Source organism: Streptomyces sp. NPDC003011, assembly GCF_053591515.1.
In genome coordinates this window covers 1-103,219 of the sequence record NZ_JBSFTY010000021.1, presented here as the reverse complement: position 1 = coordinate 103,219, position 103,219 = coordinate 1, and the positions used below count along the sequence as shown (strand labels likewise).

The window sequence follows — 103,219 nt, the reverse complement described above, 5'->3', positions numbered from 1 at the left end:
GGCTCGTCCTCGGCACCCGCTACCGCGCCTCGTACGTCTTCGCCGGCGTCGCCGCCGCCTTCGCGCTGCATGTCGCGCTCGCGGTCGCGGCCGGCCCTCGACGACGGGCGGGCGCCGGTCGCCGCTCACCTCGCCGATCACCGTGATCAGTTCGCGGACGGAGACGCCCTCGCCGCGACCGATGTTGACCGTCAGATCTCCCTCGACGCCGTTCCCGGTCAGCCGCCGGGCCGCCGCGAGGTGGGCCTCGGCCAGGTCCGCGACGTGGATGTAGTCACGGACGCACGTGCCGTCCGGCGTCGGATAGTCGTCGCCGAAGATCCGCGGGGCCTCGTCGCGGGTGAGCCGGTCGAACACCATGGGGACGATGTTGAAGACACCCGTGTCCGCCAGCTCCGGCGCGGCGGCACCGGCGACGTTGAAGTAGCGCAGGCACACGGTGGAGATCCCGTGCGCCCGGCCTGCCGCCCGCACCAGCCACTCCCCGGCCAGCTTGGTCTCGCCGTACGGGTTCACCGGGGCGCACGGGGTGTCCTCCGTGATCAGGTCCACGCCGGGGTCGCCGTAGACCGCGGCGGAGGAGGAGAAGACGAAGCGGGTGATCCCGGCCTCCGCGACCGCCTCCAGGAGCGTGGCGAGACCGCCCACGTTCTCCCGGTAGTAGTGCGTCGGCCGCGCCACGGACTCGGCGACCTGCTTGCGCGCGGCGAGATGCACCACGCCCGTCACCGCGTGCTCCGCGCACACCCGCTTCAGCAGATCCGCGTCCAGCGAGGACCCCCGCACGAGCGGTACGCCCGCCGGGAGCCGCGCGGGCACCCCGGCCGACAGGTCGTCCAGGGCGAGGACGCGCTCGCCGGCGTCGGTCATGGCCCGCGCCACATGGGCCCCGATGTATCCGGCACCGCCGGTGATCAGCCACGTCATGGTCGCCCACCCTATGCCGAGGTTCCGAAGTCCCGTGTGATGTCCTGGATGTCCGGTCTGGGAGGGCACGTTTGTGGGCGGGGCCCGCGATCCCCGATGATGATCGCGGCAAAGGCCGGGGAAGACCGTGTCGATCGGCCCGTGAACGGGCGGTGAACGGGGCCTTCCGGGTATCCGATAGCCTCTGCCGACATGCCGCCCGCCTGGTGCAGTCAGCCAGGCCCAAGGGGGGCGCCCCACCATGCACATGACCGGCGCCCGAGCGTCGGCACCCAGGGAGTGAGTTCGGTTGTCGACCGCCATCCTCACCGGTCAGCCGGTCCCCGGATCGTCGATCGAAGGCGATCTGCGGTCCCTCGGCTTCGACGTACGGATCGCCTCCGACGCCGCCGACGCCGAGACGCTCCTCGCCCGGATCCCCGGTGACCAGCGAGTCGCCCTGGTCGACGGCCGATTCGTGGGCCACGTCCACGCGCTGCGGCTCGGCCTCACCGACCCGCGCTTCCCGCTCGCCGCGGTCCCGGGCGCCGTCACCGCCCAGCCGGCCGGCCGCCAGGCCCTGACCCGGGCGGTGGCGCGCGAGAACTCCGCGGGCGGCGGTACCGCCCTCGCCGTGGAGAGCCTCGCCGACCGCATCGTCGCCGCCCTCGACGCCGACGGCACCGCCGTGCACCGGCCCGCACTGGGCAGCCTGGTCGCCGAGGTGCCCGCCGACCCGCAGGCCCGCAACGAGGCACGGCAGGCCGTCGCCGCCGTCGACGACGAGGCCGTCCGCCTGAAGTCGGCCGTGAAGGCCCGCGACGGCTTCTTCACCACCTACTGCGTCAGCCCGTACTCCCGCTACATCGCCCGCTGGTGCGCCCGCCGGGGCCTGACCCCGAACCAGGTCACCACCGCCTCCCTGCTCACCGCGCTGATCGCGGCCGCCTGCGCGGCCACCGGCACCCGGGGCGGGTTCGTCGCGGCCGGCGTCCTGCTGATCGCCTCGTTCGTCCTGGACTGCACCGACGGCCAACTCGCCCGCTACTCCCTGCAGTACTCGACCCTCGGCGCCTGGCTGGACGCCACCTTCGACCGGGCCAAGGAGTACGCCTACTACGCGGGCCTCGCCCTCGGAGCCGCACGCGGCGGTGGCAGTGACGACGTGTGGGCGCTCGCGCTCGGCGCGATGGTCCTGCAGACCTGCCGGCACGTCGTCGACTTCTCCTTCAACGAGGCGAACCACGACGCCACCGCCAACACCAGCCCCACCGCCGCCCTTTCGGACAAGCTGGACAGCGTCGGCTGGACGGTGTGGGTCCGGCGGATGATCGTCCTGCCGATCGGGGAGCGCTGGGCGATGATCGCGGTGCTCACGGCGGCCACGACCCCGCGCATCACCTTCTACGTGCTGCTCATCGGCTGCGCGTTCGCGGCGGCCTACACGACGGCGGGGCGCGTCCTGCGGTCGCTGACGCGCAAGGCCGAGCGGACGGACCGGGCGGCGCAGGCGCTGGCGGACCTCGCGGACAACGGGCCGGCGGCCGCTCTCGTCGCCGGGCGGCTGCGCGTTCCCGCTGGTGCGCAGGTGCTGTCGGCGGTGCTGGGCGTGGCCGTCCTCGCCGCCGGGGTCTTCTCCGGGGAGCCGTGGGCCGCCGTCGCGGGTGCCGTCGTCCACGTGATCACCTCCGGCCTCGCCCTGTCCCGCCCGCTCAAGGGCGCCCTCGACTGGCTGATTCCCCCGCTCTTCCGCGCCGCCGAGTACGGCACCGTCCTGGTGCTGGCGGCCCAGGCGGACGTGAACGGGGCTCTTCCTGCGGCTTTCGGGCTGGTGGCGGCGGTCGCCTACCATCACTACGACACGGTGTACCGCATCCGCGGCAACGCCGGAGCGCCCCCGGCCTGGCTGGCGCGCGTCATAGGGGGGCACGAGGGGCGGACGCTGCTCGTCACCGTTCTCGCCGCGGCGCTCACCGCCCCGCAGTTCAAGGTCGCGCTCACGGTCCTCGCCGTGGCCGTCGCCCTGGTGGTGCTCCTGGAGAGCATCCGCTTCTGGGTGTCCGCAGGGGCGCCCGCCGTACACGATGAAGGAGAACCCGCATGATCGGCCTCGTGCTGGCGGCCGGCGCCGGACGGCGTCTGCGCCCCTACACCGACAGCCTTCCCAAGGCGCTGGTGCCGGTGGGGCCCGCGGGCATAGAGGGCGAACCCACGGTCCTGGACCTCACGCTCGGCAACTTCGCCGAGATCGGTCTGACCGAGGTCGCGATCATCGTCGGCTACCGCAAGGAGGCCGTGTACGAGCGCAAGGCGGCCCTGGAGCGGAAGTACGGCCTCAAGCTCACCCTCATCGACAACGACAAGGCCGAGGAGTGGAACAACGCCTACTCCCTGTGGTGCGGCCGTGACGCTCTCAAGGACGGCGTGATCCTCGCCAACGGCGACACCGTCCACCCGGTCTCCGTCGAGAAGACGCTGCTCGCCGCCCGCGGCGACGGCAAGAGGATCATCCTCGCCCTCGACACGGTGAAGTCCCTCGCGGACGAGGAGATGAAGGTCGTCGTCGACCCCGCCAAGGGCATGACGAAGATCACCAAGCTGATGGACCCGGCCGAGGCCACCGGCGAGTACATCGGCGTCACCCTCATCGAGGGCGACGCCGCCCCCGAACTGGCCGAGGCGCTCAAGACCGTGTGGGAGACCGACCCGCAGCAGTTCTACGAGCACGGCTACCAGGAGCTCGTGAACCGCGGCTTCCGTATCGACGTGGCGCCGATCGGCGACGTCAAGTGGGTCGAGATCGACAACCACGACGATCTCGCCCGTGGACGGGAGATCGCGTGCCAGTACTGACCCGGCTCATCCCCTCCCCGCTCGTCGTCGACATCCGCCCGGGTGCCCTCGACGACCTGGGCTGCGTACTCGCGGACGAGCGCATCTCGCACTCCGGCAAGCTCGCCGTCGCCGTCAGCGGCGGCTCCGGCGCGACGCTGCGGCAGCGCATCGCCCCCTCGCTGCCCGGCGCGACCTGGTACGAGGTCGGCGGCGGCACCCTGGACGACGCGGTCCGGCTGGCCGGTGACATAAAGGCCGGCCATTTCGACGCGGTCGTGGGCCTGGGCGGCGGCAAAATCATCGACTGCGCCAAGTTCGCCGCGGCACGCGTCGGTCTCCCGCTGGTCGCCGTCCCGACGAACCTCGCGCACGACGGCCTGTGCTCGCCGGTCGCCACCCTCGACAACGACGCCGGCCGCGGCTCGTACGGCGTGCCGAACCCGATCGCCGTCGTCATCGACCTCGACGTCATCCGCGAGGCCCCGGCGCGCTTCGTGCGCGCCGGCATCGGCGACGCCATCTCCAACATCTCCGCGATCGCCGACTGGGAACTCGCCCACCGCGTCAAGGGCGAGAAGATCGACGGCCTCGCCGCCGCGATCGCCCGCCAGGCCGGCGAGGCGGTCCTGCGGCACCCCGGCGGCATAGGGGACACCGACTTCCTCCAGGTGCTCGCCGAGGCGCTCGTCCTCAGCGGTATCGCGATGTCGGTGTCGGGCGACTCCCGCCCCTCCTCCGGCGCCTGCCACGAGATCAACCACGCCTTCGACCTGCTCTTCCCCAAGCGGGCCGCCGCCCACGGGGAGCAGTGCGGACTGGGCGCGGCCTTCGCCATGTACCTGCGCGGAGCCCACGAGGAGTCCGCCTACATGGCCCGGGTACTGCGCCGGCACGGGCTGCCGGTGCTGCCGCAGGAGATCGGCTTCACCACGGACGAGTTCGTCCGGGCCGTGGAGTTCGCCCCGCAGACCCGCCCCGGCCGCTACACGATCCTCGAACACCTCGACCTCACGACCGACCAGATCAAGGACATCTACGCCGACTATGTCAAGGCCATCGGTAGCTGAACTACGACCGGTCGTCCACCCCGCCGGGGTGAAGGACCGGCGCAGCGGTGAGCACTGGATGGGGCGCCTCTACATGCGAGAGGTGTCCCTGCGGGTCGACCGCTACCTGGTCAACACCAGGGTCACGCCCAACCAGCTCACGTATCTGATGACCGTCTTCGGTGTCCTCGCGGCCCCGGCACTCCTGGTGCCGGGGATCTGGGGGGCCGTGCTCGGCGTGGTGTGCGTTCAGCTCTATCTGCTGCTCGACTGCGTCGACGGCGAGATCGCCCGCTGGCGGCAGCAGTTCTCGCTCGGCGGGGTCTACCTGGACCGCGTCGGCGCCTACCTCACCGACGCCGCCGTGCTCGTCGGCTTCGGCCTGCGCGCCGCCGACCTGTCCGGCACCGGGCGCGTCGACTGGCTGTGGGCCTTCCTCGGCACGCTGGCCGCCCTCGGCGCCATCCTGATCAAGGCCGAGACCGACCTCGTCGGGGTCGCCCGCCACCAGGGCGGGCTGCCGCCGGTCCAGGAGTCGGCCGCCGAGCCGCGCTCCTCCGGCATGGCACTCGCCCGCCGGGCCGCCGCCGCGCTGAAGTTCCACCGGCTGGTGCTCGGCATCGAGGCGTCCCTGCTGATCCTGGTCCTGGCGGTCCTCGACCAGGTACGGGACGACCTGTTCTTCTCCCGCCTCGGCGTCGCGGTGCTGGCCGGCATCGCGCTCCTGCAGACCCTGCTGCACCTGGTGTCCATCCTCGCCTCCAGCAGGCTGAGGTGAGCGGCATGAAGGTCGGCGCGGTCATCATCACCATGGGCAACCGCCCCGACGAACTGCGTGCCCTGCTCGACTCGGTCGCCAAGCAGGACGGGGACCGCGTCGAGGTGGTCGTCGTCGGCAACGGCTCGCCCGTCCCGGACGTCCCCGAAGGCGTCCGGACCATCGAACTCCCGGAGAACCTCGGCATCCCCGGCGGCCGCAACGTCGGCATCGAGGCCTTCGGCCCCGCCGGCCGCGACGTCGACATCCTGCTGTTCCTCGACGACGACGGCCTCCTCGCCGGCCACGACACCGCCGAACTGTGCCGCCGGGCCTTCGAGGCCGACCCGAAGCTCGGCATCATCAGCTTCCGCATCGCCGACCCCGAGACCGGGATCACCCAGCGCCGCCACGTGCCGCGCCTGCGCGCCTCCGACCCGATGCGCTCCTCCCGGGTCACCACCTTCCTCGGCGGCGCCAACGCCGTCCGCACGAAGGTCTTCGCCGAAGTCGGCGGCCTCCCGGACGCATTCTTCTACGCGCACGAGGAAACCGACCTGGCATGGCGGGCCCTCGACGCGGGCTGGATGATCGACTACCGGTCCGACATGGTGCTGTACCACCCGACGACCGCGCCCTCCCGGCACGCGGTCTACCACCGCATGGTCGCCCGCAACCGCGTCTGGCTCGCCCGCCGCAACCTGCCCGCCCCGCTGGTCCCGGTCTACCTGGGCGTCTGGCTGCTGCTCACCCTGGTGCGCCGTCCCTCGCGGCCCGCGCTGCGGGCGTGGTTCGGCGGGTTCCGGGAAGGCTGGGCCACACCGTGCGGACCGCGCCGGGCCATGAAGTGGCGTACGGTGTGGCGGCTGACTCGACTGGGCCGGCCCCCCGTCATCTGACAAGCTCGTTCCTGACAGCAACCGGGCCGTACGGGCCCCGGGCTCGTACCGGGGCCCGGGTCTCATGCCATGCCCGCACAGGCTGCGCATCTCGAAGACGAAAGTTTCCACTAGTGAGTGAGACAACGCACGACGGCACGGTCGCGGTGAGCGCGCCCGTCCCGCCCGACGAGGGCCTCACGGCGGCGCAGCTCGCCGCCAAGTACGGGCTGACCGTGAGCGGTGCCCGGCCCTCGCTTGTCGAGTACGTCCGCCAGCTCTGGGACCGGCGTCACTTCATCCTCGCTTTCTCACGGGCGAAGCTGACCGCCCAGTACAGCCAGGCCAAGCTCGGCCAGCTGTGGCAGGTGGCCACCCCGCTGCTGAACGCGGCCGTGTACTTCTTCATCTTCGGCGTGATCCTGAACGCCGGCCGCGGCATGACGAAGGACGTGTACATCCCGTTCCTGGTCACCGGCGTGTTCGTGTTCACCTTCACGCAGAGCTCGGTCATGGCGGGCGTGCGCGCGATCTCCGGCAACCTCGGCCTGGTGCGCGCGCTGCACTTCCCGCGCGCCTCGCTGCCGGTCTCCTTCGCGCTCCAGCAGCTCCAGCAGCTGCTGTTCTCGATGATCGTGCTGTTCGCCGTGGCCGTCGCCTTCGGCAGCTACCCGGACCTGTCCTGGCTGCTGATCGTCCCGGCGCTGGCCCTGCAGTTCCTCTTCAACACGGGCCTCGCGCTGATCGTGGCCCGGGCCGGCGCCAAGACGCCGGACCTGGCCCAGCTGATGCCGTTCGTGATGCGCACCTGGATGTACGCCTCGGGCGTGATGTTCTCCATCCCGATCATGCTGGAGGACAAGCCGGCCTGGATCGCCACGGTCCTGCAGTGGAACCCGGCCGCCATCTACATGGACCTCATGCGCTTCGCCCTCATCGACGGCTACGGCCCGGAGAACCTGCCCGACCACGTGTGGGCGGCCGCCCTCGGCTGGGCGCTGCTCTTCGCGGCCGGCGGCTTCGTGTACTTCTGGAAGGCGGAGGAGAGGTACGGCCGTGGCTGAGACCAGGAACGACGGGCACATCCCCACCGTCATCGCGGACGAACTGCACATCGTCTACCGCGTCAACGGCGCCAAGGCCGGCAAGGGCAGCGCCACCGCCGCGCTCAGCCGCATACTCAAGCGCGGCGAGGAGCGGGGCGTGCGCAAGGTGCACGCCGTCAAGGGCGTCTCCTTCGTCGCCTATCGCGGCGAGGCCATCGGCCTGATCGGCTCCAACGGATCCGGCAAGTCGACCCTGCTGCGCGCCATCGCGGGCCTCCTCCCGGCCGAGCGGGGCAAGGTCTACACCGACGGCCAGCCCTCCCTGCTCGGCGTCAACGCGGCCCTGATGAACGACCTCACCGGCGAGCGGAACGTCATATTGGGCGGGCTCGCCATGGGGATGACCCGTGAGCAGATCCGGGAGCGCTACCAGGACATCGTCGACTTCTCCGGCATCAACGAGAAGGGCGACTTCATCACCCTCCCGATGCGCACCTACTCCTCCGGCATGGCGGCCCGGCTGCGCTTCTCCATCGCCGCCGCCAAGGACCACGACGTCCTCATGATCGACGAGGCCCTCGCCACCGGTGACCGCAAGTTCCAGAAGCGTTCCGAGGAACGCATCCGCGAACTGCGCAAGGAGGCCGGCACGGTGTTCCTCGTCAGTCACAACAACAAGTCGATCCGTGACACCTGCAACCGTGTGCTCTGGCTGGAACGCGGCGAACTGCGCATGGACGGCCCGACCGACGAGGTCATCAAGGAGTACGAGAAGTTCACGGGCAAGTAGTCCACCCGGACCCGGGCGAAAGAGAGCGCCCCGCTTCGCGGAGCCCCGCCAGAACTGCTCCGGCGGGGCTCCGCGTCCGCAAAGGAAACGTCAACTTCGGCTCCGTTCAGGAAGCTTGGAGCCAATCGGTGTGTTGTTGTGATGTGCAGGACACCCCAGTGACCGGCGACGCGTTGTACAACGTAAGCTGTACCGGTCCCGAATCACGGCAAGTGGGGCGATAATGCGCGACACCCCGCGGTCCGCCCCGCCGTGCGGACGGCCGGGCGGCGTGTCCGAAATAGTGTGCGTTGGGTCGGCGGTGTAGAACGGGAGATGTGACGGCAATGGCTACGGAAACTCCCCAGCTCCACACATCATGTGCCGTCCGCGTTCCGGGCAGCCCGTGGTGAGGGCGTCCGGCCCGGCGCGTCCCGGCCAGGCGGAGCGCGACACGCTCGACAAGGCAGCGGCGGAGAACTTCCCCGTCGCCCCGTTCTTCCTGCCCAGGGCCTGGCGCACCGACCTGATGGCCGTCTACGGCTTCGCCCGTCTCGTCGACGACATCGGCGACGGCGACCTCGCCCCCGGCGGCACCGACGCCCGTCTGCTCGGCGTGTCGCCCGCGGACGCCGAGGACCGGACGGCGCTGCTGGACGCCTTCGAGGCCGACCTCCACCGGGTCTTCGACGCGACCCCGCGCCACCCGCTGCTGCGCCGCCTCCAGCCGACCGTCCGCCGCCGCGGACTCACCCCCGAGCCCTTCCTCGGCCTGATCGCCGCCAACCGCCAGGACCAGCTCGTCACGCGCTACGAGACCTACGACGACCTTCTCGCGTACTGCGAACTGTCCGCGAACCCCGTCGGCCGCCTCGTGCTCGCCGTCACCGGCACCGCGACCCCCGAACGGATCCGCCGCTCCGACGAGATCTGCACGGCCCTGCAGATCGTCGAACACCTCCAGGACGTCGCCGAGGACCTCGGCCGCGACCGCGTCTACCTGCCCGCCGCGGACATGAAGCGCTTTCACGTCCAGGAGGCGGATCTCGCCGCGGCGACCGGGGGCGCATCGGTGCGCGCCCTGGTCGCGTACGAGGCGCAACGCGCCCGCGACCTCCTGAATGAAGGCGCCCCTCTCGTGGGTAGCGTCCACGGCAGGCTGAAGCTGCTGCTCGCAGGGTTCGTGGCGGGGGGAAGGGCGGCCCTCCACGCGATCGCCGCCGCCGATCACGACGTACTTCCCGGCCCACCCAAGCCCGGCACGCTCCGGTTGCTGCGCGAGGTGGGCGTCGCTCTGCGAGGAGAGGGGTGATCCGGGCCGTGGAGTCGGAACCACACGCGTCCGCACCGGTACTCGCCGCCTACAGCTACTGCGAGGCCGTCACCGGGCAGCAGGCCCGTAACTTCGCGTACGGCATCAGACTGCTGCCGACGCCCAAGCGTCGCGCGATGTCGGCGCTGTACGCGTTCTCCCGGCGCGTCGACGACATCGGCGACGGCGCGCTGGCCGGCGAGGTGAAGAGCGCGCGGCTCGACGACACCCGGGCGATGCTGGCCCGGGTGCGCGACGGTCTGGTCACCGAGGACGACACCGACCCCGTCGCGGTCGCCCTCGCGCACGCCGCCGAGACCTTCCCGATCCCGCTCGGCGGTCTGGACGAACTCATCGACGGCGTGCAGATGGACGTGCGCGGCGAGAGGTACGAGACCTGGGACGACCTGAAGGTGTACTGCCGCTGTGTGGCGGGCGCCATCGGGCGGCTCTCGCTCGGCGTGTTCGGCACGGAACCGGGAGCGCGTGGCGCCGAACGGGCGCCGGAGTACGCCGACACGCTCGGGCTCGCGCTCCAGCTCACCAACATCCTCAGGGACGTCCGTGAGGACGCCGAGGGCGGGCGGACCTATCTGCCCGCCGACGACCTCGCGAAGTTCGGCTGCTCGGCCGGCTTCAAAGGGCCGAAACCACCGGAGGGCGCCGACTTCGCGGGCCTCGTGCACTTCGAAGTGCGACGGGCCCGCGCCCTTTTCGCCGAGGGCTACCGGCTGCTCCCGATGCTCGACCGGCGCAGCGGTGCCTGTGTCGCCGCCATGGCCGGCATCTACCGCCGCCTCCTGGACCGCATCGAACGCGACCCGGAGGCCGTGCTGCGCGGCCGGGTCTCGCTGCCCGGGCGGGAGAAGGCGTACGTCGCCGTGCGCGGCCTGTCCGGCCTGGACGCCCGGCACGTGACCCGCAGGACCGTCAGGAGGCGCGCCTGATGGACAATCCGGTCCAGGGCGACGCCACCGGCGAAAAGCGGCACGCAACCCTCCGCCCGGGGACGGCGTCCCAGACTGCGACGGCCCGTCGTGCACCGTTCAACCTCCACGGCGGCCGGGCAGGGGAGGACGCGCGATGACCGACGGCACACGGTTCGACGAGCCGCTCGCGCGGACGCCGGACCACTCGGGCACCGACGCCGTCGTGATCGGCGGTGGGCTCGCCGGCGTCACCGCCGCGCTCGCGCTCGCCGACGCCGGGGTCCGGGTGACGTTGCTCGAAGGCCGGCCGCGCCTGGGCGGACTCGCCTTCTCCTTCCAGCGCGACGCACTGACCGTCGACAACGGACAGCATGTGTACCTGCGCTGCTGCACCGCCTACCGCTGGTTCCTCGACCGGATCGAGGGCGCGGCGCTGGCTCCGCTGCAGGACCGTCTCGACGTGCCCGTGCTCGACGCCGACCGGCCCGAGGGACGGCGGCTGGGCAGGCTGCGGCGCGACGCCCTGCCGGTGCCCCTGCATCTGGGGCGCAGCCTGGCCACGTACCCGCATCTCTCGCTCGCCGAGCGGGCCGGGGTGGGGCGTGCCGCGCTCGCGCTCAAGGGGCTCGACCTCGCCGATCCGGACCTGGACACGCAGAGCTTCGGCGCCTGGCTGACCGCGCACGGTCAGTCGGCGCGTGCCGTCGAGGCACTGTGGGACCTGGTCGGGGTCGCCACCCTCAACGCGGTCGCGGGCGAGTGCTCGCTCGGGCTCGCCGCGATGGTGTTCAAGACCGGTCTGCTGTCCGACCCGGGTGCGGCCGACATCGGATGGGCGCGCGTCCCGCTGGGCGAGCTGCATGACCGGCTGGCCCGCAAGGCGCTCGACTCCGCGGGCGTGCGTACCGAGGTCCGGACACGCGTCACCTCCATCTCCCCTGAGGACAACGGACGTTGGAGCGTGCGGGTTCCCGGCGAGACGCTCACCGCGGACGCGGTCGTGCTCGCCGTACCGCAGCGCGAGGCGCACGACCTGTTGCCCGCGGGCGCGCTCGACGCGCCGGAGCGGCTGCTGGAGATCGGCACCGCGCCGATCCTCAACGTCCACGTCGTCTACGACCGCACGGTGCTCGGTACGCCGTTCTTCGCGGCCCTCGGCACCCCGGTGCAGTGGGTGTTCGACCGCACCGAGGCCTCCGGGCTGCACCAGGGGCAGTACCTGGCCCTGTCCCAGTCGGCGGCGCGGGACGAGATCGACGAGCCCGTCGCCGTGCTGCGCGAGCGCTATCTGCCCGAGCTGGAACGGCTGCTGCCGCGCACCCGGGGTGCCGAGGTGAAGGACTTCTTCGTGACCCGGGAACGGACCGCGACGTTCGCGCCCACCCCCGGCGTCGGGCGCCTGCGGCCCGGCGCCCGCACCAAGGCCCCCGGCCTGTACCTGGCCGGAGCGTGGACCGCCACAGGGTGGCCCGCCACCATGGAGAGTGCGGTCCGCAGCGGAGTGAGCGCGGCCGACGCCGCCCTCGGCGCCCTCGGCCGGCCCCGTCCCCGCCACCTCTTCGCGTTCGAGGAGGCGGCCTGATGCCAGGTCAGCACGGCACGGCGGGCCCCCGCACCTTCGGTACCGCAACAAGAGGAGAGACTGTGCCCACTGTGCCCCCGGCCTCGACGGCCGCTCGGAGGACCGCGGTGGACGTGACCGCGCTCCTGGAGCGCGGCCGGACCCTGGCCACACCGGTGCTGCGGACCGCCGTGGACCGCCTGGCACCCCCCATGGACACGGTCGCCGCCTACCACTTCGGCTGGATCGACGCCCAGGGCAACCCCGCGGACGGCGACGGCGGCAAGGCCGTACGGCCCGCCCTCGCGGTGCTCTCGGCCGAGGTCACCGGCGCCGCGCCCGAGGTGGGCGTTCCCGGCGCGGTCGCCGTCGAACTGGTCCACAACTTCTCGCTGCTGCACGACGACCTGATGGACGGCGACGAACAGCGCCGGCACCGCGACACCGTCTGGAAGGTGCACGGCCCCGCCCAGGCCATCCTGGTCGGTGACGCCCTGTTCGCCCTCGCCAACGAGGTCCTCCTGGAGCTGGGCACGGTCGAGGCCGGCCGCGCCACCCGCCGCCTGACCACCGCGACCCGCGCGCTGATCGACGGCCAGGCGCAGGACATGGCCTACGAGCACCGCGACCGGGTCAGCGTCGAGGAGTGCCTGGAGATGGAGGGCAACAAGACCGGCGCCCTGCTCGCCTGCGCCAGCTCCATCGGCGCGGTGCTCGGCGGCGCGGACGACCGCACCGCCGACACCCTGGAGAAGTACGGCTACCACCTGGGTCTGGCCTTCCAGGCGGTCGACGACCTCCTCGGCATCTGGGGCGACCCGGAGTCGACCGGCAAGCAGACCTGGAGCGATCTGCGCCAGCGCAAGAAGTCCCTGCCGGTCGTGGCCGCGCTCGCGGCGAGCGGTGCCGCCTCCGAGCGGCTCGGCGAGATCCTCGCCGCCGACGCCAAGAGCAGCGACTTCGAGACCTTCTCCGAGGAGGAGTTCGCGTCTCGCGCCGCCCTCATCGAGGAGGCGGGCGGCCGGGAGTGGACGGCCGAAGAGGCCCGCCGTCAGCACACCGTCGCCATCGAAGCCCTGGACGCCGTCGACATGCCCGACCAGGTACGGGCGCGGTTCACGGCGCTCGCCGACTTCGTCGTCGTACGAAAGAGATGATCACTATCGGTCGAATAGCCCTCGCGTAGTCGCCGGCCGGTGTCGCGGGAACACGCGCACCGGCCGACGGCGGACCCACAGCAGACGCACCCATTGCTCACTGCACGAAGGGGAAGCCATGACAGCGACGACCGACGGAAGCACCGGGGCCCTGCCGCCCCGCGCTGCCGCGGCCAGCGAAACCGACATCAACACCCCCGTGGTGCCCGGGGTGCGCGACGCCGCCGTTCGCGCCGTGCAACGCGCCACCGACCACCTGCTGTCCCGGCAGGACGCCGAAGGCTGGTGGAAGGGCGACCTCGAGACCAACGTCACGATGGACGCCGAGGACCTGCTGCTGCGGCAGTTCCTCGGCATCCGCGACGAGGCCACGACACGGGCCGCCGCCCTCTTCGTCCGCGGCGAGCAGCGCGAGGACGGCACCTGGGCGAGCTTCTACGGCGGCCCCGGCGAACTCTCCACCACCATCGAGGCGTACGTCGCCCTGCGCCTGGCCGGTGACGCGCCGGACGCGCCGCACATGGCGAAGGCGTCCGCCTGGATCCGTGCGCAGGGCGGCATCGCCGCCGCCCGGGTCTTCACCCGGATCTGGCTGGCCCTGTTCGGCTGGTGGAAGTGGGAGGACCTGCCCGAACTCCCGCCGGAGCTCATCTACTTCCCCACCTGGGTACCGCTCAACATCTACGACTTCGGGTGCTGGGCCCGGCAGACCATCGTCCCGCTGACGATCGTCTCCGCGAAGCGTCCGGTGCGGCCCGCGCCCTTCCCGCTCGACGAGCTGCACACCGATCCCGGCCGGCCGAACCCGCCCAAGCCGCCGGCGCCGGTGGCGAGTTGGGACGGCGCCTTCCAGCGGCTGGACAAAGTCCTGCACGGGCTGCGCAAGGTCGCGCCGCGCCGGCTGCGCAGGGCCGCGATGAACAGCGCCGCCCGCTGGATCGTCGAGCGGCAGGAGAACGACGGCTGCTGGGGCGGTATCCAGCCGCCGGCCGTGTACTCGGTCATCGCCCTGCACCTGCTCGGCTACGACCTCGAACACCCGGTCATGCGCGCGGGGCTGGAGTCGCTGGACCGCTTCGCCGTGTGGCGCGAGGACGGGGCCCGGATGATCGAGGCCTGCCAGTCACCGGTCTGGGACACCTGCCTCGCGACGATCGCGCTCGCCGACGCGGGGGTGCCCGCCGACCACCCCCAACTGGTCAAGGCCGCCGACTGGATGCTCGGCGAACAGGTCGTACGGCCCGGGGACTGGTCCGTGCGCAGGCCCGGACTGCCGCCCGGCGGCTGGGCGTTCGAGTTCCACAACGACAACTACCCGGACATCGACGACACCGCCGAGGTCGTCCTCGCACTGCGCCGGGTCAGGCACCACGACCCGGAGCGAGTGGAGAGCGCGATCGGGCGCGGGGTGCGCTGGAACCTCGGGATGCAGTCGAAGAACGGCGCGTGGGGCGCCTTCGACGCCGACAACACCAGCCCGTTCCCCAACCGGCTGCCGTTCTGTGACTTCGGCGAGGTCATCGACCCGCCGTCCGCCGATGTCACCGCGCACGTCGTGGAGATGCTGGCCGTCGAGGGGCTCGCGCACGATCCGCGCACCCGGCGCGGCATCGAGTGGCTGCTCGCCGAACAGGAGCCGGACGGCTCGTGGTTCGGGCGCTGGGGCGTCAACTACATCTACGGCACCGGGTCGGTGGTTCCGGCGCTGACCGCGGCCGGACTGCCCGCCTCGCACCCGGCGATCCGGCGGGCCGTGGCCTGGCTGGAGTCCGTGCAGAACGACGACGGCGGCTGGGGCGAGGACCTGCGCTCGTACCGGGACGTCAGGAAGTGGAGCGGACGGGGCGCCTCCACCCCCTCCCAGACCGGGTGGGCGCTGATGGCCCTGCTGGCGGCGGGGGAGAAGGACTCCAAGGCCGTCGAGCGCGGCATCGAGTGGCTCGCGCGCACCCAGCGCGAGGACGGTTCCTGGGACGAGCCCTACTTCACCGGCACCGGTTTCCCGTGGGACTTCTCGATCAACTACCACCTCTACCGGCAGGTGTTCCCGCTCACCGCACTGGGCCGGTACGTCCACGGCGAGCCGTTCTCCGGGGCCGAGGGGGGTTGATGGGCACCCAGCCCGCTCCGGCTCCGCTGCTGATCGCCTGCGCGCTCGGCATCGAGCACCTCGCCCTGCGCAGCGGCGACCGCGGCGGCGCCGACGGGCCGGTCACCGTCCTGCGGACGGGGATGGGGCCCCGGGCGGCCGAGCGCTCGGTCACCCGGGTGCTGGCCGATCCGGCGCTCGACGGGGCCGCCGTGCTCGCCACGGGCTTCTGCGCGGGGCTCGCCCCCGGCATGCACCCCGGGGACCTGGTCGTCGCCGAGGAGACCCGGGACCCGCGCGGCGCCGTGCCGTGCGTCGGGACCGACCTGCTGGTCAAGGAGCTGGTCCGGACCCTGCCCGGGCGCACCGTCCACACCGGGCCGCTCACCGGTTCCGATCACGTCGTCCGCGGGAACGAACGGCCGGCTCTGCTCGCGACCGGCGCTGTCGCGGTCGACATGGAGTCCGCGGCCACGCTTCTGAGCGCCGTGCGCACGGGCGCGCGCCCGGTTGCGGCCGTCCGGGTGGTCGTGGACGCTCCAGAACATGAACTTGTCCGGATCGGTACGGTGCGCGGCGGAATATCGGCTTTCCGCGTCCTTCGTTCCGTCCTCCCCGCTTTCTATGAATGGCACCGTTCCTTGCTGCTCCCCAGGAGGTGAGCCAGATGGCCATGCCGCTGCGCCAATCCATCAAGGTCGCTACATACTTGGTCGAACAGAAGCTCCGCAAGCGGGACAAGTTCCCGCTCATCGTGGAGCTCGAGCCCCTCTACGCCTGCAACCTCGCGTGCGAGGGCTGCGGCAAGATCCAGCACCCGGCGGGGGTGCTCAAGCAGCGCATGCCGGTGGCCCAGGCCGTCGGGGCGGTGCTCGAATCCGGTGCGCCGATGGTGTCCATCGCCGGTGGTGAGCCGCTGATGCATCCTCAGATCGACGAGATCGTGCGGCAGTTGGTGGCGAAGAGGAAGTACGTCTTCCTGTGCACCAACGCCATGCTGCTGCGCAAGAAGATGGACAAGTTCACGCCCTCTCCCTACTTCGCCTTCGCCGTGCACATCGACGGGCTGCGGGAGCGGCACGACGAGTCGGTGGCGAAGGAGGGCGTGTTCGACGAGGCCGTGGAGGCGATCAAGGAGGCCAAGAAGCGCGGCTTCCGGGTCACCACCAACTCGACCTTCTTCAACACGGACACCCCGCAGACCATCATCGAGGTGCTCGACTTCCTCAACGACGACCTCAAGGTCGACGAGATGATGATCTCGCCCGCCTACGCCTACGAGAAGGCGCCCGACCAGGAGCACTTCCTGGGCGTGGAGCAGACCCGCGAGCTGTTCAAGAAGGCCTTCGCGGGCGGCAACCGGCGCCGCTGGCGGCTCAACCACTCCCCGCTCTTCCTGGACTTCCTGGAGGGCAAGGTCGACTTCCCGTGCACGGCCTGGGCGATCCCGAACTACTCGCTCTTCGGCTGGCAGCGCCCCTGCTACCTGATGAGCGACGGCTACGTCCCGACGTACCGCGAACTCGTCGAGGACACCGACTGGGACAAGTACGGCCGCGGCAAGGACCCGCGCTGCGCCAATTGCATGGCGCACTGCGGCTACGAGCCCACCGCCGTCCTCGCCACCATGGGATCCCTCAAGGAGTCGCTGCGCGCGATGCGCGAGACGGTCTCCGGAAACCGCGAGTGACGGCGTGACCGCCGTCTCCCTGGGCGTTCCCGAGGTACCGGTCCGGCCGATCGCCGAGCGGCGTGTGTCGCGGCGGATCCAGGTCGGGCCGGTGGCGGTCGGGGGCGGGGCCCCGGTGTCGGTGCAGTCGATGACGACGACCCGTACGTCCGACATCGGCGCGACCCTCCAGCAGATCGCCGAACTCACCGCGTCCGGCTGCCAGATCGTCCGCGTCGCCTGCCCCACGCAGGACGACGCGGACGCCCTCGCCACCATCGCGCGCAAGTCGCAGATCCCGGTGATCGCCGACATCCACTTCCAGCCCAAGTACGTGTTCGCCGCCATCGAGGCCGGCTGTGCGGCCGTACGCGTCAATCCCGGCAACATCAAGCAGTTCGACGACAAGGTGAAGGAGATCGCGCGGGCCGCGAAGGACCACGGCACGCCGATCCGGATCGGGGTCAACGCCGGGTCGCTGGACCGGCGGCTGCTGCAGAAGTACGGCAAGGCCACGCCCGAGGCGCTGGTGGAGTCGGCCCTGTGGGAGGCCTCGCTCTTCGAGGAGCACGGGCTGAGGGACATCAAGATCTCGGTGAAGCACAACGACCCGGTGGTGATGGTCAACGCCTACACGCTGCTCGCCGAGCAGTGCGACTACCCGCTGCACCTGGGCGTCACCGAGGCCGGCCCCGCGTTCCAGGGGACGATCAAGTCGGCGGTCGCCTTCGGGGCGCTGCTGTCACGGGGCATCGGCGACACCATCCGGGTGTCGCTGTCCGCCCCGCCCGCCGAGGAGGTCAAGGTCGGCATCCAGATCCTGGAGTCGCTGAACCTGAGGCAGCGGCGGCTGGAGATCGTCTCGTGCCCGTCCTGCGGACGGGCCCAGGTCGACGTCTACAAGCTGGCCGACGAGGTCACGGCGGGCCTGGAGGGCCTGGAGGTGCCGCTGCGCGTGGCCGTCATGGGATGTGTGGTGAACGGCCCGGGAGAGGCGCGGGAGGCCGACCTCGGGGTCGCCTCCGGCAACGGCAAGGGGCAGATCTTCGTGAAGGGCAGGATCATCAAGACCGTGCCCGAGTCGAAGATCGTTCAGACCCTGATCGAAGAGGCGATGAAGATCGCCGAGCAGATGGAGCAGGACGGCGTCGCCTCGGGGGAGCCGGCCGTCACCGTGAGCTGAACAGCACGGACCGATAGGGGGCCCGACGTGACGATTCTGGAGAACATCCGGGGACCACGCGACCTGAAGGCGCTGTCCGAGGCGGAACTCGGCGAACTGTCCGAAGAGATACGGGAGTTCCTGGTGCACGCGGTCGCCAGGACCGGTGGACACCTCGGGCCCAACCTGGGGGTGGTGGAACTCTCCATCGCGCTCCACCGGGTCTTCGAGTCGCCGGCCGACCGCATCCTGTGGGACACCGGCCACCAGAGCTACGTCCACAAGCTCCTGACCGGCCGTCAGGACTTCTCCAAGCTGCGCGGCAAGGGCGGCCTGTCCGGCTATCCCTCGCGCGAGGAGTCCGAGCACGACGTCATCGAGAACAGCCACGCCTCCACCGCGCTCGGCTGGGCCGACGGGCTCGCCAAGGCCCGCCAGGTCCAGGGCGGGAAGGGCCATGTCGTCGCGGTGATCGGCGACGGGGCGCTGACCGGCGGCATGGCCTGGGAGGCGCTCAACAACATCGCGGCCGCCAAGGACCGGCCGCTGATCATCGTCGTCAACGACAACGAGCGCTCGTACGCGCCGACCATCGGCGGACTCGCCAGCCACCTCGCGACCCTGCGGACCACCGACGGCTACGAGCAGGTCCTGGCCTGGGGGAAGGACGTACTGCTGCGGACCCCGCTCGTCGGCAACACCCTCTACGAGTCCCTGCACGGGGCGAAGAAGGGCTTCAAGGACGCGTTCGCCCCGCAGGGCATGTTCGAGGACCTCGGCCTGAAGTACGTCGGCCCGATCGACGGGCACGACCTGAAGGCCGTCGAGTCGGCGCTCAGGCGCGCGAAGCGCTTCCACGGCCCGGTGCTCGTGCACTGCCTCACCGAGAAGGGGCGCGGCTACGAACCCGCACTCGCCCATGAGGAGGACCACTTCCACACCGTCGGCGTGATGGACCCGCTCACCTGCGAGCCGCTCACGCCGTCGGGCGGGCCGTCCTGGACCTCGGTGTTCGGCGAGGAGATGGTACGGATCGGGCAGGAGCGGGACGACGTCGTGGCGATCACGGCGGCCATGCTGCACCCGGTGGGGCTCGGCCCGTTCGCGGCCCGCTTCCCCGACCGGGTCTGGGATGTCGGCATCGCCGAGCAGCACGCGGCCGTGTCCGCCGCCGGTCTCGCCACGGGCGGACTGCATCCGGTCGTGGCCGTCTACGCGACGTTCCTGAACCGGGCCTTCGACCAGCTCCTGATGGACGTCGCCCTGCACCGCTGCGGGGTCACCTTCGTGCTGGACCGGGCCGGCGTCACCGGTGCCGACGGGGCCTCCCACAACGGCATGTGGGACATGTCGATCCTCCAGGTGGTGCCCGGTCTGAGGATCGCCGCACCCCGGGACGCCGACCAGTTGCGGGCGCAGCTCCGGGAGGCGGTCACGGTGGGCGACGCGCCGACGCTGGTCCGCTTCCCGAAGGAGTCGGTGGGACCGGTGATCCCGGCGGTCGACCGGGTGGGCGGCCTGGACGTGCTGCACCGCGCGGAGCGGCCCGAGGTGCTGCTGGTCGCCGTGGGCGTGATGGCGCCCGTCTGCCTCCAGGCCGCCGGGCTGCTGGAAGCGCGCGGTATCCGCTGCACGGTGGTCGACCCGCGCTGGGTCAAACCGGTCGACCCGGCGCTCCCCGGCCTCGCAGCCGAACACCGGCTGGTCGCCGTGGTCGAGGACAACAGCCGCGCGTCCGGCGTGGGCGCCGCGGTGGCGCTCGCCCTCGGCGACGCGGAAGTCGACGTCCCGGTACGGCGGTTCGGCATCCCGGAGCAGTTCCTCGCGCACGCCAAGCGGGCCGAGGTGCTCGCCGACATCGGCCTCACGCCCGTCGAGGTCGCCGGACGGATCGGCGCGAGTCTGGCCGCCAGGGAAGCGGACCTGGCCGTCCGGGAAGAGCTGTCCGGGGAGAAACAGGAAGAGCTGTCCGAGGAGAATCAGGAATGACAACCGCCAAATCCGCGTCGCCCTCCTCGCAGGCCGGGGAGTTCGACCTCGGCGCGCTGCTGGCCGAGCGCGGAGCCGAGCGCTACGAGCTGCACGGCAAGTACCTGAACCACCAGCTCCCGCGCATGCTGCACACCATCGGCTTCGACAAGGTCTACGAGCGGGGCGAGGGCGCCTACTTCTGGGACGCGGACGGCAACGACTACCTGGACATGCTCGCCGGGTTCGGGGTGATGGGCCTGGGCCGCCACCACCCCGTCGTCCGCAAGGCGCTGCACGACGTCCTCGACGCCCAGCTCGCCGACCTCACCCGCTTCGACTGCCAGCCGCTGCCGGGGCTGCTGGCCGAGAAACTGCTGGCACACAGCCCGCACCTGGACCGGGTGTTCTTCGGCAACAGCGGGACCGAGGCGGTGGAGGGGGCGCTGAAGTTCGCCCGGTACGCCACCGGCAAACCGCGGATCCTGTACTGCGAGCACGCCTTCCACGGCCTGACCACCGGCTCGCTGTCGGTCAACGGCGAGGACGGTTTCCGCGACGGCTTCGCCCCGCTGCTGCCCGACACGGGCATCCCGCTCGGAGATCTCGACGCGCTGGCACGGGAGTTGAAGAAGGGCGACGTGGCCGCCCTGATCGTCGAGCCGATCCAGGGCAAGGGCGTGCACGAGTCCCCGCCCGGCTATCTGCGCGCCGCCCAGGAACTCCTGCACCGCCACAAGGCCCTGCTCATCGCGGACGAGGTGCAGACGGGACTGGGCCGCACCGGCGACTTCTACGCCTACCAGCACGAGGAGGGCGTCGAACCCGACCTGGTGTGCGTGGCCAAGGCCCTGTCCGGCGGGTACGTGCCCGTCGGCGCGACCCTCGGCAAGGACTGGATCTTCCGGAAGGTCTACTCGTCGATGGACCGGGTGCTGGTCCACTCGGCGAGCTTCGGCTCCAACGCGCAGGCCATGGCGGCGGGGCTGGCCGTCCTGTCGGTGCTGGAGAACGAGCAGATCGTCGCGGGCGCCCGGGCCACCGGGGAACTGCTGAAGGCCCGGCTGACGGCACTGATCGACCGGTACGAGCTGCTGGCCGACGTCCGCGGCCGGGGCCTGATGATCGGCATCGAGTTCGGCAGGCCCACCTCGCTGAAGCTGCGCGGCCGGTGGGCCATGCTGCAGGCGGCCCGCAAGGGGCTGTTCGCACAAATGGTGGTCGTCCCGCTGCTCCAGCGGCACCGGATCCTCACCCAGGTCTCCGGCGACCACCTGGAGGTGATCAAGCTGATTCCGCCGCTGGTCGTCGGCGAGCGGGAGGTGGACCGGTTCGTGAACGCCTTCACCGACGTGATGGACGACGCGCACAGCGGCGGCGGCCTGATGTGGGACTTCGGCAAGACACTGATCAAGCAGGCGGTGGCGAACCGCTAGGACGCCCGCCCAGGAGGCGGCTTTGCCTCTGAGGCAACAGATTTGCCGCAGAGGCAAGGCTCCGGCTCAATGGAGTGCATGAACTCCCCTGAGTCCGATGAGTCCGAGCCCGGGACGGGGCCGCCCGGGTCCGGCACCGGGCCCGGCTCCGGGCCGCCTGCCGAGGCGGTCCCCCTGGTCGCGCCCCAGTTGCGCGCCCTGCGCCGCCAGGCCTCCCTCACCCTTGAGGCCGCCGCCCGCGCCGCCGGGCTGTCGCCCGCCCATCTGTCCCGGCTGGAGACCGGACAGCGTCAGCCTTCGCTGCCGATGCTGCTCGCGCTCGCCCGCATCTACGGTACGACGGTTTCGGAGCTGCTCGGTGAGACGGTCGCCGGCCGGGACGCCGTGGTGCGCGCCGCCGCCATGGAACCGACCGCGGCCGGCGGCTGGACCTACTGGCAGGCCGGCGCACCCGGCCGCGGCATGCAGGCACTGCGCGTCCATGTCCCGCACGGCTCCCAGGGCGACATGGTGCGCGTCCACCCCGGCGAGGAATGGCTCTACGTGCTCCAGGGGCGGCTGCGGCTGCGCCTCGGGGACACCACGCACCGGCTCGCGGCGGGCGACAGCGCGCACTTCGACTCGCTGACCCCGCACCGCATCGCCGCCCAGGACCCCGACGGAGTCGACCTCCTGTTCGTCCACACCCTGCTGCAGAGCCCCACGGCCACGCTGTGCCTGGGCCCCACCTTCGGAGACATGCCATGAGTGACATGGAGGAGAAGTTCCCGCGCGCCCTGTGGGTGCGACTGATCATCTACCTCGCGGTCGGCCATCTCTTCGCGGCCTTCATCTACGTGCTGTTCGAGGTGGGGGCCACGTAGCGGCCGCCGGCGCCGGGCGGGGCCGTACGCCTCATTCGAGCAGCCGGTCCCGCAGCCGCTCCCGGATCTCCGGGGTGATCCCCAGGCCCTTCTCCAGGTAGGCGTCGACGCCACCCCAGGTCTCCTCGATCGTCTCGAAGGCGGCCGTCAGATACTCGGCGCGGGCGTCGAACAGGGGGCTGAGCAGCTCCATCACCTCGGGGGAGTAGGCCGAGGAGGAGCTGCCGCTGCGGCGCACCTTGTAGCGGCGGTGCTTGGCGTTCGACTCCAGGTAGTCGGCGAAGATCGCCTCCCGCTCCACGCCCAGGGCGAGCAGGGTCACGGCTATGGACAGCCCCGCGCGGTCCTTGCCGGCGGCGCAGTGCATGAGCGCGGGGACGCTGTCGTCGGCGAGCGCGCGCAGCACCTGGGAGTGCTCGGCGGTGCGCTCCGTGACGATCGAGCGGTACGAGGCGATCATGCGGCGCGCGGCCTTGCCGTCGCCGAGGATCTCGCGCAGCTGGTCGATCTCGCCGTCGCGGACCATCTTCCAGAACTCGGCGCCGTCCGCCGGATCGCTCAGCGGCAGGTTCACATTCCGCACGCCCGGCAGCTCGATGTCGGGACCTTCCAGTTTCTGGTCCGCCGCGTTGCGGAAGTCGAAGACCGTGCGCAGGCCCAGGGAGGCGAGGAAGCCGGCGTCCTGTTCGGTCGCGTGCGCGAGGTGGCCGCTGCGGAACAGCACGCCCTGCCGCACCCGGCGGCCGTCCACGGTCGGCAGCCCGCCCACGTCCCGGAAGTTGCGCACTGCGGCCAGCTCGGGCTCGGTCGACGGGACCTGCTGCGTCACGGGGACTCCTCCCATTCGGTCCCGCCGACGCGGCTCGACGACGGGCACGCCTTCGACGATACGACATGGCTGCCTGGGGCAATGAGTTGTCCACAGGCGTTGCACCGAGGGCTCGCGGCCCTTGATGATGTTGACGCCTGAGTGCACCTGTTCGTGTCTGTTCGTATCTGTGAGGGACTGCATGCTGGAGATCGCCGGAAACGGCCGTACGTGGATTCTGTCCGGGCCGACCAGCAGTTACGCCCTCCATCTCACCGGGGAGGACGAGCTCCTCCACCTGCACTGGGGGCCGCGGATCGCGCTCGCCGACGCCGAGGCCCTGGCCGTCCGCCCGCTGCCGGACTACTGGCCCTTCGAGTCCCCGCTCGACGGACGTGAGGAGTACCCCGTCGAGGGCGGCCCCCGTTTCGTCCGCCCCGCCCTGTCCGTGCGCACCCAGGAGCGACGCGGCACCGAGTGGCGCTTCGACGCGTACGAGAGGGCCGAGGACGACGAGCTGCGGCTGCGGTTCCGTGACGGCGAGCTGGCGATCACGCTGCACTACCGGATGCGGCACGACGTCGTGGAGCGCTGGGTGACCCTGGACAACCAGGGCCCGGCGGTCGAGGTGCTGCGCGCCGACTCCGCCACCTGGACCCTGCCCGACCGGGAGGACGGCTGGCGGCTGTCCCAGCTGCACGGCCGCTGGGCCGCGGAGTCCCGGCTCGTACGCGCCCCCCTCACCTACGGTGAGAAGGTCATCGGCAGCCGCCGCGGCCACACCGGGCACCAGCACCTGCCGTGGGTCGCGCTGGACACCGACGCGACCGAGGAGCGCGGCGAGGTCTACGGCTGCGCCCTCGGCTGGTCCGGTTCCTGGCGCATCGCCGTCGCCGAACTCCCCGACACCCGCGTGCAGATCACCGGCGGGGCGGGCTACGACGACTCCGGCCTGCTGCGGCTGGCGGCGGGCGAGTCCTTCACCACGCCCGTCTTCGCCGGCCTGTGGAGCGACGGCGGCTTCGGCGGGGCGAGCCGCGCCTGGCACGCCTATCAGCGCGCCCACGTCATCCCGGACGCGGACCGGGACCGGCCCGTGCTGTTCAACTCCTGGGAGGCCACGGAGTTCGACATCTCCGAGGAGCAGCAGGGGGTGCTGGCCCGCCGGGCGGCGGCGATGGGCGTCGAGCTGTTCGTCGTGGACGACGGCTGGTTCGGCAAGCGCACCAGCGACCGCGCCGGACTCGGCGACTGGACGCCCAACCCGGACCGCTTCCCCGGCGGCATCAAGCCCTTGGCCGACTACGTCCACGGCCTCGGCATGCAGTTCGGCATCTGGGTCGAGCCGGAGATGGTCAACCCGAACAGCGACCTCTACCGCGCCCACCCCGACTGGGTGCAGTACCAACCGGGACGAAAGCGGACGGAGCTGCGCAACCAGCTCGTACTGAACCTCGCCCGCGAGGACGTCCAGGAGTACCTGTGGGAGCAGCTCCACGGACTGCTCTCCAGCGCCCCGATCGACTACGTGAAGTGGGACTTCAACCGCTGCTTCACCGACGCGGGCTGGCCCGGCGACGCCTACCCGCAGCGCCTGTGGGTCGACCACGTCGACGCGCTCTACCGGCTGCTGGACCGGCTGCGTGCGGCGCACCCGGGCGTCGCCTTCGAGTCCTGCTCGGGCGGCGGCGGCCGGATCGACCTGGGTGTCATGAGCCGTACGGACCAGGTGTGGACCTCCGACAACACCGACCCGCTGGACCGGCTCGCCATCCAGCACGGCTTCAGCCAGATCCACCCCGCGCGCGTGATGGCCGCCTGGGTCACCGACAGCCCCAACACCCAGCTCAACGGCCGGGTCAGCTCACTGCGGTTCCGGTTCGTCAGCGCCATGGCCGGGGTGCTCGGAGTCGGCGGCGACCTTGCCGAGTGGACCGAGGAGGAACTCGCCGAGGCGGGCGACTGGGTGGCTCTCTACAAGGAGATCCGGCCCCTGGTGCAGCGGGGCGACCTCTACCGGCTGCGGCCCCCGGAGGGCGGACTGAGCGCGGTGCAGTACGTGCTCGGCGACGAGGCGGTCGTCCTCGCCTGGCTCCAGGCGCAGCATCACGGCGAGCCCGTCCCGGCGGTGCGGCTGCGCGGACTCGACCCGACGGCGTCGTACGAATGCCGTGAAACGGGCGAAGTCCACCGGGGGGCCGTCCTGCTGCATCACGGGCTGCGGACCGGACTGCACGGCGACCTGGATGCGGCAGTTCTCCGGTTGCGCCGCATTTGAGACTTCTGCCTGAATTGGCGTCTTAGTTCAACTCTGGCTGGAATAGGGGTATCTGATGGGCGGGGCGTGAGGAGCGTCATACTCGTGACCGTGCGTCGCCCGTCATGTTCACGTAATGCACATACTCCACATGGGAATTCGGGGTGAGGAGGTGCCCTCCGATTGACGGAGGGTGACCAGGAATTCCCTCACAGGATCAAGAGAAGCGCATTCACATACAACCTCTACTTGTCCCTGTGCGTCTTGGTCGCTTACGTTCACCACCGATCCGGACGGACGCCCAATCCTGCCGCCGCCCGGAGCCCGCACACTCACCCGTCCACGGCAGGAGCGGGGGACCCACAGGCACAACCGCCTGTTCCGGTCTCCGGAACAGGCTAGGGGTTAAGCCGTACTCCGGTACGGCCGGGCATCTCCAGCCCGCACCCGACAGCTCACCTCGCAGGCGCCGGAGAGGAATTCGTCATGCCCGCGAAGGGTAAGCACCGCCGCCCCAAGGCTCAGCGCTTCACTCGTTCCATCGCCGTCGCCGGAACCGGCGGCGCCGCACTCGCCCTTCCGCTCCTGGGAGCCACCGGCGCCCATGCGGCGAGTGCCCAGTCCGTCACGGAAAATGCCGTTCAGTCATCGGTTCCCACCGCCGCGAAGAATGCGGTGGCCGAAAAGCCGGCGGCCGAGAAGAAGGCCGCCACGCAGACGTCCGGCGTGAAGACCTATGCGGTGCGGGCCGGTGACTATCTCGCGAAGATCGCCGACGAGCAGAGTGTCAGCGGTGGCTGGCAGAAGCTCTACGCCGACAACCGCGAGGCCGTCGGCGAGGACCCGTCGCTGATCCACCCCGGTCTGAAACTCACGATCGGCAAGAAGGCCGCCGCCGGCACGCCGAAGACCGAGTCCTCGGACTCCTCGTCGTCCGGCTCCTCGTCCTCCTCGTCGCAGAAGTCGGAGTCGAAGAAGTCGGATTCGTCCGCCTCCTCGTCGGATTCGTCCGCCTCCTCGTCGAAGACCTCCTCGTCGCAGGAGTCGACGGCCACCACCCAGAGCGCCGGAACCGCCAGCACCGCGAGCGGGTTCTCCGCTCCGGTGGCCGGTGCCACCGTCGGAACCCCGTACCGGATGTCCGGCAGCATGTGGTCCAGCGGCTACCACACCGGTGTCGACTTCGTCGTCCCGACCGGTACTTCCCTGAAGTCCGTGGGCGCGGGCACGGTCGTCTCCGCGGGCTGGGGCGGCGCGTACGGCAACCAGGTCGTCATCCAGCTGGCCGACGGCTACTACGCGCAGTACGCGCACCTGTCCTCGCTCTCCGTCTCCAGCGGCCAGACCGTGGCCGCGGGGCAGCAGATAGGCCTCTCCGGCGCGACCGGAAACGTGACGGGCCCGCACCTGCACTTCGAGATCCGCACCTCGCCCGGCTACGGTTCGGACGTCGACCCGGTCGCCTACCTCCGCGCGAAGGGCGTCTCCGTCGGCTGACGCCCGCCGACCACCTGTCTGACACGCCGCCGAAGGCCGGACCCCGATCCCCGGGTCCGGCCTCCGGCGTGTTCGGGGGCGGGCGGGAAGCCGACCGGTGAGCACTCCTGGTCGCCGGGGGCGTTCTTGTCTCGTTCATGTCGCCCATGTCTCGTTCATGATCGCCGCATTGCGATCTTGTGGCGCCGGGGTCCGGAGCGTCGACAGCGAGGGAAGGGCGGGGACACAGTGAACTCCGCAGTGAGGCAAGCGCTTCCTGCCGCCGACGTCCCGAAGGAGTTCCCGTGCACCCCGTCCGCCGACGCCGAAGAACTGTCGCCGTCACCGCCGCGGCCCTGCTCGCCGGGCTGTTCGCCGCCCCCTCCGGCCAGGCCGCGGAGCCCTCGCGCAGGAGCGTCGAGAACCTCGACCGGGGGCTGGTCGCCGTCCCGTCCGGCAGAGGCACGTTCCTCAGCTGGCGTCTGCTCGGCACCGAGTACGCACGGCACGGCGACGCCATCGGCTTCCACGTGTACAAGAACGGACGGCGGCTGAACCGGGCGCCGGTCACCCGGTCGACGACGTACCAGGACGACAGCCCGGGCACCGGCACGTACACCGTGCGAGCCGTGGTCGACGGGCGGGAGCTGAAGCCGGGCCGGGCCGCGCTCGACCTCTCCCGGGGCTATGCCGAGATCCCCCTCGCCACCGCCGACGGCTACGTCGTGCAGCACGCCTGGCCGGGCGACCTCGACGGCGACGGACGGTACGAACTCGTCGTCAGCCGCCTCTCCCCGGCCCGTGACCGGCCCGACCTGCTGGAGGCGTACACGCTCACCGGACGGCGGCTGTGGCGGGTCGACCTCGGGCCGGGCTCGTACACCCAGGTCGGCGGGAACGGTGCCAACGACCCGGCGCCCGCCGCGATCAGCGGTTCGACGGCGATCGGCGGCTACCGCAACGACGACAACGTGACGGTGTACGACCTCGACGGGGACGGCCGCGCCGAGGTGCTGGTGCACACCGCCGACGGAACCACCTTCGCGAACGGCGAGCGGGTCACCGCCGCCTCACCCGCCCAGCAGTTCGTGTCGGTGATCGACGGCGCGACCGGCGCCGAACGCACCCGGCAGCCCGTCCCCGACGACTTCGTCGCCGACGGCCCCTCCGGCGGCCACTTCGGCATCTCGTATCTCGACGGCCGACACCCCAGCCTGGTCACGAAGCTGGTCACCCGGGCCGGCGCCAAGCGGGGCGCCTTCCGGACCCTCATCCAGACCTGGGACTTCGACGGCGTCGAGCTGACCCGCCGGTGGAAGTACGTCGGGGACCCGGCGAGCGGCGCGACCAGCTTCCACCAGATCCGCACCGTCGACGTCGACCAGGACGGCAGGGACGAGATCGCGGACGGCAACTACGTCGTGAACAGCGACGGCACCCTGCGCTACGTCGTCGCCGGCGCGGGGCACGGCGACCGCTTCGACATCGCCGACCTCGACCCCGCCCGGCCGGGACTGGAGGGCTTCGCCATCCAGCAGTCGGAACTGGGCGTCGTATCGACGTTCCCCTGGTACTACTACGACGCCGACACCGGCGAGCGCCTGGTGACCGGCGAGCACCCCGCCACCTGGGAGAGCGACGCCGACCTCGACGTCGGCCGGGGCAACGCCGCCGACATCGACCCCGGTCACCCCGGCTACGAGTACTGGACCTCCACCGCCGACGTCACCGCCCCCGGCGCGGGCGTGCGCAACGTCCGCGACGGCAAGGTCTCCACGACCACGCCGAGCGTCAACTTCCGGATCTGGTGGGACGGTGACAAGGCGTCAGAGCTCCTCGACCACACGTACGTCGAGAAGTGGGACCCCGCCACCGAGACCAGCGCCAGGATCTTCGACCCGCCCGCAGCCGTCGCCGGCGCCCGCAACGCGACACCGTTCTACGGCGACGTCCTCGGCGACTGGCGTGAGGAGATCCTCGCCGAGACCGCCGACCACACCGCCCTGCGCCTGTACACGACCACCGAGCCGACCCGGACCCGTCTGTACACCCTCGCGCAGAACCCGGCCTACCGCCTCGGGTGGACCGTGCGCGGCTATCTGCAGTCCACGTACACCGACTACTACCTCGGCACCGAGACCCGGCGCGTGCCGAAGCCGTCGATCACCCCTGTCGAAGGAGCCGTTTCCCGTGACGACCACGCGTAGAGCCTTCGCAGCCCTGGCCGCCGGAGCCGCCGTCGCGGCCCTCGCCCCCGCGACCACCGCGAGCGCGTCGCCCCGCCACCGCCGCCTGGTCGCCCACGACGACTTCCGCCACGGTCTCGGCCAGTGGGCCGTGGAACTCGAGAAGGGCGGCACCGTCACCGCCTCCCGGGGCGTCCTGGAGGTCGACGTGCCCGCCGGCGCGACGGTCTGGTTCAGGAGGCGGCTGGAAGGGCCGTACGTGCTGGAGTACACCGCCACCCCGGTGTCGGCGGGCGGTGTCAACGACCGGGTCTCCGACCTCAACAACTTCTGGAACGCCGTCGACGTCCGCTCCCCGGACGACCTGTTCGCCACCGCGCGGGGCGGCGCCCTCGCCGAGTACGACCACCTGAAGACGTACTACGTCGGCTACGGCGCCAACACCAACACCACGACCCGGCTGCGCCGCTACGTCGGCGAGGCGGGCGTCCGGCCGCTGCTGTACGACTACACCGAGCCGCTGCTCGTGCCGAACCGGCCGAACCGGGTACGGATCGTCTCCGACGGTTCGACCGTGCGGTGGTGGAACAACGGGCGGCTCGTCTTCGACCACCACGACCCGGAGCCGTACACGAGCGGGCACTTCGCCTTCCGGACCACCTGGAGCCACTTCCGGATCGCCGGCTTCCGGGTGTGGCAGTCGCCGCCTCAACAGCGCTGAGGAAAGGGCTATTCCTGGCTTGACCAATCTTTGACGAGTGGCCTATCTCACCGCCCGTCAACCCTGTCCTACGGTCGCGTAGCTCACATCCGAAGGGGAATCATGGGCCGACGTGGCAGACGATTCGAAGAGTGACATCAGATCAGTGATCGGGTCGTACGTGGCGGTGGGGGACAGCTTCACCGAGGGCGTCGGCGACCCGGGGCCGGACGGGGCGTTGGTCGGCTGGGCCGACCGGTTCGCGGTCCTGCTCGCCGACCGGCGCCCCGAGGGCGACTTCCGGTACACGAACCTCGCCGTGCGCGGGAAACTGCTCGACCAGGTCGTGGCCGGCCAGCTTCCCCAGGCCGTCGCCCTCGCGCCCGACCTGGTCTCCTTCTGCGCGGGCGGCAACGACATCCTGCGGCCCGGCACCGACCCCGACGAGGTCGCCGAGCGCTTCGAGCGGGCGGTCGTCCAGCTCACCGCCGTCGCCGGCACGGTGATGGTGACGACCGGGTTCGACACCCGCCGCATGCCCGTCCTGAGGCATCTGCGCGGCAAGATCGCCACCTACAACGGGCATGTGCGGGCCATCGCCGACCGGTACGGCTGTCCCGTGCTCGACCTGTGGTCCCTGAAAGCCATTCAGGACCGCCGCGCCTGGGACGGCGACCGGCTCCACCTCTCGCCCGAGGGGCACACGCGCGTGGCACTGCGCGCGGGCCAGGTCCTCGGCCTGGAGACCCCGGCCGACCCGGAGCAGCCCTGGCCGCCGCTGCCGCCGCGCGGCACCCTGGAGATCCGGCGGGACGACGTGCACTGGGCGCGCGAGTACCTGGTGCCGTGGATCGGACGCAGGCTGCGCGGGGAGTCGTCCGGCGACCATGTGACCGCCAAGGGCACGCTGTCGCCGCACGACATCAGGACACGGATCACATCGGTGGCCTGAGGGCGTGAGGGACTGAGGGGCCTGAGGGCGTGCGGGTGTCCGGGCGGGCCATCGGGCGGGCCACCGGCCTCGGGACTGAAGACCGGTGCCGGGGGCGGGGACCTGCCGGCCCGGCGCCGGTCCCCACGCCGTCAACGCGGAACGGACGTCGGCCGGTAACCCCGCTGTCAGAGGGGCCGCCCATAATGGAACGTCTCACCGACTCCACATGGAGGTACACCGTGACCGGTTTCCGTTCCCCGAGCTCCGGGCTCCGCGCGCTGCGGCCCGCGGCCTTCGGCGCGGACCCGAGCGGTGAGCGCCTGGCGCGCATCCGCAGATCGCCCCACTTCAAGGACGGGGTGTTCCAGAACCCGGGGGGCACCGCCCGCACCCGCCCCTCCGGTTCGTCGGTGGAGCTCGCGAAGGCATTCCTGGACAAGGACGAGCGGAGCCGGCGCGCCCCGCAGGGCACGGTGCCGGTGCACGCCACCACCCTCGCCGACATCTCGAAGCCCCCTGCCACCGGGCTGAGGCTGACGTGGATGGGGCACTCCAGCGTGCTCGCCGAGATCGACGGACACCGCGTGCTCTTCGACCCGGTCTGGGGCGAGCGCTGCTCCCCGTTCGCCTTCGCCGGGCCCCGGCGACTGCACCCGGTGCCCCTGCCGCTGGCCGCGCTCGGCCCGGTCGACGTCGTCGTGATCTCGCACGACCACTACGACCACCTGGACCTGCCCACGATCAAGGCGCTGGCCGGCACCGACACCGTGTTCGCCGTGCCGCTCGGCGTCGGCGCCCACCTGGAGCACTGGGGCGTGTCCGCCGACCGGCTGCGCGAGCTGGACTGGCACGAGACCACCAAGGTCGGCGGGCTCACCCTGACCGCCACCCCGGCCCGTCACTTCTGCGGTCGCGGCCTGCGCAACACCCAGCACACCCTCTGGGCCTCCTGGGTCGTCGCCGGGGACGCGCACCGGATCTACCACAGCGGCGACACCGGTTACTTCAGCGGATTCCAGGACATCGGCGCCGAGCACGGTCCCTTCGACGCCACGATGATCCAGATCGGCGCCTACAGCGAGTTCTGGCCGGACATCCACATGACCCCCGAGGAGGGCATGCGCGCCCATCTCGACCTCCAGGGCGGGCAAGCGCGTGGCGCGATGCTGCCGATCCACTGGGGGACCTTCAATCTCGCCGCGCACGCGTGGGCGGAGCCGGGGGAGTGGACCCTGGCTGCCGGTGAGGCGGTCGGGCAGGCCGTCGCCGTACCCGTGCCGGGACAGCCGTTCGAGCCCGCGGGGGAACTGCCGGTGCGTCCGTGGTGGCGGGACGTGTCCCGGCCCCTGAAGCGCGACTGGCCCACGCCCCAGCCGCCGACGATGACCAGCCGCGACGACCTCGACCTCGTGGGCGAGGGCTGAGCGACGGGCCGGGTCGCAGCACCTGGACGACACGGGCGGGCCGGTGCACCGGCAGGCAGGTGCATCGGCACGCAGGTGCATCGGCACGGAGGCGCATCGGCACGGAGGCGCATCGGCACGGAGGCGCACCGGTCATGGCGTGAGGCGAGCACCGCGTGCGCGATGCCGTCCGTCCGGCTGGACCGCGTGCGTCCGTGGGCAAGGAACTGCTCGCCTGCGGAGCAAGCGCATCCGGCGCCCTCGCCGGGCGCCGAGCGGTGGGCTGCGGTCGTGGCGTCGGGATGTGCTGGGCCGTCCTGGGCCGTGCCCGTCCTGAGCCGTGTGCGTGCTGGGCCGTGGCCGTCCTGGGCCGTGTGCGTGCTGGGCATGGCGCGGCGCGGTGACGACGACGGTCGCTGGGCGGTAGCCGTCCAGCGAGGGGCACGCGTCGACCGTCCGCCGTCTTGGCCAGGACCGGCACGCTCCGTGACATTCCGAGCGGTGTCGTGCGGGGCGCCGGAGCCCTTGGGATCGTGTCTGTGAGTCGGTCGTGAGCCGGTCGTGAGCGCTGCGCGGGCGCATGAGAAGAGCTGGGGCGACCACGGACCGCCTGACTCTCCTCGCCCATTCCTGAGCGTTTCTGACCAGGCGTGATCGGCGCCAGACGCTTTGGGGGTCAAGCCCGCGAGGGCTTATCGATCTGTCGTGCGAAGCCTCATACCAGAGCGGGACGCTGTCCGTGCGAGTTTGTCAACTGCTCATCGCGCCGGATGTGTCGCCGACTACTGTGAGTGTCCGTCGGATGACGTGGGGCCGAGAGGTTCGGTTCTCTCGACCGACGCCCGCATGCGCGTGCCCGCGGCACGCACCCGGCATGCGCACCTGTCCATCAGGACCGACGGACGAGTACGACGAGGACACCGATGTCTCACCTCCGCGCACCGGCCGCCCGCGCAGACCGCCGTGAGGGCGGACGGCACGGCCGGCCGGCCGCCCGTGCCGTTCCCGCGCTGCCCGAGACCCACATACGGCCCCAGCTGCTGCGTCTCGCCGTGCTGCCGCCGGTCGCCGTCGCCCTCAGCGGCTGCGCCGCGGTCCTGTTCACCGTCCGCTCCACCGGCGCACGGCCCAGCCTCAGCCTTCTGAGCGTCCTCGTCGGCGCGGTCTCGGTGACCTGCGCGGGCATCCTGATCGCCGCCGTGGCCGCCGACCGTGCCGCCAGGTCCGTGAGCGACCGGATCGGCGCCCTCCGTCGCAGCAGCGCACGTGGCGAGGCCGACCTCCGGGCCCTGGTCGACGCCCTGCGCCGCGGTGAGGGACCGCCCCGGCGCACGCCGCGCAGCGGCCCGCCCGAGGACGCCGACGATTTCGAACTGCTCGCGGCCGACCTGGCCCGCGCGCACGACAGCGCCATCAGCGCCGTGGTGCAGGCCGCGCAGCTCTCCAGCCAGGCGGGCAGCGAACAGAAGCTGGAGGTCTTCCTCAACCTCGCCCGGCGGCTGCAGTCGCTGGTGCACCGCGAGATCTCCATCCTCGACGAGCTGGAGAACGAGATCGAGGACCCCGATCTCCTGAAGGGCCTCTTCCACGTCGACCACCTCGCCACCCGCATCCGCCGTCACGCCGAGAACCTCGCCGTGCTCGGCGGCGCCGTCTCACGCCGGCAGTGGAGCAACCCGGTCTCGATGACCGAGGTGCTGCGCTCTGCCATCGCCGAGGTCGAGCAGTACTCCCGGGTCAAGCTCGTGCCGCCCATCGACGGCGAGCTGCGCGGCCACGCCGTCGCCGACGTCATCCATCTGCTCGCCGAACTCGTCGAGAACGCCACGGTGTTCTCCGCCCCGCACACTCAGGTGCTGCTACGGGCCAATCTCGTCACCTCGGGGCTGGCCGTCGAGGTGGAGGACCGCGGACTCGGCATGCCGGTCGGCGAACAGAGCCGGATGAACGCCCTGCTCGCCGACCCGGACCAGGTCAACGTCGCCAGCCTGCTGGCGGACGGGCGTATCGGGCTGTTCGTCGTCTCGCAGCTCGCCAAGCGGCACGGCATTCACGTCCGCCTGCAGACCAACATCTACGGCGGGGTCCAGGCCGTGCTTGTCGTGCCGCAGGCCCTCCTGGGCGCCGTACCGGGCGCCCCCGGCGTGGTACCGCAGCCGCCGGACGGACCGGCGGGACCGGTCGGACCTGCGGGCACCGCTGGTCCGGCGGCGTCGCCGCCGCAGCCCGGGCCCGAGGGAACACACCGGCGCGCGGCGACGACACAGGGCGCCGTTCCACCGTCGGCGCCCTCCCGGCCGCCCACCGCACAGCGCCCGCAGCGGAGCGCGTCTCCTGCACAGCGGGGGACCAGGGGGACCACAGGGACCACGGGGTCGAGTTCAGCTTCGGGACAGGGCGGTGCCCCGGCCACGAGCCCGGGTGCGGTCTCCGATGTGGACTGGGGACCGGACTCCGGCTCGGGTTCGGCTGTTGCCGCGGCGTCGAACGGCGGTGGTCCGCCGCCGCTGCCCGTGCGCGGTGCCCGTGCGGAGCGGCCCACTCCGGCGGAGGCCGTGCCCGGCATCAGGGCCGACGACCGGCCCCTCGTCGCGGAGCACACGGGCGCGCCGCCCACCCCGCGCGGCGGTGCCGTACGCGGCACCATGGGCAAGCCCCAACTGCCCCGGCGACGGGCCCAGGAGCACATCGCACCCCAACTGCGCGACGGCCCCGCGCCGCGCCAGGACACCGAGTACCCGGCCGACCACGACCCGGGGCTCATGGCGGCCTTCCAGCGCGGTATCGGCCTCGCCGAGGCGCAGCAGCACCTGGAGGCGGCGTCCGGCGACACGACGACTTCCGTGGCGTCGCCTCACACGGGGTCGGCTGACGCGGGGGCGACCCACATGGAGTTGTCCGCCCGGACATCGACCGATGTGGCATCGACCGACATGGCATCGACCGACATGGCATCGGCGGACATGAAGGCGGCGGACATGAGGGCGGTTGATGCCGGGTCGCCCTACCCGGAGTCCTCGGGTAGGGCATCGACCGACATGAGGTTCCCTGACGTGAGGTCAGCTGACCTCGGCCACGGCCCCCTCGGGTCGGTCGACACGGAGCGCGGCCACATGGGCCCGTCCGGGCACACGGAGGCGTCCTCCATGGAGCCGCGCCCCATGGAGCCGTCCCTCATGGACCCGCGCCCCAGCGAGCGGGCCGGTCCCGCCGAGGCGCGCTCTGCGCGCGCGGCGCCGGCGTCCCGCGAAGAGCGGGGGAGGCCGGAGAACGGTCCCGCGCCCGGTACCGACTTCAGCCCCGATCCCGATCCCGATCCCGACCACGGCACCCGGCACGACGGGAGCGCACCCGCCGGATGACCACCCCCGCGTTCACCCCACCCCCCAGCGCTCCCGCAGACCTTCGTACCTCAAGGAGTCGATCCACCATGGCGAGCGAAGCGCCGACCGGCCATGTATCCGATCTCGACTGGCTGATGAGCGGGCTCGTGCAGCGCGTACCGCACACCACCAGCGCGGTGCTCCTGTCCTGCGACGGGCTCGTGAAGTCCGTGCACGGGCTCGACCCCGACAGCGCCGACCACATGGCGGCCCTGGCCTCCGGCCTCTACTCCCTCGGCCGCAGTGCGGGCGTCCGCTTCGGCGACGGCGGGGACGTCCGCCAGGTCGTCGTCGAACTCGACACGACGCTGCTGTTCGTGACCACCGCGGGCTCCGGCACCTGTCTCGCGGTGCTGGCCGGCCGTGAGGCCGACGCGGCGGTGCTCGGCTACGAGATGGCGATGCTGGTCAAGAGCGTCCGCCCCTACCTGGTGACCGCACCCCGGCAGCAGACCGTCGGACCCACGGCGATGAGGCCTTGAGCGTGGCGGCGGCCGGCGACGGGCCCTGGCTCGACGACGCGGCCGGGCGGCTGGTGCGCCCCTTCACGGTCAGCAACGGCCGTACCCGGCCCACCATCTCGCTCGACCTCCTGTCGCACGTGATGGCCACCGGAGCCACCCCCCTCGGCTACCTCGGCCCCGAGCACGCGCAGGTGCTCGACATGTGCCGCGTGCCCGTCTCGGTCGCCGAGGTCGCCGCCCATCTGAAGCTGCCGGCGGTGGTCACCAAGGTGCTGCTGTCGGACCTCGTCGACTGCGGGGCGCTGACCACCAAGCCCCCCGAGTTCACCCACAACCCGACAGACCGGGCCCTTCTGGAGGCAGTGCTCGATGGACTACGACGACAGCTCTGACCCCTTCCCCACCGCACTGAAGATCCTGGTGGCGGGCGGGTTCGGAGCAGGCAAGACGACCTTCGTGGGCGCGGTCAGCGAGATCGCGCCGCTCAGCACGGAGGAACTGCTCACCACGGTCAGTGCCGCGACCGACAGCCTCGAAGGGATCGAGAACAAGGTCGAGACGACCGTGGCCATGGACTTCGGCCGCATCACCCTCGACCGGGAACACGTCCTGTACCTGTTCGGCACGCCCGGACAGGAGCGGTTCTGGTTCATGTGGGACGAACTGTCCGAGGGCGCCCTCGGCGCGGTCATCCTCGCCGACACCCGCCGACTGGAGGACTGCTTCGCCGCCGTCGACTTCTTCGAACAGCGCGGTCTGGGCTTCATCGTCGCGATCAACGAGTTCGACGGCGGGCACCGCTACGACCCCGAGGAGGTCCGCGCCGCCATCGACCTCGCCCCGGAGATCCCCATCGTCCGCTGTGACGCCAGGATCTCCAGCTCCGGGGTCCAGACCCTGCTCACCCTGGTACGCCACCTCATCGCGCACAGCCCGGCCGTCGCGCCGAGCCATGGCGCCCACATGTGACCCCCGCACACCCCGCAACGGAGCCGGATATGCCGTACGTCCACAGCGACGGAGCCCGCCCATGAGCTACGACCTGCCCCGCCCGGCCGGTCGACTACTGCTCACCCCCGAGGACAAGGAGGCGCCCGCCCGTGTTCGGCGGCTGGCCCTGCTGGGCCTGGGGGACCATCCGGAGCCCGCCCTCGACGCCTTCGCGCACCACCTCGCCGAGCGCGTCGCCGCGCCGTACGCCATGGTCAACTTCGTCGGCGAGCGACGGCAGTTCTTCGCGGGCCTGCACATCCCGGACGTCAGACCCCGGGTGAAGGCCGACGGCACCGCACCTGTGGTGGGCCGCCACATGGAGCGCGACCACGGGTTCTGTCCCCATGTGGTGGTGCGGCGCAAGGCGCTGGTGCTGGAGGACGTCCGCGACTATCCGCGATTCGCCGGCAATCCGATCGTCGACGAGTACGGCATCCGCTCCTATCTGGGCGCACCCCTCCTCGACAGTGTGGGCATGGTGCTGGGCACCGTGTGCGTCGCGGACGTCGAGCCGCGGCCCTGGGGCAGGCCCGGCCTGGAGACCATCAAGGCGGCGGCCGCGGAACTCGTCGTCCGACTGGAACGTCGCGAGGACGACGGGCTTCCGGCGTGAGACCTGCCGCGAAGGACGGCCCGAGGGCGTGAAGGAAAGCTGTGGCGGCGCTTAAGAAATCCTCGATGGACCGGGGCGCCGCCGTAGGGCAGATTGCTACGCGATTCCACCCCTTCCCCCCGGACGCGGCCCGGATGCGGCCTTCTTCGGCATGCCCGCGCCCGGGACCTCTCACCTCAGGAGCCGTAGCGTTGAAAGCGCTGGTCAAGGAGAAGGCGGAGCCCGGGCTGTGGCTCGCGGACGTCCCGGAGCCCGCCGTCGGACCCGGCGACGTACTGATCAAGGTGCTCCGTACCGGCATCTGCGGCACCGACCTGCACATCCGGTCCTGGGACGGCTGGGCTCGGCAGGCGATCCGCACCCCGCTCGTGGTCGGGCACGAGTTCGTCGGCGAGGTCGTCGACACCGGCCGGGACGCCGGCGACATCAAGGCGGGCGACCTGGTCAGCGGCGAAGGCCACCTGGTGTGCGGCAGATGCCGCAACTGCCTGGCCGGGCGGCGGCACCTGTGCCGGGCCACGGTCGGGCTCGGCGTCGGCCGCGACGGCGCGTTCGCCGAATACGTGGCGCTGCCCGCCGCCAACGTGTGGGTGCACCGCGTCCCGGTGGACCTCGACGTCGCCGCGATCTTCGATCCGTTCGGCAACGCCGTGCACACCGCGCTGTCGTTCCCGCTGGTCGGCGAGGACGTCCTGATCACGGGCGCCGGACCGATCGGGCTGATGGCCGCCGCGGTGGCCCGGCACGCGGGTGCCCGCAACGTCATGATCACCGATGTGAGCGAGGAGCGGCTGGAGCTCGCCCGCAAGATCGGCGTGAGCCTCGCGCTCGATGTCTCACGGGCGACGATCGCCGACGGACAGCGGCAACTGGGCCTGCGCGAGGGCTTCGACGTCGGGCTGGAGATGTCGGGCCGCCCCGAGGCGCTGCGCGACATGCTCGCCAACATGACGCACGGCGGCCGGATCGCGATGCTCGGCCTGCCGTCCGAGGAGTTCCCGGTCGACTGGGCCCGGATCGTCACCTCGATGATCACCCTCAAGGGCGTCTACGGCCGTGAGATGTTCGAGACCTGGTACGCGATGTCGGTGCTGCTGGAGGGCGGCCTCGACCTGGCCCCCGTGATCACCGGCCGGTACGGCTACCGCGACTTCGAGACGGCGTTCGCGGATGCGGCGAGCGGCCGCGGCGGCAAGGTCATCCTCGACTGGACCGCGTGACCCGTCCTCCGCTCCGCTCAAGCTCCCCGCCCCAGGCCCCGCCCCCACGCCCCACACCGCTCTGCGCGCAAGCGCCCCCAACTCCCTTCCGCGCAAGGACTTCAGGAGCTTCCCATGTTCGACTCCGTGCGTGACGATCTGCGCGTCACCCTCGACGAGATCCGCGCCGCCGGTCTGCACAAGCCCGAGCGCGTCATCGACAGCCCGCAGTCCGCGACCGTCAACGTGTCCGCGGGCGGCCGTCCCGGCGAGGTCCTCAACTTCTGCGCCAACAACTACCTCGGGCTCGCCGACCACCCCGAGGTGGTCGCCGCCGCGCACGCGGCCCTGGACCGCTGGGGCTACGGCATGGCCTCCGTGCGCTTCATCTGCGGGACACAAGAGGTGCACAAGGAGCTGGAGGCGCGGCTGTCGTCCTTCCTCGGCCAGGAGGACACGATCCTCTACTCCTCCTGCTTCGACGCCAACGGCGGTGTGTTCGAGACGCTGCTCGGGCCGCGGGACGCGGTCATCTCCGACGCGCTCAACCACGCCTCGATCATCGACGGCATCCGCCTGTCCAAGGCCCGCCGCTTCCGCTACGCCAACCGCGATCTCGCGGACCTGGAGCGGCAGTTGAAGGAGGCCGCCGAAGGAGGCGCCCGCCGGAGACTGATCGTCACCGACGGCGTCTTCTCCATGGACGGCCATGTGGCCCCGCTCCGCGAGATCTGCGACCTCGCCGACCGCCACGACGCGATGGTCATGGTCGACGACTCCCACGCGGTCGGCTTCGTCGGCCCCGGCGGGCGCGGCACCCCGGAACTGCACGGCGTGATGGACCGCGTCGACATCCTCACCGGCACCCTCGGCAAGGCGCTCGGAGGGGCCTCCGGCGGATATGTCGCCGCCCGCGCCGAGATCGTCGCACTGCTGCGCCAGCGTTCCCGGCCCTACCTCTTCTCCAACACCCTCGCACCCGTGATCGCCGCCGCGTCCCTGAAGGTGCTGGACCTGCTGGAGTCGGCGGACGGCCTGCGCCTCCGGCTGGCCGAGAACACCGCCCTGTTCCGTCGCCGGATGACAGGGGAGGGCTTCGACGTCCTGCCCGGCGACCACGCCATCGCGCCCGTGATGATCGGGGACGCGGCGAGGGCGGCCCGCCTGGCCGAACTACTGCTGGAGCGCGGCGTCTACGTGATCGGGTTCTCCTACCCGGTCGTGCCGCAGGGGCAGGCCCGTATCCGCGTCCAGCTGTCCGCCGCGCACTCCACCGAGGACGTGCACCGCGCGGTGGACGCGTTCGTCGCGGCGCGGGCGGAGCTGGACGCCTGACCCGCCGGACGAATTGCGATAATCGTTCACATGATCGAAGCGCGGCGGCTCCACATCCTGCGTGCGGTGGCCGACCACCGCACGGTGACGGCGGCCGCCGCCGCGCTGTACCTCACCCCGTCCGCGGTCTCCCAGCAGCTGACTGCCCTGGAGCAGGAGACGGGCCACCGGCTGGTCGAGCGGGGCGCCAGAGGCGTACGGCTGACCCCGGCCGGCGAGATCCTGCTCCGCCACACCCACGTGGTCCTCGCCCAGCTGGAGCGGGCCGGGGCCGAGCTCGCCGCCTACGGTTCGGGCGAGGCGGGCACGGTCACCGTCGCCTCCTTCGCCACCGGCATCGCCCTGGTCGTCGCGCCCGCCGTGACCCGCCTCGCCGGCACGGCGCCCGGTATCCGCATCCGCGTCCAGGACGCCGAGGGGGACGCCAGCCTGCCGATGGTGCTGGACCGGCAGGTCGACGTCGCGGTCGCCGTCGAGTACCGCGGGGCCCCGCCCGCCGACGACCCGCGCCTGGCGCACGTCCCGCTCTACGCCGAGCCCTTCGACGCGGTCGTGCCGGTCAGTCACCGCCTCGCCGACGCCGACGAGGTCCCGCTCGCGGAGCTGGCCAAGGACCCGTGGATCGGCCCCTACCCGGGCAACCCGTGCCACGACGTGGTCGTCCTCGCCTGTGAGAGCGCCGGCTTCCAACCCCGCCTCGAACACTCCTCGGACGACTTCCGCGCCGTGGTGGCCCTGGCGTCCGCCGACGTGGGCGTCGCCCTCGTGCCGCGCTCCGCGCTGCGCGGCATGGACCTCACCGGCGTGGTCGTCCGCCCTGTCGACGGCGTCGCGCCCACCCGCCGGGTCTTCGCGGCGGTCCGGCGGGGCGCGGAGGAGCATCCCCTGATCCGCCCCGTGCTGGACGCGTTGGAGGAGGTGGCTCCGATGTAACCTGCGCGTTTCATTTATGGGATACGGTCCCGAATGTGAAACGCCATATCGTGGAAGACGCTCCAGTACCCGCACCCGCACCCGCACCCGCCCCGGCTCCTCTCCCGGCCTCGTTTCCCGTCCCCGCCCCGGCTCCCGGCGCGGCCTCTCCCGCCCCCGCGGACCTCGCGGATCCCGTCGACACCCGGCTCGGTGCCCGGCTCGCCGAGCTGCGGGCCGAACGCGGGTGGACGCTCGGGGAGTTGGCGGAGCGCAGCGGAGTGAGCCGGTCCACCCTGTCGCGGGCCGAACGGGCGGAGATCAGCCCCACCGCCTCGCTCCTGAACCGGCTCTGTCACGTCTACGGGCGCACCATGTCCCAGCTGCTCAGCGAGGTCGAGGCGGAACCCGCGCTGCTGGTGCGGGCCGCCGAGCAGCCGGTGTGGGAGGACCGGGCCTCCGGGTTCGTACGGCGTTCCGTGTCTCCGCCGCATTCCGGGCTGCGCGGCGAACTGGTGGAGGGGCGGCTCGCCGTAGGTGCCGACCTCGCGTACGACCGGCCGCCCGTGCCCGGCCTGGAACAGCACATCTGGGTGCTCTCCGGGACACTCGACGTGACCACGCAGGACGTCGAACACCGTCTCGCCGCCGGGGACTGCCTGCGGATGCGGGTCTGGGGCCCCACCCGCTTCCGGTGTGCAGGGCCGGAGGCGGCGCGGTACGTGCTGGCGGTGGTGCTGCCGTGATCGTCACCCGGCTGGACGAAGCCCGGCTGAACGGGGCCCGGCTGAACGGGGCCCGGCTGAACGCGACGGTCCAGGAGTTGGCGGACCTTCTGGTCGACACCGTCGACGACGGCGCCTCGGTCGGATTCCTCGCCCCGCTCACCCGTGAGGAGGCCGTCGCCTGGTGGGAGGAGCGCGCCGCGGCCGCCGTCGCCGGCCGGCTCGCCGTGTGGACGGCACATGACGGGGACCGGACCGCCGGCACGGTCACGCTGGCGTTCCCCGACAAACCCAACAGCCGCCACCGCGCCGAACTGGTCAAGCTGATGGTGCACCGGGACGCCCGTGGACAGGGCCTGGGCCGCAGGCTCCTGACCGTCGCCGAGAAGGCCGCGGCCGAGGCGGGCGTCACCCTGCTGCACCTGGACACGGAGACCGGCAGCCCCGCCGAGCACCTCTACCGCACGGCCGGCTGGACGATGGCCGGCGTGATCCCCGACTACGCGGCGAACCCGGCCGGGGCACTGCGGCCGACGACGCTGTACTACAAGCATGTGGGAGCGCGTACGGAACGCGCCTTGTCGGGACAGACGGCATCAGGGCGGCCCGCTGACGTGGGACCGCCCGGTCGGGCGGCGGGCGGAACGAACCTCAGCCCTTGACGGCCTTGGCGATCCGCAGCGCGGCCTCGGCGGGCGTGAGGTGCGTGGTGTCGACGACCTCGGCCTCGCCGTGCAGCCAGGTGCGGGCCGCCTCGGCGTAGGACTCCAGGTACCTGAGGCGGAACGAGGAGGGGCCGAGGACGGTGTCCCCCTCGATGCGCCGGCGGAGGGTGTCCTGGTCGGCGTGGAGGACGAAGTGCCGCACCGGGACGGCATGTCGGGCGAGGCCCGCGCTGATCTCGCGCCAGTACTGCTCGACCAGGACCGTCATGGGCATCACCAGGGTGCCGCCGGTGTAGTCGAGTACGCGGCGGGCGGTCTCGACGACGAGCGGCCGCCACGGCGGCCAGTGCTGGAAGTTGTCCGTCCCGGGGCCGGGCAGCCCCGGAGTGATGTCCATGAGCGTCTCGCCGACCTTCTCCGCGTTGAACACCCGTGCATCCGCAAGGAGTGGCTGCACGAGTGCGCTGGTGGTCGTCTTGCCCGCGCCGTGGGTGCCGTTGAGCCATACGATCATGGCCCGACGCTAGCGGTGTGCGGGCCGTGGGCCGGTGCCGGTCACGTCACAGAACGGGCACGGCGGAAGACCGGCAGGGCTTCGGCGTCGTGTCGGCGCCGGTCACCGGGTCTTCCCCCTCCGGGTACTGCCTATCGGCTCTCACCAGGTCATTGTCAGTGGCAGCGGCTACGGTGCCTGTCATGCCGGATGCCGAAGACGTACGACGGATCGCTCTGTCCCTGCCGGACACGACGGAGAAGACCGCCTGGAGCATGCCCACGTTCCGGGTCGCGGGGAAGATGTTCGCCACGCTGCCCGAGGACGAGACCTCCCTCGCCGTGCGCTGCCCCAAGGAGGAGCGCGACGAACTGGTGATGGCCGAGCCGGAGAAGTTCTGGACAGCCGGCCACGAAGCCCAGTTCGCCTGGGTGCGGGCCCGTCTCGCCGCCCTGGAGGACGAGGACGAACTGCGGGACATCCTCATCGACTCCTGGCGCCAGGCGGCACCCACCGGACTGCTCGACGCCCACCCCGAGCTGAGGATCCCGGCCGTCGACTGAACGCCCTCACGTGAACGCCCCGCGCGAGGCTCCTGGGCGGGCACGCCCGCCCCCGGCGCCCACGGCGATCGGCACCCGTTGTGCGTCCGATCGGCACCCGTCGTACGCCCGAGAAACGGGTGCGCGACCATCGACCCGAGTGCGGTATTGTTTCCATGCGCGTTCGGCCAGGGAAAGCCCAGGTCAGACGGCATCGGGACGTGGCGCAGCTTGGTAGCGCACTTGACTGGGGGTCAAGGGGTCGCAGGTTCAAATCCTGTCGTCCCGACTTTTCGAAGTCGCAGGTCAGGGGCCGTTTCAGAGGCAATCTGAAACGGCCCCTTGATCATTCTGTGGGCCGGTCGGGAACCCGTTGGGGACCAGGCGCACTTGACTGCCCTTGACCGGCGGCGCGCGATGGTTCACGGCCTGAGGGTCGCGCGGGCCGAGCGTCGTGTTCAGCTCTCCAGTCGTGCCTGGTCCTGCTCCGTCACGGCGTAGCCGGGCACGGACGGCCATCGAACGGTCAGCAGCACCGACTCCTCCTCTGCGAACCATGAGTGGTCGACTCCGCGCCCCCACACCACGTAATCACCCTGTTCTTCCAGGAGAACGCTGCGACCAGGGAGTTCCACGCGGAAACGGCCGCTGATGAGAACCAGGAGGGCGGTGCGCTCCTCGCCCTCCACCCACCGCAGTCGCCGGTCACCGCGGGGATGGATGCCCCATTTGATCTCTACGGCCTCGCTGTGGCGCGGATCGCCGACGTCCTTGAAGTGCCCGAGGAGCCACCCCTTGTCCAGTGGCGCGTCTTTGCCCGCATTGCCCACGTACACGTTGTCGTTCACGTTGCCAGATGCTAAGCGGAAGCTGCCGCAGTCAGTACCGGCACTCGGGTCGACCTCGCCCCGGACCGGATCCGCGCTGACGGTGCCCGAGCCGACCGTCGCCCAAATCCCCATCGCCCGGACGTTGTTGCCGGTGACGTCCAGGCCAGCGCGAGACCGTCGAGGCGGTCACGTCCCAGCGCCGGTGAACGTCGGGAGTCGCGTCGCCCAGCTCGCTGACGCTGGCGGTGGGGCCGTCGCTCCGCCCGGAGATGTCGCGCAGACCCTTGACGCATCTCGTTCCAGTGCGTAGATATGTCTGCGCAGTCATGACAACGCAGTCACACAGGGACCGGCCTGCGCTCGGACTGCTGACCCTCAGGAGACACCGATGGCACGACTGGCAGGCCGCAGCGCAGGCGCCCCACCGCGCAGCATCGATGTGGCGCGTCTGGCGGGCGTCTCGCAGAAGACGGTGTCCCGGGTCATGAACGGCGAGCAGTACGTCTCCGACGATGTGCGCAGACGTGTCCTCGACGCGGCCGAAGGGCTCGGTTACCGGCTGAACCATGCGGCGCGGGCGCTGGCCTCCGGACGGACCCGGTCCATCGGCGTCGTCACGCTCGGAACCGCCCTGTACGGACCCGCCTCCCTGCTGATGGGCGTCGAGCGTGCCGTCCGGGACACCGGTTACGCGCTCCGCGTGGTCAACACGGTGGAGGGTGATCCCGGGGGCATCGCCGGTGCCGTCGACTCGCTCCTCGATCAGGGCGTGGACGGCATCGTCATCTCCGAGCCGATCGACGAGGAGGGTGACGCGGACCTCTCCCTCCGCGTCGACGTACCGGTCCTGGTCCTCGGCGCGCCGCCGCCGTTCGCCGGTCGCCGGGTGGTGACCGCGGGGCTCGTCTCCCACCAGCTCGCACGGGCCGTCACCGAACACCTGCTCGACCTGGGGCATGTGACCGTCCACCACCTCGCCGGCCCCCAACGCTGGTACGCCGCGAGGGACCGCCTGGAGGGATGGCGGGCGACGCTGGCCGCACACGGCAGGCGCGAACCGCCTGTCATGGCGGGCGACTGGTCGGCCGCGTCCGGATACCGTGCGGGACGCGAACTGGCCGAGGACGGTGACGTCACGGCGGTCTTCGCCGCCAACGACGACATGGCCATCGGTCTGATCCGCGCGCTGCTGGAAGCCGGCCGGCGTGTGCCGGAGGATGTCAGCGTCGTCGGTCTCGACGACATCCCGGTCGCCGCCTATGTGTCTCCTCCTCTGACGACGGTGCGCCAGCCGTTCGACGCGACGGCACAGGACGGCCTGAAGCGTCTCGTGCACGCCATCGAGCACCCGGACGCGGACCCGATCCCGGCGCACGACCCGCCGGTCAACCTCGTCGTCCGCGCGTCGACCGCACCCCCGCCGAACCGGACGACCCCGCAACGTCGGCGGACCACGGCCTGACCCCGCGAGAACTCCTTCCCGATCTTGAGGGGAGGTCGGCCCACCCACAGCTCGCCGACCCGTGTCACCTGCTCCGCCCCCCCCGCACCCGAGTGCCCGAGCCGGCCCACCCGCACCTGGTCGCCGCCCGTCCCACTCACCAGCGCCGAGGCCCGGGCGCCTTGCTTCGAGTCGACCGCCGCCCGGGCCTTCGCCCCTCTCACGCCCTCACCGGCGCGAGCCCCCGTTCAGCCGACGAGCGTGACGCGCCCGGCCCCCGGAACCCGCGAGGACACCCTCGCCCTCCGTCGGCCGCACCCCGCTCACGCCCGAACCCACCTCGTGCATGCAGCTGCGGCACGCTGTCGCCCGGTGCGCCGATCACCTACACCCTTCTGCGGAGTCCACCATGTCCAGACACTTCACGCCCCCGTCCTCGGCAGCCCTGAACCGTCGTGGCTTCCTCGCCGCGACCGGAGCCGTGACGCTCGCGGCCACGCTGTCCGCCTGCGGCGGCCAAGACGGCACGAGCGGCGGCACCCCCGCCAAGAAGGTCACCCAGGCCGACATCGACGCGGCGATGAAGACCCCCACCGAGCTGACGTTCTGGACCTGGGTCCCGAACATCGACAAGGAGATCGCGCTCTTCGAGAAGAAGTACCCGGCCATCAAGGTCAAGGCCGTCAACGCCGGCCAGGGCGTGGCCCATTACACGAAGCTGCGCACCGCGCTCAAGGCGGGCAGCGGTGCCCCGGACGCCGTGCAGATCGAGTACCAGGCGATCCCGACGTTCACGATCACGGACAGTCTGCTGAACCTGAGCCCGTACGGCGCCGCGGCGCTCAAGAGCACGTTCGTCGACTGGACGTGGGGGCAGGTCAGCGGCCCGAACGGCGAGATCTGGGCGATCCCCCAGGACACCGGCCCGATGGGCATGCTCTACCGCAAGGACATCTTCGACAAGCACGGCATCGAGGTGCCCAAGACCTGGGACGAGTTCGCGGCCGCGGCCCGCGAACTCCACAAGGCCGACCCGGAGGTCTACCTGACCAACCTCGCCGGGAACGAGGCCGCCGCCTGGCACGGTCTGCTCTGGCAGGCGGGCGCCAAGCCCTATGCGACCTCGGGCAAGAGCGAGGTCACCATCGACGTCGACGGCTCCGTCTCCCGCAAGCTCGGCGAGTTCTGGGGCGGCCTCGCGAAGGAAGGCGTCATCGGTACCGAGCCCGACTTCGCCGACGCCTGGTACGCCGCGCTCAACAAGGGCAAGTACGCCACCTGGATCACCGCCGCCTGGGGCCCGGCCTTCCTGTCCGGTTCGGCCAAGTCCACGGCCGGCAAGTGGCGGGCCGCGCCGCTGCCGCAGTGGGACGCCGCCAAGCCGAGCTCCGGCAACTGGGGCGGCTCGACGACCGCGGTCATCCGCTCCACCAAGAACCCCATCGCGGCGGCGCTGTTCGCCCAGTTCCTCAACAGCGACCCCGCGAGCGCCAAGATGTTCGCCACCGAGCAGTTCTTCTTCCCGGCGACCAAGGAGCTGCTCGCGGACCCCGAGTTCACCGGGAGCGCGCCCTCCTTCTACGGCGGCCAGAAGGTCAACCAGGTCTTCGCCGACACCAGCACCACGGTCAACTCCAGCTTCCAGTGGCCGCCGTTCCTCGACCAGGCGGCGACGGACTGGACCGAGACCGTCGGCAAGTCCCTGGCCGACCGGACCGACACCGTCCGTGCGCTGGGCGCCTGGCAGACGCGGCTCACCACGTACGCCAAGAAGCAGGGCTTCACGGTCCGAACCCCCTGACGGGTCGCCGGGTCCCGCGCGGCGGCGTGGGACCCACCGCTCCCACCAGCGCAATCCTCCCACCCCTTAAGAAAGGGCCGAAGATGACTGCCACAACCGCGGCCTCCCCCAAGGGCCGGCGCCGAGACGGGCCGACGGGCCCTGGGCGCGGCGGCACGCGCCACCGCCGGTCGGCAGGGCCACTGTTCGTCGCCCCGTTCATGGTGCTGTTCCTCCTGCTCTTCCTCGCTCCCCTCGGCTACGCCGCCTACCTCAGCCTCTACCAGGAACGCCTCATCGGCGGAACGGTGTTCGTCGGGCTCGACAACTACATCCAGGCCCTGGGTGACCCACTGCTCCTCCACGGTGTCGGACGCGTCGCCCTGTTCTTCGTGATCCAGGTCCCCCTGATGCTGTTGCTGGCGCTGCTGTTCGCTCTCGCGCTCGACAGTGGCCTGCTGCGGCTCGCCCGCGTGATCCGGCTGGGCATCTTCATCCCCTACGCCGTCCCGAGCGTGGTCGCCGCCCTCATGTGGGGCTACCTGTACGGACGCGACTTCGGCCCGTTCGCCCAGCTGAGCCGCACTCTCGACCTGCCGGCTCCCGGCTTCCTCACCGAGAGCTGGATGCTGGGCAGTCTGGCGAACATCGTGACCTGGGAGTTCGTCGGCTACAACATGATCATCCTGTACGCCGCCCTGCGCACCATTCCCCAGGAGCTGTACGAGGCGGCCGCGATGGACGGGGCGGGCGCCTGGCGGGTCGCGTGGTCGATCAAGCTGCCGTCGCTCCGGCCGACACTCATGCTCACCCTGCTGTTCTCGGTGATCGGCAGCTTCCAGCTGTTCAACGAACCCAAGTTGCTGATGAGCGTCGCCCCGGACGTCATCAGCAGCTCCTACACCGCCAACCTCTACGCCTACTCACTCGCTTTCACCGGCCAGCAGGTCAACTACGCGGCCACGGTGTCCTTCCTCCTCGGCCTCGTCATCGTGATCGTCTCCTACGCCGTCCTGCTCACCGCGAACCGCAGGAGGACCACGTGACGACCACCGCGCCGACGGCCACCCTCACCACTCCGGCCGAGCCCGCCGCCGGAGTCTCGCGGAGGAGACGCCGGCCGAAGGCTCACCGCAGCACCCCGCTGACGATCGCCATGCTGGCGGTGCTGGCCTACTTCCTGCTCCCGCTGCTGTGGCTGCTGGTCGCCTCGACCAAGAGCACCCAGGACCTGTTCAACACGTTCGGTCTGTGGTTCTCCGAAGCCCCGCAGCTGCTGACGAACGTCAAGGCGACCTTCACCCAGGACGACGGCGTCTTCGTGCGCTGGCTGCTCAACACGGCCGTGTACGCCGGTGTCAGCGCCTTCGGCGCCGCGCTGCTCGCGGCAGCCGCCGGATACGGGTTCGCCAAGTTCCGTTTCCGCGGTGACCGGGCCGCCTTCAACCTCGTGGTGGGCGCCGTCATGGTCCCGGCCACCGCCCTCGCGATCCCGACGTACCTGCTCTTCGCGAAAGCCGGCCTGGTCAACACCCCCTGGGCGATCATCCTGCCCTCCCTGGTCAACCCGTTCGGCCTCTACCTCATGCGGGTGTACGCCGAGGACGCCGTCCCGGACAGCATTCTCGAGGCCGCCCGCATCGACGGGGCGGGCGAGGTGCGGATCTTCTTCCGGATCGTTCTCAGGCTGCTCGGCCCCGGCCTCGTGACGGTCCTGCTGTTCACGCTGGTGGCGACCTGGAACAACTACTTCCTGCCGCTGATCATGCTCAACGACCCGAACCTGTACCCGATCACGGTCGGACTCTCCTCCTGGGCAGCCCAGGCCCAGAACGGCGGAGCCGGTGCCAGCAGCGACATGCTCGCCCTCGTCGTGACCGGCTCCCTGATCTCGATCATCCCGCTCGTCGCGGCCTTCCTGCTGCTCCAGCGGTACTGGCAGAGCGGCCTCGCCTCCGGCGGCGTCAAGCAGTAGCGCGCACTCCCCACACCACTCCTGGCTTCTCGGAGGTTTTCCCCCATGGCGGCTCTGCCTGCCCGTGTCCTGTTCGGCGCCGCGTACTACCACGAGTACACGCCCGCCTACGACCCCGAACTGCGGCCCGACGAACGGCTCAAGACCGACCTCGACCTGATGGCCGAGGCGAACTTCACCGTGATCCGGGTCGGCGAGTCGACCTGGTCGACCTGGGAGCCCACGAGCGGACGGTTCGACCTCGACTGGCTCCAGCCCGTCCTCGACGGCGCCCACGAGCGCGGCATCTCCGTCATCATCGGTACGCCGACGTACGCCGCGCCGCTGTGGCTCGCCCGCCAGTACCCGGAGATCACCGCCGAGCGGCGCACCGGCGAGCGCCTCGGCTGGGGCGCCCGCCAGGAGATCGACTTCACCCACCCCGCGTTCCGGTTCCACGCCGAGCGGGTGATCCGCAAGATGGTGGCCCGGTACGCCGACCACCCGGCGGTCATCGGCTGGCAGGTGGACAACGAACCCGGCCTGCACCTCCTGCACAACCGCGGTGTCTTCCAGCGCTTCGTGGACCACCTGCGGGAGAAGTACGGCGACGTCGAGACCCTGAACCGCGAGTGGGGCCTGGTCTACTGGTCGCACCGCCTCTCCACCTGGGCCGACCTGTGGACCCCGGACGGCAACGAACAGCCCCAGTACGACGTCGCCTGGCGCGAGTTCCAGGCCCGCCAGGTCACCGAGTTCATCGGCTGGCAGGCCGACATCGTCCGCGAGTACACCCGCCCCGGGCAGTTCGTCACCACCTGCATCTCCTACACCCGCCAAGGGGTGGAGGACGACGAGATGACGGACCGCCTCGACATCGCGTCGGGCAACCCGTACTACGACATGCAGGACGGCCTGCTGCTGCCCGACCCCACCCCCGACACCCACGAGCAGAAGTGGAAGACCACCGGGGTGTGGTCGATGTACCAGACGGCGGACTGGATGTTCTCCTCCCGCCAGGAACCGTTCCTGGTCACCGAGACCAACGCGCAGAGCATCGGGTTCGCGTGGGACAACCGGCCCGGCTACGACGGACAGTGGCGGCAGGCCGCCTGGGCGCACGTCGCGCGCGGGGCCCGCATGATCGAGTACTGGCAGTGGCAGACCCTGCGCTTCGGCGCCGAGACGTACTGGGGCGGCGTCCTGCCGCACAGCGGACAGCCCGGCCGTACCTATGCCGAGATCGCCCGGCTCGGCGCGGAGTTCGAGGCCGCCGGGCCGCTCGTCGCCGGGCTGGAGCCGGATGCCGACATCACGATGGTCTACTCGATGCCGAGCAAGTGGCTGATGCAGAAGTACCCGCCGCTCGCGACCGCCGACGGCGAGCCGGACCCCACCGCCTACCACCGCATCTTCGACCCCTTCTACCGCGGCGCGTTCGACGCCGGCCGCCAGGTCCGCATCGTCCACGCCCGCCAGCTGCACGACCCGCGCGGCGTGGGGGTCCCCCCGGCCGAAGGCTGGGGGAGGGAGGGCCTGACGCCCGAGGAGGCCGTACGCCGCCACCCCGTCCTCGTCGCCCCGGCCCTGTACGTCGTCGACGACACCACACTCGACTGGCTGGAGGCCTACGCCCGGGCGGGCGGCCACCTGGTCCTCGGCCCGCGCACCGCCTACGCCGACCACGAGGCCCGGGCCCGGCTCACCCCGGCCCCCGGACGCCTCGCCGACGCCGCGGGCGTCACGTACGACGAGTTCGGCAACCTCCACCGGGACATCCCGCTGCGCCGCACCCCCGACAGCCCGCTGCCGGTGCCGGAGGGTGCCACCGCGACGCGGTGGATCGAGGGCCTGACCGTCACCGACGCCGAGGTGCTCGCCGGGTACGACCACCCGCACTTCGGCCGCTGGCCGGCGGTCACCACCCGCCGCCACGGCGCGGGCCGCGTCACCTGCGTCGGCACGGTGCCGGGCCGCGACCTCGCCCGGACGCTCGCCCAGTGGCTCGCGCCCGCCGCGTGCAGCGCGTGGCTGGACCTCCCCGAGTCGGTCACCGCGACGACCGGTACCTCTCCCGACGGCCGTCGGGTCCACATCGTCCACAACTGGAGCTGGGAGTCCGCGAGCGTCACCGCCCCGGTCGACCTCTCCGACGTTCTGGACGGCACGTCCGTCTCCGCCGGCACAGCGCTGAGCCTCGGCCCGTGGGACGTACGCGTGCTCGTCTCCGTAGCACCGTGATCGAAGAAGGAGAGCAATGCGAAGAAGACTGGCAGCAAAGGCGCTGGGCAGTTCCATCGCGGCCGCCGCACTACTGGCCGGATCCATGGCCGGTGCGCAGGCGTACAACCCGACGGGCGGGACCCTGTACCAGCTCGGCAGCGAGCCGTGTCTGAAGGGGCGGGGGAACTGCGCGGTCTACCCGAAGTCGGCGCAGCTGCCGAGCGGACGTCTGGTCGCGTCGTTCGAGAAGTCGACGGTCGTGACGGCGTCGGGCAGCGCGGACGGGCAGACCCTCCCGGTCTACAAGAGCGACGACCACGGAACGTCGTGGCAGCCGCTGTCGGAGGTCAAGGCTCCCGCGTACCTCTCCAGCGACGCCAAGTACGCGAAGTACACGAGCAACTGGACCAACCCGTACCTCTACACGCTGCCGCAGGACGTCGGGAACCTGAAGCAGGGCACGCTGCTGCTCGCCAGTGTCGTGTCGGGTGACGACTACTACTACAAGGAGCACAAGGCGGCCGACCCGAACTGGACGCCGTCCAACGACGGGGACCGCAAGGACCTGGCGATCGCCCTGTACTCCAGCACCGACGAAGGCGCGACGTGGAAGGTCGTCAACATCGTCGCGACGGGCGGCTGGCAGGGCGGCAGCGCGGGCGCGACCGGCCAGAACATCGCGAACGCGAACACCACCAAGCAGGTGGATCCCCTCTGGGAGCCGTACCTGATGGTCTACAAGGGCAAGCTCGTCTGCTACTACTCGGACGAGAACGACTACATCGGCTTCAACGCCACCACCGGCGTCCCGACGCTGGACCCCGCGAACGACACCGCCACGGATTCGCACGGCCAGATCCTCGCCCACAAGACCTGGGACGGCGCCAGTGCCGCGTGGAGCGCCCCCGTCGTCGACGTCGCCGGGCTGACCCAGAACATGGGCGGCGGGAAGACGGAGATCGGCGGCGGACGGCCGGGCATGACGAACGTCGTCCGCACGACGGACGGCAAGTGGATGCTCCCGTTCGAGTACTGGGCCGGCGGAGCCAACACCCGGTACGTGCTCGCCGACAACCCGCTGGAGTTCTACCGCGGCTCCGCCACCGGCACGGACGTCGCCTCTCTGCCGGTCGACTCCGGTTCCCGTCCTCTCGCGAGAAACGGCAGTCCGGTGATCATCAGGCTTCCCGGTGGCAGCCTGGTGTACAACGCGGCCGGCAGCGGCAACGTCTGGGTCAACGAGAGCGGACGCAGCGACGGCACGTGGAAGGAGTACCAGACGACCTCACCGGCCGGTTACAGCCGCAACCTGCAGTACGTCGAGGGCACCGGCCGCATCGCGATACTCAACAACCAGGGCACCTCCACGATCGCCTACGCGGAGGTCGACCTCGGTCATTCGGACGGCGCCTACTACCAGGTGGTGAACCGCAAGACCGACCAGGTGATCGGCACCGGGAACAAGACCAACGACGCGAACATCGGCAACGGGGACGTACCCGATGTCCGGCTGGAGGCCCCGGGCTCGGCGGCGAACGCGGACACCCAGTTCTGGCACGTGGTGACCGAGCCGAAGGGCGGCACGACCCTGCTGAACAAGTCGGGCGGCCGCGCGGCGGCCATCTGGACGGGGAACGCCACGGTCGGCCAGAAGATCGGCCAGTGGGTCGACAACAGCGCCACCGGCAGCTGGAACCTCGTCAAGACCAGCGACGGGTTCTACAAGCTACAGTCCGTCAAGAACACCAGCCTGTACCTGACCGGTGCGACCGCCGGCGCGCAGCTGACCCTGCAGACCGCGCTCACGGACGGCTCACAGGACTGGGAGCTCGTCCAGTAGGAACGTCCGGCGGCGTACTCGCACGCTGTCTAGGCACGGGGACCTCCCCTGGAAGCGTTGAAAGTCACGTCCCGCCCGGCCTTGTTTTCCGGCCTCGAACAGTTATCGTATGCGATCACCCGAAGTACCGCTCTCGGGTGATCGCATGCAAAGCCGGGGCCTGGCGTCCACCGCCAGGCCCCTCACCTTAATCCGTCAAGTCGAACAACGTTCGGGATTACGAACGAGTACGGGCTAGCCGCCAGCATGAACTTCTCACCAGAAGGACGGCCGTTGTGACCACAGACCGCGATGACCTCGCACATCTCGAACCCTGCGTCGTGGGAGTCGACTTCGGCACCCTGTCCGGGCGGGCCGTGGTGGTCCGTGTCCGCGACGGGGCGGAGCTGGGGACGGCAGAACACGCGTACGCCCACGCGGTCCTGGACCGGGAGCTCCCCGACGGCACCAGGCTGCCGCCCGACTGGGCGCTCCAGGTGCCGTCCGACTACATCGACGTCCTGCGCACCGCCGTGCCTGAGGCGCTGGCCCGTGCCGGAGTGCGGCCGGAGCAGGTGATCGGCATCGGCACGGACTTCACCGCCTGCACGGTGCTGCCGGTCCTCGCCGACGGCACCCCCTTGTGCGAACTGCCCGGCCTCGCCGGCCGGCCGCACGCCTACGTCAAGCTGTGGCGCCACCACGCCGCCCAGGGCCACGCGGACCGGATCAACGCACTCGCGGCGGAGCGCAAGGAGCCGTGGCTGGCGCGGTACGGCGGGAAGATCTCCTCGGAATGGGAGTTCGCCAAGGCACTGCAGCTGCTGGAGGAGGATCCGGAGGTCTACGGCCGCACCGAGCGGTGGGTCGAGGCGGCGGACTGGATCGTGTGGCGGCTGTGCGGAACGTACGTCCGCAACGCCTGCACCGCCGGCTACAAGGGCCAGTTGCAGAACGGCGCGTACCCCTCCCGCGACTACCTCGCGGCACTGAACCCGGACTTCGCCGGTTTCGTGGCCGACAAACTGGACCAGCCGATCGGCGAGCTGGGCGAGCCGGCCGGGACGCTGACGGCCGAGGCCGCCGCCTGGACGGGACTGCCCGAGGGCATCACGGTGTGCGTGGGCAACGTCGACGCCCATGTGACGGCGCCCGCGGCGGCGGCCGTGGAGCCGGGGCAGATGGTCGCCATCATGGGCACCTCGACCTGCCATGTCATGAGCTCGGACCAGCAGGCCGAGGTACCGGGCATGTGCGGGGTCGTGGACGGCGGCATCCTGCCGGGACTGTGGGGCTACGAGGCCGGACAGAGCGGCGTCGGCGACATCTTCGGCTGGTTCGTCCGCACCGGGTTCCCCGCGTCGTACGCCCAGGAAGCCGCCGCGCTGGGCCGTGACGCGCACGAACACCTGACGGCCCTCGCGGCCGAGCAGAAAGTGGGGGAGCACGGGCTGATCGCCCTGGACTGGCACAGCGGCAACCGTTCCGTCCTGGTCGACCACGACCTCAGCGGCGTGCTGGTCGGCCTGACGCTGTCCACCCGCCCGGAAGACGTCTACCGGGCACTGCTGGAAGCCACCGCCTTCGGCACCCGCACCATCATCGAGGCCTTCGAGACGGCCGGCGTGCCGGTGACCGAACTCGTCATCGCGGGCGGCCTGACCAAGAACACCCTGCTCATGCAGATCTACGCCGATGTCACCCGCCGTCCGCTCAGCGTCATCGGCTCCGCCCAGGGCCCCGCTCTCGGGGCCGCCATGCACGCCGCGGTCGCCGCCGGCGGGTACCGCGACATCGGTGCCGCGGCCGCCGCGATGGGCAAGGTCCACCGCGGCGTGTACCAGCCCGACCCCGAACGGGCCGGGGACTACGACCGCCTGTACGCCGAGTACCGGCTGCTGCACGACTACTTCGGCCGCGGCGCCAACGACGTCATGCACCGCCTGCGCCGCCTCCGCGCCGAAGCGTCCGCCTGAGCGCCACGCACCACCGCCCCCCAAGGCTCCCCCCGCCAGACACGAAAGACAGGTCCCCGTCATGACCACACCAGCCTCGACCAACGACCACCAGGAGATCTGGTTCCTCACCGGCAGCCAGGCTCTGTACGGCGACGAGACCCTCCAGCAGGTCGCCCACCAGTCCCGGCAGATCGCCGAGCGCCTCGACGCCGCGCCCGAGGTTCCCCTGCGCATCGTGTGGAAGCCGGTCCTCACCGACGCCGAGTCGATCCGCCGCCTGTGCCTGGAGGCCAACACTTCCGACCGGTGCGCGGGCGTGATCCTGTGGATGCACACCTTCTCCCCGGCGAAGATGTGGATCGCCGGACTCAGCGCCCTGGACCGGCCCGTGCTGCACCTGCACACCCAGTACAACCTGTCGCTGCCCTGGCCGAGCATCGACATGAACTTCATGAACCTGAACCAGGCCGCCCACGGTGACCGCGAGTTCGCGCACATCGAGCAACGGCTCGGTATCACCCGCAAGGTCGTCGCCGGTCACGCGACCGACCCCCGCGTCGTGGGGCGCGTCGCAGCCTGGGCCCGGGCCGCCGTCGGCCGGCAGGAGGCACGCACCCTGCGCCTGGCGCGCTTCGGCGACAACATGCGGGACGTCGCCGTCACCGAAGGCGACAAGGTCGAGGCGCAGATGCGGTTCGGTTTCTCCGTGAACACCTACGGCGTGAACGACCTGGTCGCCGTCGTCGACACCGTCGAGGACAAGGCCGCCGCCGAACTCGCCGGCGAGTACCTCGAGTCCTACGACATGGTGCCGGCCCTGCGTCCCGGTGGCATCCGCCACGACTCCCTGTTGTACGCCGCCCGACTGGAGCTCGGCCTGCGTGCTTTCCTCACCGAGGGCGGATTCACCGCCTTCACCACCAACTTCGAGGACCTGGGCGGCCTGCGGCAGCTGCCCGGCCTGGCCGTGCAACGCCTGATGGCCGACGGCTACGGCTTCGGCGGCGAAGGCGACTGGAAGACCTCCGCCCTGCTGCGCACCATGAAGGCCATGGGCCTCGGCCGGCCCGGCGGGACCAGCTTCATGGAGGACTACACCTACCACCTCGGCCCGGGCACCCCGCGCATCCTCGGCGCCCACATGCTGGAGGTCTGCCCGTCCATCGCCGCCGGCCGCCCCCGCTGCGAGATCCACCCCCTGTCCATCGGCGGCCGCGAGGACCCGGTCCGTCTGGTCTTCGACGCAGCCCCCGGCCCGGCGGTGGTCGTCGGCCTGTCCGACCTGGGTGACCGCTTCCGGCTCACCGCCAACACCGTGGACGTCGTCGCGCCCAGCGAACCCCTGCGCCGCCTGCCCGTGGCGCACGCCGTGTGGAAGCCCCGCCCCTCCCTGGCCGAGTCCGCCGAGAGCTGGCTGCTCGCCGGCGCCCCGCACCACACCGTCCTCAGCTCCGCCGTGGACAGCGAGACACTCACCGACTTCGCGGAGATGACCGGCGTCGAACTGCTCATCATCGACGAGAACACCACGACCGCGCAGTTCACCAAGGAACTCCGGTGGAACGCCGCCTATCACCGTCTCGCCCAGGCCCTGTGACCGCCGGTACGAGGAGAACACCGATGACCACGAGTGTCCGCGACGGTCTGCGGCAAGAGGTACTGGACGCCAACCTCGCCATCCCCCAGGTCGGCCTCGCCACCCTGACGTGGGGCAATGTGAGCGGAGTCGACCGGGACGCGGGGGTCTTCGTCATCAAGCCCTCCGGAGTCGCCTACGAGGACCTCACCCTCGACGACCTGGTGACGGTCCGCCTGTCCGACGGAGCGGTCGTCGCGGGCGACCTGCGCCCCTCCACCGACACCGAGACCCACCGCTGCCTCTACCTCGCCTTCCCCTCCATCGGCGGCGTGACCCACACCCACTCCACTCACGCGGTGGCCTTCGCCCAGGCGCGCCGTGAGATACCGGTGCTGGGCACCACCCACGCCGACACCTTCAACGGCCCCGTCCCCTGCACCCCCGACCTCACCGCCGAGCAGTGCGCCGAGGACTACGAGTACAACACCGGCCGCGTCATCGTGGACCTGCTGAAAGAGGACGACCAGAAGGCGGCCGAGGTCCCCGGTGCCCTCGTCGCGGGCCACGGCCCCTTCACCTGGGGTGCCACCGCCCGCAAGTCCCTCGAACACGCCATCGTCTGCGAGGCCGTCGCCGACATCGCCCTCCACACGTTCGCACTGGGCCCCACCGCCCCGCCGCCCCAGCACCTGCTGGACCGTCATTACACCCGCAAACACGGTCCCGACGCCTACTACGGGAACCCGTGAGGCCACGCCGTACCCTGCCGTCCCGACGGTGTTCGCCAGCGGGTCTGCCGACTTCGGCAGACCCGCTGGACGCGCTGGTGACACGGGGTGGCCGGGACGGCGTCTTCAGTCCGGCCTGGCGGAAGTGTCCGTGTCGGGGTCGGCCTGCGGGGCGGGCGGTGTCGTGAAGGAGAGACCGGAGAAGTCGCGGCCCTGGAGCACCGGCCCCGCGAAATGTCCGCCGCTGATCTCGTTGTGGACGTCGCCGGTCCGCAGCGACTCGGCCCGTTCGTGCCACCGCAGCAGACTCGCCCGGAAGCCCGTGTCCAGCGCCGCCCGCGCCGCGAGCGCCGAACTCAGCGCCTGTGCCCGCGCCGTGTCGTCCGGGGCCTGCGCCAGGTGGGCCAGCTCCGCCTCCCCCGGACTCACCGCGGGATCCTGTGCGTCGCCGTCCCGCCGGAACGGGCGTCGTACCAGTGAGACCAGCCCCGTCCAGGCCTGTCGGCCGGCCTCGCCACCGGCTCCCCCCGCCAGCGCCGCCAGCAGTGCCACCGATATCGGCTCCAACCTCCGCACCGCCCTTTCGTGTCCGATGGGTGGGGCGGCGGCGAGTGCCGCCACCCCGGCGCGTCGACCGGCCCTCAGAGGGCCTTCATCATGATGCATCGGTCCGGGCTGTCCGCTGCGGTCGAGGTGGGCTCGGCCGCAGCGGCTATTGGCGCGTTCACGCCAAAGAAACCGAGAGTGGCGGCGAGGCCGGCTCCGATGGTCAGCCGACGCAATGTGCTCACGTGAATGATGTCCCTCCGTGATCGTTCTGATGGGGCGGAGGGAAAGATACACGGGAGTAGGCCGTGAGTTCTAATTGAACAACATTCATTGGTTGCGGATTGAATCACCCCCGGGTGCATCCCGTGCCGGTAACGCCTGGACCTCGAAGGCGTCACTTACCGCCGCCAGTCGTATCTCCGTCAAAGCGATGTCGGCCTTCTCTTTCTCATCGGCGTCATGCGTACGCTCGGCCAGAGAAATGGCGGCTTGCAGGTGCCGCCCCGCGGAGTCGAGCCGGCCGGCGTCGACATGGGCCTGTCCGATGCGGCGCAGGGCCTGGATCTCCTGGTGGGCCGCGCCGATCACGCGGGCGATGTCAAGGGCGTCCCCGAGGTGTCGCACGGCCTTCTCGGTGTCACCTGCTTTTCGGTGCGCCTCTCCCAGGCCGATCAGAGTGTCGGCTTGGCTCTTTCGGTCGCCGAGTTCCCGGAATTCCGCGAGAGTTTCTTGATAGAGGGGGAGCGCGGCGGCGATGTCGCCCGATTCTGTGAGGGCGTCGGCCAGGCTGCCGCGTACCGTGGCGCGGTCGTAGCGGTTGCCGGAATGCTCAAGAAAACGCAGCGAATCCTCGAACGAGCGGCGGGCGGATTCCAGGTTTCCGCGGCGCATGTAAAGGTCGCCGATGTTGTTGAGCGTCTTGCCGAGGGCCGCGTGATCGCCCGCCTCGGTGAATCCGCTGAGTGATTTCTCGAAGTGTTCGAGTGCGCGGTCGTACTCACCGAGAAACAGCAGGGTGACCGCCATGTTGTTGTGCAGGCGCGCGCGGTCCAGAGGGTCTCCGGAATGCGCGGTGAGGGCGAACGACTTCTGGAAGAGGACGAGAGCGGCTCGATGGTCGCCGAGGTGCCAGTTCAGGGTGCCGAGCGTGCGCAGCACCTCGGCCTCCGCCTCCGTGTCCCCCGTCGCCCGGGCGATCCGCAGGGCCTGGTCGCCGCTCTCGGCGGCCTCCGGGTAGCGCGCGGTGTGTGCGTGGACGGCGCTGAGGTGGAGCAGGGCGCGGCACAGCGCGGCCTGTTCGCCGGTCCGCCTCCAGTGGTCGACGGCGGGCTGAAGGACGGTGCGGGCATCGTGCCAGTGGCATTCCTCGTTGAGGAAACCGGCCATGGCGTAGGCGAGCCGGGCGGCGGTCCCGGGGTGGCCCTGACCGCGGGCGAGGCGCTCCGTCGCCAGCAGGTTCGGGCGTTCGGCGGCCAGCCAGGACCGTGCGGCCTGTGCGTCGGGGACGTGGGGCAGCGGGGCGCGGACCTGGTCTCGCGGCGGGGCGGGCCTGGTGCGACGGGGGTACGCGAGGCGGTCGGCGTGGTCGGCGGCGTCGACGTAGAAGTCCATGAGGCGCTGGAGGACGCCGGCGCGGTCCCCGTCGGTGTCGTCGGCGAGGGTCCTGGAGTGGCCGTACTCGCGCAGCAGGTCGTGGAACCGGTACCGGTCCGGGGCCGGTTCGCGGAGCACATGGCAGGCCAGCAGCGACTCCAGCACGCGTTCCGCGGCGGCCGGCGGCAGGCCGAGTGAGGCGGCGGCCGAGTCCGTCGTGAAGTCCGGACCGGGGTGCAGGCTGAGACGCCGGAACGCGGTGCGCTGCCCTTCCGTGAGGGTCTCGTACGTCAGGTCGAAAGCCCGCACCATCTCCTGTTCGGCGTCCCGTATCTCGCCCAGGCGGCCCTCGGCGCGGGCCAGGCGGTCGGCGAGCGTGGTGAGCGTCCAGGACGGATGGGCACGGAAGCGGCTCGCGACCAGCTCGATCGCGAGAGGGCCGCATAATCGAACAATTCGGGCGGTGTCCTGGACGTTGAGCGTGCGTTCCTCGCCGGCGAACGAGCGGAACAGGGCGATGGCGTCATCGGCCGGCAGCACGTCGAGCGGGATGTGCCGGGCGTGTGGCAGACCGGTCAGATGGCGCCGGCTCGTGATGATCGTCAGGGAGGCGGAGCCGCCCGGCAGCAGCGGGCGGATCTGGTCCGTGCTCACCGCGTCGTCCAGCACGATCACGGCCCGTCGCCGGGCCAGCATGGTCCGCCACAGCGCGGTTCGGCCCTCCAGCTCGACCGGGATGGTCTCCGCGGGCGTGCCGAGCAGTCGCAGCAGTGTGGACAGGGCCGCGCCGGGACCGAGTGGTTCACCGACGGGGGAGTGGCCACGCAGGTCCACGTACAGCTGGGCATCGGGGAACCGCTCGGCGAGCCGGTGCGCGCCGTGCACGGCCACGGCGGTCTTGCCCACCCCGGCCATGCCGCTGACGGTGCTGACGGACTCCAGGCTGATGACCGTGCCGTCCTTCGACGCCGCCTCGACCGCGGCGCCGAGGTCCCGCAGCTCCGCGCGACGACCGATCAGCGGGGGCTGATACGGCAGGTTCCTCGGCGGGGGCGGGGGCGGGGGCGGGGGCGGGGGCGAGGGCGGGGGCGGAGGCGAAGGTGAAGGCGACGGCGACGGCGAAGGTGGGGGCGGCGGAGCCGCGGCCGGGCGGGGTGCGGGCGTCCGGCCCCGGACGAGATCGGCGGCCGGTACACGGTCGAGGATCCCGCGGTGGATGCGGTTCAGCTCCGCGCCCGGGCGACTGCCGTACTGCGTCATCAGGAGCTGACGGGTCTGCTGATGCACCCGCAGCGCGTCGGTGTACCGGTCGCTGCCGTAGTACGCCAGCATCAGCTGACCCGCCAGCGTCTCGTCGCCCGGATGGCGCTCGACGAGGGCGGACAGGTCGGCGCACACCTCCGTGAACCGGCCCAGCCGGAGCAGGGCGCCGATCCGGGAGACGGCGGCGCCGAGCCGCCGTTCCTCCAGCGTCCGGCGCACGGTCCCGGCCCACAGGCCGGGCAGCCCCGCCAACGCCTCGCCCCGCCACAGGCGTTCGGCGCGGTCGAGGAGGGCGGCCGACCGCTCGTCGTCACCGTCCGCCGCGACGGCCCCGGCCCGTGCCACCAGATGCCGGAACCGGTGCCAGTCGACGGATTCCGGGGTGGCCTCCAACGTGTAGGTGTGCGCGCGGCTCATGATGCGCGGCGCGCTCGCGGAGGACGGGTCGGCCAGCCGCAGCCGCCGGCGGAGCCGCGAGACATAGCTGTGCGCGTTCTCGCGGGCGTGCGGCGGCGGTTCGCCGTCCCAGAGCCGGTCCGTGAGCATGCCCAGCGCGACCGGCCGGCCCACGTCGAGCGCCAGGAGGGCGAGGAGGGCCCGCTCCTTGTCCGAGCCGAGCTCCACCCGCTGACCGTCCACCCGGAGACCCACCGGGCCCAGTACCAGGAATTCCACCAGCGCCTCCCGCTGGTCCGGCCATGTCGACGAACATGGCAGAGGGAAGGGACCTGTCATGGAGCGATGAGCATGACAGGGAGTGAAGGGTGTTTCCAGGGACGGCCGCGTGCTGGCTGAATCGTTTCTCAGCGGGGTGTCCGACGTCCTCTGCCTGCATCGTCCGGGGAGCGGCGGGGGTAGGACTGCCTTGATCGAGGGAGTGGGCAACCGGTCGGAGGGGGACGAGCGGTATGGGTGAGGCGCGGAAGGACGACCTGGGAAGACAGAGCGGCAACACCATCGGCGGCTCCGCCCGGTTCTACGGTCCCACCGTCCAGGCCCGTGACATCCGCGGCGGTATCCAGGTCCAGACCGCCCCGCCACCGCCTCCGCCGACACCACGCCAACTGCTGCCCGTACCACCGCACTTCACCGACCGGCACGACGAACTGGCCGCCCTGGACCGGCTGCTCACGCGGCACGCGGACCCCGGTTCCCGCCAGCCGCTGATCGTGGTCAACGGCCCGGCCGGCATCGGCAAGACCAGCCTGGTCTCCCGATGGCTGCGGCACCACGCATCCGCCTTCCCCGACGGGCAGGTGTACGCCGATCTGCGCGGTCACGGGGCGGACGGGCCGGCGGCCCCGGGCGAGATCCTCGGCCGGTTCGTGCGGGCGCTCGGTGCCTGGGCGGTGCCCGACGACCTGGCGGAGCAGGCGTCACTGTGGCGGTCCGTCACCGCGGACCTGCGGATCGCGGTCATGCTGGACAACGCCTTCACCGCGGCACAGATCCGGCCGTTGTTACCGGGCGGTCCCGGTGGCCTGGTCGTCGTGACCAGCCGCCACAGGCTGACGGGCCTGCGCCTGGACGGAGCGGAGTTCCACCGGTTGCGGGCGCTCGGTCCCGCCGCCGGGGTGGAGCTGTTCATCCGGGGCGTCGGCGAGGGCAGGGTGTCCGGCGAACTGCCCGCGGTCCGCCAGGTGGTGAACCTCTGCGCCGGCCTGCCCCTCGCGGTCTGCCTCGCTTCCGCCCGGCTCGCCGCCCGCCCCGGACAGCCCGTCGCCGCACTGGCGGACGCGCTCGCACCGGATGCCGGCCGGCTGGCCGCGCTGGAAGTCGAGGGGGAGGCGACCGTGGGCAAGGCACTGGACGCGTCGTACGCGGTGCTGACATCGGAGGCCGCCCGGATGTACCGGGCGCTCGGCCTGCTGCCCCTGCCCGACGTCGACTCCCGCACGGCCGCCGCGGCCTGCGCGCAGTCCCTGGAATGGGCCGAACGCCGACTGGACGAACTCGTCGAGGCCAATGTGCTGGAGGACATCGGCCCGGACGCGTTCCGCTTCCACGACCTGGTCCGGGTCCACGCGCGCGACCGGGCGATGGCGACCGACACCGAGGCGGACCGTGAACGGACGCTGCGGCGGGTCGCCGACTGGTACGTCCAGACGGCGACCGAGGCCCAGCGCCGCATCACCCCCATCCAGTTCACCCTGCCGCGCACCTACGCGCACCCGTCCCCGCTGCCCGCTCCCTTCACCGACGACCGGGGCGCCCTCGGCTGGCTGGACGACCGGCGCACCCACCTCATGGCGGTCCTGCGCCTGGCCGCCGAGCGCGGCTGGCACGCCACCGCCTGGCAACTGGTGGACGCCATGTGGCCGTTGTTCCTCAGGATGCGCCACTACGACCTGTGGATCGAGGCCCACCGCATCGGCCTGGAAGCCGCCCGCAGCCACGGACACCGGGAGGCCGAACGGCAGATGCTCAACTCCGGGGCCATCGGTCTGAGCGCCGCCCGCCGGATCGACGAGGCCACCGCCTGGTACACGGCGTCCCTGTCCGCGGCCCGGGACGCCGGCGACGCACGCGACGAGGGGCAGGCGCTGCTCGGACTCGGCGGCTGCCACCACGAGGCGGGACGGTTCGCCGAAGCCGTCGCGCACCTGAACCGCGCGGCGGCGACCTGGGAGGAGTGCGGTTACCCGCGCGGGGTGGCCCTCGCCCGGATCGTCCTCGGCGAGATCGCCCTCGCCGAGCAGGACCCCGAGCGGGCCGTCGCCTGCTTCGCCCAGGCCCGGCAAGGGCTCCTGTCGGTGGCTGACCCGCACGACGCGGCGCGGGCCCTCGCCCTCCTCGGCCGGGCCCGGGCCCGGGCCGGCGACCACGCCACGGGTACCGCCCAACTGGGCGAGGCGCTCACGGTGTTCACCGCGTCCGGCGCCGTCCACTGGCAGGCACGCACCTTGGAGATGCTGGGCGACACGGCACGCGAACGGGGCGAGGACGCGGCAGCCGCGGAGTTCCACGCCCGCGCACTCGCCCTGTACGCGGCCACCAGCCCGGCGGACGCACGCCGGCTCCGGGGATCGTAGGCACCGCGGGCGTCACGTGCCGTCCAGCACGCGCACGTCCTCGATGTCCCGCAGTGCGTGTCCCGCCACCAGCCAGGCGTGCAGACAGGACGCCAGCAGCGGCCGGTCCGGCGGGACGTGCGCGGCCACGGGCACGACCGTCCGGCTCGTCCTCTCGGCGACCGCCCAGCCGCCCCCGGTCAGCGGCGCCGCGGCCAGGCGGCATCCCGGATGGGCGGCCATGAGGCGGCTCAGCAGGCGCGCCGTGTCGACGAAGGGGCGCGGGTGCCGGTCGTGCAGCACATCGGCACACGCCGGCCACCGGGTGCCGGGGTACAGGCCGGCGTCCACGGCGAAGTGCACGTCCGCGCCGGACACGCGTCCGTCGGTGCCGGGCTGCCCGCCGGGCACCGTGAGGCCGACCCGGGCCAGCACGTCGTGATGCCTCCCCGCCGACCGTATGCGGAGCGACAGGTCCGGCGGGGTGTCCGACGGCGGACCGCAGGGGTGCGGCGGCGACGCCCGCAGCCGGACGGCGACGAAGCGCGTCACGCCGAAACCTCCCGCCGCCCTCGCACCCATGTGTCCAGCGGCGGCGGCGCCGGCAAGGGGACCGTCCGCGGCTCGTGGGCGGGCTGGCCCAGTCCCAGCACGCGGTACATGAGCTTGCGCATGTTGCGGTTGAAGCGGCCGGGTTCCGAGGTGATGCGCGAGGCGATCGCCGCGTACTCCTCCCGGCGGTATTCCGCGGCGGTGTACTGGAGCTGGCCGACGAGCGGGTGGGTGGGCGAGAGCGCCGGCGCGGTCACGGCGAGGGCGGCGGCGGGCGAGGCGGGGTTGATCTCCCGCGCCGGTGAACCGGTCAGCAGGATCGGCGCTTTGGTGAGCGTGCCGTACAGCGTCACGGAACCGTGGTCGCCGATGATCCAGTCCGCGGCGATCAGGACAGCGCGCCAGTCCGCCTCCGGCGGTACGAGCGCGATGCCCAGTTCGCCGCAGCGCGCCAGCCAGGCCCTGACCTGCCAGGGACCGTGCCCCGACCACACGTTGGGGTGGACGAGGATGACCGGCCGGAACGGTCCGGCGGGCAACTCGGCGATGAGCCGGGGCAGCAGCGTCTCGAACCCGCCGAAGGACGAGCGCGCACCCCAGGTCGAGACGACGGCCACCAGCTTCTCGCCGTCCGCGAGGCCCAGGGCCCGCCGGTACCCGGCGCGCAGCGGCAGGCTCGCCGCGATCCGGTCGTGCGCCGGATCGCCGACCACATGGGCGAGCGGGAGCACTTCCGGGCAGTGCCGTTCCAGGTCGGCCAGTTCGGCGTGGTGGGGCACGGCCACGGCGGCGGGCAGCCGGCCGCCGGGGACCAGGTCCTGCCTGCGCAGCCCGGCCACGCCCGGGTGCGGTGCCGAGACCAGGCGCTTGAGATAGCCGGCCCCGTGGGGCAGCGTGATCAGCGGGGCGGAGATCCTCTCCACGCCGCGCGGTCCGGCCGCGAGAGCCAGGTCGAACGTCATCCGTACCGCCTCGTCCCACGGCAGCACCGCGCCGCCCAGCCCCGCGAGGAAGCGCGGCACCTCGTCGCCGAAGACGTGCGGCGGTGCCGTGAACACCACCTGCACCCTGAAGTCGGCCTCCAGCAGCGACAGGACGTCGACCAGCCGCTTTCCGTAGGTGAGGGTGTGCACGACGACCAGCACCCTCTTGCGCTCGGCGAGCGTCAGCCACTCGCGCTCCTCGACCGACGGTTCCGTACACTCCCGCAACGCCGACATGATGTCCCCCGTAGTCCCTGCGGGCCGGATTCGGCCCCTTCTGCCGGGCGTCCTGCCCCGCGCGATGGACGGAAGCCTTGCCACCGCCTTGCGGAAACCTTGCAGCGGCCGTCCCGCCGGCGGGCGGTGGCCAGGAGGCCGCGCCGCGTCCGCGGGGGCGGCGGCAGGCCCCCGCGCAGCCGCGTGAGGGCCGGGATGCGGCCGGCCGGCGGCTGAGGGAAAACGCTTGGACTGTACGGGCGCCGCCGCGGGACACTGCCCTTTCCGGCCTGCCGTACGCGCACGACCACGTCCACGCGAACCACGCGCGGGCTGCGTCGTCGTGCCCGGCGCCCGCCGGAGAACGAGCGGGCGAGGCGCTCGCCCGCAGCCGTACGACACCACGGGGTGGGGATGGGAACGCCTGGATCACGCGCAGGACCACCGCGCAGGGGTGCGGTGCTTCTCGCCCTGCGCCACTACGGACGGGAGCTGGCCCGGCTCCGGCGCTGGGCGGTGCCCGCGATGCTGCTGTCGGCACTGGGCAACATCGGCATCCACTACATCGCGCCGCTGGTCGTCGCGAAGCTGGTCGGCCGGATCGCCGGCGACACCGGCATCGCCCTTCGCTCCACGCTGCCCTACGTCCTCGGCTTCGCCGGTGTCCTCCTGCTCGCGGAGGCGCTGTGGCGCGTCGGCGTGCACTGCCTCAACCGCCTCGACGCCCTGGGCATCGAGCACCTGTACGTGATCGGCATGGACGAGCTGTTCGCCAAGGACGCCGCGTTCTTCCACGACAACTTCGCCGGGTCGCTGACCAAGCGGGTGCTGAGCTTCGCCTCCCGCTTCGAGGAGTTCGTCGACACGCTGACGTTCCAGGTCGTGGGCAGCTTCGTGCCGCTGCTCTTCGGCTCGGTGGTGCTGTGGCGCTACGAACCGCTGCTCGTCGTCGGGCTCCTGACGATGATCGCGCTCACCGCGCTGTGCGTGACACCCCTCATCCGGCGCCGGCAGGCGCTCGTCGACGAGCGCGAGGAAGCCATCGCCCGGGTGTCGGGCCACGTCGCCGACAGCCTGATGAACATGGACACGGTACGGGCGTTCGCCGCCGAGGAACGCGAGGCCGCCGAGCACCGCTCCCGCGTCGCGGTGTCACGGCGGCTCACCCTGAGGTCGTGGGACTACGGCAACCTGCGCATCGACACGCTGGTCGCGCCGATGTCCGTGCTGACCAACGCGCTGGGCCTGCTGCTCGCGGTCACGCTCGGCGGGGACAGGCTGGGCGTGGAGGCCGTCGTGGTCGCCTTCGCGTACTACAGCAACGCGACGCGGATCATGTTCGAGTTCAACCAGATCTACCGGCGCCTGGAGAGCTCGATGACGGAGGCCGCGCAGTTCACCGAGCTGCTGCTGGCGCAGCCGACCGTGCTCGACCCGGTGACGCCGGAGCCGCTGCCGCCCCAGGCCGCCGACGTCCGCTTCGAGCGGGTGACGTTCGCCCACGCGGGCGCGGACACGCTCTTCGAAGGTCTCGACCTGGTGGTGCCCAGCGGGACGAAGATCGGTCTCGTCGGCCGGTCCGGCGGGGGCAAGACCACCCTCAGCCGGCTGCTGCTGCGGATGACGGACATCGACGCCGGCCGGATCCTGATCGGCGGGCAGGACATCAGCCGGCTGCGCCAGGCCGACCTGCGCGGCCTGATCGCCTACGTGCCGCAGGACCCGGCGATGTTCCACCGCACGCTGCGGGAGAACATCGCGTTCGCCCGGCCGGACGCCACCGACGCCGAGATCCGCCGCGCGGCCGACGCGGCGCACGTCACGGAGTTCGCCGACGCGCTGCCGGACGGCTTCGACACCATGGTGGGCGAGCGCGGCGTCAAGCTGTCCGGCGGACAGCGCCAGCGGGTCGCCCTGGCCCGGGCGATTCTGCGCGACGCGCCGATCCTGCTGCTCGACGAGGCGACCAGCGCCCTGGACTCCGAGAGCGAGATCCTCGTCCAGGAGGCGCTGTGGCGGCTCATGGAAGGGCGGACGGCGCTCGTGGTGGCGCACCGGCTGAGCACGGTCGCCACCATGGACCGGCTCGTCGTCCTCGACCGCGGACGCATCGTCGAGCAGGGCACGCACCAGGAGCTGCTCGCCTCGGCCGGCGCCTACGCGAAGCTGTGGCAGCACCAGTCGGGCGGCTTCCTGGACGACACCGCCGCCGACGACAGCTCCGCGCGGGCCGACCTGCGCTGAACGCGGGTCCGGTGGCCCGGCCCCGCCCCGGACGGACGCCGTAGGCCGCCGTACCCGCGCGGGTACGACCGGACCATGATCTGTCGCGTCGTACCGCTCGCCGACGGGACCGCCGATCCCGCTCGTCCCTACGCTCCGCCCTCCCGCGCCGGGGACCGTCCCGCCGCCCGGGCCGTGGGACTGACGGAAGCGGACTGACACGCCTCGGCAGCGGACGCCGGACCGGTCACCTTCGTCGCGGGGACGCGGGGACGCGGGGACGCGGGGACGCGGCGGGGACCCTCGCCGACACGGCGGCCGCATCCCTGCCTCGCGGTGTGGGACCGGTGGAGAAAGGGCTAGAGCGGCACCGGGTCGCGGCACCATCGACTCGTACCGCACCGCGATCACAGGAGCTCACCATGGCCCGTTCCGAAGCACGCGTCGCCACCGACCGCCCGCACCGCTACGCCAAGCAGCTCGCCTCCCACCTAGGCCGCCGCAGCGAGACCAGCTGGGACGAGGACAGCGGCGAGGGCAAGCTGGTCTTCCAGGACGGCACGGGCGCCCTCACCGCGACCGAGGGTGCCCTGCTGCTCTCGGTGGAGTCGCAGGCCGAACACCTCGACCGCCTGGAAGACGTCGTCGGCCGTCATCTGGTCCGCTTCGGCACCAAGGACGAGCTCGTGGTCGAGTGGCGGCGTGACACCGGTGAGCCGGGCACCACGCAGCGCAAGGACACCGACTGACGGCCCGCACCGCCGGCGGTGCCTCAGATCACGCAGCCCACGTGCGCCAGCGCCTGCTTGAGCAGCACTCCGTGGCCGCCCGGCATCTCGCTCTGCACCGCCGGCGACAGCGCCTCCTGCGGGCTGAACCAGTCCAGGTCCAGGGCGTCCTGCCGGGGGCGGCAGTCACCGGTGACCGGCACGACGTAGGCGAGCGACACCGCGTGCTGGCGCGGGTCGTGGAACGGCGTGATGCCCTGGGTCGGGAAGTACTCGGCCACGGTGAAGGGCTGGAGGGAGGCCGGCACGTGGGGCAGGGCGACCGGCCCGAGGTCCTTCTCCAGGTGGCGCAGAAGAGCGTCCCGGACGCGCTCGTGGTGCATCACCCGGCCGGACACCAGGGTCCGGCTGACCGTGCCGTCCGGACCGATGCGGAGCAGGACTCCGATGCTGGTGACTTCGCCGCTGTCGTCGACGCGCACGGGCACGGCCTCGACGTACAGGATCGGCATACGGGCGCGCGCGAACTCGAGCTCGTCGGAACTCAGCCAACCGGGCGTGGTATCGGTCATGTCAGACATTGCTTGATCATACTTTCAGGACGTGGCGGAAAAGGGGTAGACCTGGTGAGCGTTGTCACCTGAGGCCCGTGCGGTGATCCGCGGGGCGTCCGGCAGGCTCAGTCCGTCCGCCGTGCACGCGCGTGGTCGTCCGTCCTCCTCGGCGGGCCCGGATCGACGTGCGGCCGGGCCGGCGCACGCGTCAGGGTTTGACGGCCACCGCGCCGAACTGCGGCACCACGGCGGGGGAGCCGGACTCCGCGCGCCACTGCGAACACGACACCAGACCCGGCTCCAGCAGTTCCAGCCCGTCGAAGAAGGCGGCGACGTCCGCACGGCTGCGGGCGGTGATCGGCGGGGTGGCGTTCTCGTTCCAGAACCTCATCGCCGGGATCTGGCCCTCGCCGCCGAGGTCGGCGTCGAAGGTGGGGTGGGTGAGGGCCAGATGGCTGCCGGAGGGCAGCGCGGCCATCACGCGGTGGGCGATGTCCCGGGCCTTGTCGGTGTCGAGGACGAAGTTCAGGATGCCCAGCATCATCACGGCGACCGGCCGGGTGAAGTCCAGGGTCTGTCCGGCGCGCTCCAGGATGGTGTCCGGGTCGTGCACGTCGGCGTCGATGTAGGCGGTGGCACCGCCGGTGGTGCCGGTGAGCAGGGTGCGGGCGTGGACCAGCACGATGGGGTCGTTGTCGACGTAGACGATCCGCGAGTCGGGGGCGATCCGCTGGGCGATCTCGTGGGTGTTGTCGACCGTCGGCAGCCCGGTGCCGATGTCGAGGAACTGCCGTACGCCCCGCTCCTCGGCGAGGAACCGCACCGCGCGGCCCAGGAACCAGCGGTCGGCGCGGGCGATCTCCCGGATGACCGGGAACATCCCGGCCACGTGCTCGCCGACCTGCTGGTCGACCTCGTAGTGGTCCTTGCCGCCGATCCAGTAGTTCCACACGCGCGCGTTGTGCGCCACACCGGTGTTCAGCCTCGCCGACGTGCCTGAGGGGGTGTGGCTGTCGCTCACGTCTGTGCTCCTTCTCGCGCCTCGGCCTTCGCCGCCATTGTGCCGTCCGAAGATCAGTTCTGTCCCGGGAACGGCCGCAGCGGACGGGCTGGTCGGCCGATGCCGCGCGGGTCCGCGGCGGGGGTGCGCCCGGCCGGCACGTCCGTCAGCCGCGGCTGCCCGGCGACGACGTCCAGGGTGAGCGCGGCCCGCGCGCCCGCCTCGGCGAGCCGGGCGGAGGGCACCGGGGACTTCTCGGCGCACCGGCGCACCGGCGCGGCGGCCCGCGACCCCTCCGCCGCCCCCGCCGCGGGCGACGCGGCGACGTTCGAGGCGCCCGGACCCCCGCGCTGGTGCAGGGGCGGGCCTGCCGCACCCACCGGGGACCGCCCAGCTCGACGCGCGCTCCCGGAACGGCCGTCGGTCCGCCCCGGCGCGTGCCGCCGCGCGCCGTTGACGGGCGCGTTTCTTGCTACCGGTGAGTACCCCGGGGGTGTGACGCATGTGACGCCTGAGGTAAGGTCCCCCCGGTCCGCAACCACGCACAGGCTGCGGACCGCTACAGGCGGTGTCGAAGAGGGCGGCAAACCATGGAATTCCACCTGGTCGACGAAGAGGAGTCGGCGGCGGGAGGTGCGCGGCTGGAGGCGCTGGCGCCGGAACCCCTGCTGACCCGGGACTACGAGACGCGGCCCGCGCTCGTCTACGAACGGCTGCGCCAACGGCACGGCCCGGTCGCGCCGGTCGACCTGCTCGGTGTGCCCGCGTGGCTGGTGCTGGGCTACCGCGAGTCGCTGGAGGTGTTGCAGGACGACGCGGCCTGGCCCAAGGGCCTGGAGAACTGGCGGGCCCGGTCGGAGGGCCGGGTTCCCGCCGACTGGCCGCTCGGCCCCTCCCTGGAGGTCAACCACGTGCTGATCCAGGGAGGTCCGGGCTACCGCCCGCTGCGCACCGCCTGGGACGTCGCCCTGCGCCCGTTCCAGGACCCGCGCCACCCCCAGGCCAAGCGGCTCAAATCGGCCGTCACGGTCTACGCCGACGAGCTGATCACGCTCCTCGCGCAGGGCGGCGGCACCGGCCTGGCCGACCTGTCGGCGCAGTTCTCCCGCCCGCTCCCGCTGATGGCGGCGAGCCATCTGCTCGGCTTCCCCGGTTCGCAGGGCGACGACGCCCTGATGGACATGTGGCGCGTGCTGGACGCGGGCCCGGACGCGGAACCCGCCCTGGAACGCCTGCTGGGGACGCTCACGGAACTGGCCGCCGCCAAGGTCGAGCGGCCGGGGAACGACTTCCCCTCCCTGCTGCTGGCCGCCCACCCCGACCTCTCGGTCGAACAGCTGGCCCGCGAGCTCTTCATGCTGCTCGGCATGACCTCCGACCACGTCGGCATCCTCATCTCCAACACCGTGGTCGAGGTGATCTCCGGCGAGCGCGAGGGCGGGGTGCGCACCGCCCTGTCCGCCGGGATGATCCGGGAGACCATGAACCGGGTCGTGATGCGCAAGCCGCCCCTGGTCAACTTCGTGCCGAGGTTCGCGGCCGCGGACACCGAGCTCGGGAACTACACCGTCCACGCCGGCGACCCCGTGTGGGTCTCCGCCGCCGCCGCGCACGCCGACCCCCTCTTCGCCGGACAGATGGCACCCGGTTCCTCCACCATCAGCAGCCGGGCGCACCTGTCGTGGGGTGCCGGGCGCCGCCAGTGTCCCGCCCGCGAGCTGGCGTCGACGATCGCCTCAGCCGGCGTCAGCCGCCTCTTCGAGCGGTTCGGGCACCTGGAACTCGCTCTCCCGGTCGACCAACTGCCCTGGCGTTCCTCGCCGTTCATGCGGGGACTGCGCTCGCTGCCGGTGCGCTACGAACTGGCCGCGCGGCCGGTGCCGGTGGCGCCGGTGTTCGAGGAGGCCGCGACACCCGCGGCGGACGTACCGGACATGGCCGCCAAGCGGCGGTCGTCGCTGTGGCGGTACCTGACCGGGCTCATCCGCTCGGGCGGCTGAGCCGCGGCGCCGCGCCGTCCGCGCCGTACGCCTGAACGGCCGTCACGGTGCGGGCCGTACCTGTCCGTTCTGCCATGCCCAGGCCGCGATCTCCACGCGGTTCCGGGCCGTCAGCTTCAGCTGGACACTGGACAGGTGCGTCTTGACGGTGGAGAGGGAGATGTACAGCTCCGCGGCGATCTCGGCGTTGGTGCGGCCGAGGGCGACCAGGCGGACCACGTCGAGCTCGCGGTCGGTGAGCGACTCGGTGAGCGACTCGGCGAGCGGTGCGGGACGGGCGGCGGCCGGCTGAGGGGTCTCGGTGAGGTGCCGGAGCAGGCGGACGGTGACCGAGGGCGACACCAGGGAGTCGCCGGCCGCGGCGGCGCGGACCGCCTCCGCCAGCAGGGCCGGCCCCGAGTCCTTGAGCAGGAACCCGCACGCGCCGCCGCGCAGGGCCCCGTACACGTACGCGTCGAGGTCGAAGGTGGTGACCACCACCACCCGCATCGGGTCGGCGACCTCCGGCCCGGCCAGCAGCCGGGTGGCCTCCAGCCCGTCCAGCCTCGGCATCCTGATGTCCAGCAGGCACACGTCCGGCCGGAGCCTGCGGGCCAGTGCCACCGCCTCCTCGCCGTCGGCGGCCTCGGCGACCACCGTGATGTCGGGCTGGGCGTCCAGGAAGAAGCGGAAGCCGGTGCGGACCATGTCCTGGTCGTCGGCGATGAGGACACGGATGGGTGCGCCGGACGGGGCGGGCGGAGCGGCCGGGGTGGGGCTCGTCATGGCTCGATCATGCCTCAGGGGAGGGACGGGACCGCGCGCAAGGCCGCGGCGGAAGCAGGGGGCGACGGCCTGCCGGGGGCGACGGCCTGCCGGGGATGACGGCCTGCCGGGGATGACGGCCTAACCGGGGATGACGGGCCGTCCCCGCGCGCGGGTCGTCACTCCGCGGTCCGGGCCGGATCGGCCGTCACCTTCCGCAGCAGCGGTCCGCCGGCACCGACGGCGGCCAGCATGGCCAGCGCGCCGACGGCCACACAGGCGGCCAGCCGCAGGGCGCCGGTCGTGTCGATCCCGACGTCGGCCGCCTTGTTGAGCTGGTAGGAGCCGTAGACGCCCATCCCCGTGGTGCCGCCGGCCAGTACGACCAGGGGGAGGACCGTCTCGCGGACCCGGGCCCGGTTCAGCACCTTCAGTGGGGTGCCGGCCAGCCGCAGCAGGCCGTACACGCGCCGCCGGTCCAGGACGTTCGCGGCCGCGGTGAGGCCGGCGGAGGCGGTGGCGAGGAGGAAGCTCAGGGCCAGGGTGGCGGTGCTGACGTCGGCGATGCGGTCGGTGACCGCGCGGTCGTTCGCCGTCGCGTAGTCCTCGGTGTACAGCGGCGGGCCCGGCGCGACGGAGGCGAGGACGGTGACGGCGGTGTCCACCCGCTCCGTACCGCCCGAGACGTACGCGACCACGCCCGGGTTGCCGCCCAGCAGGTTGTCGAGGTCGTCGTCGCCCGGGGTGGTGACGGTCGCGGTGACCCCCGCGCGGGCCAGCAGCGTACGGGCCTCGGCGGCGGTGCGCCGGGCGTCGGCGGCGTCCGCCGTGATCAGGCTGACCTGGCCCTCGTACCGCGCCCCGTCCATGGTCAGGTGGCTGACGGAGAAGAACCCGGCCACGAACCCGGCGAGCACCAGGCCGCTGACGGTGCGCCAGGCGCCGCGCGGGTCGTCGGTGAGGCGGCGTGCGGCCAGCAGGGTCGCCGGGCGGCGGGCGAAGCGGCCCACGATCCGGCCCAGCCGGTCCACGACCCACGGGCCGAACAGCCAGAACGTGCCGTGGAACAGCAACAGCAGGACGAGCGCCTGCCGGGCGGTCAGCCCGCCGCCGCCCGCGGTCCGCCAGATGTACAGCAGAGCCGCCGCGAACAGGGCGAACCGGATCCAGCGGGTGCGGCGCGGGTCCGCCTCCTGGGCGACTCCCAGGGGCGAGGCCGCCACCCGGCGCAGCATCGACACCGCGCTGACGGTGAGGAGCAGGGTGACGCCCGCGACCACGGCGGCCAGCCAGGGCAGGCCCACCCACAGCTGACGGGTGTACCAGTCGCCGACGCCGTACGGGATCTCGGCCAGCGCGGGCAGCAGGGCCGTGTAGGCGACCGCGCCCACCAGGGCTCCCGCGGCGCCGACCGCCGCCGTCTCGACGGCGGTCATGGCGAGGATCTGCCGGGGTGTCGCGCCCGCCAGGCGCAGGGCGGCCAGCTGCTGCTCGCGCCGGGCCGCGCCGAGCCGCCCGGCCGCCGCGGACAGCACGGCCACCGGCATCGCCAGCAGCGCCACGCCCAGCAGCACCGTCCCCCGGTCGAACGTCGTGAACAGGGAGGCCCGCGGCCCGGCGAACCCGGCGACCGGGGCGCGCGCGGCCTGCCCCTCGTCGTACCAGGAGACACCGCCCTCGGCCGCCTTGGAGACGGCGGGGTCGGACGGTGTCCGGCCCACCACGGCGACCAGTTCGCCGGGCGAGGCGAGACCGGCGGCGCCGATCGTGCCGTACGGCCTCACCTTCGGGAAGCGGTCGGCCAGTTGGTTCGCGGGGAGCTCCCGCATCAGGTCGGCCAGGGCGGGGGAGACGTACACCTCGCCTCTCTTGGGGAAGGCGCGCAGGCCCGGCGGGGCGGGGGTCGCCTCGCGGCCGGGCAGCCGGGCCAGCGAGACGACGGTCACGGGCTGGTGGCGGACGTATGTCGTGGCGAGTGCCTGGACGGCGGTGGCCCGGTGCGCCGGCACGGCGTCGGGGGTGCGCCAGGTCGTGCGGTCGGCGCGGGCGCCGGCGCCGAGGCAGGCGGCGGTCATCAGCAGCAGGACGAACGCGCCGACGGCGGCGGCCCCGGCGGCCAGCAGCCGGCTCTGCAGGCCGCGGCGGCCGGAGGACCGGGCCAGGTGCCAGGTCAGGGGGAGGACGGGGGAACGCATCGGATATCTCCGGGAGCTCGGGGCGCGGGGGAGGTCAGGCGACGGTGTACTGGCTGTGGCCGCTGATCCGGCCGTCCCGGACCTGGAGGATCCGGTCGCAGTGGGCGGCGACGTCGGCGTCGTGCGTGACCATGACCAGGGCGGCGCCCTGGTCGCGGGTGACGGAGGTCAGCAGCCGGACGACCTCGGTGCTGGTGGTCTGGTCCAGCGCGCCGGTCGGCTCGTCGGCGAAGACCACGTCCGGTTCGACGGCCAGGGCCCGGGCGATGGCGACCCGCTGGGCCTGGCCGCCGGACAGCCGGCCGGGCCGGCGCCCCTCCAGCCCGTCGAGGCCGAGGGGCGCGAACCAGCGGCGGGCCTGCCGGACGGCCTGCCGGCGGGGCATGCCCCGCAGCATCAGGGGGAGCGCCGCGTTCTCCTCGGCGGGCAGCTCCGGCAGCAGCTGGCCGGACTGGAACACGAACCCGAAGTGCGTCCGGCGCAGGGCGCTCAGCCGGTTCTCGCCCAGCTGGTCGACGCGTTCCCCGCGCAGCAGCACCTGGCCGCCGTCGGGCCGGATGATCCCGGCGAGCAGATGCAGCAGGGTGGACTTGCCGGACCCGGACGGGCCCATGATCGCCAGCGAGTCGCGCTCGCCGATCTCCACGTCCACGCCGGCCAGCGCGGTGGTGGAACCGTACGTCTTCACCAGGCCGTGACCGGCCAGAACAGTGTTCATGATGTGCCGTGGTCCTCTGGTCAGCGCTCGAAGGTCCAGGTGACGGAATCGCTCGTGGCCCGGACCACGGTGACGGGGATGTCGACGGCCGCGCCGCCGCTCTTCGTGCCGGTGCACGTGAGGGTGGCGCCGGCGACGGCCTTGAGGCCGGTGGGGCAGGTGACGTCGGTGACCTTGTCGCCGACCCAGGGGAGCGGGTGGTACTTGCTCTGGGTGCGGGCCGCGACGATGGTGCCCGCGAGGGCCTTGTGGCCGCCGACGCTCACCGTGTCGTGCCGGTCGAGACCGGTGGTCGACTCGGTGCCGGACAGCAGATGGGTGCCGACGGCGAACACGGCCGTGACAGCGACCGCACCGCCGAGGGCGCCGACGAGGAACCTGCGCTGCATCACGTACTCCTGAGGGCTGGGCGAAGGGTGGAGGAACTGGCTCCACCCTCGCCCGCTGCACAGGGCGCGCGCCTCGGCCGTACGGCCACCGCCGGCGGGCGTGCCCTCGGCCGTTCGGCCGAGGGCGCTGCCGTGGCGCGGGCAGACGGAGAACGCGCGGAGAGCGCGCGGTGAATCTCACCGGGGCCCGGAGCCCCGGACTCGGTGACCGGAGCCCCGGACCCGGTGGCCGGTGGCCGGTCAGGGCTTGAGGCCGACCCCGCCGTACAGCGACACGGGGCCTTCCCCGTCGGGGGACACGCCGTCTGGGCCGAGGGCGGGATGCCAGTGGGCCACCGACACGATCCCCGGCTCCATCAGGTCGAGTCCCTTGAAGAAGCCGCCCACTTCGGCCTGCGAGCGGGCCACCAGCGTCACTCCGCCCGCCGCGTAGGCGGTGATGCCCCGCTGCACCTGTTCCGGCTCGAAGTCGGCGGTCATCACGGACAGGACCAGACAGCTGCCCGGTGCCAGCGCGTCGACCAGGGTCGCCACGATGTCGTACGCGCCGTCCTCGTCCGCGACGAAGTGCAGCAGGGCGATGAGGGACAGGGCGACGGGCCGGTCGAAGTCGAGGATGCGGCGGGCGTGTTCGAGGATGGTGTCCGGTTCGCGCGCGTCCGCCTGGAGGTACCGCGTCACGCCCTCGGAGGTGCCGCGCAGCAGGGCCTCGGCGTGGGCGAGGACGATCGGGTCGTTGTCGACGTAGACGATGCGGGCGGCCGGGTCGACCGACTGGGCGATCTGGTGGAGGTTGGGCTCGGTGGGTATGCCGGTGCCGATGTCGAGGAACTGGCGGATTCCCGCCTCCCGGGCCAGGCGGCGCGTGGCCCGCTGCATGAACCGGCGGTTGGCGCGGGCCGCTCGCGGGGCGCCGTCGTCGATGGACATGATCTGCCGGCCGAGCGCCTCGTCGACCGGGTAGTTGTCCTTGCCGCCGAGGAACCAGTCGTAGACCCGGGCCGGATGCGGCGTGGTGGTGTCGATCGTGGTGGGGACGATCCGGTGGCTTCCGGTCCGGTGTGTGGCTGCGGTCCGGGCCGCACCTGTAGCGCTTCCCCGGGTGCCGGACCCGTCCCCTTCGGACCCGTCCCCCTCGGACCGGTCGACGGTCGGCTCGGTCCCGGGCACGCGGTGCTCCCTCCGCTCGACTGGCCCGCGCGGTATCGCGGCAGGGCGTGCGAGCAGTCTGGCACGATCACGCGGCGTGGCGCAGACACTCTTCGGCCACCTGCCGGTCCAGCGCCGTACGCGCCAACGCGGCGGCCGGCAGGGCGGGTTCGGTGTCCCCGACCGGCTCGGCCGGCTCGGCCGGCCGCCCCCGATCGCCCGGCAGACCGAGCCGTTCGGGGCGTCCGTCGGTACCTTCGCGGCCTCGTCGGAAAAGGGCTCCACGTCCGGCCGCATCCGCCGCACCTCGCGCAGGGAGATGCCGGTGCCCGTCGGCCGGGGCCGGGGCCGGGCATCTCCCGCGGCAGGCGGCGCGATCCGGCCACGTCGCCGTGTACCGCCGCCCGCGGCCGCCGCAGGTCTCCGCCCCGCCGCGGATCTCCGCCCCGACCTCCGCTCGGTCAACAGCCGCGCGCCGTCGCCGAGTTGCCCGCACGTTCCGCTCGTCGTGGCGCCAATAGCGCCAATAGCGCCGGTAGCTCCGGTAGCCGCCGCGGTCCAGTGCGTCCGCCCGCTCCCGCCCGCTCCCGCCGGCTCGCCTCGGCGATCCGGCGCGGGTCGCGCGGCCCCGCCTCGTGCCGGGCACGGGCGGCGGCCACGGCGACCGAGCCGCGGGTCCGGGCGCTGAGAGAGCGGCACGGCCAGGACGAGCAGCCGGTACAGGGGCTGCGGGGCGTTCTTGAGCGGGATGCCGGCCTTCTCAGCGAACGTCCGCCCGTGCGCGCCGAGGAGTTCCCCGTACGGCGCGCTCCGAGTCGCTCACGGCTTGAGCGGATCGTGGCCGATCGTCATCAGTCGCCGCCGGCGGCACGTCTCCTCGGCCTCGGGTTCGTTCGCCACGTCCGTCTGCTCGGTGACGGTGTCCACGACCTCGTACATCACGCTGATGTCGTCGTCGGTGAGGTCCGTGCGCCGCTTCTGCAGGATCCCCAGGACGTGCTGTCCCGTGGGCGTGCCCGCGTGCTCCGGCAGCGGTTCCGCGTTCTCGCCGGCCTCGCTGACCCGCAGCCAGGCGGCCAGCTCCTGCGAGGTCATGTTCACCACGCGGTGGAAGTCCTCCCACAGCGCGTCGAGTTCGAGGGCGTCGGTCATCACAGGCCCCTTCTGTGCGTACGGGTTCTCGGCCGGGCGCCGGTCAGGCGTCCTTGGGCCAGTTCTCCGCGTCGAACATCCAGCGCTGCTTCTCCAGCTCGGCGGTGATCGAGATCAGCAGGTCCTGGGTGACCGGGTCGGCCTCGTCGGTCGCCGTGATCCGCTCGCGCAGCCGCGCGATGGCGGCCCCCAGGGACTCGACCAGCACCTCGACGACGTCGGTGTCCCGCACCCAGCCGTCCTTCGGGCTCGGCAGGGTGAACGCCGACGCGATGGTCTCCGGCCGGCCGTCGGGCGGCAGGCCGAGCGCGGCGGAGCGCTCCGCCACGGTGTCGGAGAACTCGCGGGCGGCCGTCACGACCTCGTCGAGCTGCAGGTGGATCGAGCGGAAGCGCGGTCCCACGAGGTTCCAGTGGGCCTGCTTCCCGATCAGGGACAGTCCGATGAGATCCACCAGGGTGTTCTGCAGCGCGTCCGCGACCACCTGGCGGGACGATTCGGGAATCGTGCTCTTCACGACAGTCATACGATGCTTCCCCTTCTGGCTTCTTCTCTGGCGGTACGGAGCAGCGCGTCCCGTTCCTGCTCGCCCGTCCCGCCCCACACGCCCGAGGTCTGCCCCGTGTCCAGCGCGAACGCCAGGCAGGGGGTGCTCACCGGGCAGCGGGCGCAGACGCGTTTGGCGGCCGCGATGTCTCGCAGCGCCGGTCCGGTCGTGCCCACGGGGAAGAACAGCTCGGGGTCCTCTCCGACGCAGGCGGCACTGCGCAACCACTCCATGGCGGCGCGGGTGCCCAGGGCGAACTGGTGCAAACACCGGGCGCCGCCGCCTCACGGGTGGCGCCTCAGCTCCTGAGCACCTCGTCCAGGAAGCGGGTCACTTCCGCGAAGACCTGCGTCCGGTCGGTCTCGTGGAACACCTCGTGCCGGGCGCCCGGGCGGATCCGCTCGGTCAGCCGGCCTCCGCTCAGCGCCTCGACGCCGGCCCGGCTCCCGGCGAGCGGCACCAGCCGGTCCTCCTCGCCGTGCAGCCACAGCAGCGGCAGCCGGCCCACGTCACCACCTCTGGACACGGTCTCCAGGGTCCGCACGAACGCCTGTGCCGTCGGCCGCTTCATCGGCCCGTGCCACACCAGCGGATCCGCCGCGTACGCCGCCCCGGCCGCCGGGTCGCGGGAGAGCGCGGCCGGGCTGACGGGGGTGTCGGGGATCTCGTCGAGGGCGAGCAGCCGTCCCGGCAGCTCCCACGCGCCGATCACCGGCCCGGACAGCACCAGCGCGGCGAGCGTGCCGCCGTACCGCTGCGCGTAGCGGGCGGCGATCAGGCCGCCCATGGAATGCCCGATCATCACCAGCGGTACGTCCGGGTGGGCCGCTCGGGCCAGCCGGGCCACGGTGTGCACGTCGGTGACCACGTCCTCGAAGTCCTCGATCAGCACCCGCTCGCCCGCCGACCGCCCGTGTCCCATGTGGTCGGGCCCGAACACGGCCGCGCCGTGCGCCGCCAGGACCCCGGCGAGTTCCTCGTACCGGCCGACGTGCTCGCCGTAGCCATGGACGACGAGGGCGAGGTACCCCGGCCGCTCGGCCGGCCACTCCCGGGCGCCGACCGGGCCCCGCGTTCCCGGCAGGACGTGTTCACGGGAGTCGGCCATGTCCCCTCCGGCTGGGTCGGTGTGCGTCCCGGGGATCTTCCCAGAGGGCGGGCGACGGGTCTATAGTCAAAAACTAGCACCGCTAATTAAAGTGTCCGTCCCCCGATGCCCGGCGATGCCGGTCAGGAGCCTGCCGTGCGCCCCGTCCACTTCGCGGCCGCCCGCCGCACCCCCATCGGCCGACTGCGCGGAGCTTTGTCCGCCGTACGTCCCGACGACCTCGCCGCGTCTGTGATCCGCGCCCTGGTCGCCGACGTGCCCACGCTCGACACCGCCCGCGTCGACGACGTCTACTGGGGCGCCGCCAACCAGGCCGGCGAGGACAACCGCAACGTCGCCCGCATGGCCGCGCTGCTGGCCGGCCTGCCCGAGTCCGTGCCCGGAGCCACGGTCAACCGGCTGTGCGCCTCTGGCCTGGAGGCCGTCACCACCGCGGCCCGCGCCATCGCCGCGGGCGAGGCCGACATCGTGCTCGCGGGCGGCTCCGAGTCGATGAGCCGCGCCCCCTTCGTCCTGCCCCGCCCCGACGAGGCCCTGCCGTCCCGTATGGAGACCTTCGACACCCGGCTCGGCTGGCGCCTGGTCAACCCCGCGATGAGGGAACTCCACGGCCTGCTGGCCATGGGCGAGACCGCGGAGGAGGTCGCCGGCCGGTACGGCGTGACCCGCGAGCGGCAGGACGCGTTCGCGCTGCGCAGTCACCAGCTGGCCGCGCAGGCCCGCAAGAACGGCCACTTCGACGACGAACTGCTGCCCGTGGAACGCCCTGACGGCGTGGTCGTCGACAGCGACGAGAGCATTCGCGAGGACACCTCGGCGGAGAAACTCGCCCGGCTGAGGCCCGTCTTCCGCGAGGGCGGCACGGTCACCGCGGGCAACGCCTCCCCGATGAACGACGGCGCCGCCGGACTGCTCCTGGTCAGCGAGGAGGCCCTCAACGACCTCGGGCTGGAGTCCCTGGGCCGCTACGTGGCCGGCGCCTCGGCCGGCGTCCACCCCGACGTGATGGGCATCGGCCCGGTTCCCGCCACCCGCAAGGCGCTGGCCCGCGCCGGCTGGAGCGTCGGCGACCTCGGCGAGGCCGAGTTCAACGAGGCGTTCGCCGCACAGGCCCTCGCGTGCGTGGACCAGCTGGGCATCGACCCGGACCTGGTCAACCCGAGCGGCGGCGCCATCGCCCTCGGCCACCCGCTGGGCTGCTCGGGCGCCCGCATCCTGACGACACTGCTGCACCGGATGCGGCGAACGGGGGCGGGCCGGGGGCTGGCCACCATGTGCGTCGGGGTGGGGCAAGGGAGCGCGGTCCTCGTCGAACGGCACTGACCAGTCGGCGACCAGGGCAGCCGGGGCGGTCACGGCGGCGGCGACACCGGTGCCGTACGACACGGGCCATCAGGCGAGACGCTCCTTACGGGCCCGGCATCCCCGCACATAGCATCGGTCTTCGCATGAACACGATGACCCTCTGGCACATCACCGGCTGGGAGTTCGCCGCCCTGGCCTTCGCCGCCCTGCTCGTCGGCTTCTCCAAGACCGCCGTGAGCGGGGCCAACACGGTCAGCCTGGCGGTCTTCGCGGCCGTCCTGCCCGCCCGCGCCTCCACCGGCGTCCTGCTGCCGGTCCTGATCGCCGGGGACGTGCTCGCCGTGCTCACCTACCGCCGGCACGCCCACTGGCCCACGCTGTGGCGGCTGTTCCCGGCGGTCGCGGTGGGCGTGGTCGTCGGCACGGTGTTCCTGATGTGGGCGGACGACGGGATGGTGCGGACGTCGATCGGCGCGATCCTGCTGCTGATGGCCGGGGTGACGGTGTGGCGCCGCCGCACGGCCGACGCGGACGAGGAGCCGGACACGGTGGCCGGCCGGAGGGGCCGGGCCAAGGCCCGCTCGTACGGCGTGCTCGGCGGCTTCACCACGATGGTCGCCAACGCGGGCGGCCCGGTGATGTCGATGTATCTCCTCTCCGCGGGCTTCCGCAAGCTCGGCTTCCTCGGGACCTCCGCCTTCTTCTTCCTGATCGTCAACGTCTCCAAGGTGCCCTTCAGCGTCGGCCTCGGACTGATCGACGGCCGTTCGCTGCTCCTCGACGCGGCGCTCGTGGCGTTCGTCGTGCCCGGCGCCTTCCTCGGGAAATGGGCTGTGAGCAGGATCAACCAGCGACTGTTCGAGCGGTTGGTGATCGCGGCGACGGTGGTGGGCGGCGTACAGCTCCTGATCCGCTGATCCGCTGATCTCCAGAGCCGCTGAGCCGCTGAGCCGGTTTGAAGCAGCCTGGGACCTCGTAGGCTTTCGCCATGTCCACGCACGTCCTCATCCTCGGTGGTACCACCGAGGCCCGCGAACTGGCCGCCGTGCTCGGGGCGCGCCCCGGTGTCCGCGTCACCACCTCGCTCGCCGGGCGCGTGGCGCGACCGGGGGCGATCACGGGGGACGTACGCATCGGGGGCTTCGGCGGGGCGGACGGACTGGCCGGGTGGCTGCGCGAGCAGCGCGTGGACGCGCTCGTCGACGCCACCCATCCCTTCGCCGCGTCGATCACGGCGAACGCGGCCCGGGCCGCGGCGGCGACCGGCGTCCCGTCGGTGGTGCTGCGCCGCCCCGGCTGGCGGCCCGGCCCCGGGGACCGCTGGCACCCGGTCGCCTCACTGGACGCCGCCGCGGAGCTGCTGCCCCGGCTCGGCCGGCGGGTGTTCCTGACCACCGGGCGCCTGGGCCTGGCCGCCTTCGCCCGGCTCACCGACCTGCACTTCGTCGTACGGTCGGTGGAACCGCCCCGGCCGCCGATGCCGCCGCACACCGACGTGCTCCTGGCCCGCGGGCCGTTCACGGTCGCCGACGAGTCGGCGCTGCTGTCCGGGCACCGCATCGACGTCCTGGTGACCAAGGACAGCGGGGGACAGGCGACGGCCGCCAAACTCACGGCCGCCCGCGACCTGGGCCTGCCGGTCGTGGTCGTACGACGACCGCCCCTGCCGGAGGGCGTGACCGCGGTGGCCGATCCGACGGAGGTCCTGACAAGGCTCGGCCTCACCCCTGCGTGACCGAGGCCGGCCGCTGAGGACCGACGCGAGCAGCAGGCCGGCCACCATCGGCAGCGTCCGCACACCGGACACCGTGGCCGAGTCGCCGTCGCCGTACTGGAGGTAGGTCGGCAGATACGTCAAGCGCGCCGAGCATCGCGAAACCGACGATGGAGCTGAGGATCGAGCACACGGTGAACACCGGGCCGGCGAACAGCCGCATCGGCAGCATCGGTTCGGCCGCCCGGGTCTCCACCCGGCAGCGCTCGCGCCCGCCGCGACGAACGTGATGCCCAGGCAGTCGATGACGGGACGGGACGGCGCCTCCCACCCCGCGCCGCCTCAGCCCTGGGAACGTCTGCGCAGCAGATACGTGTCCATGATCCAGCCCTTGCGCTCCCGGGCCTCGGCGCGCAGCCGCTCGATGCGCGGCGCGGCCTCGGCGATCGGGCCGGCGGCGAGGATCTCGTCCGGCGTGCCGATGTAGGCACCCCAGTAGATGTCGATGTCCTGGTCGGCGTACTTCCGGAAGGTCTGGTGGGCGTCGAGCATCACCACCACGTCGTCCACACCCTCCGGGAAGCCCTCGGCGAGCCGCCGGCCGGTGGTGATCTGCACCGGCCGGGCGACCCGGTTCAGTCCGGTCCGGTGCCGGGCGACCAGCGCCGAGACACTGCTGATCCCGGGCACGACGTCGTACGTGAACGCCACGGTGCCCCGGTCGAGGATCTCGTCCAGGATCCCGATCGTGCTGTCGTACAGCGAGGGGTCCCCCCACACCAGGAACGCGCCGCTCTCGTCCTCGCCCAGCTCCTCGGCGATCAGCCGCGCGTAGATCTCCGCGCGGGCGCTGCGCCAGTCCCCGACGGCGGGGGAGTACGCGGCGCCGCCCGCGGCCCGGTCGCGCTCCGGGTCACGCGCCTCGACCACGCGGTACGTCCCCTCGGGCACATGCGTGTCGAGCATGTCCCGGCGCAACCGCACCAGGTCCGCCTTCGCCTCACCCTTGTCCAGGACGAAGAACACGTCCGTGTTCCGCAGCGCCCTGACCGCCTGCAGGGTCAGCTGGTCGGGGTCGCCCGCGCCGATACCGATGACATGAATCTTTCGCACACCCCGAGTCTGCCCCACCCCACTGACACCCCGTACACCGCGTCCGCACCGCTCACGTCCGCACGACAGCTCACGACTGCACGACTGCGCGACAGCTCACGCCGGAGGCTGGGCCGGCGGTGCCACGGTCCCGGTCCGGGCGCCCGGACCGGGCGCCGACGGGCGGGAGCTCCCCGCCTACGACGCCCGCCGCCCCCGCAGCCTCGGCGCCCGGCCCGCCGCGTCCACGCTCTCGCCGTCCCGCTCCACGCTCTCCGCCAGCTCGCGCGCCCACGCCGTCAGTCCCGCCAGATCCATGGCGTACGGCTGCGGGCGTCCCGTGGCCGACGCCCAGTCCGCCACCGCTCCCGCACCGCGCCGCAGCAGACGGGCGCCGCCCGTGATGTTGCCCCGGGCCGCGTGGGTGAGCCCCACGGCGAGCTGGGCGAGCCCGCGCCACAGCTCCCGCTCCTCCTCGGGCCCTGACTTCCACGCGTCCTCGAACACCTCGTGCGCGTGGAACGGCCTGCCCGCGTCCAGCAGCCCCTGCGCCTCGGTGACGCTGTCCTGGGGCGCGCGGACGACCCCCTCGGGCTGCCGGGCGACACCCTCCGTGCCGTACGGCAACGGCCGCCCCAGCCCGTCCCGGGGCCGGGCGTTGCGGGCCCGCCCCTCGTCGTCCCGGTCCCGCGCGCCGATCTGTCGTCCTGCGGATGCACTGCCCATACGCCGATTGTCCCGCGCCCGCCGCCGTCCGCCACGACCGCCCTCTGCCCGCCTTCGAGGAGGCCTCCGACGTGCGGTAAAGTTCTGTGCGCATGGTCTCGCGGTTCGCCGCGGGCGGTGCATCGGGACGTGGCGCAGCTTGGTAGCGCACTTGACTGGGGGTCAAGGGGTCGCAGGTTCAAATCCTGTCGTCCCGACTGTGGAAGTCGTGCAGCGAAGGCCGTTTTCTCAGCGATGGGACGACGGCCTTCGTCGTGTCCGCGGGCGGAGTGCGGGCGAGGGGGGAAGCCCCGCTCGACGTCGGCGGAGGGCACCCGGTGGCTGATCAGCCGGGCGAGGCGGTTCTTGTGCTCCGCGAGCTCGGGCGTGACCTCGAAGATCCCGGTGGGGCAGCCCTGGGAGAAAGATCCCGGTGGGGCAGCCCCGGGAGGCGACGAGGGAGGGTTCGCTGCGGAGCATGCCGCCGGGGCCGATGTCCGCCTCGGCCAGAAATCCCCTCGGCCGGGAGCCTCGGCCGAACGCCCCGGCCAGGTGGATCCGTGCGCCCACGCGCCGGGGACGGGCAGCCCGGTGCCGGCGGTCGCCAGGATGATCACCGGGCTGATCGGGCCGGCGATCGCGGCGTTCCGGGTGCCGGCTCAGCCCAGCGCCTCGGAGACGCCGGGGATGTTCTGCGTCAGCCCGCGTCAGCGGCGCGCGGTGATGGGGGGTCAGCGTGCGGTGATGGCGGTCAGATAGCCGCGCAGCATGGTCTTCGCCTCGTCGAGGAGGTCCGCGTCGCCCTCGGTGTCGCGGCGGAACGCCTCCTGCGCGAGCGCGTCGGCGGTGAGGACGGCGGCGTGACAGGCCCGCCCCAGTGCCTCGTCGTCCCGGGCGAGGCCGAGGGCGAGCAGGACGCGGCGGATGCCGTCGGCCATCCGGCGCTTGTGCTCGCGGTCCGCGGCCCGGGTCCGCTCGGTCAGGCCGCTGCCGAACCACAGGGCCCGGAAGCCGTGTTCGGAGCGGTAGATCTCGGCGTACGCGTCGATGAGGACGCCGACCGGATCGTCCCAGTGCTGCTCGGCCGCCGCCTCGACGAGACCGTCCATGACGGCTTCGAGCTTCGCGAAGTAGCCCGCCGCGAGGGCCTCGATGATCGCGCCCCGGTCCGGAAGGTACTGGTACAGCGAACCGACCGACACCTTCGCCTCGGCCGCGATCCGGGTCGTGGTGAGCGCCTCCACCCCCTCGTCGATCAGGACGCGCTCGGCGGCCTGGAGGACCCGGGCCAGACGGGCCCTGCTGCGTGCCTGCTGGGGTGTACGCCGGAGGGGGGTGGGACCTGTCGTCCGGCCGGGCCCCGCGATCGGCTCACTCACGCGGACCACCTTACTCACGGGACACCCCGCCCGTGCCGCCGCCTGCTCACCGGGCGCCTTCTCCGCTCCCTGAACATGAACGTGACTTTGTTTCATGTCTACGTTACCGTCACGCGCATGACCGACTCAAGCTCGGCGCTGAGCGAGGAGCGGGCCGCCGTGGCGGACGCCTGCCGGCGCCTGGGGGCCGAGGGCCTGCTCATCGGCACGGCGGGGAACGTCAGTGTGCGCGCGGGGGAGCGGGTGGCGATCACCGCCACCGGCGCGGTGCTCGCCGGCCTGACTCCGGACCAGGTGACCGTCGTCGACCTCGACGGAGAGATCGTGGCCGGGACCCTGCGGCCGACCTCGGAACTGGATCTGCACCTCGGTGTCTACCGCCGCTACGGCACCGGCGCGGTCGTGCACACGCACGCCCCCATGGCCACCGCGCTCTCCTGTGTGCTCGACGAACTCCCCTGTGTCCACTACCAGTTGCTCACCGTCGGTGGCACCGTGCGGGTGGCGCCGTACGCCACGTTCGGCACCCCGGAACTCGCCGAGTCGGTGCTCACCGCGCTCGACGGCCGCAGCGCCGCCCTGATGGCCAACCACGGCGCGCTCACCCACGCGCCGACGCTCGGCGAGGCGGTCGAGCACGCGCTGCTGCTGGAGTGGGCCTGCGGTGTCTACCAGCGGGCGGCGGCCCTCGGACCACCCCGCGTCCTGGACGAGCGGCAGCAGCTCGCGGTGATCGAGGCCGCCGTCGCCCGCGACTACGGCACCACCCGGCCCGTGTCACCCGAGCAGGAGGGAAACCCATGAGAGTCGTCACGATGGGCGTGCATGTGCTGGACGTGCTGGTGCGGCCGGTGGAGGCGATACCCGAGGGTCAGGGCGCGACGCTGGTGGAGGACATCCGGATGACCGCCGCCGGGACGGCCGGCGGCACCGCGCTCACCCTCGCCAAGCTGGGCGCCTCGGTGCGCTGCGCCGGCGCGATCGGCGCCGACCCGACCGGCGACCTGCTCGTCCAGCTGCTCGGCAGGGCGGGGATCGACACCGGGTTCCTCGTCCGCCGGACGGACACCCCCACCTCCGCCAGCGTCCTGCCGATCCGGCCCAACGGCGACCGTCCCTCGCTGCACTTGCTCGGCGCCAACATCACCTACGGTCTGGACGACGTGCCCTGGGACGCGGTCGCCGAGGCCACGCATCTGCACCTGGGCGGCCCCGAGCTGATCGGTGTCGACGTCGCCGCACGCATCCTGTCGTACGCCAAGGAGCACGGCGTGGTCACCTCCGTGGACCTTCTCGCGCCGGGGGTGCTCGGCAGCTTCGAGCAGATCGAGGCGGCGCTGCCGTACGTCGACCACCTGCTGCCCAACGAGGAGCAGGTGCTCGGTTTCACCGGCGAGGACGATCTGACGGCCGGTGCGGACAAGCTCCTCGGCGCCGGTGTGGGCGCGGTCGCGGTGACCCGTGGCGCCGACGGCGCGCTCCTGGTGACGGGCGGGGGCGCCGAGGCGGTGCCCGCCTTCGCGGTCGACGTCGTCGACACCACCGGGTGCGGTGACGCGTTCTCCGCCGGCTTCCTGCGCGGGGTGAGCCTGGGCCGTGCACCGCGCGAGGCCGCCGTCCTCGGCTGCGCGGTGGCGGCTCTGGTGGCGCGAGGGCTCGGCAGCGACCACGGCGACTTCGACCTCGCCGCCGCCGACGAGTTCGCCGCGACGCACGGGCCCGCCGCCGGCTGAGGCGACGGCGGGCCCGTGCAGGGGATCGCCCCCGGCTGCCCGGCTGCCCGGCTGCCCGGCTGCCCGGCTTCCTTCGGCGGGCGGCGGGTACCGCCTGCGCGAGCGGGGTGCCGCCCGCCTACGGCAGCGGGGTGCCGCCCGTCGCGTTGACGATCTCCGCGGTGATGAAAGACGCCTCCTGCGAGGCCAGGAAGACGTAGGCGGGCGCCATCTCGGCGGGCTGGGCCGGGCGGCCCAGCGGTGACTGCTTGCCGAACTCCACCGTGTCCGGCATCGTCGCGGGGATCAGCGGGGTCCACACCGGTCCCGGCGCGACCGCGTTGACCCGGACGCCCCGCTCGGCCAGCATCTGGGCCAGCCCCTGGGTGAAGGTGACGATGGCGCCCTTCGTCATGGCGTAGTCCAGCAGGTGCGGGCTCGGCTTGTAGGCCTGTACGGACGTCGAGTTGATGATGCTGCCGCCCTCGGGGATGTGCGGCAGCGCGAACTTCGACAGCCAGAACATGCCGTACAGGTTGGTGCGCAGCACCCGGTCGAACTGCTCGGTGGTGATGGCCTCGATGCCGTCGGGCTGCGACATCTGGTACGCCGCGTTGTTCACCAGCACGTCGATCCGGCCGAACTCCGTCACCGCCCGGTCTACCAGGTCACGGCAGTTGCTCTCCTCGCGGATGTCGCAGGCGACCGGTACCGCGCGCCGCCCCGCGTCCGTCACCCACCGGACCGTCTCCTGCGCGTCGTCCTTCTCGTCGTCGAGGTGGGTGAAGAGGACGTCGGCGCCCTCCCGGGCGAACGCGATGGCCACCGCCCGGCCGATCCCCGAGTCGCCGCCGGTGATCACGGCCTTGCGGCCCTCCAGACGGCCACTGCCCCGGTAGGACTCCTCGCCGTGGTCCGGGGGCGGGTCCATGGGGCCCGTCCAGCCGGGATGCGGCTGGTCCTGGGACGGGAACTCGGGGCTCGGATGACGCTGGGCCGGGTGCTCCGGTGGGGTCACGGCTCTGCTCCCTCTCACTCTGGTTCGTGCGATGTCGGCCTGGTCCCGCCGGGAAGCGGGGCACCATTCGTTCTGCGGGGCTTCGGGTACCCGTGTTTTTCGAGGTGAGGCACCCGGCGGGGGACGGCGGCGAGTGCGACGCCGAGCGGCCCGCGATGATAGAAGCGGGCATGACCAACTCGTACTCCACCCTCCTCACGGCGGGCTCGCGATGACCGCCGGCATCGACACCCCGGACCGCCGGGGCCGCACCGGACTCGACCGCACCGGCCTGGACCTCACCGGCAACCCGCGCGTCAGGGTGCGGGACGTGACGCTGCTGTCCAGCCACTGGTACGTCGAGCGTGCCACGACCTTCGACTTCCGGCACGCCGACGGCACCTGGCGCACCCAGCAGCGCGAGACGCACGACCGCGGCAACGGCGCCACCATGCTGCTGTACGACACCGCACGCGAAACCGTGCTGCTCACCCGCCAGTTCCGCTTCCCCGCCTACGTCAACGGGCATCCCGACGGCATGCTGATCGAGACCCCCGGCGGTCTCCTCGACGACGAGGCGGAGCATCCGGAGATCGCCGTGCGGCGCGAGGTCGTCGAGGAGACCGGGCACACCATCGGCGAGGTCCGGCACGTCTTCGACGTCTACATGAGCCCCGGCTCGGTCACCGAGCGCGTCAGCTTCTACGCCGCCGCCTACGGCCCGGCCACCCACACCCACGAGGGAGGCGGACTGGACGAGGAGGGCGAGGACATCGAGATCCTCGAACTCCCCTTCCGCCGGGCCCTGGAGATGATCCGCACCGGGGAGATCGCCGACGGGAAGACGATCATGCTGCTGCACTGGGCCGCGCTGGAGGGCCCGTTCGCCCGCCGCGACTGAACGGCCGCCGGGACGGGCCCCTTGACTTGAAGCGCGCTCCAGCATGAAGACTCCCGTCCGTGCCCCGAGCGTGGGCACGAACGGGAGGGACCACCATGAAGTACCGCACCATCGGCAGCGATCCGGCGAGCCGCCGCGAGGTGAGCGTCCTCGCGCTCGGCGCGATGCTGTTCGGCTCCCGGACGGACGAGGCGACCTCCTTCGCCGTGCTCGACCGCTATGTCGAGGCCGGCGGCACCTTCATCGACACGTCCGACAACTACGCCTTCTGGATCGACGGCGGCCAGGGCGGCCAGAGCGAGGAACTCCTCGGACGCTGGCGCGCCAGCCGCGGCGTCGGCGACGAGATCGTCATCGCCACCAAGCTCGGCGCCCGCCCCCTCGCCCCCGGCACCGGCTACGCCGACAACGCCGAGGGCCTGTCCGCGAAGGTGATCCGCGAGTCCGCCGAACGCAGCCGGGAACGCCTCGGCGTCGACCGGCTCGACCTGCTGTACGCCCACATCGAGGACCACGCCGTCCCCCTGCGCGAGACCGTCGAGGGGTTCGCCGCACTGGTCGCCGAGGGCACCGTCGGACTGCTCGGAGTGAGCAACCACGCGGTGTGGCGGGTGGAACGCGCCCGTGCCCTCGCGGCCGCCGCCGGACTGCCCGGCTACGAGGTGCTCCAGTACGAGCACAGCTACCTCCGGCCCCGCACCGACGTGCCCGGCGACCTCTTCCCCGACGGCACCCTCGGCGCGGCGGGACCGGACCTGCTCGGCTACCTCAGGGCCGAGCCCGGCCTGACCCTGGTCGCCTACTCGCCGCTGCTCAAGGGCGCGTACGCGCGTCCTGGCCGGCCGCTGCCGCCGGGCTACGACCACCCGGGCACCCCCGCCCGGCTCGCGGCCCTGCGGGAGGTGGCCCGGGAGACCGGCGCGACCGTCAACCAGGTCGTGCTGGCCTGGCAGCTGGGCGGCGAGCTGCCGATCGTTCCGCTGGTCGGGGCCTCGTCGGTGGCGCAACTGGAGGAGAGCCTGGCCGCGGTGGACCTGGATCTGACGCCGGAGCAGCGGGCCAGGCTGGACGCGGCCCACTGACCACCTGACGCGTCCTGGAGCGGCGCCCGCCCCACGCTCCCCGCACACCGTCCGCGCGGCGGAGGCCACCTCCGGGTGGCGCTGCGGGCGCCGATGGTCCGGCGGGCGCTGTGCGGGGTGCACCACCAGGGTGCCGACCGCGGGAGGTCGCCGGTCCTCGGAGAGGGACGGTGGAGAGGGGGCGGCCGGGGCCGGCGGCCGTAGCGGGTGGAGATCAATTCCGATACGGCCCATACTGATCAGGTCGAAAGTGCTGGGCTGACTCGGCCATGCGCGATGCTCCTCATCAGGGCTGGACACGCGGTACCCAAAAGTCCGCCGTCCCCCAGGTGCAGGCGCGGAGGGCGACCTTGTCCCTACTTTGTCATTACATTCGGACCTGCTTGTGAAATGATGTCTTAACAAAGTATTGACAGGTGGCGTGTCAGGGGATTGGATCCCGTCCCAGTACACCAGCCGCTTCTCGCGGCGTTCGACCCGGAACTCTCCAGGTCCCGGGCCCCCCGGATCTCCGTGATCCCCTTCCTTTCCCGACGTTCTCCCGTCGCACAGTGAGGTGCAGGAAAGATGGACCGCTCGTCTCACTTCCGTTCCCGCAGAGTCGCCCCCTTCGTGGCAGTCGCCGCGGCGGCGGCTCTGACCCTCGCAGGCTGCTCCAGCGGCTCCGGCGGCAAGAAGGCCGAGGAGAGCGAGGAGGGGGCCTCCGCGGGCAAGGCCACCACTCCCCGGATGACCGTCGCGCTGGTGACCCACCAGTCGCCCGGCGACACCTTCTGGGACATCGTCCGCAAGGGCGCGGAGGCCGCCGCCGCCAAGGACAACATCAAGCTCGTCTACTCGGCCGACCCGAACGCGGGCAACCAGGCCAACCTGGTGCAGAACGCGATCGACCAGAAGGTCGACGGCATCGCGATCACCCTGGCCAAGCCGGACGCCCTCAAGGACGTCGTGAGCAAGGCCGAGGCCGCGAACATACCCGTGGTCGGCCTCAACTCCGGTGTGAGCGAGTGGCAGAAGCTCGGACTGATGGAGTTCTTCGGCCAGGACGAGACGGTCGCCGGCGAGGCGCTCGGCAAGCGGCTGAACGAGGCGGGCGCCAAGAACGCCGTCTGTGTCATCCAGGAGCAGGGCAACATCGGCCTCACCCAGCGCTGCGACGGCGTGGACAAGACGTTCACCGGCAAGCTGCAGACGCTGAACGTCAACGGCACCGACATGCCGTCCGTGAAGTCGACCATCACCGCCAAGCTCAGCCAGGACAAGAGCGTCGACTACCTCGTCACGCTCGGCGCCCCCTTCGCGCTGACCGCGGTGCAGGCGGTGTCCGAGTCCGGCAGCAAGGCCAAGGTCGCCACCTTCGACCTCAACAAGGCCCTGACGAGCGCCATCTCCGACGGCACGATCCAGTTCGCGGTCGACCAGCAGCCCTACCTCCAGGGCTACCTGGCGGTGGACTCCCTGTGGCTGTACAAGAACAACGGCAACTACAGCGGCGGCGGTGAGCAGCCGGTGCTGACCGGCCCGGCCTTCGTCGACAAGTCGAACGTCGACAGGGTCGCGGAGTTCGCCGCGAAGGGCACTCGGTGATGAGTATGACCCATCAGGCTGAGCCGGCGGTGACCATACCGCCGGCTCCCGGCCCGAAGGAGTCCGACGGCCGGACCACCCGACGTCCGCTGGGTTTCAGGCTGTTGGCCCGGCCCGAGGTGGGTGTCTTCCTCGGTGCCGTGGCGGTGTTCGTGTTCTTCCTGGTCACGGCGCCGCCGGTGCGTGACGGCAGCTCCATGGCGAACATCCTGTACCAGTCCTCGACGATCGGGATCATGGCGCTTCCGGTCGCGCTGCTGATGATCGGCGGCGAGTTCGACCTGTCGGCCGGTGTCGCGGTGGTCACCTCGGCGCTGACCGCGAGCATGCTCAGCTACCAGCTGACCATGAACGTCTGGGTCGGCGTGATCGTCGCCCTGCTGGTGTCCCTCGGGGTCGGCCTGTTCAACGGCTGGATGCTGGTCAAGACCGGGCTGCCGAGCTTCCTGGTCACCCTGGGCACCTTCCTGATCCTGCAGGGCGTGAACCTGGCCGTGACCAACCTGGTCACCGGCAACGTCGCCACCGACGACATCAGCACCATGGACGGCTTCGACCAGGCCAAGTCGCTGTTCGCGTCGTCCTTCGACGTCGGCGGTGTCCAGGTGAAGATCACCGTGGTGTGGTGGCTGGTGTTCGCCGCGATCGCCACCTGGGTGCTGCTGCGCACCAAGTACGGCAACTGGATCTTCGCGGTCGGCGGCAGCAAGGAGAGCGCGCGGGCCGTGGGTGTGCCGGTCACGTTCACCAAGATCTCGCTGTTCATGCTGGTCGGCTTCGGCGCCTGGTTCGTCGGCATGCACCAGCTGTTCTCCTTCAACACCGTGCAGTCCGGCGAGGGCGTGGGCCAGGAGCTCATCTACATCGCCGCGGCGGTCATCGGCGGCTGCCTGCTGACCGGCGGCTACGGTTCCGCGATCGGCCCGCTCTTCGGCGCGTTCATGTTCGGCATGGTGCAGCAGGGCATCGTCTACGCCGGCTGGAACCCCGACTGGTTCAAGGCCTTCCTCGGCGTGATGCTGCTCGGCGCCGTCCTGATCAATCTGTGGGTCCAGCGCACGGCGACCCGGAGGTAACCTCGTGACATCCACCGACAAGGCCTCCACCGACAAGGCCTCCATAGGCAAGGCCTCCACCGAGCAGGCCGGAACGCATGGCGCCGTCCTCGTCGACACCGACGGCGACAGGACGCCCGGCACGGACGCGGCGATCGTCGAACTGCGCGGTGCGGGCAAGTCGTACGGCAACATCCGCGCCCTGCACGGCGTCGACCTGACCGTCCACCCCGGCCAGGTCACCTGCGTCCTCGGGGACAACGGCGCCGGCAAGTCCACCCTCATCAAGATCATCTCGGGGCTGCACCAGCACACCGAGGGCGACTTCCTCGTCGACGACGTCCCCGTACGGTTCTCCACCCCGCGCGAAGCCCTCGACAAGGGCATCGCCACTGTCTACCAGGACCTCGCGACCGTCCCGCTGATGCCGGTGTGGCGCAACTTCTTCCTCGGCTCCGAGATGACCAGGGGGCCCTGGCCGTTCCGCCGCCTCGACATCGAGCGGATGAAGCGGACCGCGGACGAGGAACTGCGCAACATGGGCATCGTCCTGGACGACCTGGAACAGCCCATCGGCACCCTCTCCGGCGGCCAGCGCCAGTGCGTGGCGATCGCCCGCGCCGTCTACTTCGGCGCCCGCGTCCTCATCCTGGACGAGCCCACCGCCGCCCTCGGCGTCAAGCAGTCCGGGGTCGTGCTGAAGTACATCGCCGCCGCCCGCGACCGCGGCCTCGGCGTCATCTTCATCACCCACAACCCCCACCACGCCTACATGGTCGGCGACCACTTCAGCGTGCTGCGGCTGGGCACGATGGAACTGTCCGCGCCCCGCAGTGAGGTCAGCCTCGAAGAGCTGACCAACCACATGGCGGGTGGCACCGAACTCGCCGCGCTCAAGCACGAGTTGTCGCAGGTGCGCGGCCTCGACCTGGAGAAGCTCCCGGAAGAGGGGGACCTCACCGCGTCGGTGGCGCCGACTTCCGACGGGACGTCGTGAGATGACCGGTTCGGCCGACCGGACCCTTCGAGGCGGAGGGACGACGTGACGCGGCGAGAACCGCTGAGAGTGGCCGTCATCGGCACCGGGCGGATGGGCGCCGACCATGTGCGCCGCATCCACCAGGTCACCAGCGGGGCCCGGGTGACCGCCGTCGTGGACGTCGACGCGGAACGGGCCAAGGCGGTCGCCGCCTCCGTCGACGGCTGCGCCGCCTACACCGATCCGGCCGCCGCGATGGCGGCGGCCGACGTCGACGCCGTCCTGGTCGCCTCCCCGGGGCCCGCCCACGAGGCGGCCCTGCTGGCGGCCTTCGAGCGGGACCTGCCCGTGCTGTGCGAGAAGCCGCTCACCCCGGACCCGGCCTCCGCGCTGCGGGTGATGGAGGCGGAGCAGCGCCTGGGCCGGCGCCGGGTCCAGGTCGGCTTCATGCGGCGCTACGACGCCGAGTACATGAAGCTCAAGTCCCTGCTGGAGACGGGGCAGTTGGGGCGTCCGCTGATGCTCCACAACCGGCATCGCAACGTGGCCAGCCCGCCCGGGTTCACCAGCGACATGCTGATCTCTGACTCCGTCGCGCACGAGACGGACGTGACCCGCTGGCTGCTAGGCCAGGAGATCACGGCGGTCACGGTACTGCGTCCGCGGCCGTCGGCGAACGCGCCGGACGACCTCCAGGACCCCCAGTTCGTCGTGTTCGAGACCGACGGCGGCGCGGTCGTCGACGTCGAGATGTTCGTCAACTGCGGCTTCGGCTACCAGGTCCAGGCCGAGCTGGTCTGCGAACGCGGCACCGCCCGCATCGGCGACGGCCACGCCATGGTCACGCACATGGCCGCCCGCTGGGGCGGCACCATCGCCCAGGACTTCACCGAACGCTTCGCCGACGCCTACGACCGCGAGGTGCAGGCCTGGGTGGACGCCACCCGCCGCGGTGAGGTCACCGGCCCCGGCGTGTGGGACGGGTACGCGGCGGCGGCGGTGTGCGAGGCGGGGGTGCGGGCGCTGCGGGACGGCGGCCGCGTCGAGGTGGAGCTGGTCGAGCGGCCCGCGCTGTACCGCTGACGCGGGGATGCGCGCCGGCCGAGGCCGGCGCGCACCGCACGGACGCGGGGGTGCGTCACCTCCCGCCGTGCGGGCGCGGCTCGAACCCGGCCGCGCGATAGCAGTCGTCGATCAGCGCCATCGTCGCCACCGCGTCGTCCGCGCCCAGCGGCAGTGCCGTCCCCTCGCGGACCCGCGCCGCGAACGCCTCCAGCTGGTACGTGTACGACGACCGCGTACCGAGCCGCTCCGTCCGCTCACCCTCCGCCGTCCGTACCACGATCCGGTCGTCGAGCTGCGGCAGCACGAAGTTCGGCACGCTCGCCTCCCCGCGCGTGCCGACGACCCGGCAGCTCATCTCCAGCCGGTCGTACGCCATGTGGCAGCGCGCCGACGCGGTCGCGCCGCCGGGAAACTCCAGCCCGGCGTCCAGCCACTCGTCCACGCCGGGCGCCCCGGCCCGCTCCCCGCCCCGCGCGGAGCTGAGCCGCGGCTCCCCGCCCGCCCACGGCGCGAGCATCCGCACCGCGTGCAGGCTGTAGCAGCCGAGGTCCATCAGGGCGCCGCCGGCCAGCGGCAGCGACCAGCGCGGGTCCCCGTCGTCCGGCGCGGGAATCGCGACCAGCGTCTCCACCCGGAGCAGCTCGCCGAGTTCACCGTCGGCCAGGATCTCGTGCAGGCGCCGGGTGACCGGGTGGAAGAGGTAGTGGAAGCCCTCCATGAAGACGGTTCCCGCCTTCGCGGCCGCCGCCCGTACCTCGGCCGCCTCCTCGGCGTTGCTCGCCGACGGCTTCTCCGTCAGGACGTGCTTGCCCGCCGCGAGGGCGGCCAGGTTCCACGGCCCGTGCAGACCGTTGGCGAGGGGGTTGTAGACGACGTCGACCTCACGGTCGGCGAGCAGTCCGGCGTAGGAGTCCGCCACCCGCTCCACACCGTGCGCCGCCGCGAAGGCCTCGGCGCGCGACCGGTCGCGGGCGGCCACCGCGACCAGGCGGTGGCCGGTCGCCCGGGCCGGGTCCACGAGGGACCGTTCGGTGATGCGGGCCGCGCCCAGTACGCCGATGCGCAGCGGTTCCCGGCCGGGGCCGCTCATGCTTCCCGGACCTCCTGGATCGTGACGGGGCGGTGCTCGCGCAGCGACAGGGTGCACGCCTCGGCGATCCAGCCGGCCTCCAGGGCGTCCTCGATCGTGCACGGGGAGGGCCGGGTGCCGGCCACGACGTCGGTGAACGCGGCGAGTTCGGCGCGGTAGGCCGCGGTGAAGCGGTCCATGAAGAAGTCGTGCGGGGTGCCCGCGGGGAAGGTGACACCGGGCTCCACCGAGCGCAGCGGCAGCTTGTCCTCCAGGCCGACGGCGATGGAGTCCGTGAAACCGTGGATCTCCATGCGGACGTCGTAACCCCGGGCGTTGTGACGGGAGTTGGAGACCACCGCGATGGTCCCGTCGTCCAGGGTGAGGATCGCGCCGGTGGTGTCGGCGTCACCGGCCGCCTTGATGAAGTCGGCCCCCCGGTTGCCGCCGACCGCGTACACCTCGCTCACCTCGCGGCCGGTCACCCAGCGGATGATGTCGAAGTCGTGCACCGAGCAGTCCCGGAAGATGCCGCCGGAGGCGGCGATGTACGCGGCCGGCGGCGGCGCCGGGTCCAGCGTGGTCGACCGTACGGTGTGCAGTGTGCCCAGCTCACCGCTGCGCACCGCGGCCCGGGCGGCGACGAACCCGGCGTCGAAGCGGCGGTTGTAACCGATCTGGACCGGCACGGCCGAGCCCTGGACGGCCCTGAGCACCTCGACGCCCTCGCGCATGGTCCGGGCGACGGGCTTCTCGCAGAAGACGGGCACGCCCGCCTCGACGGCGGCCAGGATCAGCGCCGGGTGGGCGTCGGTGGCCGCCGCCACGACGACGCCGTCCACCCCGGCGGCCAGCACCGCCTCGGGGGAGTCCGCGACCTCGCCGCCGAACCGTTCCGCGGCGGACTTGGCGGCGTCCGCGAACGGGTCGGCCAGGACGAGCGACTCGACCGCGTCGAGTGCGGAGAGGGTCTCGGCGTGGAAGGCGCCGATGCGGCCGAGGCCGAGGATTCCGATACGCATGGGGCGGTGCTCCTTGAGGGTGCGGGTTTCTTACGCGGAGAGCGGAGAGCGGAGAGCGGGGAGACCGGAGAGGTCAGTCGAGGCCGCCGAGGACGTTCTGGTCCCAGTCGATCACCGAACCGGTGACGACACCGGACCGCTCCGACAGCAGGAGGACGACGAAGTCGGCGATCTCGTCCGGCTGGCCCAGCTTGCCCATCGGCAGCCGTGCGGCGGCCTGCTCGCGCCAGTCGTCGCCGGCGCCGTGGAAGGCCTTCTGCGTGGCGTCCTCGCCCTCGGTCGCGGTCCAGCCGATGTTCAGGCCGTTGATGCGGACCCGGTCGAAGCGGTGCGCGTGCGCCGCGTTGCGGGTCAGGCCGACGAGCCCCGCCTTCGCGGCGACGTACGGGGCGAGGAACGGCTGTCCGCCGTGCGCGGAGGACGTGATGATGTTGACGACCGTGCCGGGTGCCCCCCGCTCCACCATGTCCGCGACGGCGGCCTGCATGGCGAAGAACGGGGCCTTGAGGTTGATCGCGATGTGCTGGTCGAACAGCTCGGGCGTGGTGTCCAGCAGCGTGCCCCGGGAGGTGAGACCCGCGGAGTTCACCAGGCAGTCGATCCAGCCGTACGTGCCGATCACCTCGGCCACGGAGGCCTTCGCCTGCTCGGCGTCCGCCAGGTCGGCCCGGACGAACACGGCCTTGCCGCCGGCGGCGGCCAGCTCCGCCACCAGCGCCTCACCGGGTTCCGGCCGCCGCCCGGTCACGGCGACCCGCGCACCCTCCCGGACCGCGGCCCGGGCGATCGCGGCGCCCACACCCTGGCTGCCGCCGTTGACGAGGACGACCTTGTCGTCGAGAAGTCCCATGAGGGGTGCCCTTTCAGCTCTCGCGCCGTACGGCGCCGGTCCGCAGCGCGTCCCGCAGCGCCCGCGGTGTCCATCCCTCGTCCAGCGCCCGCCGGACGACGTCCGCCTGCGAGGGCGGGGCCATGCCGTCGACCGGCGGATCGCTGTCCAGGTTGGTGGGGAACGGGTAGCCCTCGGCGCTCGCGGCGATCACCCGCTCCAGCCACTCCTGGTCCACGCCCTCGGCCCGGCGCCTGCGCAGCACGGGGAAGACGGCATTGGCGACCGACTCCCGGTCCACCGTCTCCATGGCCCGCCCGAACGCCGAGGACACCTGGAGCAGGTTGGCCGTGCGGCGCACGTCCAGGGTGCGGTTGGTGCCCGCCCCGTGGAACACCGCCGGGTTGAAGAAGACGGCGTCGCCCTTCGCCAGCGGGAGCTGGACGTGGTGCGCTTTGAAGTACGCCTGGAACCGGGGCAGCCGCCAGGCGAGGTAGCCGGGCTCGTACGCCTGCGAGTACGGCAGGTACAGCGTCGGCCCGGACTCCACGGGCATGTCGCAGTGCGCGACCGCCCCCTGGAGGTGAGCACGGGGGAGAGGCGGTGCACGTGCGAGGGGTAGGCCGCGGCGGTCTCGTTGGAGAGGAAGCCCAGGTGGTAGTCGCGGTGCGCGGTCTGCGCGGCACCGCCCGGATTCACCACGTTGACCTGTGAGGTGACCTGGTAGCCGGGGCCCAGCCAGGCGGCCGAGACCAGCGCCAGAATGTCGTTGGCGTAGTAGTCGGCGAACGCCTCCGGGTCGTAGAGCGCCGTCTTCTCCAGCGCGTTCCAGACCCGTTCGTTGGTGCCCGGCCGGGCGAAGTGGTCGCCGGCCGGGGCGCCCGAGGCGTTCTGCTCGGCGATCAGCGCGTCGAACACGGCCGTGGCCCGGTCCACCACCGCCGGGTCGGGGAAGGCACCCCGGAACACCAGGACGCCGGGGCCGTCGGTGAGGGCCCGGACCAGCTCGGCCCGCACCTCGCGGGAGGCGCCGGCCGCGCGGAGCCGGTCGCTGTCGTACACGAGGACGTTGCCCTCGACCGCCGAGGCGTGCGGGTGGTCGGCGAGGTCCGTCGAGCGTTCGACGAGCGCACGGAAGGCGTCGAGATCGCAGTCCTGCTCGGTCAGCCAGGCACGGTGTCCAGCGGCGGTGACGGACATCGTCGTCCTTCTTTCGGTCACGGGGTGCGACACGCGGCCAGGTCACGGGCGGCGACACGGCTCTGACATTCTTGTCAGTACAAACCCCTCCAACAACCAGCAGCGAGCCATCAAAAACCCCTCAAGGAGCCGTCGGTGGGTCACCCCTTCCCGATCCGGGAGATCGCACGTCAGGCGGGCCTGAGCGAGGCCACCGTCGACCGGGTGCTCAACGGCCGGGGCGGGGTGCGCGAGAGCACCGCGCGGGAGGTCCGCCAGGCCGTCGCCGACCTGGACCGGCAGCGCACCCAGGTCCGGCTGGTCGGCCGCACCTTCATGATCGACATCGTGATGCAGACGCCGGAACGGTTCTCCACCGCCGTCCGGGCCGCCCTGGAGGCCGAGCTGCCGTCCCTGCACCCGGCGGTCGTGCGCTCCCGCTTCCACTTCCGGGAGACCGGCCCGGTGCGGGAACTGACCCGGACACTGGACCGGATCGCCCGGCGCGGCTCGCAGGGCGTGGTCCTCAAGGCGCCCGACGTCCCCGAGGTCGCCGCCGCCGTCTCCCGGCTCGCGGAGGCGGGCGTCCCGGTCGTCACCCTGGTCACCGACCTGCCCTCCACCGCACGCCTGGCCTACGTCGGCATAGACAACCGGGCCGCCGGGGCCACCGCCGCCTACCTGACGGGCCAGTGGCTCGGCGACCGCCCCGGCAACGTGCTCACCAGCCTCAGCAGCGGCTTCTTCCGCAACGAGGAGGAGCGCGAGATGGGCTTCCGCGGCGTCATGCGGGCCCGCTACCCGCAGCGCACGCTGGTCGAGATCACCGAGGGCCAGGGCCTGGACGCCACCCAGTACAACCTGGTCCGGGCCGCGCTGGAGCGGGACCCGGACATCCGGGCGGTCTACTCGATCGGCGGCGGCAACATCGCCACCCTGCGCGCCTTCGCGGACCTCGGCCGTGAGTGCGTGGTGTTCGTCGCGCACGACCTCGACCACGACAACACCCGCCTGCTGAGCGAGCACCGGCTGTCCGCCGTGCTCCACCACGACCTGCGCCAGGACGTGCGCGAGGCCTGCCACACCGTGATGCGCGCCCACGGCGCCCTGCCGCCCGCGGGGCCCACCCCGCCGTCGGCGATCCAGGTGGTCACGCCGTACAACCTGCCGCCGCAGGCGCCGGCCGGGTGATCCGGCCGCCGCCCGCTCCCGCTCCCGCTCCGTGCCGTGGGACGGGTGACCGGGCGCTGCGGTGCGTCGAGACGCCGATCGCCGGCAGCCAGGAGCTGAGGACGGCCCCCATCAGCGCGGGCGTGCCCCAGCCGTTGGCCGCGCAGAGGTCGGCCGGGGTGTCGCCGAAGAACAGGGACGGCACGAAGGCCAGGCTGATCCCCGCGAGGACGTACGCCGACCGGCCAGTCCAGCGGGGCAGCAGCCGGGTGCGGGAGACGGCGTCCCCGAACGCGGTCAGGAACAGCGCCGGCATCATCCGGGAGATCGACCCGTACAGGACGTAGGTGCCGCTGACGTCGATCGTCGGGCCGATCGGACGGTCGGCGGCGATGACCGCGCCCGCCTAGACAGTGCCGCTGTACTTCGTCCACTCCGGCCCCCTCCGGACGCGAACGTCCTGTCCCTGCTGCTGCTCGGGATCGTGACGCTCGCCGCCCTGGTCGTGTGCCGGAGGAGACCAGGGTGACCGTGCGCGCCGTCGCGGGCCTGAGAACCGGATGCGCGGTGGTCCTACGGACACCGCTCCGGGTGGACGTCCACCCACGCCCCGCTCTCCGCCGAGCGCGCCATCGCGTCCAGGACGGCGGCACTGCGCACGGCGTCCGCGACGGTGGCGCCGTACGGCTCTCCCTCCGCGATCGAGCGCAGGAACCGGTACGCCTCGATCACCTTCAGGTCGTCGTACCCCATGGCGTTGGCCGCGCCCGGCTGGAACGCGCCGAACTCGCCGTCGACCGGGCCGACGTACACCGTGCTGACCGGCTGGTCCTGATAGGCCGTGCCGCGGCTCACCCCGAGTTCGTTCATCCGGCGGAAGTCCCAGAACACCGCGCCCCGGGTGCCGTGCACCTCGAAGCCGTAGTTGTTCTGCTCGCCGACCGAGACCCGGCAGGCCTCCAGGACACCGCGCGCGCCGGAGGCGAACCGCAGCAGGCAGCTGACGTAGTCCTCGTTCTCGACCGGGCCGACCTCGCCGCCCGAGGCGCGGCTGTGACCGGCGGTGGCCCCGCTGGGCCGGGCCCGCTCCGGCACGAAGACCGCCGTGTCCGCGGTCAGGGACGCGATGTCGCCGAGCAGATACCGGGCCAGGTCCGCGCCGTGCGAGGCGAGATCGCCCAGCACTCCACTGCCGCCGCGCTCCCGCTCGTACCGCCAGGTCAGGGCGCCCTCGGGATGGGCCGCGTAGTCGCTGAACAGACGGATGCGGACATGGGTGACGGTGCCGATCTCGCCGGCGCCGATCAGTGCGCGGGCCGTCTCGACGGCGGGCGCGTTGCGGTAGTTGAAGCCGACCGCGCCCTGGACGCCCGCCGCGGCGACCGCGTCGGCCACCGCCCGCGCGTCCGCCACGGTCAGACCGACCGGCTTCTCGATCCATAGGTGCTTGCCGGCCTCGGCCATCGCCACACCGATCTCGCGGTGCAGGAAGTTGGGGGCGGTGACGCTGACCGCCTGGACCCGGGGATCGGCGGCCACCTCCCGCCAGTCGAGGCTCGTCGAGGCGAAGCCGAACTGCGCGGCGGCCTCCTCGGCCCGGCCGGGCACCTCCTCGGCCACGGCCACCAGCTCCGGCCGCAGACCGAGCAGCGGATAGTGGTGCAGGACGCGGGCGTACGCCTGGGTGTGCACCCGGCCCATCCAGCCGAACCCGACGACGGCGACACCGAGCGCATCCACCATGAGCCTCTTTCCGGACAGGTCCCTCTTCTGATCAGGCCACCCTGGGCGGGGGCGTCAGCCGGTGTCAAGCATGATCGCCGGGCCCTGCTCCGGGGTGTAGCCGGCGTGGCCCGCGTCCCACTTCGCCTTGGCCGCGGCCGGGTCCGCGAAGGACTGGAACTCCCAGAGGATGTCGCG

Annotated in this window: 91 protein-coding genes, 2 tRNA genes, 4 pseudogenes and 1 riboswitch; of the genes and pseudogenes, 64 read left to right on the top strand and 33 right to left on the bottom strand. The window is 72.0% G+C overall.

Annotated features, from left to right (window positions below):
• Positions 1–927: UDP-glucose 4-epimerase GalE (gene galE, locus ACWD0J_RS13835; protein WP_451495988.1), on the bottom strand; the 927-nt coding region annotated here is incomplete at its 3' end.
• Positions 928–1,216: 289 nt separating this feature from the next.
• Here galE and ACWD0J_RS13830 point away from each other — a divergent pair.
• From ACWD0J_RS13830 to ACWD0J_RS13735, 20 genes are all read left to right on the top strand, one after another.
• Positions 1,217–3,010 carry a DUF5941 domain-containing protein gene (locus ACWD0J_RS13830; protein WP_451495987.1) on the top strand — a complete coding sequence of 598 codons (1,794 nt, stop codon included), beginning with the start codon at positions 1,217–1,219 and terminating at the stop codon, positions 3,008–3,010.
• Positions 3,007–3,759 (top strand): phosphocholine cytidylyltransferase family protein, encoded by a 753-nt coding sequence (locus tag ACWD0J_RS13825; RefSeq protein WP_451495986.1) that lies wholly within the window; start codon positions 3,007–3,009, stop codon positions 3,757–3,759. The genes ACWD0J_RS13830 and ACWD0J_RS13825 overlap by 4 nt, the downstream gene beginning before the upstream one ends.
• Positions 3,747–4,808 (top strand): iron-containing alcohol dehydrogenase family protein, encoded by a 1,062-nt coding sequence (locus ACWD0J_RS13820; protein ID WP_451495985.1) that lies wholly within the window; start codon positions 3,747–3,749, stop codon positions 4,806–4,808. The genes ACWD0J_RS13825 and ACWD0J_RS13820 overlap by 13 nt, the downstream gene beginning before the upstream one ends.
• The gene (locus ACWD0J_RS13815; protein WP_451495984.1) at positions 4,786–5,565 is read left to right on the top strand and encodes a CDP-alcohol phosphatidyltransferase family protein; all 780 of its coding nucleotides are present in this window, start codon (positions 4,786–4,788) and stop codon (positions 5,563–5,565) included. Before ACWD0J_RS13820 ends, ACWD0J_RS13815 begins: the two co-directional genes overlap by 23 nt.
• A gap of 5 nt (positions 5,566–5,570) precedes the next feature.
• On the top strand, positions 5,571–6,443 hold the full coding sequence (locus ACWD0J_RS13810) for a glycosyltransferase family 2 protein (protein ID WP_451495983.1): 873 nt from the start codon (positions 5,571–5,573) through the stop codon (positions 6,441–6,443).
• Positions 6,444–6,556: 113 nt separating this feature from the next.
• Positions 6,557–7,486, top strand: coding sequence for an ABC transporter permease (locus tag ACWD0J_RS13805; RefSeq protein ID WP_451495982.1), 930 nt, complete (start codon positions 6,557–6,559; stop codon positions 7,484–7,486).
• A complete protein-coding gene (locus tag ACWD0J_RS13800) occupies positions 7,479–8,258 on the top strand; it encodes an ABC transporter ATP-binding protein (RefSeq protein WP_451495981.1) in 780 nt (259 codons plus the stop codon). Before ACWD0J_RS13805 ends, ACWD0J_RS13800 begins: the two co-directional genes overlap by 8 nt.
• 358 nt (positions 8,259–8,616) lie before the next feature.
• A complete protein-coding gene (gene hpnC / locus ACWD0J_RS13795) occupies positions 8,617–9,549 on the top strand; it encodes a squalene synthase HpnC (RefSeq protein ID WP_451495980.1) in 933 nt (310 codons plus the stop codon).
• Positions 9,546–10,496 (top strand): presqualene diphosphate synthase HpnD, encoded by a 951-nt coding sequence (gene hpnD, locus ACWD0J_RS13790; RefSeq protein ID WP_451495979.1) that lies wholly within the window; start codon positions 9,546–9,548, stop codon positions 10,494–10,496. Before hpnC ends, hpnD begins: the two co-directional genes overlap by 4 nt.
• Positions 10,496–10,636: a DUF6380 family protein gene (locus tag ACWD0J_RS13785; RefSeq protein WP_451495978.1), complete on the top strand. Its 141-nt coding sequence runs from the start codon at positions 10,496–10,498 to the stop codon at positions 10,634–10,636. Before hpnD ends, ACWD0J_RS13785 begins: the two co-directional genes overlap by 1 nt.
• The gene (gene hpnE / locus ACWD0J_RS13780) at positions 10,633–12,060 is read left to right on the top strand and encodes a hydroxysqualene dehydroxylase HpnE (RefSeq protein ID WP_451495977.1); all 1,428 of its coding nucleotides are present in this window, start codon (positions 10,633–10,635) and stop codon (positions 12,058–12,060) included. The genes ACWD0J_RS13785 and hpnE overlap by 4 nt, the downstream gene beginning before the upstream one ends.
• 71 nt (positions 12,061–12,131) lie before the next feature.
• Entirely contained in the window at positions 12,132–13,196 is a 1,065-nt protein-coding gene (locus ACWD0J_RS13775; protein WP_451495995.1) for a polyprenyl synthetase family protein, read from the top strand.
• Positions 13,197–13,314: 118 nt separating this feature from the next.
• Positions 13,315–15,306, top strand: coding sequence for a squalene--hopene cyclase (gene shc, locus ACWD0J_RS13770; protein WP_451495976.1), 1,992 nt, complete (start codon positions 13,315–13,317; stop codon positions 15,304–15,306).
• On the top strand, positions 15,306–15,947 hold the full coding sequence (locus ACWD0J_RS13765; protein WP_451495975.1) for a phosphorylase family protein: 642 nt from the start codon (positions 15,306–15,308) through the stop codon (positions 15,945–15,947). Before shc ends, ACWD0J_RS13765 begins: the two co-directional genes overlap by 1 nt.
• A gap of 5 nt (positions 15,948–15,952) precedes the next feature.
• Positions 15,953–16,975, top strand: a complete 1,023-nt coding sequence (gene hpnH / locus ACWD0J_RS13760; protein WP_451495974.1) for an adenosyl-hopene transferase HpnH — start codon at positions 15,953–15,955, stop codon at positions 16,973–16,975.
• 4 nt (positions 16,976–16,979) lie between these two features.
• Entirely contained in the window at positions 16,980–18,137 is a 1,158-nt protein-coding gene (ispG, locus tag ACWD0J_RS13755) for a flavodoxin-dependent (E)-4-hydroxy-3-methylbut-2-enyl-diphosphate synthase (RefSeq protein WP_451495973.1), read from the top strand.
• A 27-nt stretch (positions 18,138–18,164) separates the two neighbouring features.
• Positions 18,165–20,105, top strand: coding sequence for a 1-deoxy-D-xylulose-5-phosphate synthase (dxs, locus tag ACWD0J_RS13750; protein ID WP_451495972.1), 1,941 nt, complete (start codon positions 18,165–18,167; stop codon positions 20,103–20,105).
• Positions 20,102–21,520 (top strand): aspartate aminotransferase family protein, encoded by a 1,419-nt coding sequence (locus tag ACWD0J_RS13745; protein ID WP_451495971.1) that lies wholly within the window; start codon positions 20,102–20,104, stop codon positions 21,518–21,520. Before dxs ends, ACWD0J_RS13745 begins: the two co-directional genes overlap by 4 nt.
• A gap of 69 nt (positions 21,521–21,589) precedes the next feature.
• On the top strand, positions 21,590–22,267 hold the full coding sequence (locus tag ACWD0J_RS13740) for a helix-turn-helix domain-containing protein (RefSeq protein WP_451495970.1): 678 nt from the start codon (positions 21,590–21,592) through the stop codon (positions 22,265–22,267).
• The gene (locus ACWD0J_RS13735) at positions 22,264–22,383 is read left to right on the top strand and encodes a DUF6126 family protein (protein WP_451495969.1); all 120 of its coding nucleotides are present in this window, start codon (positions 22,264–22,266) and stop codon (positions 22,381–22,383) included. The genes ACWD0J_RS13740 and ACWD0J_RS13735 overlap by 4 nt, the downstream gene beginning before the upstream one ends.
• Positions 22,384–22,414: 31 nt before the next feature.
• On the opposite strand, the gene ACWD0J_RS13730 is transcribed toward ACWD0J_RS13735, so the two are convergent.
• Positions 22,415–23,212, bottom strand: coding sequence for a tyrosine-protein phosphatase (locus ACWD0J_RS13730; RefSeq protein WP_451495968.1), 798 nt, complete (start codon positions 23,210–23,212; stop codon positions 22,415–22,417).
• Between the two features lie 181 nt (positions 23,213–23,393).
• Between ACWD0J_RS13730 and ACWD0J_RS13725 the strand changes: the two genes are divergently transcribed.
• From ACWD0J_RS13725 to ACWD0J_RS13650, 16 genes are all read left to right on the top strand, one after another.
• A complete protein-coding gene (locus ACWD0J_RS13725; protein WP_451495967.1) occupies positions 23,394–25,469 on the top strand; it encodes an alpha-galactosidase in 2,076 nt (691 codons plus the stop codon).
• A gap of 302 nt (positions 25,470–25,771) precedes the next feature.
• A riboswitch (cyclic di-AMP (ydaO/yuaA leader) is annotated at positions 25,772–25,930 on the top strand.
• A 4-nt stretch (positions 25,931–25,934) separates the two neighbouring features.
• Positions 25,935–26,945, top strand: a complete 1,011-nt coding sequence (locus tag ACWD0J_RS13720; protein ID WP_451495966.1) for a M23 family metallopeptidase — start codon at positions 25,935–25,937, stop codon at positions 26,943–26,945.
• Between the two features lie 284 nt (positions 26,946–27,229).
• Positions 27,230–29,131, top strand: coding sequence for a rhamnogalacturonan lyase family protein (locus ACWD0J_RS13715; protein WP_451495965.1), 1,902 nt, complete (start codon positions 27,230–27,232; stop codon positions 29,129–29,131).
• Positions 29,115–29,831, top strand: coding sequence for a DUF6250 domain-containing protein (locus ACWD0J_RS13710; protein ID WP_451495964.1), 717 nt, complete (start codon positions 29,115–29,117; stop codon positions 29,829–29,831). Before ACWD0J_RS13715 ends, ACWD0J_RS13710 begins: the two co-directional genes overlap by 17 nt.
• 145 nt (positions 29,832–29,976) lie before the next feature.
• Positions 29,977–30,762 (top strand): SGNH/GDSL hydrolase family protein, encoded by a 786-nt coding sequence (locus ACWD0J_RS13705; protein WP_451495994.1) that lies wholly within the window; start codon positions 29,977–29,979, stop codon positions 30,760–30,762.
• A gap of 221 nt (positions 30,763–30,983) precedes the next feature.
• Entirely contained in the window at positions 30,984–32,168 is a 1,185-nt protein-coding gene (locus ACWD0J_RS13700) for an MBL fold metallo-hydrolase (protein ID WP_451495963.1), read from the top strand.
• A gap of 902 nt (positions 32,169–33,070) precedes the next feature.
• A complete protein-coding gene (locus ACWD0J_RS13695) occupies positions 33,071–35,509 on the top strand; it encodes an ATP-binding protein (protein ID WP_451495962.1) in 2,439 nt (812 codons plus the stop codon).
• A 68-nt stretch (positions 35,510–35,577) separates the two neighbouring features.
• Positions 35,578–36,012: a roadblock/LC7 domain-containing protein gene (locus ACWD0J_RS13690; protein WP_451495961.1), complete on the top strand. Its 435-nt coding sequence runs from the start codon at positions 35,578–35,580 to the stop codon at positions 36,010–36,012.
• A 2-nt stretch (positions 36,013–36,014) separates the two neighbouring features.
• Positions 36,015–36,386: a DUF742 domain-containing protein gene (locus ACWD0J_RS13685; RefSeq protein WP_451495993.1), complete on the top strand. Its 372-nt coding sequence runs from the start codon at positions 36,015–36,017 to the stop codon at positions 36,384–36,386.
• Positions 36,364–36,963 (top strand): GTP-binding protein, encoded by a 600-nt coding sequence (locus ACWD0J_RS13680; RefSeq protein ID WP_451495960.1) that lies wholly within the window; start codon positions 36,364–36,366, stop codon positions 36,961–36,963. The genes ACWD0J_RS13685 and ACWD0J_RS13680 overlap by 23 nt, the downstream gene beginning before the upstream one ends.
• Before the next feature lie 61 nt (positions 36,964–37,024).
• Positions 37,025–37,600, top strand: coding sequence for a GAF domain-containing protein (locus ACWD0J_RS13675; RefSeq protein WP_451495959.1), 576 nt, complete (start codon positions 37,025–37,027; stop codon positions 37,598–37,600).
• A 191-nt stretch (positions 37,601–37,791) separates the two neighbouring features.
• Positions 37,792–38,820, top strand: a complete 1,029-nt coding sequence (gene tdh / locus ACWD0J_RS13670) for an L-threonine 3-dehydrogenase (protein WP_451495958.1) — start codon at positions 37,792–37,794, stop codon at positions 38,818–38,820.
• 114 nt (positions 38,821–38,934) lie between these two features.
• The gene (locus ACWD0J_RS13665) at positions 38,935–40,134 is read left to right on the top strand and encodes a glycine C-acetyltransferase (RefSeq protein WP_451495957.1); all 1,200 of its coding nucleotides are present in this window, start codon (positions 38,935–38,937) and stop codon (positions 40,132–40,134) included.
• Between the two features lie 30 nt (positions 40,135–40,164).
• Positions 40,165–41,067 (top strand): LysR family transcriptional regulator, encoded by a 903-nt coding sequence (locus ACWD0J_RS13660; protein WP_451495956.1) that lies wholly within the window; start codon positions 40,165–40,167, stop codon positions 41,065–41,067.
• Positions 41,068–41,102: 35 nt separating this feature from the next.
• Positions 41,103–41,792 (top strand): helix-turn-helix domain-containing protein, encoded by a 690-nt coding sequence (locus ACWD0J_RS13655; RefSeq protein WP_451495955.1) that lies wholly within the window; start codon positions 41,103–41,105, stop codon positions 41,790–41,792.
• Positions 41,789–42,433, top strand: coding sequence for a GNAT family N-acetyltransferase (locus ACWD0J_RS13650; protein WP_451495954.1), 645 nt, complete (start codon positions 41,789–41,791; stop codon positions 42,431–42,433). Before ACWD0J_RS13655 ends, ACWD0J_RS13650 begins: the two co-directional genes overlap by 4 nt.
• Here ACWD0J_RS13650 and ACWD0J_RS13645 read toward each other — a convergent pair.
• Positions 42,423–42,950: an AAA family ATPase gene (locus ACWD0J_RS13645; RefSeq protein WP_451495953.1), complete on the bottom strand. Its 528-nt coding sequence runs from the start codon at positions 42,948–42,950 to the stop codon at positions 42,423–42,425. The two genes, ACWD0J_RS13650 and ACWD0J_RS13645, sit on opposite strands and share 11 nt — an antisense overlap.
• 182 nt (positions 42,951–43,132) lie before the next feature.
• Between ACWD0J_RS13645 and ACWD0J_RS13640 the strand changes: the two genes are divergently transcribed.
• Together ACWD0J_RS13640 and ACWD0J_RS13635 are read left to right on the top strand one after the other, a co-directional pair.
• Positions 43,133–43,492, top strand: a complete 360-nt coding sequence (locus ACWD0J_RS13640; protein WP_451495952.1) for an MmcQ/YjbR family DNA-binding protein — start codon at positions 43,133–43,135, stop codon at positions 43,490–43,492.
• A 194-nt stretch (positions 43,493–43,686) separates the two neighbouring features.
• Positions 43,687–43,760, top strand: a tRNA-Pro gene (locus ACWD0J_RS13635).
• 169 nt (positions 43,761–43,929) lie between these two features.
• Here the strand turns inward: ACWD0J_RS13635 and ACWD0J_RS13630 are convergent.
• On the bottom strand, positions 43,930–44,319 hold the full coding sequence (locus tag ACWD0J_RS13630) for a signal peptidase I (protein WP_451495951.1): 390 nt from the start codon (positions 44,317–44,319) through the stop codon (positions 43,930–43,932).
• 370 nt (positions 44,320–44,689) lie between these two features.
• On the opposite strand from ACWD0J_RS13630, the gene ACWD0J_RS13625 reads away from it, so the two are divergent.
• The 9 genes from ACWD0J_RS13625 to araD all read left to right on the top strand — a co-directional run bounded on the left by ACWD0J_RS13625 (position 44,690) and on the right by araD (position 57,804).
• Complete coding sequence (locus ACWD0J_RS13625) at positions 44,690–45,763, top strand: LacI family DNA-binding transcriptional regulator (RefSeq protein WP_451495950.1); 1,074 nt, start codon at positions 44,690–44,692, stop codon at positions 45,761–45,763.
• 388 nt (positions 45,764–46,151) lie between these two features.
• Positions 46,152–47,543, top strand: coding sequence for an ABC transporter substrate-binding protein (locus ACWD0J_RS13620; RefSeq protein ID WP_451495949.1), 1,392 nt, complete (start codon positions 46,152–46,154; stop codon positions 47,541–47,543).
• A gap of 83 nt (positions 47,544–47,626) precedes the next feature.
• Positions 47,627–48,568: a carbohydrate ABC transporter permease gene (locus ACWD0J_RS13615; protein ID WP_451495948.1), complete on the top strand. Its 942-nt coding sequence runs from the start codon at positions 47,627–47,629 to the stop codon at positions 48,566–48,568.
• The gene (locus tag ACWD0J_RS13610; RefSeq protein WP_451495947.1) at positions 48,565–49,497 is read left to right on the top strand and encodes a carbohydrate ABC transporter permease; all 933 of its coding nucleotides are present in this window, start codon (positions 48,565–48,567) and stop codon (positions 49,495–49,497) included. The genes ACWD0J_RS13615 and ACWD0J_RS13610 overlap by 4 nt, the downstream gene beginning before the upstream one ends.
• 45 nt (positions 49,498–49,542) lie before the next feature.
• Positions 49,543–51,717, top strand: coding sequence for a beta-galactosidase (locus ACWD0J_RS13605; RefSeq protein ID WP_451495946.1), 2,175 nt, complete (start codon positions 49,543–49,545; stop codon positions 51,715–51,717).
• A 16-nt stretch (positions 51,718–51,733) separates the two neighbouring features.
• The gene (locus tag ACWD0J_RS13600) at positions 51,734–53,539 is read left to right on the top strand and encodes an RICIN domain-containing protein (RefSeq protein WP_451495945.1); all 1,806 of its coding nucleotides are present in this window, start codon (positions 51,734–51,736) and stop codon (positions 53,537–53,539) included.
• Positions 53,540–53,814: 275 nt separating this feature from the next.
• Positions 53,815–55,494 carry a ribulokinase gene (araB, locus tag ACWD0J_RS13595; RefSeq protein WP_451495944.1) on the top strand — a complete coding sequence of 560 codons (1,680 nt, stop codon included), beginning with the start codon at positions 53,815–53,817 and terminating at the stop codon, positions 55,492–55,494.
• Between the two features lie 61 nt (positions 55,495–55,555).
• The gene (araA, locus tag ACWD0J_RS13590; protein WP_451495943.1) at positions 55,556–57,073 is read left to right on the top strand and encodes an L-arabinose isomerase; all 1,518 of its coding nucleotides are present in this window, start codon (positions 55,556–55,558) and stop codon (positions 57,071–57,073) included.
• 23 nt (positions 57,074–57,096) lie between these two features.
• Complete coding sequence (gene araD, locus ACWD0J_RS13585) at positions 57,097–57,804, top strand: L-ribulose-5-phosphate 4-epimerase AraD (RefSeq protein WP_451495942.1); 708 nt, start codon at positions 57,097–57,099, stop codon at positions 57,802–57,804.
• Positions 57,805–57,909: 105 nt separating this feature from the next.
• Here the strand turns inward: araD and ACWD0J_RS13580 are convergent, their stop codons facing one another.
• A complete protein-coding gene (locus ACWD0J_RS13580; protein ID WP_451495941.1) occupies positions 57,910–58,350 on the bottom strand; it encodes a hypothetical protein in 441 nt (146 codons plus the stop codon).
• Positions 58,351–58,659: 309 nt separating this feature from the next.
• On the bottom strand, positions 58,660–61,923 hold the full coding sequence (locus ACWD0J_RS13575; protein WP_451495940.1) for an AfsR/SARP family transcriptional regulator: 3,264 nt from the start codon (positions 61,921–61,923) through the stop codon (positions 58,660–58,662).
• Positions 61,924–62,096: 173 nt separating this feature from the next.
• On the opposite strand from ACWD0J_RS13575, the gene ACWD0J_RS13570 reads away from it, so the two are divergent.
• Positions 62,097–64,220 carry a tetratricopeptide repeat protein gene (locus tag ACWD0J_RS13570; protein WP_451495939.1) on the top strand — a complete coding sequence of 708 codons (2,124 nt, stop codon included), beginning with the start codon at positions 62,097–62,099 and terminating at the stop codon, positions 64,218–64,220.
• A 12-nt stretch (positions 64,221–64,232) separates the two neighbouring features.
• Here the strand turns inward: ACWD0J_RS13570 and ACWD0J_RS13565 are convergent, their stop codons facing one another.
• Positions 64,233–64,751, bottom strand: a complete 519-nt coding sequence (locus ACWD0J_RS13565) for a hypothetical protein (RefSeq protein WP_451495938.1) — start codon at positions 64,749–64,751, stop codon at positions 64,233–64,235.
• Positions 64,748–65,971, bottom strand: coding sequence for a hypothetical protein (locus ACWD0J_RS13560; RefSeq protein WP_451495937.1), 1,224 nt, complete (start codon positions 65,969–65,971; stop codon positions 64,748–64,750). The genes ACWD0J_RS13565 and ACWD0J_RS13560 overlap by 4 nt, the downstream gene beginning before the upstream one ends.
• Positions 65,972–66,364: 393 nt before the next feature.
• On the opposite strand from ACWD0J_RS13560, the gene ACWD0J_RS13555 reads away from it, so the two are divergent.
• Both ACWD0J_RS13555 and ACWD0J_RS13550 read left to right on the top strand, forming a co-directional pair.
• Positions 66,365–68,194 (top strand): ABC transporter ATP-binding protein, encoded by a 1,830-nt coding sequence (locus ACWD0J_RS13555; protein WP_451495936.1) that lies wholly within the window; start codon positions 66,365–66,367, stop codon positions 68,192–68,194.
• 401 nt (positions 68,195–68,595) lie between these two features.
• On the top strand, positions 68,596–68,922 hold the full coding sequence (locus ACWD0J_RS13550; protein WP_451495935.1) for a DUF2218 domain-containing protein: 327 nt from the start codon (positions 68,596–68,598) through the stop codon (positions 68,920–68,922).
• Between the two features lie 23 nt (positions 68,923–68,945).
• Here the strand turns inward: ACWD0J_RS13550 and ACWD0J_RS13545 are convergent, their stop codons facing one another.
• The 3 genes from ACWD0J_RS13545 to ACWD0J_RS13535 all read right to left on the bottom strand — a co-directional run bounded on the left by ACWD0J_RS13545 (position 68,946) and on the right by ACWD0J_RS13535 (position 70,835).
• A complete protein-coding gene (locus tag ACWD0J_RS13545; RefSeq protein WP_451495934.1) occupies positions 68,946–69,473 on the bottom strand; it encodes an NUDIX hydrolase family protein in 528 nt (175 codons plus the stop codon).
• A 190-nt stretch (positions 69,474–69,663) separates the two neighbouring features.
• Positions 69,664–70,476, bottom strand: a complete 813-nt coding sequence (locus ACWD0J_RS13540) for an SAM-dependent methyltransferase (protein WP_451495933.1) — start codon at positions 70,474–70,476, stop codon at positions 69,664–69,666.
• Positions 70,477–70,529: 53 nt separating this feature from the next.
• Positions 70,530–70,835: a hypothetical protein gene (locus tag ACWD0J_RS13535; RefSeq protein WP_451495932.1), complete on the bottom strand. Its 306-nt coding sequence runs from the start codon at positions 70,833–70,835 to the stop codon at positions 70,530–70,532.
• Positions 70,836–71,045: 210 nt separating this feature from the next.
• Between ACWD0J_RS13535 and ACWD0J_RS13530 the strand changes: the two genes are divergently transcribed.
• The gene (locus tag ACWD0J_RS13530) at positions 71,046–72,455 is read left to right on the top strand and encodes a cytochrome P450 (protein WP_451495931.1); all 1,410 of its coding nucleotides are present in this window, start codon (positions 71,046–71,048) and stop codon (positions 72,453–72,455) included.
• A 42-nt stretch (positions 72,456–72,497) separates the two neighbouring features.
• On the opposite strand, the gene ACWD0J_RS13525 is transcribed toward ACWD0J_RS13530, so the two are convergent.
• The 10 genes and pseudogenes from ACWD0J_RS13525 to ACWD0J_RS13480 all read right to left on the bottom strand — a co-directional run bounded on the left by ACWD0J_RS13525 (position 72,498) and on the right by ACWD0J_RS13480 (position 80,457).
• Positions 72,498–73,220 carry a response regulator gene (locus ACWD0J_RS13525; protein WP_451495930.1) on the bottom strand — a complete coding sequence of 241 codons (723 nt, stop codon included), beginning with the start codon at positions 73,218–73,220 and terminating at the stop codon, positions 72,498–72,500.
• Positions 73,221–73,378: 158 nt separating this feature from the next.
• On the bottom strand, positions 73,379–75,394 hold the full coding sequence (locus ACWD0J_RS13520) for an FtsX-like permease family protein (RefSeq protein WP_451495929.1): 2,016 nt from the start codon (positions 75,392–75,394) through the stop codon (positions 73,379–73,381).
• A gap of 34 nt (positions 75,395–75,428) precedes the next feature.
• Positions 75,429–76,112, bottom strand: coding sequence for an ABC transporter ATP-binding protein (locus ACWD0J_RS13515; RefSeq protein WP_451495928.1), 684 nt, complete (start codon positions 76,110–76,112; stop codon positions 75,429–75,431).
• A 20-nt stretch (positions 76,113–76,132) separates the two neighbouring features.
• On the bottom strand, positions 76,133–76,501 hold the full coding sequence (locus ACWD0J_RS13510; RefSeq protein WP_451495927.1) for a DUF4333 domain-containing protein: 369 nt from the start codon (positions 76,499–76,501) through the stop codon (positions 76,133–76,135).
• A gap of 240 nt (positions 76,502–76,741) precedes the next feature.
• Positions 76,742–77,542 carry an SAM-dependent methyltransferase gene (locus ACWD0J_RS13505; RefSeq protein ID WP_451495992.1) on the bottom strand — a complete coding sequence of 267 codons (801 nt, stop codon included), beginning with the start codon at positions 77,540–77,542 and terminating at the stop codon, positions 76,742–76,744.
• 196 nt (positions 77,543–77,738) lie between these two features.
• Positions 77,739–78,445, bottom strand: a pseudogene (locus ACWD0J_RS13500) (hypothetical protein); the annotation flags it as partial.
• 24 nt (positions 78,446–78,469) lie between these two features.
• On the bottom strand, positions 78,470–78,802 hold the full coding sequence (locus ACWD0J_RS13495) for a DUF3140 domain-containing protein (RefSeq protein WP_451495926.1): 333 nt from the start codon (positions 78,800–78,802) through the stop codon (positions 78,470–78,472).
• A gap of 43 nt (positions 78,803–78,845) precedes the next feature.
• Complete coding sequence (locus ACWD0J_RS13490; RefSeq protein WP_451495925.1) at positions 78,846–79,328, bottom strand: Dps family protein; 483 nt, start codon at positions 79,326–79,328, stop codon at positions 78,846–78,848.
• A complete protein-coding gene (locus ACWD0J_RS13485) occupies positions 79,325–79,582 on the bottom strand; it encodes a WhiB family transcriptional regulator (protein ID WP_451495991.1) in 258 nt (85 codons plus the stop codon). The genes ACWD0J_RS13490 and ACWD0J_RS13485 overlap by 4 nt, the downstream gene beginning before the upstream one ends.
• 65 nt (positions 79,583–79,647) lie before the next feature.
• Entirely contained in the window at positions 79,648–80,457 is an 810-nt protein-coding gene (locus ACWD0J_RS13480) for an alpha/beta hydrolase (RefSeq protein ID WP_451495924.1), read from the bottom strand.
• A 135-nt stretch (positions 80,458–80,592) separates the two neighbouring features.
• On the opposite strand from ACWD0J_RS13480, the gene ACWD0J_RS13475 reads away from it, so the two are divergent.
• The 3 genes from ACWD0J_RS13475 (at position 80,593) to ACWD0J_RS13465 (ending at position 83,497) form a co-directional block, all read left to right on the top strand.
• Entirely contained in the window at positions 80,593–81,780 is a 1,188-nt protein-coding gene (locus tag ACWD0J_RS13475) for a thiolase family protein (RefSeq protein WP_451495923.1), read from the top strand.
• Positions 81,781–81,905: 125 nt separating this feature from the next.
• Positions 81,906–82,679: a sulfite exporter TauE/SafE family protein gene (locus tag ACWD0J_RS13470; RefSeq protein ID WP_451495922.1), complete on the top strand. Its 774-nt coding sequence runs from the start codon at positions 81,906–81,908 to the stop codon at positions 82,677–82,679.
• Between the two features lie 71 nt (positions 82,680–82,750).
• Positions 82,751–83,497, top strand: coding sequence for a cobalt-precorrin-6A reductase (locus ACWD0J_RS13465; RefSeq protein ID WP_451495921.1), 747 nt, complete (start codon positions 82,751–82,753; stop codon positions 83,495–83,497).
• Here the strand turns inward: ACWD0J_RS13465 and ACWD0J_RS13460 are convergent.
• From ACWD0J_RS13460 to ACWD0J_RS13450, 3 genes and pseudogenes are all read right to left on the bottom strand, one after another.
• Positions 83,486–83,738 (bottom strand): annotated as a pseudogene (locus tag ACWD0J_RS13460) (MFS transporter); the annotation flags it as partial. The gene ACWD0J_RS13465 and the pseudogene ACWD0J_RS13460 sit on opposite strands and share 12 nt — an antisense overlap.
• A gap of 80 nt (positions 83,739–83,818) precedes the next feature.
• Positions 83,819–84,589, bottom strand: a complete 771-nt coding sequence (gene cobF, locus ACWD0J_RS13455) for a precorrin-6A synthase (deacetylating) (protein WP_451495920.1) — start codon at positions 84,587–84,589, stop codon at positions 83,819–83,821.
• 177 nt (positions 84,590–84,766) lie between these two features.
• On the bottom strand, positions 84,767–85,294 hold the full coding sequence (locus ACWD0J_RS13450; protein ID WP_451495919.1) for a DUF309 domain-containing protein: 528 nt from the start codon (positions 85,292–85,294) through the stop codon (positions 84,767–84,769).
• 123 nt (positions 85,295–85,417) lie between these two features.
• Between ACWD0J_RS13450 and ACWD0J_RS13445 the strand changes: the two genes are divergently transcribed.
• A tRNA-Pro gene (locus ACWD0J_RS13445) sits at positions 85,418–85,491 on the top strand.
• Positions 85,492–86,004: 513 nt separating this feature from the next.
• Here ACWD0J_RS13445 and ACWD0J_RS13440 read toward each other — a convergent pair.
• On the bottom strand, positions 86,005–86,652 hold the full coding sequence (locus tag ACWD0J_RS13440; protein ID WP_451495918.1) for a TetR family transcriptional regulator: 648 nt from the start codon (positions 86,650–86,652) through the stop codon (positions 86,005–86,007).
• Between the two features lie 117 nt (positions 86,653–86,769).
• Between ACWD0J_RS13440 and ACWD0J_RS13435 the strand changes: the two genes are divergently transcribed.
• Positions 86,770–87,456 carry a class II aldolase/adducin family protein gene (locus tag ACWD0J_RS13435; RefSeq protein WP_451495917.1) on the top strand — a complete coding sequence of 229 codons (687 nt, stop codon included), beginning with the start codon at positions 86,770–86,772 and terminating at the stop codon, positions 87,454–87,456.
• Positions 87,453–88,385 (top strand): carbohydrate kinase family protein, encoded by a 933-nt coding sequence (locus ACWD0J_RS13430; protein WP_451495916.1) that lies wholly within the window; start codon positions 87,453–87,455, stop codon positions 88,383–88,385. Before ACWD0J_RS13435 ends, ACWD0J_RS13430 begins: the two co-directional genes overlap by 4 nt.
• Before the next feature lie 118 nt (positions 88,386–88,503).
• Here ACWD0J_RS13430 and ACWD0J_RS13425 read toward each other — a convergent pair whose 3' ends face one another.
• Positions 88,504–89,382, bottom strand: a complete 879-nt coding sequence (locus tag ACWD0J_RS13425) for an SDR family oxidoreductase (protein ID WP_451495915.1) — start codon at positions 89,380–89,382, stop codon at positions 88,504–88,506.
• A 211-nt stretch (positions 89,383–89,593) separates the two neighbouring features.
• Here ACWD0J_RS13425 and ACWD0J_RS13420 point away from each other — a divergent pair, with 211 nt between their 5' ends.
• From ACWD0J_RS13420 to ACWD0J_RS13395, 6 genes are all read left to right on the top strand, one after another.
• On the top strand, positions 89,594–90,262 hold the full coding sequence (locus tag ACWD0J_RS13420) for an NUDIX domain-containing protein (RefSeq protein ID WP_451495914.1): 669 nt from the start codon (positions 89,594–89,596) through the stop codon (positions 90,260–90,262).
• Positions 90,263–90,357: 95 nt separating this feature from the next.
• Complete coding sequence (locus tag ACWD0J_RS13415; protein WP_451495913.1) at positions 90,358–91,344, top strand: aldo/keto reductase; 987 nt, start codon at positions 90,358–90,360, stop codon at positions 91,342–91,344.
• Positions 91,345–91,911: 567 nt separating this feature from the next.
• Complete coding sequence (locus tag ACWD0J_RS13410) at positions 91,912–92,931, top strand: sugar ABC transporter substrate-binding protein (RefSeq protein WP_451495912.1); 1,020 nt, start codon at positions 91,912–91,914, stop codon at positions 92,929–92,931.
• Positions 92,931–94,007 (top strand): ABC transporter permease, encoded by a 1,077-nt coding sequence (locus tag ACWD0J_RS13405; protein WP_451495911.1) that lies wholly within the window; start codon positions 92,931–92,933, stop codon positions 94,005–94,007. The genes ACWD0J_RS13410 and ACWD0J_RS13405 overlap by 1 nt, the downstream gene beginning before the upstream one ends.
• A 43-nt stretch (positions 94,008–94,050) precedes the next feature.
• A complete protein-coding gene (locus ACWD0J_RS13400) occupies positions 94,051–94,983 on the top strand; it encodes an ATP-binding cassette domain-containing protein (protein ID WP_451495990.1) in 933 nt (310 codons plus the stop codon).
• A 45-nt stretch (positions 94,984–95,028) separates the two neighbouring features.
• Complete coding sequence (locus tag ACWD0J_RS13395) at positions 95,029–96,048, top strand: Gfo/Idh/MocA family protein (RefSeq protein ID WP_451495910.1); 1,020 nt, start codon at positions 95,029–95,031, stop codon at positions 96,046–96,048.
• Between the two features lie 55 nt (positions 96,049–96,103).
• Here the strand turns inward: ACWD0J_RS13395 and ACWD0J_RS13390 are convergent, their stop codons facing one another.
• The 5 genes and pseudogenes from ACWD0J_RS13390 to ACWD0J_RS13370 all read right to left on the bottom strand — a co-directional run.
• On the bottom strand, positions 96,104–97,120 hold the full coding sequence (locus tag ACWD0J_RS13390) for a Gfo/Idh/MocA family protein (RefSeq protein WP_451495909.1): 1,017 nt from the start codon (positions 97,118–97,120) through the stop codon (positions 96,104–96,106).
• Complete coding sequence (locus ACWD0J_RS13385) at positions 97,117–98,121, bottom strand: Gfo/Idh/MocA family protein (RefSeq protein ID WP_451495908.1); 1,005 nt, start codon at positions 98,119–98,121, stop codon at positions 97,117–97,119. Before ACWD0J_RS13385 ends, ACWD0J_RS13390 begins: the two co-directional genes overlap by 4 nt.
• Positions 98,122–98,194: 73 nt before the next feature.
• Positions 98,195–98,971 carry an SDR family oxidoreductase gene (locus ACWD0J_RS13380; protein ID WP_451495907.1) on the bottom strand — a complete coding sequence of 259 codons (777 nt, stop codon included), beginning with the start codon at positions 98,969–98,971 and terminating at the stop codon, positions 98,195–98,197.
• Positions 98,972–98,984: 13 nt separating this feature from the next.
• Positions 98,985–99,692 (bottom strand): phytanoyl-CoA dioxygenase family protein, encoded by a 708-nt coding sequence (locus ACWD0J_RS13375; protein ID WP_451495989.1) that lies wholly within the window; start codon positions 99,690–99,692, stop codon positions 98,985–98,987.
• Positions 99,677–100,150, bottom strand: a pseudogene (locus tag ACWD0J_RS13370) (phytanoyl-CoA dioxygenase family protein); the annotation flags it as partial. The gene ACWD0J_RS13375 and the pseudogene ACWD0J_RS13370, both read right to left, overlap by 16 nt.
• 135 nt (positions 100,151–100,285) lie before the next feature.
• Here ACWD0J_RS13370 and ACWD0J_RS13365 point away from each other — a divergent pair.
• A complete protein-coding gene (locus tag ACWD0J_RS13365; protein WP_451495906.1) occupies positions 100,286–101,320 on the top strand; it encodes a LacI family DNA-binding transcriptional regulator in 1,035 nt (344 codons plus the stop codon).
• Here the strand turns inward: ACWD0J_RS13365 and ACWD0J_RS13360 are convergent.
• Together ACWD0J_RS13360 and ACWD0J_RS13355 are read right to left on the bottom strand one after the other, a co-directional pair.
• Positions 101,280–101,705 (bottom strand): annotated as a pseudogene (locus tag ACWD0J_RS13360) (hypothetical protein); the annotation flags it as partial. The gene ACWD0J_RS13365 and the pseudogene ACWD0J_RS13360 sit on opposite strands and share 41 nt — an antisense overlap.
• 167 nt (positions 101,706–101,872) lie before the next feature.
• Positions 101,873–103,042 carry a Gfo/Idh/MocA family protein gene (locus tag ACWD0J_RS13355; RefSeq protein ID WP_451495905.1) on the bottom strand — a complete coding sequence of 390 codons (1,170 nt, stop codon included), beginning with the start codon at positions 103,040–103,042 and terminating at the stop codon, positions 101,873–101,875.
• Positions 103,043–103,219: the final 177 nt, after the last annotated feature.

Excerpts from the sequence above, each read along its gene's own strand:
- ACWD0J_RS13825 (WP_451495986.1), top strand. The coding sequence starts at position 3,007 with ATGATCGGCCTCGTGCTGGCGGCCGGCGCCGGACGGCGTCTGCGCCCC.
- ACWD0J_RS13815 (WP_451495984.1), top strand. The coding sequence starts at position 4,786 with ATGTCAAGGCCATCGGTAGCTGAACTACGACCGGTCGTCCACCCCGCC.
- ACWD0J_RS13810 (WP_451495983.1), top strand. The coding sequence starts at position 5,571 with ATGAAGGTCGGCGCGGTCATCATCACCATGGGCAACCGCCCCGACGAA.
- hpnC (WP_451495980.1), top strand. The coding sequence starts at position 8,617 with ATGTGCCGTCCGCGTTCCGGGCAGCCCGTGGTGAGGGCGTCCGGCCCG.
- ACWD0J_RS13785 (WP_451495978.1), top strand. The coding sequence starts at position 10,496 with ATGGACAATCCGGTCCAGGGCGACGCCACCGGCGAAAAGCGGCACGCA.
- hpnE (WP_451495977.1), top strand. The coding sequence starts at position 10,633 with ATGACCGACGGCACACGGTTCGACGAGCCGCTCGCGCGGACGCCGGAC.
- shc (WP_451495976.1), top strand. The coding sequence starts at position 13,315 with ATGACAGCGACGACCGACGGAAGCACCGGGGCCCTGCCGCCCCGCGCT.
- ACWD0J_RS13765 (WP_451495975.1), top strand. The coding sequence starts at position 15,306 with ATGGGCACCCAGCCCGCTCCGGCTCCGCTGCTGATCGCCTGCGCGCTC.
- hpnH (WP_451495974.1), top strand. The coding sequence starts at position 15,953 with ATGGCCATGCCGCTGCGCCAATCCATCAAGGTCGCTACATACTTGGTC.
- ACWD0J_RS13745 (WP_451495971.1), top strand. The coding sequence starts at position 20,102 with ATGACAACCGCCAAATCCGCGTCGCCCTCCTCGCAGGCCGGGGAGTTC.
- ACWD0J_RS13740 (WP_451495970.1), top strand. The coding sequence starts at position 21,590 with ATGGAGTGCATGAACTCCCCTGAGTCCGATGAGTCCGAGCCCGGGACG.
- ACWD0J_RS13735 (WP_451495969.1), top strand. The coding sequence starts at position 22,264 with ATGAGTGACATGGAGGAGAAGTTCCCGCGCGCCCTGTGGGTGCGACTG.
- ACWD0J_RS13725 (WP_451495967.1), top strand. The coding sequence starts at position 23,394 with ATGCTGGAGATCGCCGGAAACGGCCGTACGTGGATTCTGTCCGGGCCG.
- ACWD0J_RS13720 (WP_451495966.1), top strand. The coding sequence starts at position 25,935 with ATGCCCGCGAAGGGTAAGCACCGCCGCCCCAAGGCTCAGCGCTTCACT.
- ACWD0J_RS13695 (WP_451495962.1), top strand. The coding sequence starts at position 33,071 with ATGTCTCACCTCCGCGCACCGGCCGCCCGCGCAGACCGCCGTGAGGGC.
- ACWD0J_RS13690 (WP_451495961.1), top strand. The coding sequence starts at position 35,578 with ATGGCGAGCGAAGCGCCGACCGGCCATGTATCCGATCTCGACTGGCTG.
- ACWD0J_RS13680 (WP_451495960.1), top strand. The coding sequence starts at position 36,364 with ATGGACTACGACGACAGCTCTGACCCCTTCCCCACCGCACTGAAGATC.
- ACWD0J_RS13675 (WP_451495959.1), top strand. The coding sequence starts at position 37,025 with ATGAGCTACGACCTGCCCCGCCCGGCCGGTCGACTACTGCTCACCCCC.
- ACWD0J_RS13665 (WP_451495957.1), top strand. The coding sequence starts at position 38,935 with ATGTTCGACTCCGTGCGTGACGATCTGCGCGTCACCCTCGACGAGATC.
- ACWD0J_RS13660 (WP_451495956.1), top strand. The coding sequence starts at position 40,165 with ATGATCGAAGCGCGGCGGCTCCACATCCTGCGTGCGGTGGCCGACCAC.
- ACWD0J_RS13645 (WP_451495953.1), bottom strand. The coding sequence starts at position 42,950 with ATGATCGTATGGCTCAACGGCACCCACGGCGCGGGCAAGACGACCACC.
- ACWD0J_RS13640 (WP_451495952.1), top strand. The coding sequence starts at position 43,133 with ATGCCGGATGCCGAAGACGTACGACGGATCGCTCTGTCCCTGCCGGAC.
- ACWD0J_RS13625 (WP_451495950.1), top strand. The coding sequence starts at position 44,690 with ATGGCACGACTGGCAGGCCGCAGCGCAGGCGCCCCACCGCGCAGCATC.
- ACWD0J_RS13620 (WP_451495949.1), top strand. The coding sequence starts at position 46,152 with ATGTCCAGACACTTCACGCCCCCGTCCTCGGCAGCCCTGAACCGTCGT.
- ACWD0J_RS13615 (WP_451495948.1), top strand. The coding sequence starts at position 47,627 with ATGACTGCCACAACCGCGGCCTCCCCCAAGGGCCGGCGCCGAGACGGG.
- ACWD0J_RS13605 (WP_451495946.1), top strand. The coding sequence starts at position 49,543 with ATGGCGGCTCTGCCTGCCCGTGTCCTGTTCGGCGCCGCGTACTACCAC.
- ACWD0J_RS13600 (WP_451495945.1), top strand. The coding sequence starts at position 51,734 with ATGCGAAGAAGACTGGCAGCAAAGGCGCTGGGCAGTTCCATCGCGGCC.
- araA (WP_451495943.1), top strand. The coding sequence starts at position 55,556 with ATGACCACACCAGCCTCGACCAACGACCACCAGGAGATCTGGTTCCTC.
- araD (WP_451495942.1), top strand. The coding sequence starts at position 57,097 with ATGACCACGAGTGTCCGCGACGGTCTGCGGCAAGAGGTACTGGACGCC.
- ACWD0J_RS13575 (WP_451495940.1), bottom strand. The coding sequence starts at position 61,923 with ATGACAGGTCCCTTCCCTCTGCCATGTTCGTCGACATGGCCGGACCAG.
- ACWD0J_RS13570 (WP_451495939.1), top strand. The coding sequence starts at position 62,097 with ATGGGTGAGGCGCGGAAGGACGACCTGGGAAGACAGAGCGGCAACACC.
- ACWD0J_RS13560 (WP_451495937.1), bottom strand. The coding sequence starts at position 65,971 with ATGTCGGCGTTGCGGGAGTGTACGGAACCGTCGGTCGAGGAGCGCGAG.
- ACWD0J_RS13555 (WP_451495936.1), top strand. The coding sequence starts at position 66,365 with ATGGGAACGCCTGGATCACGCGCAGGACCACCGCGCAGGGGTGCGGTG.
- ACWD0J_RS13550 (WP_451495935.1), top strand. The coding sequence starts at position 68,596 with ATGGCCCGTTCCGAAGCACGCGTCGCCACCGACCGCCCGCACCGCTAC.
- ACWD0J_RS13545 (WP_451495934.1), bottom strand. The coding sequence starts at position 69,473 with ATGACCGATACCACGCCCGGTTGGCTGAGTTCCGACGAGCTCGAGTTC.
- ACWD0J_RS13530 (WP_451495931.1), top strand. The coding sequence starts at position 71,046 with ATGGAATTCCACCTGGTCGACGAAGAGGAGTCGGCGGCGGGAGGTGCG.
- ACWD0J_RS13525 (WP_451495930.1), bottom strand. The coding sequence starts at position 73,220 with ATGACGAGCCCCACCCCGGCCGCTCCGCCCGCCCCGTCCGGCGCACCC.
- ACWD0J_RS13520 (WP_451495929.1), bottom strand. The coding sequence starts at position 75,394 with ATGCGTTCCCCCGTCCTCCCCCTGACCTGGCACCTGGCCCGGTCCTCC.
- ACWD0J_RS13515 (WP_451495928.1), bottom strand. The coding sequence starts at position 76,112 with ATGAACACTGTTCTGGCCGGTCACGGCCTGGTGAAGACGTACGGTTCC.
- ACWD0J_RS13510 (WP_451495927.1), bottom strand. The coding sequence starts at position 76,501 with ATGCAGCGCAGGTTCCTCGTCGGCGCCCTCGGCGGTGCGGTCGCTGTC.
- ACWD0J_RS13495 (WP_451495926.1), bottom strand. The coding sequence starts at position 78,802 with ATGACCGACGCCCTCGAACTCGACGCGCTGTGGGAGGACTTCCACCGC.
- ACWD0J_RS13490 (WP_451495925.1), bottom strand. The coding sequence starts at position 79,328 with ATGACTGTCGTGAAGAGCACGATTCCCGAATCGTCCCGCCAGGTGGTC.
- ACWD0J_RS13485 (WP_451495991.1), bottom strand. The coding sequence starts at position 79,582 with ATGGAGTGGTTGCGCAGTGCCGCCTGCGTCGGAGAGGACCCCGAGCTG.
- ACWD0J_RS13480 (WP_451495924.1), bottom strand. The coding sequence starts at position 80,457 with ATGGCCGACTCCCGTGAACACGTCCTGCCGGGAACGCGGGGCCCGGTC.
- ACWD0J_RS13470 (WP_451495922.1), top strand. The coding sequence starts at position 81,906 with ATGAACACGATGACCCTCTGGCACATCACCGGCTGGGAGTTCGCCGCC.
- ACWD0J_RS13465 (WP_451495921.1), top strand. The coding sequence starts at position 82,751 with ATGTCCACGCACGTCCTCATCCTCGGTGGTACCACCGAGGCCCGCGAA.
- ACWD0J_RS13450 (WP_451495919.1), bottom strand. The coding sequence starts at position 85,294 with ATGGGCAGTGCATCCGCAGGACGACAGATCGGCGCGCGGGACCGGGAC.
- ACWD0J_RS13435 (WP_451495917.1), top strand. The coding sequence starts at position 86,770 with ATGACCGACTCAAGCTCGGCGCTGAGCGAGGAGCGGGCCGCCGTGGCG.
- ACWD0J_RS13430 (WP_451495916.1), top strand. The coding sequence starts at position 87,453 with ATGAGAGTCGTCACGATGGGCGTGCATGTGCTGGACGTGCTGGTGCGG.
- ACWD0J_RS13420 (WP_451495914.1), top strand. The coding sequence starts at position 89,594 with ATGACCGCCGGCATCGACACCCCGGACCGCCGGGGCCGCACCGGACTC.
- ACWD0J_RS13415 (WP_451495913.1), top strand. The coding sequence starts at position 90,358 with ATGAAGTACCGCACCATCGGCAGCGATCCGGCGAGCCGCCGCGAGGTG.
- ACWD0J_RS13410 (WP_451495912.1), top strand. The coding sequence starts at position 91,912 with ATGGACCGCTCGTCTCACTTCCGTTCCCGCAGAGTCGCCCCCTTCGTG.
- ACWD0J_RS13405 (WP_451495911.1), top strand. The coding sequence starts at position 92,931 with ATGAGTATGACCCATCAGGCTGAGCCGGCGGTGACCATACCGCCGGCT.
- ACWD0J_RS13390 (WP_451495909.1), bottom strand. The coding sequence starts at position 97,120 with ATGAGCGGCCCCGGCCGGGAACCGCTGCGCATCGGCGTACTGGGCGCG.
- ACWD0J_RS13385 (WP_451495908.1), bottom strand. The coding sequence starts at position 98,121 with ATGCGTATCGGAATCCTCGGCCTCGGCCGCATCGGCGCCTTCCACGCC.
- ACWD0J_RS13380 (WP_451495907.1), bottom strand. The coding sequence starts at position 98,971 with ATGGGACTTCTCGACGACAAGGTCGTCCTCGTCAACGGCGGCAGCCAG.
- ACWD0J_RS13355 (WP_451495905.1), bottom strand. The coding sequence starts at position 103,042 with ATGGTGGATGCGCTCGGTGTCGCCGTCGTCGGGTTCGGCTGGATGGGC.